The following is a 110857-nucleotide window of genomic DNA, read 5'->3' as shown; positions in this document are numbered from 1 at the left end:
CGACGCCTTCGCGAAGACGCCGCCCGACCGGTTGCTCACCGGGCTGCGCGGCAAGGACGTGCTGTTCACCTTCATCGAGAGCTACGGCCGGGTCGCGATCGACGACCCGGCGATGGCGGGACCGGTCGACGCGGCGCTGGAGGACGGCACCCGCAGGCTCGAGGACGCGGGTTTCGCCTCCCGGAGCGGCTGGCTGAAGTCCCCGGTGACCGGCGCCGGAAGCTGGCTCGCGCACTCCACCTTCCTGTCCGGCCTGTGGATCAAGAACCAGCAGCGCTACCGCAGCCTGACCACCAGCGACCGCATGACCCTCACCAAGTACTTCCGCAAGGCCGGCGGCTGGCGGACCGTCGGCATCGTGCCCGGGGTGCGGCGGGCCTGGCCGGAGGGCGAGTTCTTCGGCCTGGACCACATCTACGACTCCGAGCGCCTCGGCTACCACGGCCCGTACTTCAGCTGGACCCCCGTGCCCGACCAGTTCAGCCTGGAGGCCTTCGAGCGGCTGGAGCACGGCAGGAAGGACCGCGAGCCGATCATGGCGGAGATCATCCTCGCCTCCAGCCACAACCCCTGGTCCCCCATCGCACACATGATCGACTGGGACGATCTCGGCGACGGCTCGGTGTTCCACCGGATCAAGAAGGAGGGCACGGACCCGAAGGAGGTCTGGAAGGACCCGGAGAAGGTGCGCACCGAGTACCGGCGGGCCATCGAGTACTCGCTGAGCAGCATCACCGAGTGGGTCGAGCGGTACGGCGACGAGAACACGGTCCTGGTCTTCCTCGGCGACCACCAGCCGGTGCCCACCGTCACCGCCGGGAGCACCAGCAGGGACGTGCCGGTCACGATCGTCGCCAAGGATCCGAAGGTGCTGGACCGGGTGGACGGCTGGGGGTGGACCGACGGCCTGAAGCCCGCGCCGGACGCGCCGCGCTGGGGCATGGACCAGTTCCGCGACCGCTTCATGACGGCCTACGGACCGCGGGGCGAGGCGGTGCGCCCGTAGGAGGCTTCGCCCCCGCCGCCCCTTCCCTCCCCCACTCTCGGCTTCGCTCGAGCGGGAGGTACCCCCACCGGACCCGGGGTCCGCCCCGGACCCCGTTCCTCGGACACCGAAGGGGCCGGCTTCCGGCGGCAGGGGCGAGAAAAGCGCAGGCGGACTCTTGCCCCCGGGCCGGTGGCCTGACTTACTGATCCCGGAAGGATCGACCGAATGATCGGTCGCCTGAACGAGTACGACAGGTGGGAGGACGGTCCCGATGACGGAGGCGGCGGACCTGCTGGACCCGGCGGAACGGCTCGACCCCGAAGGGCTGCGCGCGCTCCAACTGGAACGGCTGCGGCGTTCCCTGCGGCACGCGTACGACAACGTGCCGTTCTACCGGGAGTCCTTCGACAAGGCGGGCGTCCACCCGGACGACTGCCGCTCGCTGTCCGACCTGTCCCGTTTCCCGTTCACCACCAAGGCGGACCTGCGGGAGAACTACCCGTACGGCATGTTCGCGGTCCCCCGCGACCGCATCCGCCGTCTGCACGCCTCCAGCGGCACCACCGGACGCCCCACGGTCGTCGGCTACACCGAAGGTGACCTTTCCCTGTGGGCCGACATGGTGGCCCGGTCCATCCGCGCGGCGGGCGGCCGGCCCGGGGAAACGGCACATGTGGCCTACGGCTATGGTCTGTTCACCGGTGGTCTGGGCGCCCACTACGGTGCCGAACGGCTCGGCTGCACGGTGATCCCCGCGTCCGGCGGGATGACGTCCCGTCAGGTGACGCTGATCCAGGATCTGAAGCCCGAGATCATCATGGTGACCCCGTCCTACGTGCTCACCCTGCTCGACGAGTTCGAGCGGCAGGGCGTCGATCCGCGCTCCACCTCGCTGCGGGTGGGGATCTTCGGCGCCGAGCCGTGGACGGAGCGGATGCGGCAGGAGATCGAGGAGCGGTTCGCGATCGACGCGGTCGACATATACGGGCTGTCGGAGGTGATCGGACCGGGCGTCGCGCAGGAGTGCGTGGAGACCAAGGACGGCCTGCACATCTGGGAGGACCACTTCTATCCGGAGGTCGTCGACCCCTTCACCGGTGAGGTCCTCCCGGAGGGCGAGCGGGGCGAGCTGGTCTTCACCTCGCTCACCAAGGAGGCGATGCCGGTCGTCCGGTACCGGACGCGGGACCTGACCCGTCTGCTGCCGGGGACCGCCCGGGTGTTCCGGCGGATGGAGAAGGTGACCGGCCGCAGTGACGACATGGTGATCCTGCGCGGGGTGAACCTCTTCCCCACGCAGATCGAGGAGATCGTGCTGCGCACTCCGGGCGTGGCACCGCACTTCCAGCTCCGTCTCACCACCGAGGGCCGGATGGACGCCCTCATCGTCCGCGCGGAGGCCCGTCCCGGCGCGGACGCCACGACGCGGGACGTGGCCGCCCGGGCGATCGCGGCGGCCGTGAAGGACGGGGTCGGTGTTTCGGTGGACGTGGAGATCGTCGACCCGGAGACGCTGGAGCGCTCGGTGGGCAAGATCCGGCGGATCGTGGACCTGCGCGAGAAGCGGGACTGACCGCCCGTTCCGGCTACCCGGCGGCCACGATCCGCTCGACCGCGGCCGTCACCAGCCGTTCGCGTTCGTCCGGGGCGAAGACGTCCGGCAGGGTGAGCTGTTCGACGATCAGCCAGTTCAGCGCCAGGTACAGCAGTTTGACGGCCATGGCGTCGCCGGGCAGGCCCGACTCCTCGTGGTAGCGGACGTTGGCCTCGACGTCGGCACGGACCCGTTCGGTGAGCACCTCGCGGAGTTCCGGGCGGCGGGTGGCCTCCAGCCGGAGTTCGAGCAGGGCGAGGTAGCCGGTGCGGAAGGCGGCGATACGGCCGACCAGTTCCCGCATCAGCCCCGCGTAGGTCTCCCGGTCACGCCCGGCGGCCCGCTGCCGGGCGATGAGCTCCTCGTCGGGCTGGAGCCGCTCGTAGACCCGGGCGCCGGCCTGGGTGAGCAGGTCGTCGCGCGAGGCGAAGTAGTTCGACGCGGTGCCGACGGGTACGGCGGCCTCGGTGTCCACCGCCCGGAACGTCAGCCCCCGGGCGCCCTCGCGGGCCAGCACCTCGATCGCGGCGTCCACCAGCGCGGCCCGCCGCTGCTCGTTCCTTCTGACCACTGCCCTCACTCCGCCCGCGGCATCCGCCATCACACCACTTCAGGCAGAGTACTACGCCCGGAGTTGTCCGTCGGCGTGTCATGCCTCCCCGGCCTCCAGCACCGCCATGGCCGCGTTGTGTCCCGGTACACCGCTCACCCCGCCGCCGCGCACCGCGCCCGCGCCGCACAGGAGGACGCCTGCGTGCCGGGTCTCCACACCCCAGCGGCCGGTGCCCTCCTGCGTGTGGGGCCAGGACAGCTCGCGGTGGAAGATGTTGCCGCCGGGCAGTCCGAGGTCGCGTTCCAGGTCCAGCGGGGACCGGGCCTCCAGGCACGGGCGGCCGTCGGCGTCGGTGGCCAGGCAGTCCGCGAGGGGCTCGGCGAGATGGGCGTCGAGCTGGGCGAGCGTCGATTTCAGCAGTTCCTCGCGCACGGCGTCGTTGTCCCGCTCGAACAGCCGGGCGGGGGTGTGCAGTCCGAACAGGGTGAGGGTCTGGTAGCCCCGGGCGGCCAGGTCCGGGCCGAGGATCGTGGGGTCGGTGAGCGAGTGGCAGTAGATCTCGGAGGGCGGGACGGCGGGCAGTTCGCCGGCGGCGGCCTGGGCGTGGGCGGCGGCCAGTTGCCCGTATCCCTCGGCGATGTGGAAGGTGCCGGCGAACGCCTCGCGCGGGTCGACGGAGGTGTCGCGCAGCCTCGGCAGTCGCTCGAGGAGCATGTTCACCTTGAGCTGGGCGCCCTCGGCGGGCGGCGGGGGCGTGTCGCCGGTGAGCCTCGCGAGTTCCCGCGGGGAGGCGTTCACCAGGACGTGCCGCGCGGCGGCGACGCCCTCGCCGTCGGCGGTGCGGTGGGTGACCTCGGCCGTGCGGCCGTCGGTGTCGACGCGTACCACCTCATGGCCGGTGGCGATGACCGCGCCGGCGGCACGGGCGGCGTCGGCCAGGGCGTCGGTGAGGGCGCCCATGCCGCCGACGGGGACGTCCCAGGCACCGGTGCCGCCGCCGATGACGTGGTAGAGGAAGCAGCGGTTCTGCTTCAGCGAGGGGTCGTGGGCGTCGGCGAAGGTGCCGATGAGAGCGTCGGTGAGGACGACGCCGCGCACCAGGTCGTCGGCGAAGCGCTCCTCGACGGCGACGCCGAGGGGTTCCTCGAAGAGGGTCCGCCAGGCCTCCTCGTCGCCGACGGCGCGGCGCAGTTCGTCGCGGGTGGGCAGCGGCTCGGTGAGGGTCGGGAAGACACCGCGGGCGACGCGGCCGGTCATCTCGTAGAAGCGCCGCCAGGCCCGGTACTCGCCCCCGGAGCCGGTGAGCCGGGCGAACGCCTCGCGGGTGCGCCGCTCGCCGCCGCCGACGAGCAGTCCGGTGGGCCGTCCGTCGCGTTCGACGGGGGTGTACGAGGAGATGGTGCGGGTGCTCAGCCGGAAGTCGAGCCCCAGGTCCCGGACGATCTTCCGGGGCAACAGGCTGACCAGGTACGAGTACCGGGACAGGCGTGCGTCGACGCCGGCGAACGGGCGGGTGGACACCGCCGCCCCGCCGGTGTGGTCCAGCCGCTCCAGCACCAGCACGGAGCGCCCGGCCCGGGCGAGGTAGGCGGCGGCGACGAGGCCGTTGTGGCCTCCGCCGACGATGACGGCGTCGTAGGTCCGGGTCGCCTCGGGTGCGGTCATGGTTCTTCGTAACACGCGCTGATCCGTACCGGCCAGACATGCGCCGATCCGTACCGGCCGGACACGGGCCCAGGTCTCACGCCCCGCCGGCCGCCCCCTGCTGCCGCAGTGCCGCCACCCGGCGGTACAGGCCGGCCGCCTCCGCGCCGCGGCCCAGCCGCTCCAGGCAGTGGGCCTCGTCGTCGCGGGCGGCGAGGGTGTCGGCGTGGTCCGCGCCGAGGACGCGCTCACGGGCCTCGGCGACCCGCCGGTACTCGGTCAGCGCCTCCGCCCAGTGCCCCAGCCAGCCCAGTCCCACGGCCACCTCGCGGCGGCTGACCAGGGTGTCCGGGTGGTCGGCGCCGAGGACCCGCTCGCGCAGCGCGCACACCTCGCGGGACTCGGCGAGGGCGTCCGCCCAGCGGCCGAGCCGGCCGAGGTTGACGCCGATGCCGTGCCGGGCGCGCAGGGTCTCGGGGTGGGTGGGTCCCTGGACGCGGGTGCGGTCCACGACCAGGGCGCGGTAGAGGTCGAGGGCCTCGGCGGTGCGGCCCAGCCGGCCCAGGCCGATGCCGGTCTCGTAGCGGGCGGCGAGGGTGTCGGCGTGGTCCGGGCCGAGGGCCCTGGCGCGGGCCTCGGCGACCTCGCGGTAGATCTCCAGGGCCTCCGTCCAACGGCCCAGCCGGCCGAGGGTGTAGGCGACGTCGTAGCGGGTGACGAGGGTGTCGGGGTGCTCGGGTCCGAGCACCCGGGCGCGGTCGGCGGCCACCTCGCACGCCATGCCGTACGAGTCCTCCAGGCGGCCGAGCCGGCCGAGGTTGAAGGCGAGGTTGTGGCGGCAGCGCAGGGTGTCGGGATGGCCGGGTCCCATGGTCCGCTCGCGGGCGGCGAGCACCGACAGATAGACCTGGTGGGCGTCGAAGGGGCGGCCCAGCTGGGCGAGGACGTACGCCATCTCCTGGCGGGCGGCGAGGGTGTCGGGATGGTCGGCGCCGAACGCGCGGATACGGGCCTCGGCGACCCGCTTGTAGACGCGCAGCGCGTCGGCGGCGCGGCCGGTGCGGCTGAGGGTGAACGCGACCTCGTAGCGGCTGGCGAGGGTGTCGGGGTGGTCGGGGCCCAGGAGGTGCTCGCGTTCGGCGGCGACCGCGCGGTGCACCTCCCCCGCCTCCGTCCAGCGGCCGAGGCGCCCCAGGCTCAGGCCCGCGTTGTGCCGTCCGGCGAGGGCGGTCAGCACCTCCGGTGAGGGCGCGGGCGGTTCGTCCGCCGCGGGCCGCGCGCGGGAGCCGGTGGCGGGGCGGGCGGTCCACTCGCCGGACAGGCCGGCCGCCGGGTCGGGGGGTGTGGTGCGCAGTCCGGCGCCCGCCGCCTTGTGTCCGGTGGTCATGCCGCGGGTCCAGGACGGCAGCCGGGCCGCGCGCCCCACCGGCTCGGGCTCCTCGAGGAGAAACCGGCGGACCGCGCCCGCGGGTGCGTCGGGCGGGCCCGCCGGGCCCGGTACCGCCGCCAGCGCGGCCGGCGCGGCCCGCAGCGCGCCGACCCGGCGGGCCAGTTCACGGGCGCTGTCCGGCCGCCCGCCGGGCTCCTTGGCCAGCAGGTCCAGGATGATGCGCTCCAGCCGCTCGGGCAGGTCGGCGCGGTGGCCGCGCGGCGGACGGGGCGGGGTGTCGCGATGGCCGACGAGGACCGCCCAGGCGTCGTCGAGGTCGAACGGCGGCACGCCGGTGGCGATCTCGTACAGCACGCAGCCGAAGGAGTACAGGTCGCTGCGCCGGTCCACCTCCGAGCCGCTGATCTGCTCCGGCGACATGTAGTGCGGGGTGCCCATGGCGACGCCGGTGCCGGTCAGCCGGGACGTGAAGCCGATGTCGTGGCCGAGGCGGGCTATGCCGAAGTCGCAGATCTTCACCGTGCCGTCGTCCAGCCGCACGATGTTGGCGGGCTTGAGGTCCCGGTGCACGACGCCCTGGTCGTGGGTGTAGGCGAGGGCCGCGGCGACCTGCTCGGCGATCTCCACCACCTCGTCGACCGGCAGCGGGTGCTGCTTGTTGTCCTCCAGGAGCCGGCTGAGATCGCGGCCCTGGAGCAGCTCCATCACCAGGTAGAGCACGCCCTCGGACTCCCCGAAGTCGTGGACGACGGTGATCCCCCGGTGCTGCAGTGCCGCGGCCACCCGGGCCTCCCGGCGGAACCGCTCGCGCAGCACCCGGCCGAACGACCGGTCCTGCTGCGGGCCGACGGGTTTGAGGCACTTCACGGCGACCTGCCGTCCCAGTGACTCGTCCCGTGCCCGCCACACCTCCCCCATGCCGCCGCGTCCGATCCGGTCGATCAGCCGGTACCGGCCGTGGATCAGCCTGCTGTCCCCCATCGCGCCTGCCCGCCCCCGTCGCAGTCCGCCCCGCCCTCCCCTGGCTCGTCCAGTATGGCGACAACTCGCCCGAGTTTGTACGGTGCCGCGACTCCTGGTCCGCTTCGCCCGCCGGCGGGTCAGTTCAGGGTGGCGAGGAACTCCGTGCAGGCCCGTGCGCAGGCGCGGCACGCCTGTGCCGCCTGCTCCGCCCCGGAGCAATCATCGAACACCTGCGCGCTCTCCAGGCACACCTGGCGGCACCACTCCACCTGGATGCGGATGGTCGCCTCGTCCACCTGGTTCTGCTCGGACAGCACCCGGCAGGTCGCGTCGCAGACCTCCGCGCACAGGATGCCCTTGCGTCGTACGAGTTCCTGGTTCTCGGTGCCGTCCGGGTCCACGAGGCTCGCCCGCGTCGCGCAGGAGCGCGCGCACTCGGTGCATGCCTGGGCGCACGCGAAACGGTCCTCCAGGAACCGGAACAGCTCTTCCTGGGATGTCGTCGTCACATCACGCGGGTAGCCGCCGCACCGGCGGTCAAACCCTGTGGCCGCAAGGGTTCCGCGCGGTTTCCGGGGCTCCGCGCCGGACACCCGTGCGGCGCCGTGAGGTGAGCGGGTTGGTGGACGGGACCGGGGGTACCCGCGGGTCATGATGAACACCGCGTGGATGGAGACGGCCGACCTCGCCGCGGGCCGCGGCGCCCTCGGTGCGGGGCTCGTGGTGGCGGGGGTGGTGGTCGTGGCGCTGCTGATCGGCATGTTCGTCCTCGGCAGCCGCCGGGTCAGGAAGGGCGAGGGGCGCCGGCCCGGCCCGGAGGAGCAGCCCCGGATGCCCGAGGGCGGCCCGGTCCGGGAGACACGGGAGCGGCGGGAACCGGACGAGGTGCCCAGGAGCGACGAGCGGCTGCTGCCGCACGAGCTGAAGGGCCACGGCAACGCCGGCAGCCGCACGAGCGCGTCGCAGGAGCGGCCCCGTTGGGACGAGGGCGGCAGCGGGGCGTTCGGCAGCGGCGGGCCGGGGGGCCGCTGACCGTCCCGCTCCCGTCGGCCCGCCGCCGACGGCCACGCGACGTCTTACACCAGGGAAGTGAGAACCATGGCAGATCCCGCCCGCAACGCCCTGCCGCTGCCCGATTACGACCATCTGCCCCTCGGCGGCCTGGAGAGCCGCATCCGCTCGCTGTCCGCGGGCGAGGTCGAGGAGCTGCTGGCGTACGAGCGTGCGCACGCCGACCGGGTCACGGCGACCGGGCTGCTGAAGGCCCGGCTGGAGCAGCTCGACGCGGGTGCCGAGCCGACGTCCGGCGACCCCGGCGCACTCCGTCCCGAGCAGGGTGCCGGGCGGGCCGGGTCCCCCGTCTCGCCCGCCACCTCGCCGCAGCCGTCCAGCCCGCCGCCGCACGGCACCCCGGACCAGCGGGGCAAGCCGAAGGGCGACCGTACGTAGGCAGGGCCGGCCACCGCCCCCGGGGCGGGCCGTACGTCCGTCGACCGCTGTGACGCGGTCGTGGACGTACGGCCCGCCCTTTCGCGTGTCCGAGGCGAGCGTGCCCGGGGTGAGGCGGATCACAGCATTCAGGTGCATCGTTTCGCCGGGTCATGAGTCTTTGTCTCAGGTGCAAGGGGTTGTTCGGACACGGGGCGGTGGGGATGGAGCGGTTTCGGGTGGACGGCTTCGACGAGTTCGTGGCTGCCCGCTGGTCGGCGCTGCTCCATGTCGCGCGGCTGCTCACCGGCGGTGACCGGCAGCGCGCCGAGGACCTCGTCCAGGAGGCCCTGGTGAAGCTGTGGTTCGTCTGGCCGAGGGTCGCCGAGCAGGCCCCGGAGGCGTATGTGCGCCAGGTGCTGGTGCGGATGGCGGCCCGTTCGGCCCGGCGCCGCTGGTGGGGGGAGCGCCCGGTGGGCGAGCTGCCCGACCGGGCCGGGCCGGGCGACGTGTCGTCGGCCGTCGCGGAGCGCTCGCGGCTGGAGGCCGCGCTGGCGCTGCTGCCGCCCCGGCAGCGGGCCGCCGTGGTGCTGCGCTACTGCGAGGACCTGCCCGAGGGCCAGGTGGCGCAGGCCCTCGGCTGCCCGGTGGGCACCGCTCGCTCCCACGCGTCGCGCGGTGTGGCACGGCTGCGGCAGATCCTGTCCGACACCGTCAGGCCCGTGGGGTGAGGGGAGAAGCGATGGACGACTTCGAGCGTGAGCTGACGCGCATGATGCGTGACGGCGGGCAGCCGGCTCCCTTCCGGTCCGAGCACCAGGAACGCCTGTACGAGGGCATCCGGGTCCGCCGCAGGGCCCGGCTGCTGTGGCGGGCCGGCGGCTCGGCCCTCGCGGTGGCCGGGCTGAGCGTCGGGCTGGCCCTGCTGCCCGGCGCCGGCTCCCGGTCCCTGCCGGCCGACCGCGGCCCCCTGCCGGCGACCGGTCCGACGCCGCCGGTGTCCCCGGCTCCGACGACGTCCGCCCCGGCCACGGACCCGAGCGTGTCGTGGCCGCCGACGCACACGCCCGGGACCACGGACACCAAAACCACGTCACCCGGGTACGGCGGCACGCCGACCTCTCTCCCGTCGTCCACCGCGCCGGGCACGACGGCACCGCCACCGGTCTCCACCGCACCGCCGACCGCCCCGACGTCCACGTCACCCGCGCGAGGCCCCTCCGTACCGGCCGGAGAGGAGTCGGCCGACGGCTAGCCCCTTTCGTCCCCGCCCGTGGGCGCCCCCGCCCACGGACCAGTTCCCCCGACCACCACTCGGGCGCGGCACGCCCCTGCCAGGGCCCCTCACGCCGTACGCCGGAAAGAGACCGTGAACCCGTCATGAGAACCGCGAGGCGGTCGGGAGCGACCGACCGCCGATCGTCCGCCACGTCCGCGGCGCAGGTGGCGCTGCCGCGCCGGGCGCCGCTGCCGGCGCACCATCCGGAACCCGTCCTGGACGTGGTCGTGCCCGTGCACAACGAGGAGAACGACCTGGAGCCCTGTGTCCGGCGGCTCCACGCGCACCTCGCGGAAACCTTCCCCTACGCCTTCCGGATCACCGTCGCCGACAACGCCAGCACGGACCGCACCCCGGCGATCGCCGCGCGGCTGGCCCGGGAACTGCCGGGGACGGAGTGGATACGGCTGGCCGAGAAGGGCCGCGGCCGGGCCCTGCACACCGCCTGGTCCCGGTCGTCCGCACCGGTGCTCGCCTATCTGGACGTGGACCTGTCCACCGATCTCGCGGCCCTGCTGCCGCTGGTGGCCCCGCTGATCTCCGGGCACTCGGACATCGCGATCGGCACCCGTCTGGCCCGCGGCTCCCGGGTGGTGCGCGGCCCGAAGCGGGAGATCATCTCCCGCTGCTACAACGGGCTGCTGCGCGGCACGCTCGCCGTGAGGTTCAGTGACGCGCAGTGCGGTTTCAAGGCGGTACGGCGGGACGTCGCCGAGCGGCTGCTGCCGCTGGTGGAGGACCGGGAGTGGTTCTTCGACACCGAGCTGCTAGTGATCGCCGAACGCGCCGGACTGCGCATCCACGAGGTGCCGGTGGACTGGGTGGACGACCCCGACAGCCGGGTCGACATCCTGGCCACGGCGCTGGCGGACCTGCGCGGCATGGCCCGCCTCGGCCGTGCGCTGGCCGGCGGCCGGCTGCCGCTGGCGGCGCTGCGCCGCCCCGGGGAACTCGACGAGGCCGCCGGGCTGCCGCCCGCGCTGGTTCCCCAGATGCTGCGCTTCGCCGCCGTCGGGGTCGCCAGCACCCTGTTCTACCTGCTGCTCTACAGCCTGCTGCGGCCCGCCGCGGGCGCCCAGGCGGCCAACGCGCTCGCCCTGCTGGCCAGCGCCGTCGCCAACACCGCCGCGAACCGGCGGCTCACCTTCGGGGTGCGCGGCCGGGCCGGGGTGCTGCGCCACCAGCTCAAGGGGCTGGCGGCGTTCCTGGTCGGCCTCGCCCTCACCAGCGGTTCGCTGGCCGTGCTGCACCGCGCGGCGCCCGGGGCCGGACCCCGGGTGGAGCTGCTGACGCTGGTCGCCGCCAACCTCGCCGCGACCCTGCTGCGCTTCCTCCTCCTGCGGGCCTGGGTGTTCCCCGGCCGGCGCTCCCGCCGTACGACAGGATCCCCGACCTCATGACCACCGCCCCGACGAGCCAGGCCGGCCCGGCCCCGTCCCCCGTGCCCCCGCCCGGCACCGTCCCGCCGGCCTCCCCGGACCCGCGCGAGCGGCTGCGCCGCGCCGCCGTGCGTTACGGGCCCGTCCTCGCGACGTACGGCGTGCTGAAGCTGGTGGGCTTCGCCGTCTTCATGTACCTGCTGGACTCGGCCGGCGACTTCCGCGAGAAGCATCCGCGCTTCGGCGGTGGCGCCCACACCTGGGACGTGCTGGGAAGCTGGGACGGCTGGTGGTACCAGCAGATCGCCCTGCACGGCTACGACCCGGCGCTGGAGCCGATACCCGGCGCCACCGGGCTGATCACCCTGGAGGGCAACTCGGCGGCGTTCTTCCCGCTCTATCCGGCGCTGATGCGGATGGTCTCGGAGGTCACCGGGCTCGGCCCGTACGGCGCCGGGATGACCGTGTCGGTCGTGTTCTCCTTCGTCGCGGCGCTCGGCATCCACGCCGTCACGGCCCGGCTGGGCGGGTACCGGGCCGGTCTGGTCGCCGTGGGGCTGTGGGCGGTGTGGCCCGGTTCCGGCGCGGAGTGGGCGGTGTACTCCGAGTCCGTGTACACGGCGCTGGCCGCCTGGGCCTGCTACGCCGTGATGACCCGCCGCTGGCTCACCGCCGGGGTGCTGACCTTCACCGCCGGGCTCGCCCGGCCCACCGCCGTCACCCTGGTCGCCGCCCTCGCCGTCGCCGGGCTGTTCGCGGTGTGGCGCCGCGAGGAGGGCATCCGCCGCCCGCTGGCCGCGGTGGCGATCGCCCCGCTGGGCGTGGCCGGCTATCTGGGCTGGGTGGGCTACCGGATGGGCGACTGGGGCGGCTACAACAAGCTCCAGGACGGCGCCTGGGCCCACAAGTTCGACTGGGGCCGGCACACCCTCGACGTGCTCACCTCCGTGCCGGTGGGCCACTCCGACTATCTCTTCGCGATGCCGTTCGAGGACATCATCGGGGTCGGGGTGGTACTGCTGGTGCCGGTGCTGACGGTGCTGCTGATACGGCTGCGCCCGCCCGCCGTCCTCGTCGTGTACACGGTGCTGTCGTACCTGATGGTGATGGCCACCCAGCAGTACTTCGGCAACGTCTCCCGCTATCTGCTCCCGCTGTTCCCGCTGTTCGTCCCGCTCGCCCTGGCCATGCGCCGGCTGAAGTGGCCCTCGCTGGCCGCGGTGCTGGGCACGGCGGCCCTGGCCTCCGGCTCGTACGCGGGATACGTCCTGTTCGAACTGGGCGTGCCGTAGGGGGTGGCGTGGCCGGCCGGGCAGGACGCCCCTACGGTGCGGCGCGCGGCGTCAGACCTTTCCGATGCCGAGCGTGGTCTCGCGAGGCAGCATGCCTGAGCCCAGGACCTCCAGCCAGAGCGGGCCGAGGAGTTCGGCGAGCCTCGCGGTGGCCTCGCCGCCGAGAGTCCGCCAGGGGGCGGCGGCCAGTGCGTCGGTGCGGTGTTCGACCTCGGCCCGCAGGGCGCGGCCCGCGTCGGTCGCGGTGTGGTCGGCGTTCAGCAGTCCTCGTACGAGGAGCCGTTCGCGGGCGTCCGCCCACTCGTGCTCGTTCCAGCCGCGGCTCGCGAAGACGCCGGCCGGCGCCGCGCCGACCGCGGCGAACGACACCAGCGCCTCCACCGAGTCGAGGCCCGCGGTCAGGAGAGTGGCGAGATGACCGTCGCCACGGTGCTCACGCAGGATCGTCGCGGCCTGCCACAGGACGAGGTGCGGCTCCTGGGGCCAGGGCAACTCGGCATTGGCGGCGGCGAGCGGGCGGCCCTCGACGGGTACGGCCTCCGCCGCCCGGCGGGCGAGTGCGGCGGCCTCGGCGACTTCGGGGCCGTCCGTCCGCGCACCGAGGAGAGCGCGGTAGGCCCGGTCGATGCCGCGCGTCCGGGCGTCGATCACCTTGCCCGGTGCGGCGACGTCCCAGGCGGCGGGAATGTGCTCGGCGACCATGCGCGGGCTGAAGCTGTAGAACGCGGAGGTCACCTGACGGGATCCGGGTGTCCCGAGCGGTGCCGCCCGCAGGGCGAAGTAGCTCGGCCAGCGCTCGCCGGTGTCGTAGCCGAGGGCCTCGGTCTCCTCGAAGACCTGTGGCGCGAAATAGAGGACAGCGTGCAGGGGCTCCAGGAGGTGCCACATCTGCCTCACGCGCCCGTCGTCGTTGCTCAAAACGGCTCCCCTTTTCCACGGCCCTCACATCTTGTCATTGCCCAGACTGTCTCCGGCGCAGCATCTTGTCAATGACTAGATTGCGCTAAACTGCTGTCATGCCCACCGAACGCTCCTACCACCACGGAGACTTGCGACGGGCCGTCCTCACCGCGGCCCTCGACGTCATCGCCGCCCAAGGGCCGGCAGCCCTGTCCCTGCGCGACCTGGCCCGCCGCGCGGGCGTTTCCCATGCCGCGCCCGCACATCACTTCAAGGACCGCGCGGGCCTTCTCACCGCCATCGCCACCGAGGGTCACGGCCTCCTGTCCACCGCGCTCGGCGAGGCGGAGGACCTGCGCGAGCTGGGCGTCCGGTACGTACGCTTCGCCGCCGCGCACCCGGCGCACTTCCAGGTCATGTTCCGCCCGGAGCTCCTGCGCCCGGACGACCCGGAACTCCTCGCGGCGCGGGACCGGACGCGGAGCACGCTCCGTACGGCCGTGGAGGCCCATGGCGACGATCCGGCCACCGGCTTCATGGCGGCCTGGTCGTTGGCCCATGGTTTCGCGACCCTGCTGCTCTCCCGCAACCTTGACGGTCTGCTGGACGGGCGCGATCCCGAGGAGACCTTCCGGGCGCTGGCGGGCGTGATGTCCGGACCGGCCGGATCCCCCTCGACGGGCTGACCCCGCCAGCCACCGCACCGGGATGATCTCCGGCCACGGGAATCCCGCCGGAGCCACGGTCCTCCTCGGCCGCGCACGGATCGGTGAGGCCGAGTCGTGCGGTGCGGGCCGGTCCTACCGTGGAGAGATGGACGCCAGGACGGTGACGCTGTTCCTGTGCGGGGACGTGATGCTCGGGCGGGGAGTCGACCAGATCCTCCCGCACCCGGGCGACCCCGCGCTGCGGGAGGACTTCGTCCGGGACGCGCGCGGCTATGTGGAGCTGGCGGAGGCGGTGAGCGGCCCGGTTCCCCGGCCGGTCCCGTTCTCGTGGCCGTGGGGCCGGGCGCTGGAGGTGCTCGGTGAGGCCGCCCCGGATGTACGGATCGTCAATCTGGAGACCTCGGTCACGCGGAGCGACGCGTTCGCGCCCGGGAAGGCCGTCCACTACCGGATGAGCCCGGCCAATGTGCCCGCCGTGGAGGTGGCGCGGCCCGACGTGTGCGTCCTGTCCAACAACCATGTGCTCGACTTCGGCCGCCCCGGGCTCCGGGAGACGCTGGACGTGCTGCACGGCGCGGGTCTGAGGACGGCGGGCGCGGGACGGGACGCCGACGAGGCGTACGCGCCGGCGGTGGTCCCCGTCGGGGGCGGCCGGGTGCTGGTGTTCGCCCTGGGGGCGATGTCCAGCGGCATCCCGCCGAGCTGGGCGGCGACGGCGGAGCAGTCGGGGGTGGCGTTCCTCGCGGAGCCCTCGGCCACCGCGGCGGAGGCGGTCGTCCGGCGGGTGCGGCAGGCCAAGCGTCCGGGGGACGTCGCGGTGGTGTCCGTGCACTGGGGTTCGAACTGGGGCCACCATGTGCCGCGGAGCCATGTCGGCTTCGCCCACGCGCTGGTCGACGGGGGTGTGAACGTCGTCCACGGCCACTCCTCGCACCACCCCCGCCGGATCGAGATGTACCGCGGTCGGGTGATCCTCCACGGCTGTGGTGACTTCGTCGACGACTACGAGGGCATCACCGGCTACGAGGAGTACCGCGACGACCTGCGGCTGGCCTGGCTGCTGTCGGTGTCCCCGGACGGCGGGCGCCCGTCCGGGCTGCGCATGGTGCCGCTGAGAACGCGGCGGATGCGGCTGGAGCCCGCCGCGGCGGACGAGCGGGCCTGGCTGCGGGAGACGCTCGACCGGGTCAGCGGCGTGGACATCGCCCTCGGCCCGGACGGCGCGCTCACCCTCGCCCCGCGGTGACCGTTTCGGCCGTGCCCGGCGGGGGCGCCCGGGCCCGGCCGAGGCAGGAGGTCCCGTATGACGGACGGCGTCGCGCACGCGGCCGGGCACACCGATCCGCCGCCGCGCACGGGCGTCTTCACGGACACCACGGTGCGCATCGGCCGCAGGGCGTGCGAGGCGGCCTGCGCGGGCCGCCGCGACCGGGCGCTCGCCGCCCTCGCCGGCACGGCCCTGCGGCTCGGCGTACGGGCCTTACGCCGCCTGCGGCTGCAGGAAGCGGGCCAGCAGGTCGTCCAGGCTCACCATGCCGGTGAGCTGCCCGGAGCCGTCGCGGACCACGGCCAGCGAGGCCCGGTGACGGCGCAGCAGGTCGATCGCGTCGGCGACCGTGGCGTCGTCCGTCAGCTCGGGCACCGGGCGGGCCAGGGCGCGGGCGCCGGCCGCCCGTCCCCGGGCGCGGGCCACCACGGCGTCCCGGGCGTGCACCGCGCCGAGGACTGTGCCGTGCTCGCGGACCAGGAGCCGGGTGCGGTCGCGCTCCGCGGCGACGCGCAGGATCTCGTCCACGTCGGCGCCGCCGTCCACCGAGACGATCCCGGACGCCGGTACCTGCAGCTCCCGTACCGGGGTCTGGGGTTCGGTCAGCGAGCGCGTCAGCAGCTCCGAGTCCGTCTCGCTGATCAGGCCGAGCCGCTCGGACTCCGCCACCAGACGGGTGAGCTGCTCCCGGTCGTGGACGGGGGCGAGCTCGTCGCGCGGGGTGACCCGGCACAGCCGTACGAGGGCGTTGCTCATCCTGTTCAGCACCGAGAGCAGCGGTCGTACGGCCTTCACCACGGCCCGGAAGGGCGGCGACAGCAGCATCGCGGACCGCTCGGGGTGGGCGATGGCCCACGACTTGGGGGCCATCTCGCCGACCACCATGTGCAGGAACACGACCACGGTCATGGCGACGGCGAAGGCGACGCCGTAGCTGAGCGCGCTCGGCAGGCCCAGACGGTGCAGCAGCGGGTCGAGCTCGTGGGAGATCGCGGGCTTGGACACCGATCCCAGGCCCAGGGTGCACACGGTGATGCCGAGCTGGGCCCCGGCCAGCATCAGGGACAGCTCGCGCATACCGGCCAGGGCGGCCCTGGCGCCCGGCCGGCCCTCGGCCGCGGCCTTCTCCATGCGGTGCCGCTTGGCGGCGACCAGCGCGAACTCGGCGGCCACGAAGAATCCGCTGCCGATCAGCAGCAGCACGGTGACGAAGAGCGCCATCGGGAAACTCATGCCTGCTCCTCCGTCGTCCTGTGGGCCTGCCGCCGGATCCGTACCCGGTCGGGTACGTGCCGGTCGAGGGTGCGTACGTCGATCACGGCGGCGGTGCCGTCGGGCAGTCCGACCGTGAGCCGGTCCCCGATGGCGGGGAAGCGGCCGAGCCGGTCGACGACCAGACCGGCCACGGTGTCGTAGTCCTCCTCCTCGGGCAGTGCGACGCCGGTGGCCTCGGCCACCTCGTCCAGCCGACGGCCCGCGTCCACCAGCCAGCCGTCGCCGTCCGCGACGGCGACCCGGGTGACGGTGTCGGTCTCGTCCGCGATGTCGCCGACGAGCTCCTCGGCGATGTCCTCGTAGGTGACGATGCCGGCCACGCCGCCGTGCTCGTCCAGGACGACCGCGAACTCGTCGTCCCGTTCCCTCATCTGGGTCACGGCGTCGGGCAGCGGAAGGGTGTCCGGCAGCAGCAGCGGGCGCCGGGCGAGGGCGCCGGCCGTGGTGGCGGTGAGGCGGTCCGCGGGCAGGCGCATCAGCTCGGCCACGCCGAGGACGCCGCCGACATCGTCGGGGTGGTCGCCGAGCACGGGGTAGTTGGAGTGGCCGTACTTGGCGATGAGGTCGACCGCCTCGGCGGCGGTGGCGTCCTCGCGGACGAAGACGGCGTCCACGCGGGGCACCATCACCTCGTCCAGCGTCCGGTCGGAGAACTCCAGGGCGTGGTCGAGCAGCGCGGCGGTGTCCTTGGGCAGCGCGCCCTGCTCGTGGGACTCGCCGATCAGGTGGCCCAGCTCCTCCAGGGTGGCGCCGTGGTGCAGCTCCTCCACCGGTTCGATGCCTACCCGGTGCAGCAGCCTGTTCGCCGCGCCGTCGAAGACACGCACGAGGGGGCCGACGACCTTCAGATAGGCCAGCGTGGAACCGGCCAGTGCCTTCGCCAGCCGTTCCGGCACGGCGATGGCCAGGTTCTTCGGGGCCAGCTCGCCCAGCACCATCTGGACGACCGTGGCCAGCACGAAGGCCCCCGCGACCGCGATGCCGCTCACGGCCGCGCCGGGAAGGCCCAGGCCCGACAGGGCGGGCCGGAGCAGGGCGGACACCGAGGGCTCGGCGATGAAGCCGACGACCAGTCCGGTCACGGTGATGCCGAGCTGTGCGCCCGACAGCATGAAGGACAGCCGCTCCAGCACCGTCAGGGCGCGGGCGGCCCTGCGGTCCCCGGACTCGGCCTCGCGCGCCAGGGCGAGGCGGTCGGCGGAGACGTAGGCGAACTCCTGGGCGACGAAGTATCCGGTGCCGGCGGTCAGGACGAAGACGGCCAGCAGGCCCAGGAGAGCGTTCGCGGCACTCATCGAACACCATCCCGCCGTGTGCCGTGCTCAGGGAATGCCTGGCGGGATGGTCCGGGACTGTGTCCCGGGGGGTCCGTCGGTCTGGCGGACACGTATGTGCTCCTTCTGTGAGTGTGCGAGTACATAACGGCTCTGGCCGTAACGGTGTTCCCGGACGCGCGGGACGAGACGACACGGGTGGGACGGGACACCCCGCCCACACCAACCGTAAAGGAAACGCAAAGTCCCCCTGGATCGACCCTCTATGCTTCTACTCGCTTGTAGAAGTTATATCGCGGGCCGCCCTTCGGGCGGCACCCCCTACACGGAACACACGCACCTTTAAGGAGTGGACGCCACCATGGTGTTCAAACGACTGCTCGGCTCGCTCGGCGTGGGCGGCCCCACCGTCGACACGGTGCTCGACCCCGGTCCGGTCCGGCCCGGCGGCACGCTCACCGGCCAGGTCCGCCTCAAGGGCGGACAGGCCGGTTTCGACATCGAGGCCATCACGCTGGAGCTGGTGGCGCGGGTCGAGGCCGAGCACGAGGAGGGCGAGAGCGAGGGCGCCGTCGCCTTCGACCGGTTCACGGTCGGCGGCGGCTTCCGGCTCGCCGAGGGCGAGGAGCGCGACCTGCCGTTCAGCGTGCCGCTGCCCTGGGAGACCCCGGTCACCGAGCTGTACGGACAGCCGCTGGGCATCGTGCTCGGCGTGCGCACCGAGCTGTCGGTGGCGGGGGCGAAGGACAAGGGGGACCTGGACCCGCTGACCGTCGGTCCGCTGCCCGTGCAGGAGGCGGTCCTGGAGGCGTTCGGCGCACTCGGCTTCGGTTTCAGGTCGGCCGACCTGGAGTACGGGCGCATCGGCGGCACGGGGCAGCGGCTGCCCTTCTACCAGGAGATCGAGATCGTCCCGTCCGCGCGGTACGCGGACCGGGTGAACGAGGTCGAGGTGACCTTCCTGGCCGGTCCGGGCGGCATGGAGGTCGTCCTGGAGGCCGACAGGCGCGGCGGCCTCCTCTCCGGCGGCCACGACGCGCTGACCAGGTTCACCGTCGGTCTTCACGACTCCCGCGACTGGACCGCCGAGGTCGACGGCTGGATGCGCGAGCTGGTCGAGCGGCGGGCGTCCCACGGCTCTCCCGTCCCCCACGGCTCCTACGACTCCCACGACGACCACCACCGCTCCGGTCCCGGCATGGGCACCGCCGTCGCCGCGGGCGCCGCCGGTCTGGCGGTCGGCGTGGTCGGCGGCATGGTCGCGGCGGAGGCCGTGGACGAGATCGGGGACTTCTTCGAGGGCGAGGAAGAGGAGGAGTAACTTCTACATTACTGTAGAAGTTATGGCGCCCGGCACACTTCGGTCCGGGCGCCTCCCGACCCGTACGGAGTGCTCATGGCCCTGTGGGACCGCCTCAAGGAGTCCGCGTCGACGATGCAGACCCAGCTGACGGCCAGGAAGAACGATCTGAGGAGCGGCGCCTTCCGCGACGCGAGCATGGCGATGTGCGCCCTGGTGGCGGCGGCGGACGGTACCGTCGACCCGTCCGAGCGGCAGCGCGTGGCCCAGCTCATCGCCGCCAACGAGGTGCTGCGGAACTTCCCCGCCGACGACCTGCGCCGCCGCTTCGAGGACAACATCGACAAGCTGACCGCCGACTTCGCCTTCGGCAAGGTGAGCGTCCTGCAGGAGATCGCCAAGGCGAAGAAGAAGCCCGCCGAGGCACGGGCGGTCGTCCAGATCGGCATCGTCATCGGCGGCGCCGACGGCGACTTCGACAAGAACGAGCGGGCCGTGGTCCGCGAGGCGTGCTACGCCCTCGGCCTGCCGCCGCACGAGTTCGACCTCTGAGCGGTCCCTGCCCCGCGACGGCCGGCCCGCCGCGGGGTCACAGGGGTGTGGCCGCGTACAGGATGAGGACCATCGTCACGGCGGAGTTCGCGGACGACATCGCGGAGACGGCGGTCCCCGCGGCGGCGCCCCACACCGCCAGGCCGACCAGGGTGAACAGCGACGGCAGGCGGCGCACCACCGGAGCGGGCCCGAGCAGGGCCGCCACCCGGCGCGGCACCGGGCCCGCCGCCGCGAGGCCCGCCAGCGTGGCGACCGGGGTGCCGCGCGACACCAGGGCCGCCTTGCCGATCGCCCGCGCCACCGTACGGCGGCTGCCGACCGCCCGCGCCGCGTCCTCGTCCGCCCACCGCTCCGCCGTGTACGCCACCGCCGTGCGCAGCGGCCGCAGGAAGGGGTTGGCGCGCGCGGCCAGTTGGACGGCGAGCAGGAAGCGGTGGTGGCGGGCGGCGAGGTGGGCGCGTTCGTGGGCGAACAGCGCCCGGCGCTCGGCCGGTTCCAGGCGCTCCAGCAGCGCCGTGGTCACCACGACACGGTCCCGCCGGCCGCCCGGCAGCGCGTAGGCGTAGGGCACGTCGTCCGGCAGGACCGCGGCCTCCGTCTCCCGCAGCCCGGCCAGCGCCCGGTGGGCACGGCGGCGTACCCGCCCGTGCCGCCACAGCGTCCGCCCGCACGCCGCCAGCACCGCGCACAGGGCGGGGATCGCCACCTTGCCGGCCACCTCGTCGTACGGCACCGCCGCGCGCACCTCGGGGTCCGACCAGCCGTCGGGAAGCGGGTTCCCGGGCAACTGGGCGGTGCCGACGACCATCAGCAGCCCCAGGCAGACCGTGCTGCACACCGCCATCACCGCGGCCACCCCGGTCAGCAGCCGGGTCGCCGTGCGCGGGTGCAGATGCTGCTCGGCGAGGCGCGCGATGGGCCACGCCGTCAGGGGCAGCACCAGCGGCAACAGGACGAACACCCCCATGGCGGCCTCAGTCTTCCCCTTCGTCCCCCGACTGGCCCAGCAGTTCCCGCAGGAGGCGTTCGTCGTCCGGTCCGAGGCCGGTGACGAAGCTGGCCAGCACCGCCTCCCGGTCGCTCTCGGCGTCCAGCACCCGGCGCATCCGGTGGGCGGCCAGGCCCGCCTGGTCGGAGGCGGGCGTCCAGGCGAAGGACCGGCCCGTACGCTCCCGGGTGACCACGCCCTTGGCCAGCAGCCTGGTCAGGATGGTGATGACGGTCGTATAGGCGAGGCCGCCGCCCAGGCGCTCCCGCACCCAGCCGGCCGTCGCCGGGCCGTCCGCCTCCCGCAGCGCCGCCAGGACCAGCCCCTCCAGCTCGCCCTGGCCCCGACGCCGGGAACCCTCCCGCTGTTCCGCCACGCCCCGCCTCCCTTCCGCCGCCTGTTCGCCGGGCAGACATCGTATAGACGCCCTCGGTGCCCGTACGCCACCCCCACGCCCCTCTACAGTGATGTAGATTCTGCCCGGGCCGCCCGTGCCACGGAGAAGGAGCAGTGCACCCATGTTCGGACTGAGCGAGCTGGCCGTCATCCTCATCGTCGTCATAGCCGTCCTCGCCGCCAGGAAGCTCCCGGAACTCGCCCGCTCGGCGGGCAAGTCGGCCCGCATCCTCAAGGCCGAGGCGCGCGCGATGAAGCAGCAGGACAAGGCTCAGGAGGCGCCCGCGGCCCCACGGATCATCCAGGGCGAGACGCTGCCGCCGTCCGCCCCCGGTACCGGGCGGACCGGCGACACGCCCCCGGGAGGCCGTCCGGCCGGGTGACGGGCCCGCCCGCTCGTAGGCCGGGCCGAAGGTCCCTCGGACGAGGCCGGGCGGCCCATGGCGTCTCCCCCCGGCCGGGCCCACGCTGGCATCGGGGGCACCGAAGCCGCCGTCCGGCTGTGGCGGCGGGCACGGAAGGAGACGGGCGATGACTTCCACCACCACGCTGAGCGCGGGTCTCCCGGCCGCGTACCGCGAAGAACTGATGCGGTACGCCCGCGAGGTCTCCTTCCCGGCCGGGGTGCGCCTGTTCGAGGAAGGACGGCGCGCCGACCGGTTCTGGATCGTCCGGACCGGAACCGTCGCCCTCGACCTCCAGGTCCCCGGTCACCGCGCGGCCGTGATCGAGTCGCTGGGCCACGGCGAGCTGATCGGCTGGTCCTGGCACCACCCGCCGCGCCTATGGCACCTGGGCGCCGGGACCACGACCCCGGTGCGGGCCTGGGAGTTCGACGCGGAGGCCGTACGGGCGCTGTGCGACGAGGACCCCGGGTTCGGCCGCGTGATCGCCGTGTGGGTCGGCCGGGTGGTCGCCCAGCGGCTGCACGCCACCCGGGTCCGGCTGCTCGACCTGTACGCCCCGTACGGCAGCGGAAGCAGTTGACGGCCGCGCGGGCGGCGACGACGCCGTCGCGGTCGACGGCTTCGATCCGGCCGTCGTCCCCTACGCCGCTCCCCGCCGCGTCCCGCGTGCTCGTCCGGACGGACGGGCCGCCGTGGTGACCGGTCCGGCCGGGCACGAACGGCTCGTACGGACCGGTCCGGCCTCGTGGATGCCGTCGCGGGAGACGGTGTTCGCGCGTACCGAGGCCGGGATGGTCACCGGACGCGGACTCAGGGGAGCGGCGGCCGTCAGCGGCCCTCCTGCCGCAGCCGGTCCTGGACCTGGGTGGCGATGACGGCGGCCTGGATGCGGCGCTCCACACCGAGCTTCGCCAGCAGCCGGGAGATGTGGTTCTTGACCGTCTTCTCGGCCAGGTACAGCCGCTGGCCGATCTGGCGGTTGGTCAGTCCCTCACCGATCAGGGCCAGGATCTCGCGCTCCCGGTCGGTCAGGCCGGGCAGCGCGTCCGGCTGCTCCTCCTCCTTCTGCCGGCCGCCGCGCAGCCGGGCCATCAGCCGGGTGGTGGCGCTCGGGTCGAGCAGCGACTGGCCGCGGGCCACCGTGCGGACGGCGGTCACCAGGTCGGAGCCGCGGATCTGCTTCAGCACGTATCCGGAGGCACCGGCCATGATCGAGTCGAGCAGGGCCTCCTCGTCGTCGAACGAGGTCAGCATCAGACAGGCCAGGCCGGGCATGGCCGAGCGCAGCTCGCGGCACACGCTCACCCCGTCCCCGTCCGGCAGCCGTACGTCCAGGACCGCGACCCGGGGGCGCAGGGCGGGGACGCGGACCAGGGCCTGCTCCGCGGTGGCGGCCTCGCCGACCACGGTGATGTCCGGTTCGTCGTCGAGCAGGTCGTGCACCCCTCGCCGGACCACCTCGTGGTCGTCCAGCAGGAAGACCCGGATCGGGCTGTCGGGTCCGGGCTGCTCGCCGTCCGCCATCGGTTGCTCCTCGTTCCACGCTGTGTGATCGTCCACGCCGTCCGGAATCCCCGGCCCTCACATCCTGCGCAATCCCGGGCCGGGAGGCCAGGGCCGATCGGCCCCACTCGCGCGGGTGGGAGCGAGGGGGCGTCTTTGCCGGTGGGCGGGGCGTCCAGGGCCTCGGTGCCGTGGACCGGCGGCTGTCGGAGCGGTCAGGACAGTGGCCGGGCAGCAGGGGCGAGGAGGGCCGGGCGGTGGCCGGTGGACGGGTTCACCGGCATGCCCGGCGCACGCGTGCGCGCGGGCGGCGGGCGTGGGAGCCGGCCCGGCGCGGAGGCGGGACCCGCCCACCCGGACGGCGGGGCCGGCCGTCCCGGGCGGCCGTCCCGGGCGGCGGGGCCGGCCGTCCCGGGCGCCGCGCTTCGGCCCGTACCGCGTTCTTCGGACGCCTTCGCCGGTGAGGTGCCGTCGGACGGCGCCTACGCCGCGCGGACGGCCGTGGCCAGGGCCTCTCCGACGGCCCGGGCCCCCGCGGCGTTGGGGTGCAGGGGCGCGGCCGGGCGGGCGGGGACCAGGCCCTCGATGTAGCGGTCGGCGGGGGCGGCGCAGATGTCGTGTCCGATCCCCAGGGTGTAGGTGTCGACGAAGGTCGCGCCGTGCTCTTCGGCCGTTCGCCTCAGTACGGCGCCGAGGTGGTCGACCACGCCCTGGATGTAGTTGGCGTCCTGCTTCCAGAAGGGCTGGGCGGGGTGGCAGCCGTCGGTGCGGAGGTAGTTGCCGTAACCGACGACGAAGACCTCGGCGTTCGGCGCACGCCGGGTGATCTCGTCCAGGGCGGTGCCGAAGACCGGTGCCCAGGCGTCGATGCGGGCCCTGATCCTGTCGGTACCGCCCGCGGTGTTCTCCTGCGCGCAGCTGGTGCCGTGGGGCGGGGGCAGGAAGTTGACGCAGTCCAGCGCTTCACTGAAGACGTCGGCGTCGTTGCCGCCGATGGTGATGCTGACGATGTCGGCGGCGGGGGTGAGCGCGTCGTACTGGGGGGCGGTGCCCGGGTACTGGGACGTGCTCAGGTGGTCGGTGGTGGCGGCGGAGCAGGTGACGTCGGTGAGGTGCGCGCCGAGGGCCTCGGCCGCGATGTGCGGGTAGCCGGCCAGGGAACGCAGGCACATCGGATCGTCCGGATCGGGCGGCGGCACCAGCGGTGCGGCCGCGTAGGAGTCGCCGAGCGCGACGTACCGCGGGGGTTCGGCCGCGGCCGGCGCGGCCGTGACCGGTGCCACGGCCGACAGGGCACCGGTGAGCAGCGCGGCGACCAGGACTACGCGCAGGGTCGTCTTCAAGGACGCCTCCGTCCGCGGGGCGGAATGTATGGGTATGCCTCGCGATGAGCATGCCCGAGCGGGCGTGCCGCCGCACGGCGGACCGCGGCTCGGTACTCCCTACGGATGACGGCGTGCGGCACGGCTTCCGGTGCCCGCCGCGGCCGGTACAGCCACCGGCGCCGTCCGGCGCGGCGGGCCCGGACCCTCCCGCCGGCCGGCACGGTGTGTGCGCCGGGGCCGGCTCCGCCCGGCGGGGACGTTCAGTCGCGGCGCAGCAGGACGAGCTCGCGGTTCATCTCGCCGAGGAACCGGACGATCACCGTGAGCTCGTCGGGCGTGAAACGGCCCCGCGCGGTGTCGGTGCTCCGCGCGAGCGGCCGGAAGTACTCCCTGACCAGCCCTCTGGCCTCCTCCGCGAAGTGCAGGTGGACCACGCGGCGGTCGTCGGCGGCCCTGACCCGGCGGATGTGCCCCGCCCGCTCCAGCCGGTCGACGCACGCGGTGACCGCGCCGGAGGTGAGGTTGAGCTGCCTGCGCAGCCGGCCGGGCGTCATGGGCTCGCCCGCGCCGTCCGCGCCGGCGTCCAGGATCGCGATCAGGGCCTGCACATCGGTGAGGTGCAGGCCGTGCGCGTGGGCGAACTCCTGAGCGACACGGTTGAACTCGCTGTTCATCCGACGCAACAGCACGGCGAACGACTGCAACCCCGTCGGGTCGTCCACGTGAAGGGGTGTCGAAGGGGTATCCGGGTCACTCATGACCCCAGTATAGGATCACTCAATCATTGAGATACTTATTCATCGACACACTTCTTCCCCCTGCTGAGGATGCTCATGAGAACCGCACCACGCCGGGCCCGGTGGGCCGTGCCCCTCGTCCTCCTGCTGGTCTGGCTGGGCGTGGGAGGAACGCTCGGGCCGTACGCGGGCAAGCTGGGCGAGGTGGCCACCAACGACCAGGCCTCCTTCCTGCCGCGGAGCGCCGAGTCCACCAAGGTCCTCGAGGAGCGTGAGGCGTTCGGCCAGTCCGAGACCCTGCCGGCCGTCGTGGTCTGGACGACGGACGGGGACCGGGTCACCGAGGCGCAGCGGGCAGCCGCCACCGACTCCGTCGGCGCGCTCACCGGGAGCGCCGGGATCGCCGGCCGGCCGTCACCGGCCCTGCCCTCCGACGACGGCCGGGCGCTCCAGGCCGTCGTCCCGCTCGAGCCCGAGCTGGGTGAGGAGCTGCCCGCGGTCCTCGACGAGGTGCGTGCGGCGGCGCGGAAGGTGCCGGGCACCGAGGCGCGGATCGCCGGCCCGGCCGCGAGCCAGGCCGACCTGTCGGACGCGTTCGCGGGCATCGACGGACTGCTGCTGGGCGTGGCGCTCGCCGCCGTGCTGGTGATCCTCCTGCTCGTCCACCGCAGTGTCCTGCTGCCCCTCCTGATCATCCTCGGCTCCGTCCTCGCCCTGGGACTGGCCTGTGCCGTGGTCTACACGCTGGCGGAACGGGACGTGGTCCGCGTCGACGGACAGGTGCAGGGCATCCTGTCCATCCTGGTGATCGGTGCCGCCACCGACTACGCCCTGCTGCTGGCCGCGCGCTTCCGCGAGGAACTCGCCGTGCGCGGGGACCGGGCCGCGGCCGCCCTGGCCGCGGTGCGGCGCTCGTTCGGCGCGATCACCGCGAGTGCCGCCACCGTGGCGCTCGGGCTGCTGGCCCTGCTCGCCAGTGACCTCACGAACAACCGCGCCCTCGGACCGGTCGGCGCCGTCGGCATCGTGTGCGCCGTGCTCACCACCCTCACCTTCCTGCCGGCCGTGCTGGCCCTGCTCGGCCGTACCGCCTACTGGCCGTCCCGCCCGAAGGCGTCGGACGCGTCCGCGGAGGGCCACGCGGTATGGCGCCGGGTCGCCGCGCGGGTGGACGCGCGGCCACGCCTCACCTGGATCGTGACCGGGCTCGTCCTCGCCGCCCTGGCGGCCTTCTCCCCCACGCTGTCCGCGAAGGGCGTGCCGCTCGACGAGATCTTCGTGAACGACGCTCCCTCCGTCGCCGCCCAGGAGACGGTCGGCGAGCACTTCCCCGGCGGCTCGGGCAACCCGGCCGTGATCATCGCCGACGCCGGCCACGCCGACGCGGTGACGGCCGCCGCGAAGGACACCGCGGGCGTGGCGGCGGCGGGCACGGTCTCCGCCTCGGGGCGGCCCGGTACCGGTGAGCCGCAGGTCGTGGACGGACGGGTCCGTATCGACGCCACGCTGGAGGCGGCGGCGGACAGTGACGCGGCCAAGGAGACCGTCGCGCGGCTGCGCGACAACGTGCACGCCGTCCCCGGAGCCGACGCCCTGGTCGGCGGGTACACGGCCCAGCAGTACGACACCCAGCGGACCGCCGCGCACGACCGCACGGTGATCGTCCCCGTCGTGCTCGGCGTCATCCTGCTGATCCTCGTCCTGCTGCTGCGCTCGCTGCTCGTACCGGTGCTGCTGGTGGCGACCGTCGCGCTCAACTTCCTGGCGACACTGGGAGTCTCCTCCCTCGTCTTCGAGCACCTCCTCGGGTTCAGCGGGACGGACGCGTCCGTCCCGCTCTACGGGTTCGTGTTCCTGGTGGCCCTCGGCGTCGACTACAACATCTTCCTGATGTCCCGGGTGCGCGAGGAGGCGCTCGCGCACGGCTCGCGCCAGGGTGTGCTGCGCGGACTGACCACGACCGGCGGCGTGATCACCTCGGCGGGTGTGGTGCTGGCCGCCACGTTCGCGGCCCTGACGGTCATCCCGCTGGCGTTCCTCGTGCAGATCGCCTTCATCGTGGCCTTCGGCGTCCTGCTCGACACGCTCGTGGTCCGCTCGCTGCTGGTGCCCGCGCTCGTGATCGACATCGGCCCCCGCGCATGGTGGCCCAGCGCCCTGGCACGCGGGAACACCGCGCCCGGCGGGGAGCCGAAGCCGTCGGCGTACGGACCGCGGCGGTGACCTGAGCGGCGCGCGGCCCGGCAGCGGCGCCGACACGGGCCAAAACCCGCTGCCGGGCGCGTTCGGCAGCGGACGCCCATGCGCGCCGTGACCGCCGCACTCATGATCGGACACAAGGGGGAAGTCGTACCGCATCCCTGAGAGGAGCACTCGTGGCGGACACATACGGACAGCAAAACGGCGAGCGGCTGCGCTGCCTGGTCACCGGGGCCTCCGGATACGTCGGCGGACGTCTGGTGCCCGAACTGCTGCGGGCCGGTCACCGGGTCCGGTGCCTGGCCCGCTCCCCCGGCAAGCTCCGCGACCACCCCTGGGCCCAGGAGGTCGAGACCGTCCGCGGCGACGTCACGGACGACGGCTCGGTTGCCGGGGCCATGCGCGGGGTCGACGTCGCCTACTACCTGGTGCACGCCCTGGGAACCGGCTCCGGTTTCGAGGACACCGACCGCCGCGCCGCCCGGATCTTCGCCGAGCGGGCGCACGCCGCCGGGGTACGGCGGATCGTCTACCTCGGCGGACTCACCCCGGCCGGCGTACCCGAGCGTTCCCTCTCCCCGCACCTGCGCTCCAGGGCCGAGGTCGGACGCGTCTTCCTGGACGCTCCGGTGCCCGCCACGGTGCTCCGGGCGGCGGTCGTCATCGGCTCGGGGTCGGCCTCGTTCGAGATGCTGCGCTACCTGACCGAGCGCCTGCCCGTGATGGTGACCCCGAGCTGGGTGCACACCCGCGTTCAGCCGATCGGGATCCGCGACGTGCTGCGCTACCTCGCCGGCTCGGCCACCATGCCCGCCGACGTCGACCGGGCCTTCGACATCGGCGGCCCTGACGTGCTGACCTACCGGGAGATGATGGGCCGTTACGCCGCGGTCGCCGGGCTGCGGCGACGGATCGTCGTGCCGGTGCCGGTCCTCACCCCCGGGCTCTCGAGCCACTGGGTGGGGCTGGTCACCCCGGTGCCCGCCGCCATCGCCCGGCCGCTGACCGAGTCGCTGCGCCACGAGGTCGTCTGCCAGGAGCACGACATCGCCCGGTACGTGCCCGACCCCCCGGGCCTGCCGCTGCCCTTCGACGAGGCGCTGGCCCTGGCGCTGCGCAAGGTCCGGGACGCCCAGGTGGCCACCCGCTGGTCGTCCGCGGCCGTGCCCGGCGCCCCCAGCGACCCGCTGCCCACCGACCCCGACTGGGCCGGCGGCAGCCTCTACCGGGACGAACGGGAACTGCCGGTCGACGCGTCCCGCACGTCGCTGTGGAAGGTCGTCGAGGGCATCGGCGGCGACAACGGCTGGTACTCCTTCCCGCTCGCCTGGGCGGTCCGGGGCCGGCTGGACCGGTTCGTCGGCGGGGTCGGCCTGCGCCGCGGACGGCGGGACGCCGAGCGTCTGCGGGTCGGTGACTCGCTGGACTTCTGGCGCGTCGAGGAGATCGAGCCGGGCCGTCTGCTGCGGCTGCGTGCCGAGATGCGGCTGCCCGGACTCGCCTGGCTGGAGATGTACGCCGAAACGGACGCCGACGGCCGCACCCTGTACCGCCAGCGTGCCCTGTTCCATCCCCGCGGGCTGCTGGGCCACGCCTACTGGTGGGGGGTCTCGCCGTTCCACGCCGTCGTCTTCGGCGGCATGGCCCGCAACATCGCGCGGGCCGCCGCCAAGGACATGCGCGCGTACGGCGGACGGGCAGCGCGGGCCGACCCCGCCGGACGCGCCGGCTCCGCCGAAGGCTTCCGCAAGTAGGTGGTGCCGTACGGGGGTTGTACGGGCGTCGCGTCCTGGTCCGGCCCACCGGCCCTGGTTCGCGCCCGCGGTCGCGGCTGAGGAGGAACACGCCGTTCACCGGCTCCCTGGCGACCGGCCCGCCCGGCGTTGTGCCGTGTGCCGTCGGGCGGCCGGCCGGGGCGGAGCCCGGGCGGCCCCGGTGCCCGGGCCGGCGTCCCGCGGACGGCGACAGGGCCGGACGGAGGACACCGACGCGAGTCGAGTGCCGCGGAGGGGGAACCTGCTCCTGGAAGTGTTCCCGGCGCACCCAGGTGCGGGGCGGAGACGAGGGATGGCCACCACAGCGGGTGAGACCCGGTCCGACGTGTCACGGCCGGCGAGTGTCCGGCTGCCGGGCATCCTGCTCGGTGTGGGGATGGGCGGGTTCGTCGACGGCATCCTGCTGCATCAGCTGCTGCGGTGGCACCACATGCTCAGCGGCACCGACCAGGACCGCGTCGGCGTGAGGTACTACGACCCCGGCACCGTCTCCGGTCTGGAGATGAACACCGTGTGGGACGGCGTCTTCCACACCGTGTGCTGGCTGTCGGTGCTGCTCGGGCTGGCCGTCCTGTACGCGCGGGTCACCCACGACCGGCGGCGGGTGTGGGCCTCCCGCGTGCTGTGGGGCTGGATGTTCGTCGGCTGGGGCCTGTTCAACCTCGTCGAGGGCGTCCTGGACCACCATGTCCTCGGCATCCACCACGTCCGCGCCGGGGACGGCCAGGTCTGGTGGGACATCGGCTTCCTCCTCCTGGGCGCGCTGTTCCTGGCCGGCGGCCACCTGCTCCAGCGCGGCGGCCGGCCCTTCGGCCCCGGCGCCCCCGCCGGCCGTTCCGAAGGCCGGCGGGCCTGATGGTTCACGGCATGCCCGCGCACGAGCACACCGCGGGTGGTGACGTCCTGGGGTGGCCGCTGCCCGTGCTCGTCCTGTCGGCCGCCGCCGGCGCCTACCTGTGGCTCGCCCGCCGGGCCCGGCACCGCAACCCCGTCCTGGGCTGGAGCCGGTGGCGGACGGCATGGTTCCTGACCGGCGCCGCCCTGCTCGGCGTGGCGCTGACACCGCCCGTGGCCCCCTTCGCGCACGGAGACTTCCGCGGCCACATGACCCAGCACCTGCTCATCGGCATGTACGCGCCTCTCGCGCTCGTCCTGGCCGCCCCCGCCACCCTCCTGCTGCGCACCCTGCCCGCGGCCCGGGCACGACGGCTGACCGGCGTCCTGCACAGCCCGCCCGTCCGCGTCCTCACCCACCCCGTGGTCGCGACGGCACTGGCCACGGGCAGCCTCGCCGTGCTCTACTTCACCCCCCTCTACAACGCGACCACGGGGGACCCCGCGGCCCACTGGCTGCTGCACGCGCACTTCCTGCTCTCCGGCTGCCTGTTCGCCCACGTCATCGCCGGCCCCGACCCCGCCCCGTCGCGACCGGGCGTACGCGCGCGGCTGGTCTGCCTCGGTGTCGCCGTCACGGCGCACGCGGTGATCTCACAGCTGATGTACGGCGGCTTCCGGGTGCACATTCACGCCCCCGTGGAGCAGGTCCGGGCAGGCGCCGAGATCATGTACTACGGCGGCGACATCGCCGAACTGCTCCTGGCCGCCGCCCTGATCACCACCTGGCGTCCGCAGGGCCGTACACGCCGGGTGGCCGCTCCCGGTCCCGCGCCGGCACCGCCGTCGGCGCCGCGCCGGGCGACGGCACCCGGGTGAGCGAGCGGGGAGCCCCGGGCCGCCTGGGCGTCAGCGTGTGCCGGCAAGACGTCGGCGGGCCTCATGCGGGCAGTCGCCAGGGAGCCGACGATCAGGCCGCGTTGTCAGTCTCCCGCCGAAGGGGGTGCCGAAGGCCGTCCCTCACCCGGGACCCTGGCGAGCTCCAGAGTCACCGGTCCGTCCACGTCCGGGTGCAGGAACACCTTCTCGGGGCTTGCGGTCCAGAGCTGGATGTCGCCCAGGGCCTGGAGGCCTCCGGTCTTGTCGGGCTGCAGGTACACGAAATTCGAGGGGGTGGGACTCCAGGCGCCGTCGAAGTCGACGCGGGTGGCACTTCCGTGCCCATAGGCGTCGTTCTTCGCGATGCCCGCGGCGGAGAACCGTCCACCGGGGTGCAGGCGGATCTCCGCGCCGGTCTCCTCGTCGCGGTACACCCCCGGCAGGCGGTCCGGATCGACGTGGACCGCGCCCGCCCCCGCACAGCCCGAAGCGAGCACCGTCACGGCCGTGAGGAGCACGGTGACGAACCCGCCTTTGACCCCGCCCCCCGCCCTCACGGTTCCGCCCCCCATGTCCACACACCCCGTCCCTGTGATCGGACGGCAGGTCCGCCGTCGGGCCCTTATTTGAACATGCTCAAAAACCGGGGTGCTCCTCGAGGCCCTGTCGGGGCCTCCGGTCCGCACGAGCGGGAAAGGCGGGGCTGATGCGATGACGCCGGCCCGGGGCGCCGTCGTGCCAGGGCGGACGCCGAACGCCGACGAGGGCGGGCCGATACCGTGCCGCGGAGCATCAACCCGGCAGGTACGGCACAGGCCCGGCCTCGCTCGGCGAAGCCGTCGCCCGCCCCGCCCGACGCTCCGGTGCGGCCTCACGTGACCTTCGCGGCCGTAAGGTCGATACTTCTCCCATGAGGCTCCCGTCGGCACGCGGTCGACCCACCCGAGGAGATCCGACACCGCGTCACCGAAGCCGGCGTCAGTACCGCGGGAGCCCGCTCGCGGCCGCCGTGGACCGCCAGGAACGATAACTTCCCGTACCTATTCCGACCAGCGACCATGCAGGTCGATGACTCACTTGCCGGCCTTCCCAGGAGGTACCCGTGAAGATGCTGATCAATGTCCCGGAGACCGTGGTCGCGGACGCGTTGCGGGGGATGGCGGCGGCCCATCCCGAGCTGGCGGTGGACGTGGAGAACCGGGTGATCGTACGCAAGGACGCGCCCGTGGCCGGGAAGGTGGGCCTGGTCTCCGGCGGGGGGTCGGGACACGAGCCGCTGCACGGCGGGTTCGTGGGGCCGGGGATGCTGTCGGCGGCCTGTCCCGGCGAGGTGTTCACCTCCCCGGTGCCCGACCAGATGGTGCGGGCCGCGGCGGCCGTGGACAGCGGGGCCGGGGTGCTGTTCATCGTGAAGAACTACACCGGTGACGTGCTCAACTTCGACATGGCCGCCGAACTGGCCGAGGACGAGGGCATCCAGGTCGCGAAGGTGCTGGTCGACGACGACGTGGCGGTGACCGACAGCCTGTACACGGCCGGCCGGCGGGGCACGGGCGCGACCCTGTTCGTCGAGAAGATCGCGGGCGCGGCGGCGGACGAGGGGCAGCCGCTGGAGCGGGTGGAGGCGATCGCCCGGCAGGTGAACGAGAACTCCCGCAGCTTCGGGGTGGCGCTGAGCGCCTGCACCACGCCGGCCAAGGGCAGCCCCACCTTCGAGCTTCCCTCCGGTGAGCTGGAGCTGGGCATCGGCATCCACGGCGAGCCGGGCCGGGAGCGGCGGCCGATGATGACGTCCGGTGAGATCGCCGAGGTCGCCCTCGACGCGATCCTGGAGGACCTCACGCCGCGCAGCCCCGTCCTGGTCCTGATCAACGGCATGGGCGCCACCCCGCTGCTGGAGCTGTACGGCTTCAACGCCGAGGTGCAGCGGGTGCTCGGCGAGCGCGGGGTCCCCGTGGCCCGTGTCCTGGTCGGCAACTACGTCACCTCCCTCGACATGGCGGGCGCCTCGGTCACCCTGTGCCAGATCGACGAGGAGCTGCTGCGGCTGTGGGACGCGCCGGTGCGGACTCCGGGACTGCGCTGGGGCATGTGAGGGACGCTGGGGACATGACCACACGAGGAGTTCCCGTGCTCGACGCCGACTTCTTCCGCCGTTGGATGACGGCCACCGCCGCGTCCGTGGACCGCGAGGCGGAGCGGCTCACCGCGCTCGACTCGCCGATCGGGGACGCCGATCACGGCAGCAACCTGCAGCGCGGGTTCCGGGCGGTGAGGGACGCGCTGGACAAGGAGCCGCCCGCCACGCCGGGAGCGGTGCTGACCCGGGCCGGGCGGCTGCTCATCTCGACGGTGGGCGGTGCGTCCGGTCCGCTGTACGGGACGCTGCTGCGCCGCACCGGCAAGGCGCTCGGGGACGCCGCCGAGGTGGACGGGCGACAACTGGCCGAGGCGCTGCGCGCCGGCGTCGACGCGGTGCGGCAGCTCGGCGGTGCGGCACCGGGCGACAAGACGATGATCGACGCGCTGGTACCCGCGGTGGACGCCCTCGGTGACTCCTTCGCCGCCGCGCGCGACGCCGCCGAGGAGGGTGCCGTGGCGACGACTCCGTTGCGGGCGCGCAAGGGCAGGGCCAGTTATCTGGGTGAGCGCAGCATCGGGCACCAGGATCCGGGGGCCACGTCGGCGGCGCTGCTGATCGCCGGGCTCGTGGAGGCCGGCGGTGAGTGACGGGAGGCCGGTGGGGATCGTGCTGGTGTCGCACAGCGCGGCGGTGGCCGCGGCGGTGGCGGAGCTGGCGCAGGGTCTGGCGGGCGCCGGCGGGGCGGTTCCCGTGGCGCCGGCGGGCGGCACCGAGGGCGGCGGGCTGGGCACGAGCGCCGAGCTGATCGCCGCGGCGGCCGCGTCCGTGGACCGCGGGGCGGGGGTGGCCGTGCTCGCCGATCTGGGCAGCGCGGTGCTCACCGTGAAGGCGCTGCTCGCCGAGGGTGACGAACTCCCCGAGCACACCAGGCTGGTGGACGCGCCGTTCGTGGAGGGCGCGGTGGCCGCGGTGGTCACGGCCGCCACGGGGGCGGACCTGGCGGCGGTGGAGGCGGCGGCCGTGGAGGCGTACACGTACCGGAAGGTGTGAGGAGGGCGGCGGCGCCCGGCCGGTTCAGCCGTCCGCGTCCACGAACCGCCGGGCCAGCCGTTCCCCTGCCGTCACCGCGGCCCGGTGATCCTCGATGGGGGTCACCCGGCTGTTCTTGAACACGATGTAGGTGACGCCGGAGGGCGTGCCGCCGCTGCGCGGGTCGGGGTCGATGCCGAGCGACTCGGCCATGGCGTAGGACGCCTCGCCGATGACGTCGGCGGGGCCGGTGTCGCCGACGACCGCGTACCGCACGCGGTCGCGGTACACCACCGCCATGACCGATCCGCCGCGCACGCCGTGGGACCGGTGGTTCCACACGGTGCTGGGCGCGGGCACCACCACGTAGGGGGTCTCCTCGGAGCTCAGCGGGCGTCCGTCGGACTGGGCGAAGGCCGTGGAGGAGGAGAAGTAGGGGTCGGTGCGGGCGTTGCAGCGGGGACCGGGACGGCCGTCGCAGTCGATGTCCATGTCGGCCTTCCAGAACACGGTGTCGCGGGTGCCGCACACCGGGACGGTGGCCTTGGCGCCGTGGTCCTCGCGGTAGCGGCCGCGGGAGACGGGGACGCAGGTGCGCACCTTGGCCAGCAGGTCGGCGGCGGAGACGGGGGCCGTGCGCCGCGCGGCCGGTCCGTCGGCGGGCGCCTCGTCCGGCGTGGTGGCGGTGGGGGCCGGATCCGTGTGCCGTGCGGCCGGTTCGGTGCGTGTCCCGGCCCGCGCGGTGGCGGCGGGGGCCGGGGTCGCGCGCCGCTGGGCCGGATCCGTGCGTACCCCGGCCGGCGCGGCGGGGGCCGGGGCCGTGCGTACCCCGGCCGGCGCGGCGGGGGCCGGGGCCGTGCGTCGTGCGGCCGGTTCGGTGCGGGGCTGGGGTGCGGTGGTGGGGGGTGCCGAGGGGGCCAGCAGGGCGACACCGGCCATGGCCAGGGTGAGCGACTGGACACGGGACACGATCAAGGGGGCCTCTCGTCGGGGTCACGGGCGCACACTCACGGGCACTTTGCACCATTTCGCCCCGATATAGGGGCATGAAGGCCTCGACAGGGCCGGACGGGGCACGATCGCACCAGCGACCGCGACAAGGGGCCGGGGCCCGGGTCCGGGTCGACCCGGGCCGTCCGGCCACCTGCGCCGGCGCGGGATCTGCGACGACAGCGGTCCGCGCCACGGACCCGAACTCCCTTTCCTCAAGGGGCGGTTCAGTCCGTTCGGACTTCAGCATACGTAATGCGTGCGAGCACTCCCCACCCCGCCCCCTTGATGTGATCGCGTCACCCCGGCCATATTGGTACGGACCATTGTTCGAGCGGTTTCGTGTACCGCCCCGGGAGGCAGAGTCGTGCGTGGCGTTCCCCCAGCCGTGTCCCCGCGTCGCCTTCTCGCGCTCGGCGGGATTCTCCTGCTGCTCACCTCCTGCCGCTGGGGAGGCTCGGACGACCCCGGTGCCGGTGAACGGCCGCCCGGAGCGCCGACCGGTGTCACGGCCGAGGCGGGCAGCGCCACCAGCGTGCACGTCATGTGGAACGCGGTCGCCGCCGCCGCCGAGGTGAGCCGGTACGAGGTATATCGGGGCACCACAAAGGTGAAAGAAGTGCCCGGTGCCGAGCACATGGTGGACGTCACCAGGCTCCGCCCCGCGACCACCTATGTGTTCACGGTACGGGCCCGGGACGCGGACGGGCGGCTCGGACCGCGCAGCCGGGAGGTCCGGGCGACGACACCCGGGGCGACCACGGCCGACGGCACCGCCCCCACCCGCCCGGCGGGGCTCCGCGGCCGGGCCGCCGGGAACCGGGCGGTCCAGTTGTCGTGGTCCGCCTCGAAGGACGACCGGGGTGTGGTGTCGTACACCATCTACCAGGGCGGAACGAAGATCCACAGTGTGGGCGGGAACCAGACGGCCGCCGTGGTGACGGGGCTGCGGCCGGGCACCCGCTACTCCTTCACGGTCCGGGCCCGGGACGCGGCCGACAACCTCTCCCCGGCCGGTGCCGCCGTCCGCCTCACCACCGCGGGCGGCGCGGACGGCCTGACCGGCGCTCCCACCGGTTTCCGGGCCACGAGCGAACGGTCCGACGGCGCGTACCACATCGTCCTGCACTGGGTGCCGCCGCGCGTCGGCGGGGTGGTCACCGAGTACGAGGTGCGCCTGGACGGCCGCACCGCCACCTCGCTCGTCTACGGCGGTGACGCGCCGCGCGACCGGGCGACATACCGCTTCTACGCCGGCCGGGAGGCCGGGGTCACCCACCGGGTGCGGATCCGGGCGATGCTGCCGGACGGCACCTGGGGCGGCTTCTCGGCCGAGCGCACGGTGACGACGGGCGCCGGGCGCTGACCCGGCCCCGGAGTCGGCCGCCCGGAGGAAGCCGTCACCTGCCCGGATGCCGCCGGAGTGCGCGCCGGTCCGGGTGCCCGTTGGCTTGCCTCGTGGCAGCACGGGCGCTCCCCGACCTCGGCGGCGCAAGGGATGTACCGCCGGCCGTGCCGCCGGAAAGCAGTCCACATGCGCACCTCGAAGCCACTGCTCCGCTCCGGTCCGACCGCGGCCGCCACCGCCGCGCTCGCGCTGACCCTGGCCGGGCCGGCCGCCGCGGTCGGGATCTCCGTCAGCACCACCGGGTCGACGGTCTCGGTGAGCACCAGTTCGTGCACCCAGGTCAACGGCCACTGGGGCACCGCCTCGCTGCTCAGCAGCGGCCAGACGAGCTTCTCGCAGGGCCGTCAGGTGGCGCTTTCGGGGAGCGGTTCGGGACAGTCCGCCGCCTGGTCGAATGTCGCTCCGGGCACGTACACGGTGGTCGTGGTGTGCTCGAACGGCAGCACGGCGGGCACGCAGTCCGTCGTCGTCTCCACGGCTCCCGGTCCGTCGGTGTCGCCCACGGCCTCGCCGTCCCTCGGGGTGATGGGCGGCATCGGCGGCGGTTCGACGGACTACGGCACGGTCACGCTGGTGGCGGGCGGCGCACTGGTCGGCACGGGGATCGTCGCCACGGCCTGGTACCTGCGCCGCCGCGGCACCCCGCGCCACTTCTAGACCCGGCGCCGGCCGCCGTCACGTCCGACGCGCTCCGGGCGGGCGGCCGGCGTCGACCCCGCGCGGTGTCACGCCTCCCGCGCGACCGGGTCCCCGGAGCCGCCGGCGTCCGGCAGCCGGGCGAACTCCGCCAGCGCGTGATCGAGCCACTGGGTCCAGAAGGTCTCCAGGTCGATACCGGCCCGCAGCACCAGATGGCGCAGCCGGTCCTCCGGTCCGTCCTTGCCGGGCGGGAAGTCGCGCCGCTCGATCTCCCGGTACTCCGCCAACTGGCGCTCGTGCAGCTCCCGGTGGCGCCGCAGGTCGGCCGCCAGGCCCGCGGTGCCGACCACGGCCGCCGCCCTCAGCCGCAGCAGCATCGCGTCGCGGTGCGGCTTGGGGTCCTGGGACGCAGAGGTCCAGCGGGCCAGTTCCGCGCGTCCCGCCGGCAGGACCTCGTACGCCTTCTTCTGTCCCCGGGCCGGCTGCTCGGAGGGGAGGGCCCGGATCAGGCCCTCGGCCTCCAGTTTCCCCAGCTCGCGATAGATCTGCTGGTGCGTCGCGGACCAGAAGTAGCCGATCGACCGGTCGAACCGGCGGGTCAGCTCCAGCCCCGACGACGGCTTCTCGAGCAGGGCGGTGAGGATCGCGTGCGGGAGTGACATGGGCTCATCCTAGGGACGGGCCGCGCCCTGCCCGGACGCCGCCGGGCAGGCGGGACACCGCCGGGCGGGACACCGCCGGGTGGGCGGGACGCCGACGGCAGGGCCTACAGCGCCGCCGCCAGCTCCGTGCCCTGCTTGATGGCGCGCTTGGCGTCCAGCTCGGCGGCCACGTCGGCGCCGCCGATCAGGTGGACGGACCGTCCGGCGGCGACCAGTTCCTCGTACAGGTCGCGGCGCGGCTCCTGGCCGGTGCACAGGACGACGGTGTCGACCTCCAGGACGGTGCTCTCGCCGTCGACGGTGACGTGCAGTCCGGCGTCGTCGATCCGGTCGTAGCGCACGCCCGGGACCATGGTGACGCCGCGGTGCTTGAGTTCGGTGCGGTGGATCCAGCCGGTGGTCCTGCCGAGGCCGGCGCCGACCTTGGACGTCTTGCGCTGCAGCAGGTGGACGGTGCGCGGCGGGGCGGGCCGTTCGGGTGCGGCGAGGCCGCCGGGGGCGCGGTAGTCGGGGTCGACGCCCCACTGGCGGAAGTACGTCTCGGGGTCCTCGTGCGCCTTGTCGCCGCCGTCGGTGAGGAACTCGGCGACGTCGAAGCCGATGCCGCCCGCGCCGAGGACCGCGACCCGGTCGCCGACGGGAGCGCCGTCGCGGAGGACGTCGAGGTAGCCGAGGACGCTTCTGTGGTCGACGCCGGGGATGTCGGGGACGCGCGGGGTGACGCCGGTGGCGACGACGGTCTCGTCGTACCCGGCCACGTCGTCGGCGGTGACGCGCGTGTCGAGGCGTACGTCGACGGCCAGTTCGGCGAGGCGGGTGCGGAAGTAGCGCAGGGTCTCGTCGAACTCCTGCTTGCCGGGGACCTTGCGGGCCACGTTGAGCTGGCCGCCGATCTCGCCGGCGGCGTCGAACAGGGTGACGTGGTGGCCGCGTTCGGCGGCGCTCACCGCACAGGCGAGGCCGGCCGGTCCCGCGCCGACGACGGCGACGCGCTTGCGGCGGCGGGTCGGGGAGAGGACCAGCTCGGTCTCGTGGCAGGCGCGCGGGTTGACCAGGCAGGAGGTGATCTGCCCGCTGAAGGTGTGGTCGAGGCAGGCCTGGTTGCAGCCGATGCAGGTGTTGATCGCCTCGGGGCGGCCGGCCGCGGCCTTGGCGACGAAGTCGGGGTCGGCGAGCATCGGGCGGGCCATCGACACCATGTCCGCGCAGCCCTCGGCGAGCAGTCGCTCGGCGAGTTCGGGGGTGTTGATGCGGTTGGTGGTGACGAGCGGGACGGACACCTCGCCCATGAGGCGCTTGGTGACCCAGGTGTAGGCGCCGCGCGGGACGGAGGTGGCGATGGTGGGGATGCGGGCCTCGTGCCAGCCGATGCCGGTGTTGATGATCGTGGCGCCGGCCTCCTCGACCGCCCTGGCCAGGGTGATCACCTCGTCCAGGGTGGAGCCGCCGGGCACGAGGTCGAGCATGGAGAGCCGGTAGATGACGATGAAGTCCTCGCCGACCGCCTCGCGCACCCGGCGGACGATCTCGACGGGGAAGCGCATGCGGTTCTCGTAGGAGCCGCCCCAGCGGTCGGTACGGTGGTTGGTCCGCGTGGCGATGAACTCGTTGATCAGGTAGCCCTCGGAGCCCATGATCTCGACGCCGTCGTAGCCGGCCCGCCGGGCGAGGCGCGCGGCACGTGCGTAGTCGTCGACGGTGCGCTCGACCTCGGCGTCGGTCAGCTCGCGGGGCAGGGAGGGACTGATCGGTGCCTGGACGGGGCTGGGGGCGACCAGGTCCCGGTGGTAGGCGTACCGGCCGAAGTGCAGGATCTGCATCGCGATGCGCCCGCCCTCGCGGTGCACGGCGTCGGTGACGGTCCGGTGCTGATCCGCCTCGGCCTCGGTGGTGAGCTTCGCGCCGCCCTCGTAGGGCCGTCCCTCGTCGTTGGGGGCGATGCCGCCGGTGACGATGAGGCCGACCCCGCCGCGGGCGCGGGCGGCGTAGAACTCGGCCATGCGGGAGAAGCCGCCCTCGGCCTCCTCCAGGCCCACGTGCATGGAGCCCATGAGGACCCGGTTGGGCAGGGTGGTGAAGCCCAGGTCGAGGGGGGTCAGCAGGTGGGGGTAACAGCTCATCGGGCCCTCCGTGCGCGGTGTCGTGCCTATAGTTGTAAGGCACGCGCACCGTCTTATGCAACTAGTTGCATAAGAGACGGAGGGCACACGGCGCCGGGAACGTCACCGGCTTTCGAGGCGTACGTGCAGCTCCTTCTCCTGGTCGCCGGGGACCGTGCTCAGGTCGTGCACCGTGAACAGGGAGCCCAGGGTCGTACGGAACCGGTCGATCGCCCAGTAGCCGCCGTGCGCGTCGGCGTCGACCGACGAGGCCAGCCGGACCTCGGGCCGGGCGCCCTCGTGCGCGTCGGCGACGTCGAAGGTGCCGAGCCAGACCGTCGGGCGGGTCTCGGAGAACTCCTCCGGTACGTCGTCGGAGCACCGGTCGGACGTGAAGCACGCGCACAGCGTGTCGAACACGATCCGGGCGTCGTCCTTGCTGCATCCGCTGATCTCGACCGAGACGGACTCCGGGTGCGGTCGCTCACTGCCCATCGTGATCGCTCCTCTCGTGGCCCACGCGTCCCCCGCCCCTCACTCAGCAAAGCACCACCCGGCGAAGAGCACTACCCGCGCCGCTGCCACGGCGGGACGGCTTCACGGGCGCCCGTCCCGATGGTGGGAGAAGCTGGAACCGGACGGCAGGAGCGGCGGAGAATCAACCCCGCGCGCGGCAGAACAAGGGGTGGCGGCACGGTGACGACGTGCCGCGGGAATCGGTGAAGGCGGGGCGTGCGATGAGTGCAGCGGGGTCACCCCCGGCCGACGGCGACGGGCCGGTGCGCGGGCCGGTGCGTCCCAGCGGGCTGCTCGACGTACTGCGGGTGGCCTCGGTGGTCCTGGACGCCGAGGGGCGGATCGTGCTGTGGAGCCCCCAGGCCGAGGAGCTGTTCGGGTACGGCGCACGGGAGGCGCTGGGCCAGTACGCCGCCCGGATCATGGTGCACGAGGAGCACCTGGACCTCGTGGTGAAGCTCTTCGCCGACGTCATGCGCACCGGACGGAGCTGGGCCGGGGCCTTCCCGATCCGCCGCAAGGACGGCGACACCCGATTGGTGGAGTTCCGCAACATGCGGCTGCTGGACGCCCGGGGGAACGTGTACGCCCTCGGTCTGGCGGTGGACCGGTCGACCGTGCGCCGGCTGGAACAGGACGTGGCCCTGTCGACCCGGATCGTCGCCCAGTCCCCCATCGGGCTGGCCGTGCTGGACACCGGTCTGCGCTACGTGTCGGTGAATCCGGCGCTGGAGCAGATCAACGGCATCCCGGCCGAGGAGCATCTGGGCCGCACGGTCCGCGAGGTGCTGCCACTGGTGGACACCGGGGAGCTGGAGGCCGGTGCGCGCCGGGTCCTGGACACCGGCCGGCCCGTGGTCGACCGGCCCATGACCGGCCGTACCCCGGCCGATCCGGACGAGGACCACGCCTGGTCGGTCTCGCTGTACCGCCTGGAGAACGCGCTCGGCACGGTGCTGGGCGTGGCCGTGTCGGTGGTGGACGTCACCGAGCAGCACCGGGCGAACGCCGAGGCCGAGACCGCGCGGCGGCGGCTCGCCGTGATCGCCGACGCCACCGCCCGGATCGGCACCACCCTGGACCTGGACCGTACGGCCGGTGAACTGGCCGACGTGGCCGTGCCGGAGCTGGCCGACGCGGCGGCGGTGGATCTGCTGGACGCGGTGGTGCGGGGCCGTCGCAGCACCCTCGGCCCCGCCGAGCCGGCGGTGATCCGGGCGCTGGCGGTGCGCGCGGTGGACGAGGCGGCCGAGGTGCCGGCGGCGGCCGACCCGCCGGGCCGGGTGGCCCGGTACGCGCCGGACCGGCTGATCACCGAGTGCGTGCGCACCGGGCTGCCGGTGATGGTGCCGCGGACCAAGGACGAGGACCTGGCGCGGATCGCCCGTTCCCCGGAGGCGGCCGCGCTGCTGGCGCGGGCGGGGGTCCACTCGTATCTGGCCGTACCGCTGATCGCGCGCGGGGAGGTGCTGGGCGCCCTCGACCTCATCCGCACGCGCAACCCCCTCCCGTTCGACGAGGACGATCTGCTGCTCGCGCGGGAGCTGGCCTCCCGCGCGGCCGTGCAGATCGACAACGCCCGCTGGTACCAGAACGCCCGCGACACCGCCCTCACCCTGCAGCGCAGTCTGCTGCCGAGCCACCCGCCCGTGACGGGCGGCCTCGAGGTCGCCTCCCGCTACCAGCCGGCGGGCGCCACCAGCGAGGTCGGCGGCGACTGGTTCGACGTGATCCCGCTGGAGGACGACAGGACGGCCCTCGTCGTGGGGGACGTGATGGGCAGCGGCATCCCCGCGGCGGCCACCATGGGGCGGCTGCGCACGGCCACCCACACCCTCGCCTCCCTCGGCCTCGATCCGGCCGTCCTCCTGGAGCACCTGGACCGGATCACCAGCGGCCTGGACCAGGCGATCGCCACCTGTGTCTACGTCGTCCACGATCCCCGTGAGCGGCGGTGCGCGATCGCCAACGCCGGGCACCTGCCCCCGGCCCGGGTGCGGGCCGGCCACGCGCCCGAACTGCTCGACCTGCCCACCGGCGTGCCGCTGGGGGTGGGCGGGGTGCCCTTCTCCACCACCGTCGTGGAGCTGGAACCGGGCGACCTGCTGGCGCTCTACACCGACGGTCTCGTCGAGACGCGCCGGCATCCGCTGGACGAACGCCTGGACCGGCTGCTGGCCCTGCTGGACCGCCCCGGCCACTCCCTGGAGGAGGTCTGCGACCTCCTCCTGCGCACCCTGCACGAACCCGACAACTTCGACGACGTGGCCCTCCTCATCGCCCGCGCGACGACACCGGGTCCCTGAGCGGTCCCGGGTGTCGTTCGGACCAGGCCGGCTCCGGTGGCCGGGGTCCCTTCCGCGCCCTTCAGTCAGTGGGGAGCAGCGCGGGGCGCCGGGGCCGGGCCCCGGCGCCCGACGGCGACACGGCGAGGTGCGGTGCCGGGACCCGCGCCCCGGCAGGATCCGGACGGCACCCCCTGCTAAGACCTCACACCGATCACGACATGGGCGTACCGCTCGTCGGAGACGGCCAGGCGGGTCCGCAGGCCGGCGGCGGTGAAGACGCCGACGGCTGCGGGGGCCTGCCGGCTGCTGGTCTCCACCAGGAGGCAGCCGCCCGGCGCGAGCCAGCCGGGCGCCCCGGCGGCGACCCTGCGCAGTACGTCGAGGCCGTCCGCGCCGCCGTCGAGCGCGACCAGCGGCTCGTGGTCGCGGGCCTCCGGGGGCAGCAGGCCGATCTCGTCGCTGGGCACGTACGGCACGTTGGCCGCGAGGATGCCGACGCGGCCCCGCAGCTCGCCGGGGAGCGCCGCGAACAGGTCGCCGGTGTGGACCTGTCCGCCGAGTCCGGCGACGTTGCGGCGGGCACAGCGCACGGCGGCCGGGTCGATGTCGGCGGCGTGCAGCTCGACCGCGCCGAGTCCGGCGGCCAGGGCCGCGCCGACGGCGCCGGAGCCGCAGCACAGGTCCACGACGACGGACGCGTCCGGCGCCTGGGCGAGTGCCTGTTCGACGAGGAACTCGGTGCGGCGGCGGGGCACGAAGACACCGGGTTCCACGGTGATGCGCCGGCCGTGGAACTCGGCCCAGCCGACGACGAGTTCGAGGGGCAGTCCGGCCGCCCGGCGCTCGGTCATCGGGGCGATGTCCTGGGGGGTGGGCGCGGCGGCGAGGATCAGCTCGGCCTCGTCCTCGGCGAAGACGCAACCGGCGGCGCGGAGCGCGGCCACGACGGCGTCCCGGGACGGGGGCGGCGGGACGGCGGAGGAGGAGGACGACGGAGACGGCATGTGCGGCAAGAGCGTTGAGCCTTTCGGGAACCGAAGGGTGCTCTCGCGGTCACCTACTGCCGGTGGTCCGCGTCGCTTCGAGGGGAGAGCACCCGACCTGACACAGCGGTAATGGGTCTCACCTCCTCGGTATCCCCCGGCTGGGGCAGTCCGCAGCCGGACGGCCACACTACCCGACGATCACCGCCGCCGTACGGCGTATCCGGGACCCGGGACCGCGGAGGGAGGTGTGCGCGGGCGGACGGCGGCCGAGGCCGCGGGGACCGGCCGGACCGGGAAGACGGCCGGCGCCCGCCGTGCCCGCAGGCCGGCCGGGCGTGCGTGTCCCGGGCGGCCGCCGGTGTCGTACGCGTCACCCGGACGGCCGGGGACGGGCGGCGGCCGGCCGGGACGCCGACCCGGCCCTTGCGCGCCGGGCGGGCCGGCGGTGGACCGCCGGGTGACCGTGCCGGAGCGGCCCGGCCCGGCCGGGCGGCGCCCGGGTCCGGAGGGCCGCCGGGTGCGGGCGGTGCGGCCGACGGAGGACGGCCGGCGCGGCCCCGGGCGGCCGGGAACCACCGCAGCCTCCGGGCGCCCCGCGACCCGGCCCTTGCGCGCCGGGCGGGCCGGCGGTGGACCGCCGGGTGACCGTGCCGGAGCGGCCCGGCCCGGGTGGCCGGGAACCACCGCACGGCCTTCGCAGGCGCCCGGCGGACCGGCCCGCGGGACCGGGACCGGCCTGGCACCGCACCGGTCGCGGACACCGCGTACGGTTGAACACGGAAAACACTTGAGCACCAGTCGCAACGGAATCGCCGATCACGTGAACATCACCCGAGGCTTCACCGGCCGCCCTCGCGTGCACCATCCCGGACTGCCGCCGGGTCAGTACGACGCGGGCGACGAATGGCCCGTCCTGTCCGCCGAGGTCACGCCCGACCTGGCGCCCGCCGACTGGACCTTCCGGATCGACGGGCTGGTGGCGGAGCCCCGCACCTGGGACTGGGAGCAGGCGCACGCGCTGCCGGCCTCGGCGTACGAGGGGGCCATCCACTGTGTGACGAGCTGGTCGAAGTTCGGGGTGCGGTTCGGCGGCGTCTCCCTGGACGCGTTTCTCGACGTGGTCCGGCCCCATGGGTCGGCGACCCATGTGGTCGCGTACGCGCACACCGGCTACACCACCAGCCTGCCGCTCGCGGACGTGACCGGCGGCCGGGCCTGGATCGCCTGGGAGTACGACGGCCGTCCGCTGCCTCCCGAGCACGGCGGCCCGGCGCGGCTGATCGTGCCGCACCTGTACTTCTGGAAGAGCGCCAAGTGGATCGCGGGGCTGCGGCTCCTCGACCACGACGAGCCGGGCTTCTGGGAGGGCAACGGTTACCACGCGCGCGGCAACCCCTGGGAGGAGCAGCGGTACTCCGGTGACTGAGCGGACGACATCGATGACACCCATGACGCCGGCGTCACCGGCCGCACCGGGGCGCTTCACCCCGCCGACGCGGTTCGCGGTGCCCGGGCGGATCGGCGTGAACGAGCAGACCGCGTCCGTGTGGCGGACGGCGACCCTGACGGAGATCCGCCGCGAGACCCCGCGGGCGTCGACCTTCCGGTTCGCCGTGCCCGGCTGGCCGGGGCACGTGCCCGGCCAGCACCTGCTGCTGCGGCTGACCGCCGAGGACGGCTATGCGGCCCAGCGCCACTACTCGATCGCGTCGGCGCCGGACGACTCCGGACACCTCGAGCTGACCCTGGACCGGGTCGAGGGCGGCGAGGTCTCGGGCTGGTTCCACACGGTGGCCCGCCCCGGTGACCGGGTCGAGGTGCGCGGCCCGCTCAGCGGCTTCTTCGCCTGGCCGGGCGACCGGCCCGCGCTGCTGGTGGGCGCCGGCTCCGGAGTGGTCCCGCTGATGTCGATGGTGCGGTATCACCGGACCCGGGACATGAGGCTGCCGCTGCGCCTGCTGGTGTCGGCCCGCAGCCCCGAGGAACTGATCTACGCGCGGGAGTTCGGCTCGGAGACGACCCGGGTGTTCACGCGCAGCGCCCCGGAAGGTGTGCCCGTGGGACGTATGACGGCCGCACATGTGGCGCCGCTCCTGGCCAAGCAGCCTCCCAGTGGGTGGGAGGCCTATGTGTGCGGCTCCAACTCCTTCGCCGAGCACGCCTCCAGGCTGCTCGTGGCGGCCGGTCAGCCCGTGGAGCGCATCCGTATCGAGCGCTTCGGCTGACCGGGGCGTCCCCGTCGGGGCGCCCGCCGTTTCGCACAGCCCCGGCCGGGTGCCCGGCCGGGGCTGTTCCGCGGGTGCCGCGCGCCGCGGCGTCCGAGCCGGCGGCCACCCCTTCCCACCCCCTCTGGGGGCAATCGCTTTCCATGCCCACCACCTGGGACTTTCCCCAGAGCCTCTGGCGATGGCGCCGGTGATCCACGTACGGTGTCATCGCTTCGCACTGTCTCTTCACGAAGGCGGTCCCTGATGGCCCTGTTCGACCTCCCCCTCGACGAACTGCGCGGGTACCGCAGCGCGTCCACCGCGCCCGAGGATTTCGACGCGTTCTGGTCCAAGACGCTCGACGAGGCGCGCGAGCACGATCTGGACGCCCGCTTCGAGCCGGTCGACACGGGGCTGTCGACGGTGCGCGTCTTCGACGTGACGTTCGCCGGGTTCGGCGGTCACCCCGTCAAGGGCTGGCTGGTGCTGCCCGCCGGAGCCGACGCCCCGCTGCCGCTGGTGGTGGAGTTCATCGGCTACGGCGGTGGCCGCGGGCTGCCGCACGAGCACCTGCTGTGGGCGTCCACGGGCCGGGCCCACTTCGTGATGGACACCCGGGGCCAGGGCAGCGCCTGGGGCGCCGGCGGCGGTACGGCGGACCCGGTGGGCGGCGCTCCGGCGTACCCCGGTTTCATGACGCGCGGCATCGACGCCCCCGAGAACTACTACTACCGCCGGGTGTTCACGGACGCCGTACGGGCGGTGGAGGCGGCGCGGTCGCACCCGCTGACCGACGCGAGCCGTACGGTCGCCGTGGGCGCCAGCCAGGGCGGGGGCATCACCATCGCGGTGGGCGGGCTGGTCCCGGACCTGGCCGGCGTCGCGCCGGACGTGCCGTTCCTCTGCGACTTCCCGCGCGCGACGACGCTCACCGACCGGCAGCCGTACCGGGAGATCGGCTCCTACCTCAAGACGCACCGCGGCCGCTTCGAGGACGTCCTGCGCACGCTGTCCTACTTCGACGGCGTGCACTTCGCCGCCCGCGGCAGCGCGCCCGCCCTGTTCTCGGCGGCCCTGGAGGACCAGACCTGCCCGCCCTCGACGGTGTTCGGGGCCTTCAACGCCTGGGCGCACGACGACAAGGCGATCGAGGTGTACGACTTCAACGACCACGAGGGCGGCGGCCCCTTCCAGGAGGCGGCCAAGCTGCGCTGGATGCGCTCGTACGCCTGAGGGGACCGTACGGTTCCGGCCGAACTGCCGGACCGTTCTTCCCTGCTGGTGTAGACCAATGATAGGTGTGGTGGCCCAACGAGCCCGCACGGCTACGGACCGTCACCCACAGGAGGCGCGGCATGGCCCGCACCACCCCGCACGACCACTCGCCCACCGAAGGGGAGCCCCTCTACCGGAGGATCGCCACGGAGTTGCTCGGCGAACTGCGGGACGGAACGATTCCGCCGGGCGAACGCCTCCCCGGCGAGCGGCGGCTGGCCGAGCACTTCGAGGTCAGCAGGGAGACCGTACGGCAGGCGCTGCAGGTGCTGCGCCGTGACGGACTGGTCGCCACCGACCGGCGGGGCAGCCACGCCACGCTGCCCGGCCTGCCGGTGGAGACGCCGGCGTCGTCCGGTTTCCCGCTCGGCGCGTGGTGCGCCGAGCGGGGCGCGACGACCAGGGCCACCGTGACCTGGGAGGCCCCGCCGCCCGGGCACGCCGAGGCCCTGGGAGTGGCCCCGGCCCGGCCGACGCTGGTGCACCGCTACCGGTCGGCGTCGGCCGACGGGCGGGAGCTGCGGACGGCGGTGACATCGTTCTCCGCCGTGGCGCTCGCGGAGGTCGAGGAGCTGGGCCGCTATCGCGCCCGGGCCGACGGCGCCGGCGCGGCGGAGCTGCGGCGGGCCTACGACTGGATGCGCCGGGCGGGCCTGACCCTGCATCACCGCGACACGATCGCGCCGGTCGCGGGGACGCCGTCGGTCCGGGTCACCCGGCGGGTGCACGACCAGTACGCCCGCCCGCTGGAGATCACCGAACTCGTCATGGACGCCCGGGAGGACGTCCTGGTCTACGAGTTCACGGTCCCGGCGGCGGTCTGACCGGGTCCGGGGCGTCCGGCGACGACCAGCCGGACCCGCGGGCTGCCGTCCCGGCGCCGTCCGAACCCGGGCAGTGCCCACGACTCCACCCGGAACCCGGCCCGGGTCAGCTCGCGCCGCACGGCACCGAAGCGGAAGGCGCGGTAGTACATGACGAACGGCGGGCGCCACACCGCGTTGCGCACCCGCATCGCGGCGTCGAACCCCAGCAGCATCCCGTACGTGAGCGAACCCGGCCGGGGCGGCGCGACCACGGGGAAGACGAAGCGTCCGCCCGGCCGGAGCACCGAGTGGACCTGCGCGAACAGCCCGGGCAGTTCACGCGGCAGGAAGTGGCCGAACGCGCCGAAGCTGACCACGAGGTCGAAGACCGGGCCGAACGGCAGTGCCCGCGCGTCCGCCCGCACCCAGCCGGTCACCGGCCCCGGCGGCCGGACGCGCTCCCGCGCGACGGTCAGCATGCCGGTGCTGAAGTCCACTCCGGTGACGCTCCCCCGGCACACCTGCCGCAGCACGTCGACGCCCGCGCCGGTGCCGCAGCACAGATCGAGCCCGGCCCCGAAGGGCCCTGCCCGCCGCAGCGCCTCCGTGGTGGCGTCGAGCACCGGGTCGGGCGTGCGGAAGGGGGTGTGGTCGAACTTCGGCGCGAGGAGGTCGTAGCCGCGTTCCACGGACGACAGCGCCTGGACGGCGAGCTCGCGCAGCCGGGGGCCTTCGGGACCGAACATCCGCTCAGCCTAGGGGAGCACGGCCGCGCACCACCGTCAGCACCCGCTCGCACCAGCGCAGATTCTCCTCCTCGAAGGCGACTCCGCCCAGCAGGGTGAGGTACGGTCCGACCCGGTCGGCCTCGCTCAGGTACTGCTCCTCGGAGCGGCCGTCCAGCAGGCGTTCGCGCACGCGCGCGTAGCGGGCGAGTTTGCCGCGCGCCCACGCCATCCGTTCCTCGATCAGCGCGGCCGTGGCCCCGGGGTCCGTACCGTCCATGGCCTGGATCTTGATCAGGAGTTCGTCGCGGATGGCGGTGGGCCGCCGGGGCGGCTCGGCGGCGAAGGCGCGCAGGTCGTCGCGGCCGGCCTCGGTGAGGGTGAACATCCGCTTGTCCGGGCGCCGTTCCTGCCGTACCACCCGGGCCTCGACGAGCCCGTCCCCCGCCAGCCGCTCGAGTTCCCGGTAGAGCTGCTGGGGCGTGCAGGCCCAGAAGTTGGCGAACGAGACGTCGAAGATCTTGGACAGCTCGTAGCCCGAGGCCTCTCCCTCCAGGAGGGCGGCCAGGACGGCGTACTTCAGGGACATGTGGACACGTTAGCAGCGGGTGATTATTGTCATCCGCACCTATTCAACAAGTTGACTATGGGAGTCGCGATGCGCGCATTCCGGGAGGCGGTGGAGGCCCATGACCTCGACGCCGTCGTGGCGCTGCTGGCGGAGGACGTCGTCTTCACCAGCCCGGTCGTGTTCAAGCCGTACAGCGGCAGAGCGGTCACCGGGGCGATCCTGCGCGCGGTGGCGGAGGTCTTCGAGGACTTCCGGTATGTGCGCGAGATCGTCGACGCCGACGGCCGTGACCACGCGCTCGTGTTCACCGCGCGGGTGGGTGACCGCCGGGTCGACGGCTGCGACTTCCTCCACGTCGACGACGACGGACGCATCGACGAGCTGACCGTGATGGTGCGTCCGCTGTCGGGTGCGCAGGCGCTCGCGGCGGCCATGGGGGCGCGGTTCGAGCGGATCGCCCAGGAGGCACGGGAGAACCCCGCCTGAACCCGCGCGGGAGCGAGACTCCGACACGGGCCCGCCGGTCGTCACCGGCGGGCCCGTCGTCCGTACGGACCGCGCTTCTCCTTACCCACCACCGCACCGGGTGGTACAGTTTCCCCAGCACTCGTGTTACGCCCCCTCTTGTCCGGGCGCCGGTGCCAGTTCCTCCTCGCACATCACTTCGGTTCGCCGCTTCCGCCCGTCGTGTCCGACCGGCGTACGGCTTTCCCGCACCACCTCGTCGGCAGGGTCTCCTCCCGCCGTGACCGGGGTGCTGCTCTCCGCCGCCCAAGGCGCGTGTCCGCCCTCCCCGCGCGGTTCCCCTCCTTCCCACCGCATTCCCGCCCGTCGTCCGCGAAAGGACCGACCCCCATGACCACCACCACACTCGATCACCCTCCCGTACGGCAGCGGCCCCAGCTCGTCACCGGTGTCCTGGACATCGACGCGGCCGGGAAGGGGTGGCTGCGCGCGGAGAGCTGCCTGCCCTCCCCCTCCGACCCGTCCGTCTCCCCCGCGCTGCTGCGCCGCCACGGCCTGCGCAAGGGCGACCTCCTGGAGGGCGTGCGCGGCGACCGGCGCGCCCTGACCGAGGTCACCCGCGTCGAGGGCCGCACACCCGGCGCGCCGCACGCCCGGCGGCACTTCCGCGACCTGACGCCGCTTCACCCGCACCGGCGGCTGCGCCTGGAGCACCCGGCGTCCGGCCTCGCCGGGCGGGTCGTCGATCTGCTCACACCGGTCGGCAAGGGGCAGCGCGGGCTGCTCGTGGCACCGCCCAGGACCGGCAAGACCGTCCTGCTCCAGCAGCTCGCGGCGGCCGTCGCCGGCAACCACCCCGAGTGCCGGCTGATGGTGGTGCTGCTCGACGAACGCCCCGAGGAGGTCACCGACATGCGGCGCTCGGTGCGCGGCGAGGTGTACGCCTCGACCTTCGACCGGCCCGCCAAGGAGCACATCGCGCTCGCCGAACTGGTCGTCGAACGGGCCAGGCGGCTGGTCGAGGCGGGCGAGGACGTCGTCGTGCTCCTCGACTCGCTGACCCGGCTGTGCCGGGCGTACAACAACGCGGCCGCCTCCGGTGGCCGCACCCTCAGCGGCGGTGTCGACGCCTCCGCGCTGCTCGGGCCCAAGCGGTTCTTCGGCTCCGCCCGGCAGGCCGAGGAGGGCGGCTCGCTCACGATCCTCGCCTCGGCCCTGGTGGAGACCGGCTCCCGGGCCGACGAGTTCTATTTCGAGGAGCTCAAGAGCACCGGCAACATGGAGTTCCGGCTGAGCCGCGAGGCCGCCGCGCGGCGGCTGTTCCCCGCCGTCGACATCACGGGATCGGGCACCCGCCGCGAGGAACTGCTGCTCACTCCGGCCGAGTCGACCGCCGCACGGGGACTGCGACGCGCGCTGCGGTCGCGGGACGGGCTGGCCGATCTGGAGACCCTGCTGGGCCGGATGCGCGAGACCCCCGACAACGCGGCGTTCCTGCGGCGCGTCCAGCCGACCCTGCCGGGCGGCTGAGGCGCCGTCGGCATGCGGCATCCGGGTGCTCGCGGGCGGCCCCCGGCCGGGGCAGCGCGGTGTCCGGGGGGTCCCTTCCTACGTTTGCGGTATGACTATCGGATTTACTTCGCGGGCTATCGTGTCGGCCTGCGTGCTCTGCGCGGCGGGCCTGCTGGTGACGGCGCCCGCCGCGGCGATCGCCGGCGTCGACCCCGGGCCGCGGGTGAGGGCCGGGGCGCTGCTGTACCGGCCCGGCACGCACGTCCGCCCGCTCCCGGGGGCACCCGAGGTCCCGGATCCGTCCGCCCTGTCGTGGCTGGTCGCCGACGCCCGCACCGGCGACGTACTGGCGGCGCACGACGCGCACCGCCGGCTGCCGCCGGCCAGCACGCTCAAGACGCTGTTCGCGCTCACCGTGCTGCCGATCCTCCCGGCCGGCATCCGGCACCGGGTCGACGAGGAGGAGCTGGCGGGCATCGGCCCCGGCAGCAGCCTCGTCGGGGTCGCGGAGAACCGTACGTACCGGGTGTCCGACCTGTGGAACGGGGTCTTCCTCAGTTCCGGCAACGACGCCGTGCGCGTGCTGGCCGCGCTCAGCGGGGGCTGGCGGGCCACCGCCGAGCGGATGCAGGCCAAGGCCCGCGCGCTGGGCGCCCGCGACACCCGGGTCACGTCACCCGACGGCTACGACGCACCCGGTCAGGTGTCGTCGGCGTACGACCTGGCGGTGTTCGGCCGGGCGGGGCTGCGCAACGACGAGTTCGTCCGGTACTGCGCCCGGCACGAGGCGCTGTTCCCGGCCCGCGACGGCGGCTCGTACGGCATCGTGAACACCAACCGGCTGCTCACCGGCGCGGACGGCGTCGAACCCTACGAAGGGCTGATCGGCATCAAGAACGGCTACACCAGCGACGCCGGCAACACCCTCGTGGCCGCGGCACGCCGGGACGGTCGCACCCTCGTGGTGACGGTCATGAACCCCCGGTCGGGCGGCGGCCACGCGGTGTACGAGGAGGCCCGCACGCTGCTGGACTGGGGCTTCGAGGCGACCGGGCACGTGGCCCCGGTGGGCTCCCTGGACGCCCTGCGCCCCGGCCCGCCGGCCGGCCCGGAGGCGGAGCCCGTCACGACCTCCGTGGCCCGGAGCCACGACACCCCGGGCCGCCCGGTCACCTGGACCATCGCCGGCGCCGCCCTCCTGGGCGCCGCGGGCGTGTCCCTGTACCTGCGCCTCAGATGGGGCCCGGTACCAACGAATCAAGGGTGACGAGAGCGCCCCGAGGGGGCGCGGGGCTGTATTCGACATGCGGCTTTGCCGCGTGGGCGCGACAAGCCCCCACCGGCCCGCGGTCAACAGGAATCCGCGACCACCCCGAAGGGGCGCGGGGAACTGCGCGGACAACTACACCCAGGCCGGTGAGGTCACGGACTCCAGCGCACGAACGACCCGCACTTCCCCGACCGGCCGCCCGCCCCCGAGCAACACCTCACCCCCGAACTCCTTGAGCAGGGAGGCATCCACCCCCGCCCGCACCAGCGCCGCCGCGGCGACCGGCACCCGCGCCCGCCCCGCCCCGTCCGCGATCTTCACGGCGACCGCCCGCCCGTCGGGCAACGCGGCCACCTGAACACCCTCGAATCCGTCCTTCGCGAGCAGCCCCGGCACCGCCCGCATCAACGCGGCCACGTCCCGGCCCGACCCGGAGGCCATCTCCGCGTGCTCCCGCATCGCGTCGGCGACGCGCGCCTCCGGAGTGCCGGACGCGGCGGTGGTGATCCGCGCGGCGGCGCGGGCGAGACCCCGCAGGGAGACCGCGAACAACGGCGCGCCGCAGCCGTCGACGGTGACCGTGGCGACGCGCTGCCCGGTGAGGTCCTCGACGATCTCGGCGATCGCCTGCTGGAGGGGGTGGGCGGGGTCGAGGTAGTCGTCGAGGGACCAGCCGTTCAGCCGGGCCGTGTACAGCATGGCGGCGTGCTTGCCGGAGCAGTTCTGGGCGAGCCGGGACGGCGGGCGGCCCTCGCGCACCCAGGTGTCCCGGACGACCGGGTCGAACGGCAGGTCGGGGACGTTGCGGAGGTCGTCCTCCGTCAGTCCGGCGAGTTCGAGGATGCGCCGGGTGCCGGCGAGGTGGCGTTCCTCGCCGGAGTGGCTGGCGGCGGCGAGCGACAGCAGTTCGCCGTCGAGCGGGAGCCCCGCGCGGACCATCGCCACCGCCTGGACGGGCTTGAGCGCGGAGCGCGGATAGCAGGCGGCCTCGATGTCGCCGAGCTGGAAGTCGGCCTCGCCGTCGGGGCCGAGGACGACGACGGAGCCGTAGTGGACGCCTTCGACGACCCCGCCGCGTATCAGGTGGGCGACGGGGGCGTGGAGGGGCTCGCGGATCAGGGGGGTGTCCACGGGGATGGTGCTGTACATCACACTGCCTGGGGGGAGTCGTGGGCCGGCGTGCGCACGGAGCGCACGATGTCGGTGAGGGTGGTCTCGACGCGGTCGAGGTGGTGGGTCATGGCCTCGACGGCGTCGTGCGCGGAGCCGTCGGCCAGTGCCTCGACGATCGCCCGGTGCTCGCGGTCGGACTGCTCACGGCGTCCGCCGAGTTCGTTGAGGAAGGCGGACTGGCGGGCCAGCGCGTCCCGGATCTCCTCGATGACCCGGCGGAAGACCGGGTTCTGGGCGGCCTCGGCCACGGCGAGGTGGAAGAGGGTGTCCATCGCGACCCACGCCGCGGTGTCGGTCTCGCGCTCCATCCGGTCCAGCAGACGGGTCAGCCGGTCCAGGTTCTCCGGGGTGCGGCGCTCGGCGGCGTACCCGGCGACCGGGATCTCGATGTGCCGGCGCACCTCGAGCAGGTCGCCGGCCGCGTAGTCGCCGAAGGTGGGGTCCTCGACGGCGTCGGCGACGACGAAGGTGCCCTTGCCGGTCCTGGACACGGTCAGGCCCATGGTCTGCAGGGCCCGCAGCGCCTCGCGCAGCACGGGCCGGGAGACCTCGAGGGCGCGGCACAGCTCCGCCTCGGAGGGCAGCTTGTCGCCGATCGCGTACTCGCCGCGCTCGATGGCGTCGCGGAGGTGGGAGAGGACCGCTTCCATCGCGCTGACGCGCCGCGGACCCGCACCACCTGTCTGGCTGTCTGACAGGTTCACGGGGCGATGGTGCGGGGGCGGCGCGGGCGCTGTCAAGCGGAGGGTCCGTGCGGGAGGGTGGGGCCAGCCATACCCCCCGCCGGGGGTCCCCGCCACTCCCCTCCGGGGGCCAACATCATTCCGCCCCGCGGAAATCGTTCACATACTCAAGAACATGGCCAATCCGACGGTACTCACCACTGTCCCGCCCGCGCCCGCACGCGAAAAGGGAAGCGACTTCTCCGAATTGTCACGGCGCATAGCCGAAGCGGGTCTGCTGCGACGCCGCCCCCTCTATTACACGGTGCGTTTCGGGGCCGTGGGAACGGCGCTCGCGGGCGGTGTCGCCGCTTTCCTCGTCCTGGGTGACAGCTGGAGTCAGCTGATCGTCGCCGCCGCTCTGGCCGTGGTGTTCGGGCAGCTCGGACTGGCGGCGCACGATCTGGCCCACCGCCAGGTGTTCTCCCGCCGGCGCCCCAGTGAGACCGGCGGGCTGCTGGTGGCCAATGTGCTGCTGGGCATGAGTTACGGCTGGTGGATGAACAAGCACACGCGCCACCACGCGAACCCCAATCACGAGAAGAAGGACCCGGATGTCGCTCCCGACATCATCGTGTGGTCGCGGCGTCAGGCGAAACAGGCGAAGGGGCCGGCGCGATTCATCGGAAAGCACCAGGCGGCGCTTTTCTTCCCACTGCTGACCCTGGAGGGCCTCAATCTGAGTTTCAGCAGTCTCAAGGCGCTGCGCAGCCCGTCGATGAAACGGCCGGCGCTGGAGGGAACGCTGCTCGTCGCCCATTTCGCCGTGTACTTCGGCGGTCTGTTCCTGATGCTCTCCCCCGGCAAAGCGCTCGCGTTCATCGCCGTCCACCAGGGACTGTTCGGGATCTACCTGGGTTCCGTGTTCGCCCCCAACCACAAGGGCATGCCGATGATCGAGGAGGGCACCGAGCTGGACTTCCTGCGCCGCCAGGTCCTCACCTCCCGCAACGTCGACGGCGGGGTGCTCATCGACGTGTTCATGGGCGGGCTGAACTACCAGATCGAGCATCACCTGTTCCCCAGCATGCCGACGCCGGCCCTCGGCCGGGCCCAGGTCATCACCGAGCGGTACTGCGCCGAGCTGGGCGTCCCGTACTGCCGGACGGGTCTGCTCGCCTCGCACCGTCAGGCCCTGCGTCACCTCAGGCAGGTCGGGGAGCCGCTGCGCGACAAGGCCTAACCCCACACCGCCTCGGCCAGGGCCGCGCCCGCGAAGGCCGCGCCCAGGCCGGCCGTCACGCTCGCCGCCACGTTCACGGCGGCGTAGCCGCGGGCGCCGGTCTCGGCCAGGCGGAGGGTCTCGTAGGAGAAGGTGGAGTAGGTGGTCAGGGCGCCGCACAGGCCCGTGCCGAGGAGCAGCTGGAGGCGGGAGCCGGCCGCGCCCGCGGCCACCGCGCCGGTGAGCAGGCCCAGGACCAGGCTGCCGGCCACGTTGACCGTGAAGGTCCCCCAGGGGAACACCGAGTCGTGCCGGGACTGCACCGCGCGGTCGGTGAGATAGCGCAGCGGGGCGCCGGCCATGGCGCCCAGCACCACGTACAGCCAGTTCACCGCGGCGCCCCGCCCGTCCGGTCCGTGGCACCGGTCCCGTCGTCGCGGCGCATGTGCCCGACGGCCTCGCAGCGGTCGAGGAGGACCAGTCCGTCGGTGACGAGCGTGTCGAGTTCCGGCAGGAAGGCCCGTACGCGCTCCTCGGTGTCGACCACGACGACCGCCACCGGCAGGTCCTCGCTCAGGGACAGCAGCCGGGAGGTGTGGACGACGGAGGAGGTGCCGAAGCCCTCGACGCCGCGGAAGACGCTGGCCCCCGCGAGCCCGGCCGCACGGGCCCGGTGGACGATCTCCGAGCAGAGGGGCCGGTGGTGCCACGTGTCGTTCTCGCCGACGTACACGGTCAGGCGGAGGACGGTGCCGGTCAGCCGGGTCATGGCTGCCTCCCGATCAGGACGCGGCGGGTCGCCGTGGCGGCCGTCCACACGGCGGCGAGCGCCGCGAGCGGGGTCACCGCGAGGTAGACGAGTCCGGTACCCGCCTTGCCGCCGTCGAGCAGGTTGTGGACGTCGACGGCGTACGTGGAGAAGGTGGTGAAGCCGCCGAGGACGCCGGTGCCGAAGAACGGGCGGAGCAGGGGGTGGGCGGTGCGGACCTCGGTGATGATCACCATGAACACGCCGATGACGGCGCAGCCGGTGACATTGACCCAGAGGATCGCCCAGGGGAACCCGTGCGCCGGTGCCGGCCACCACAGGGAGGCCGCGTACCGGGCCGCCGCCCCCGCTCCCCCGCCGAGCGCGACGGCGGTGACGACGGGGGCCTGGGCGCGGAAGGCGGGGCGGGCCCGAGGGCTCTCGGTCTCCGTGGCTGTCACCGTCGTACGCCTCCCACTCGCTCGGGATCAGCGTAACGTCCCGGAACACGGCGGGTCGCGCCACGGCCCCGCGCGCTACCAGCCCTTCTCGAACAGCCGCGCCACCTCGGCGATCCGCGCCTCGTCGCGCCGGTAGCGCGCGCGGACGCCGGAGCCGTCGGTGCGCAGCAGGCCGAGGGCCGTGAGCAGCCGCAGGTGGGTGAGGGCGGCCGGACGGGGCAGACCGAGCCGTGCGGCGACGGCCTCCGCGGTCAGGCCGCCGGCCGCCGCGTCCTGTTCCCTCAGCAGCGTCAGGACGCGCAGTCGTGTCCCGTCGACGGGGGTCCTCAGCATCTCGTACACCTCCGCGCCGGGCCTCGCGCTCCGGAGCCCTTCCACTCTGCCGTGAGCGGGGGCCTCGTGTCCCGGCCCGACGGCACCTTGTCCAAGACCCAACGGCCCTGCGGCCAAAGGCCGTTCGGCCCCGCCCCGGTCCGCGGGGCGGGGCCGGCGGGCTCAGCGGTGGCGGAACCAGGCCGTCGCGGGCAGCGCGCGGTCGTCGTAGCCGAACAGCGCCTGGTTCTCCCAGCCGTTGCCGGAGGACGGGTCGGCGGGGTCCCAGCCGTTGCCGGCACGGGCGGTCCAGGTGGCCTCCCAGTAGAAGACGCCGAGGCCACGGCCGTTCGGGACGGCCTCCACGATGCTCGCCACGTCGTTCATCCAGCGGGTCTGCCCGGTGGTGGACGCCGGGTAGCCGGGGACGAGTTCGGTGTCGAGGTCGATGATGTTCTCGAGGCCGTCCTCGCTGTCCAGACGGAACGGGTAGGCCGTCTCGGCGACGAAGACGGGCTTGCCGCAGCGGCCGGCCGTGTCGTCCAGGGTCGTCTGGAAGTCGTGCAGCGTGCCGTGCCAGTAGCCGTAGTACGACAGGCCGATGGCGTCGAACCTCACGCCGTGGGAGACCGCGTTGTCGAACCACCAGCGGGTGCCGTCGAGGTCACCGCCCTCGGCGAGGTGCAGCGCGGCGACCGTGGACGGGTTGACCGCCTTGACCGCGTCGTAGCCGGAGTTGAGCAGTCCGGCGAGCTGGGTCCAGTTGTCGGTGGAGCCCTCGTTCCACAGCATGCCGCCGTTGATCTCGTTGCCGACCTGGACCATGTCGGCGGTGGTGCCCTGCCTCTTGAGGGCGTCGAGGACGTCGTACGTGTGGTCGTGGACGTCCTTCTTCAGCTGCTCATAGCCGTGTCCGGCCCAGGCGGCGGGCTTGTTCTGCTTGCCCGGGTCGGCCCAGGCGTCCGAGTAGTGGAAGTCGACGAGCAGCTTCATGCCCTGCGCCTTGATCCGCTTGGCCAGGGCGAGGACGTGCGCCTTGTCGTTGTAGCCGTCGGCCGGGTTCACCCAGACCTTCAGGCGGGCGTAGTTCATGCCGGCGGACCTCAGGATCGCGACCGGGTCGCCGGCGGTGCCGGACGCGGTCCGGTAGACCCCGCCCCTGGCCTCGCTCTTGGGCAGGGAGGAGATGTCGGCGCCCTTGACCGGCAGGCCCGAGGTGCCCCGGGTGAGGGTCAGGTCGTCGACGTTGATCCAGTTGCCGGCGTTCGCGTCGCTGGTGACGCTGATCGTGCACCGGCCGTTGGTCACGCGGACCGGCACGACGATCCGTATCCATCCGGAGTCGGAAACCGGCAGGTCGGTGCGCTGCTCGGCGCCGCCGCAGTTCTTCAGGGCGAGGTACGCGGCGTTCTGGCCGCCGCCGGAGCGGACCCAGGCGGTGAGCCTGTAGTCGCCGCCCGCCAGGCCGGACAGGTGCTGGTACGTCTCCACCTCGTAGGCGGAGGACGACCAGTGGGACAGGCGGTGACCGCCGTCGCGGCCGCCGGACTCCGTGTACGAGGCGGCCGTGTCGCCGTACTCGGACCAGCCGGCCGGGGTGGCGGTGCCGGAACCGCCGGTCTCGAAGCCGCCGTTGGTGAGGGTGCTCGCGGCCGTCGCGGTCTGTGCGGGCAGGGCGGTGAGGGCCAGCCCGGCCACGAGCGGCGGCAGCAGGGCGCGGAGTGTGCGTCTGGGATGGAACATGGGCGTTCGTCGTCCCTTCGACGTGGGGAGGGGGACGCCCCGCGCCCGGAGGGCGGGGGCGGGGCCCCCTCCGCCCGCGGCTGTGCGCTCGCGCGGGCGGAGGGGAGTCGCGGCTCAGCCGTCGAGTCGTACGACCCGGACGGCTCCTGCCGGGACCGCGAGGCGGCCCGCGGCGCGTTCACCGGTCAGCAGCTCGGTGCCGGGGGTGTCCAGCGGCACCTTGGCGTCGGTGGCGGTGTGGTTGATCGCGAACAGGAAGGTGCCCGACTCACCGGCGCGGCGCACCACTTCGACGTCGCGGGGCAGGTCGGCACGCGGGGCGATCGAGGTGTCCTCGACGACCCTGCCGAGCAGGGCGGCGAGGCCCTCGGCGCCGAGCCGGGTGGAGACGTACCAGGCGGTGCCCTCGCCGAGGCGGTGCCGGGTGACGGCCGGGCGCCCCCCGGTCAGGCCGTCGGCGTACGTCCACACCGTCTCGGCGCCGCGCGGCACCACGAACTCCGTCCACACGTCGGCGCCGAGCTCGGAGCCGTCGGGGCCGGTCAGGCGGACCCGCTCGCCCTGGAGCAGGGGGGAGAACTCCTCGACGGTCAGACCGAGGACGTCGCGCAGGGCACCCGGGTAGGGGCCCTCGTGCACGGCGTCGTGTTCGTCGACGATGCCGGAGAAGTACGACACCACGAGGGTGCCGCCGTTCTCGACGTACTCCCTGAGGTTGTTCCCGGCCGCCTCCGTCATCAGGTACAGGGCCGGTACGACGACAAGGGGATACCTCGACAAGTCGGCCTCGGGGTGGGCGAAGTCGACGGTGAGGTGGTGGTCGTAGAGGGCCTCGTACCAGGCGTCGGCGCGTTCGCGGGCGTCGTGGTCCTCGCTGGGGCGCCAGTCGAGGTTCTGCGCCCACCAGGACTGCCAGTCCCACAGCACGGCGGCGTCGGCCTCGGTGCGGGTGCCCCGGATCGGGGCCAGCGAGTCGATCGCCGCGCCGAGTTCGGTCACCTCGCGGAAGACGCGGGTCTCCGTGCCGCCGTGCGGCAGCATCGCGGAGTGGAACTTCTCGGCTCCGCGCCGGGACTGGCGCCACTGGAAGAACATCGCGCCCTCGGAGCCGCGGGCCACGTGGGCGAGGGAGTTGCGGGCCATCTGGCCGGGGGCCTTGGCGGGGTTGCGGGGCTGCCAGTTGACGCCCGAGGTGGAGTGTTCGAGCAGCAGCCAGGGGGCGCCGCCGGCGACGGAGCGGGTGAGGTCGGCGGCCATGGCGAGGTTGACGTGGGTGCGGCGGCCGTCGGTGATCAGGTAGTGGTCGTTGGTGACGAGGTCCACCTCGCGGCCCCAGGCCCAGTAGTCGACGGAGTCGCACTGGCTGAGGGCGGTCATGAAGTTGGTGGTGACCGGGACGCCGGGTGAGAGGCGGTGCAGGATGTCCCGCTCGGCGGTGAAGTTCTCGCGCATGGTGGCGTCGGCGAACCGCCGGTAGTCCAGCGCCTGGGCCGGGTTGCCGACCGTCGGGGTCCGGCGCGGCGGGTTGATCTCGTCGAAGGCGGCGTAGCGCTGCCCCCAGAAGGCGGTCCCCCAGGCCTCGTTGACGGCGTCGACGGTGCCGTACTCCCGCTCCAGCCAGCGGCGGAAGTGGGCGGCGCAGGAGTCGCAGTAGCAGGCGGAGACGGGGACGCCGTACTCGTTGTGGACGTGCCACATCGCGAGCGCGGGGTGGTCGCCGTAGCGCTCGGCGAGCTTCGTGGTGATGTTCGCGGCGGCGGCCCGGTAGTCGGCGTTGCTGTGGCAGATGGCGCCGCGGGAGCCGAACTCCAGGCGTACGCCGTCCTCGGTGACGGGCAGCGCGTCGGGGTGGGCGCGGTAGAACCAGGCGGGCGGCGCCACGGTGGGCGTGCCGAGGTCGACGCGGATGCCGCCTGCGTGGAGCAGGTCGAGGTTGCGGTCGAGCCAGCCGAAGTCGTACACGCCGGGCGAGGGTTCCAGCAGGGCCCAGGAGAAGATCCCGGCGCTCACCATGGTGACGCCGGCCTCCCGCATCAGCCGGACGTCCTCGTCCCAGACGCTTTCCGGCCACTGCTCGGGGTTGTAGTCCCCACCGAAGGCGAGCCCGGTGAGGCCCCTGGGGGTGGTCTCCGGCATGGATTCTCTCCCGATGTGTCGATCTTTTGGGAACGTGCACACACATTTTCGGCGGTGCGGGGCCAACATAACCGCACAGCAACAACCATTGACAAGTGTCCGGGATGTTTCTCTACTGTGAACGCTCACAGAAGCATGGCTGGTCTTCGCATCAGGCGGAGGCCCCAGGTCAGGGGAGAGTTCCATGCCGTACACGAAGCGCCGTCGCCTCGTGAGTTCCGCCGTCGCCGTCGCGCTCGGCGCCACCGCACTCGCCGCCTGCGGCTCGTCGTCCGACGACGGCGGGGCGCGGTCGGGTCCGGTCTCACTGACGTACTGGACCTGGGCCCCCGGCATGGACAAGGTCGTCGACCTGTGGAACAAGGGGCCGGGCAAGAAGGAGCGGATCACCGTCACGGTGAAGAAGCAGGCGTCCGGCGACACGCTGGTCACCAAGATCCTCACGGCGCACAAGGCCGGCAAGGCGCCCGACCTGGTGCAGGCGGAGTACCAGGCGCTGCCCACGCTGGTCAGCAATGACGCGCTCGCCGACATAGCGGACAGCGTGGGCGACGCGAAGGGCGAGTTCGCCGAGGGCGTCTGGCAGCAGACCACACTCGGCACGGACGCCGTCTACGCGGTCCCGCAGGACATCGGGCCGATGATGTTCTACTACCGCGAGGACCTGTTCGAGGAGTACGGGCTCTCCGTCCCGGCCACCTGGGAGGAGTTCGCCGAGACCGCGCGCGAGCTGAAGAAGAAGGCCCCCGACAAGGATCTGACCACCTTCTCCGCCAACGACTCCGGCCTGTTCGCGGGCCTCGCCCAGCAGGCCGGCGCCCGGTGGTGGACCACCTCCGGCGACAAGTGGAAGGTCGGCATCGACGACGCGGCGACGAAGAGGGTCGCCGAGTTCTGGGGCGGCCTGGTGAAGGAGGGCGCCGTCGACAACCAGCCGATGTACACCCCGGCCTGGAACAAGGCGCTCAACACCGGCAAGCAGATCGCGTGGGTGAGCGCGGTGTGGGCACCGGGCACGCTGACCACGGCCGCGCCCGACACCAAGGGCAAGTGGGCGATGGCCCCGCTCCCCCAGTGGAACGACGGCGAGAGCAGCACCGGCAGCTGGGGCGGGTCCTCCACCGGTGTCACCACCGACTCGGAGAACAAGGAGGCCGCCGCGAAGTTCGCCACCTGGCTGAACACCGACGCCGACGCGCTCAACGCGCTGGCGAAGGAGAGCGGCATCTACCCGGCCTCCACCTCGGCCCAGCTCAGCGGCGCCTTCGCCGACCCGCCCGAGTACTTCGCCAACCAGCCCGACTTCTACGAGAAGGCCGCCGCGATCGCGAAGACCACCGCGCCGTCCGCCTGGGGACCGAACGTCAACGTCGCCTACACGACGTTCAAGGACGCCTTCGGCGCCGCCGCGAAGAACAAGTCGGACTTCACCGCCGCCCTGGACACCATGCAGCAGGACACGGTCGCCGACCTGAAGAAGCAGGGCTTCGGAGTCGCGGAGTGAAGTCCCCGGCCCGCCGGACGTCGTACGGGGTCAAGGGGGCCCCGTACGCGTTCCTCGTCCCCGCGACCCTCCTGTTCCTCCTGTTCTTCGCGCTGCCCATCGGGTACGCCGTCTGGCTCAGCTTCCGCAAGGTGCGGGTGTCCGGCCTCGGGCTGGGGGCCGGCGCCCGCGAGGAGGTCTGGGCCGGCCTGGACAACTACACCGGCGCCCTGTCCGACAGCGAGCTGCTGGACGGCGCGCTGCGCGTGCTCGGTTACGGCTGCATCGTGGTGCCGGTCATGCTGGGCCTCGCGCTGCTGTTCGCGCTGATGCTCGACTCCGAGAAGGTGCGGCTCGCTCCCTTCACCCGGCTCGCGATCTTCCTGCCGTACGCGGTCCCCGGTGTGGTGGCGGCCCTGCTGTGGGGCTTCCTGTACCTGCCGGACGTGAGCCCGTTCCACTTCGCGCTCGACCGGTTCGGTCTGCCGCAGCCGGACCTGCTGGACGGCGGGCCGCTGTATCTGGCGCTGTCGAACATCGCGGTCTGGGGCGGCACCGGCTTCAACATGATCGTCATCTACACCGCGCTGCGGGCCGTCCCCGCCGAGGTGTACGAGGCGGCCAAGCTGGACGGCGCCACGCCGCTGCAGATCGCGCTGCGGATCAAGATCCCGATGGTGGCGCCCTCGCTGGTGCTGACCTTCTTCTTCTCGATCATCGCGACGCTCCAGGTGTTCAGCGAACCGACCGTCCTCAAGCCGCTCACCAACTCCGTTTCCACCACCTGGAGTCCGCTGATGAAGGTGTACCAGGACGCCTTCGGCAACGGCGACATCCACGCGGCCGCCGCCCAGGCGACCCTCATCGCGCTCGCCACCCTGGTGCTGTCCTTCGGGTTCCTGCGGGCGACGAACCGACGCGACCAGCAGGAGGCCGCACGATGAGCTCCCTCGCCCTGTCCGGGGCCGAGCCCGCGGCCGGCACCGCCCGTGGCCCGGCGCGTCCCCGCCGGACCGCGCTGGTCCCGACCGTGACGCTGCTGCTCGGCGCGCTGTACTGCCTGCTGCCGGTCGCCTGGGTGGTCATCGCGTCCACCAAGTCCGGCTCGGAACTGTTCTCCACCTTCACGTTCTGGCCGGGCACCGGATTCGCCGACAACCTCTCCGACCTGAGCGCCTACCGCGAGGGCGTCTACTGGCAGTGGATGGGCAACTCCGCCCTGTACGCCGGAGCGGGCGCGCTGCTGTCGACGTGCGTGTCGGCGGTCAGCGGCTACGCGCTGGCGGTCTACCGCTTCCGGGGCCGCGAGACGCTGTTCAACGTGCTGCTCGCGGGCGTGCTGATGCCGCCGGTGATCCTCGCCGTCCCGCAGTACCTGCTGCTGGCGCAGGTGGACCTCACGGACTCCTACCTGTCGGTGCTGCTGCCGCAGATCCTCTCCCCGTACGGCGTCTACCTCGCGCGGATCTACGCCGCGGCCGCGGTGCCGGCGGACGTGGTGGAGGCCGGGCGGATGGACGGCGCGGGCGAGTGGCGGATCTTCACCCGGGTCGCGCTGCCGATGATGCTGCCCGGCCTGGTGACGGTCTTCCTGTTCCAGTTCGTGGCGGTCTGGAACAACTTCCTGCTGCCGTACATCATGCTCAGCGACGACGAGAAGTTCCCGATCACCCTCGGCCTGCACACCCTGCTCGAACAGGGCGCCAACAGCCCGGCGCTGTACACCCTGGTGATCACGGGCGCGTTCCTCGCCGTGTTCCCGCTGGTCGCCCTGTTCCTGGTCGTCCAGCGGTTCTGGAGCCTGGATCTGCTCTCCGGGGCCGTAAAGTCATGACCATGAGCAACACGGGGGGCAGGCGCAAGCCGCCGACGATCCACGACGTGGCGCGCGAGGCCGGTGTCTCGCGCGGCACCGTCTCGCGGGTGCTCAACGGCGGCCACTACGTCAGCCCCGCCGCGGCCCAGGCGGTCGACGCCGCCATCCGCAAGACGGGCTACGTCGTCAACCGGCACGCCCGCTCGCTGATCACCGGCCGGTCCGACTCGGTGGGCTTCCTGCTCACGGAGCCCCAGGAGCGGTTCTTCGAGGACCCCAACTTCAACGTCCTGCTGCGTGGTTGCACACAGGCGCTGGCCGCGCACGACGTGCCGCTGCTGCTGATGCTGGCCGGCACGGACGACGAGCGGCGGCGCATCACGCGGTACATCACCGCCGGGCACGTCGACGGGGTGCTGCTGGTGTCCAGCCACTCCGGTGACCCGGTGGCGGAGGAGCTGCGGGCGGCGGGGGTGCCGCTGGTCGCGTGCGGCAAGCCGATCGGGCTGGGCTCGAAGGTGAGTTACGTGGCCGCCGACGACCGGGACGGCGCCCGGGACATGGTGCGGCACCTGCTGGCGCTGGGCCGGCGCCGGATCGGCGTGGTGACCGGCCCGCTCGACACCCCCGGTGGTGTGGAGCGCCTGGCCGGTTACCGGGAGGTGCTCGCCGAGGCGGGCGTCGAAGCCGACGAACGGCTCGTCGTCTCCGGCGACTACAGCCGGGCCAGCGGTGAGGCCGGCGCCGAGCGGCTGCTGGCGCGGGCCCCGGACGTGGACGCGGTGTTCGTCGCCTCCGACCTGATGGCGCAGGGCGTGCTCACCGCGCTGCACCGGGCGGGGCGCCGGGTGCCCGAGGACGTCGCGGTCGGCGGCTTCGACGACTCCCCCGCGGCCGTCGCCGCGAGTCCGCGGCTCACCACGATCCGCCAGCCGTGGGACCGCATCAGCACGGAGATGGTGCGGGTGCTGCTGGCGCAGATCGGCGGCGAGGACCCGGCGGCGGTGATCCTGCCGACGGAGCTGGTGAAGCGGGACTCGACGTAGGCCCCGTACGGGGCCCGGCGGAAGCACGGTTCCGGGTCCCGCTCGGGGCGGGGCGCCGGCGGCCCGTGTACGGGGTCCGGACCGCGGCCTCGCCGGTCCGTTCCAGGACGTGCCCGCCCGGCCTGCCGAAAAGGGCTGCCGTCGCACGTTTGTTGCGCATTCATTGAATGTCGGACAAGTGTTACCGTTCGGGTATGGCAGCGGAGACGGCCGGGGCGCGGCTCGAGGAACGGTGGCGTGACATCCTCGCGGTGCACGCGCGCACCCTGGGCGAGATCGACCGCGCGCTGCATCCGTACGGTCTGGGCGCCTCCGACTTCGAGGTGCTCGATCTGCTCGCGACCGCGACGCCCCCGGACGGCGAGCAGTGCCGGGTGCAGAACCTGGTGGGCCGGGTCCACCTCAGCCAGAGCGCGCTGTCCCGCCTCATCGCCCGCCTGGAGAAGGACGGCCTGGTGGAGCGCAGCATGTGCCTGGAGGACCGGCGCGGGGTGTACGTCCGGCTCACACCGGAAGGGCGTGAGCTGCACGCCGAGGCGCTGCCGGTACAGCGCGCCGCACTCGCCCGCACCCTGGGCGCATAGGACCCGGGCCGGACCTACGGGCGGGCCAGCAGCGTACGCACCCCCTCCGAGGTGAGCGTCAGGCGGTGCTCGGAGCTGCCGTCGATGGTGAGGGACAGATCCTCGGCCGGCCACTGGGCGGCGAGCGCGCCGAGCGGGACGAGCCGGTAACGGGAGACGAACGGCAGCAGTCCGGCCATCTCCAGTTCGGACGTGAACACGGGCACCACCTGGGTGCCGCCCGGCTGCTCCAGCACCGGAAGGGCGACCGCGCCGGGGTCGGCGGCCTCCTCGTCGCCCGCGTCGTCCGGGACCGGGATCAGCACGTCGCTGTTGGCGAGGGCGTCCAGCGCCATCGTGTCCTCGGTGTTCTCCGACAGGGCGTCCAGGGCCCGCTGCGCGGGCGTGGGGGCGTTGTTCTCGTGCGCGGGTGTCTCCATGGCAGATTCCCTGGTAGCGGCGGTCGTACGGCCTTCCCGGGACAAGAGCCGGCCCGGGCACGGTGCTGCACGCGTACCCGTTCGCATGTCGCGCAACCCTGCGATTCCCGGTCCGCTCACCGCCCTTCCGGCACCCCCTCCGGTCCCGATGATCCGCATGGCTATCATATGAGCACCCTCTAGCTCGAAAGATGATCCTGTGACTGTCAACGAAGACTCGTTCACCAGCTGGAAGCACCGCGAGGAGATCGCGGAGTCGATGATCCCGATCATCGGGAAGCTGCACCGCGAGCGGGACGTCACCGTCCTGCTGCACAGCCGCTCCTTGGTGAACAAGTCGGTGGTCAGCATCCTCAAGACCCACCGCTTCGCCCGGCAGATCGCCGGCGAGGAGCTCTCGGTCACCGAGACGCTGCCCTTCCTCCAGGCGCTCACCACGCTCGACCTCGGCCCCTCGCAGATCGACATCGGCCTGCTCGCCGAGGCCCACCGCGCCGACGACCGGGGCCTGTCGGTGGCCGAGTTCACCGCGGAGGCCGTCGCCGGAGCGACCGGCGCCGACAAGATCGACCGCCGCGAGCCGCGCGACGTCGTCCTCTACGGCTTCGGCCGCATCGGCCGCCTCCTGGCCCGGCTGCTCATCGAGAAGTCGGGATCCGGCAACGGGCTGCGCCTGCGCGCGATCGTGGTCCGCCGGGGCGGCGAACAGGACATCGTCAAGCGGGCCTCGCTGCTGCGCCGCGACTCCGTGCACGGCCAGTTCCAGGGCACCATCACCGTCGACGAGGCGAACGGCACGATCACCGCCAACGGCAACACCGTCAAGGTGATCTACGCGGGCGACCCGACGGAGATCGACTACACGGCGTACGGCATCAAGAACGCCATCCTCATCGACAACACCGGCAAGTGGCGCGACCGCGAGGGGCTTTCGCTGCACCTGCGTCCCGGCATCGACAAGGTGGTGCTCACCGCGCCCGGCAAGGGCGACGTGCCCAACATCGTGCACGGCGTCAACCACGACACCCTCAAGCCGGACGAGCGGATCCTGTCCTGCGCGTCCTGCACCACCAACGCGATCGTGCCGCCGCTGAAGGCGATGGCGGACGAGTACGGCGTGCTGCGCGGGCACGTGGAGACGGTGCACTCGTTCACCAACGACCAGAACCTGCTGGACAATTACCACAAGTCGGAGCGCCGCGGCCGTTCGGCGCCGCTGAACATGGTGATCACCGAGACGGGTGCCGCCTCGGCCGTCGCCAAGGCGCTGCCCGACCTCGAGGCGACCATCACCGGCAGCTCGATCCGGGTGCCCGTGCCGGACGTCTCGATCGCGATCCTCAACCTCCAGCTCGGCCGCGCGACCGACCGCCAGGAGGTCCTGGAGCACCTGCGCAACGTGTCGCTGACCTCGCCGCTCAAGCGCCAGATCGACTTCATCAGCGCGCCCGACGCGGTCTCCAGCGACTTCATCGGCTCGCGCCACGCCTCGATCGTCGACGCCGGCGCGCTGAAGGTCGAGGGTGACAACGCGATCCTCTACCTCTGGTACGACAACGAGTTCGGCTACTCCTGCCAGGTCGTCCGGGTCGTCCAGTACGTTTCCGGGGTGGAGTACCCGACCTACCCGGCCCCGGCGGTCTGACCGGAGAGCCGGCAAGCGGAACGGACGCGACGACGGGACGGGGCGGGCGAGATGCCCGGCCCCGCCCCGGTCTGCCCGCTGCACCGGCGGTAAGGGGCAGATCGGTAACGATCACCCCGTTCGGGTTGCCTGGGCACGTGGAGTTCCTAGTCTTCCGGCATGGCCCTCTTCAGCAGTCGCACCGGTAAACGCCCCCGTATCGTGCCCGCCCTCGACGACACCGAGCTGGCGCGCGTACTGGGGCGGTTGAGCAAGCGGAACGGGGGCGGCAAGGCCTCGGACGTGACCCTCGTGTCCTCCTTGCTGGAGGAGACGGGGGACGACTGGGACCGTCGCGGTCACCGGATGTCCGTCCTGGCCGAGGCGACGGCCGACGCGGAGATCGCGGCGGCGTGGCTGGGCCGGGAGCCGCAGGGCGCGGACGCCCTGGTGTTCCACTCCTGGACCGGGCTGGTACGCGGTCTGCGGGACGGACACCTGGAGGACGCCGGGCAGTTGGTCTCCCAGTGCCACCAGGCCGCCGAGCGAAGACCGGAGGATCCGCTGCCGTGGGTGGTCCTGCTCGGGGTGTCCCGGATCGAGCGCTACGGCCAGAACGACGTCAACGCCGTCTGGCGGGAGGCCACCGGGCGCGACCGCTGGCACCGTGAGGCGTATCTGCAGATGCTCGCGTACCTGTCGCCGGAGGAAGGCGGGTCCAGCGCGGCCGTCCTCGACTTCGTCGACGTGGTGCGCACCCGTATCCCGGCCAACGCGGCCTGTGCGGCGGTCGAGTTGACCGCCGCCGTGCGGCAGTACCAGGGGCTGCTGGCGCAGGGCGGGGTGCGGGCCATGACGGCCGGCCAGCTGTGGGAGGGCGGACAGATCACGGCCGCGCTGGACCAGGCGGCCGCGCTGTGGGCGAAGCCGGGTTTCTTCCAGCACGCGGCGGCGCAGGCCGATCTGAACGTGCTGGCGTACGCACTGTGCGCGGCCGGCCGGGCCGTCGACGCGCACCATGTGTTCCAGACGCTGCAGGGCGTGGTCACGCCCTGGCCGTGGAACACCGACGGACCCGCGCTCCAGCGGTTCGAGCAGCACCAGGCCAAGGCGGAACGGGGACGGCAGGGCGGCGTCGGCGGAGGGTGACGTCCACCGGCCGCCGCTCCCGCGTCAGTTCCGTGCGAGGACGGTGGTGACGGCCTCCCGCAGCACCGCCGCCGGGTCCGGTACGGCTCCTTCGGAGCGCCAGGCGACGAAGCCGTCGGGGCGGACCAGTACCGCGCCGTCCTCGGTGATCCCGTGCGCCCGGGCCCAGTCGGCACCGTCCTCGGGGATCAGTTCCGCGTCGGGTCCTTCGCCCACCCGGTACGCGTCGAGCGGTACGGACAGGTCCTTCGCGGCCTTCGCCGCCGCGGTGTGCCAGTCGCAGGCGCCGTTCGCGGAACTCAGCAGCACGCACGACCGCTCGTACAGGTCGAGCGTGGAGATCCGGGTGCCGGAACGGTCCAGCCACACGTGCGGGGCGCGGCTGCCGGGCTCGCCGGTCAGCATCACCCCGTCGGGGATGACCGGTGTCGCCGGGTCGACGCCCAGGACCGCGCCGCGCGGGTAGCGGTAGCAGAGCGCCACGTTGAGGATGCCGCCCGGCTTCATCCCGGGACCGCCGGGGCCACCGGGACCACCGGCTCCGGGACCACCGGGACCACCGGCTCCGGGACCACCGGGACCACCGGCTCCGGGACCACCGGGACGACCGGCTCCGGGACCACCAGGTCCGCCGGGACCACCGGCTCCGGGGCCGCCGGGGCCGGGGGCTCCGAGGGCGGGGGCTCCGAGGGCGGGCGCGCCGGGGGCGGGGGTGTAGCCGGGGTGGCTGTGCTCGCTCGAACGGGAGGAGGCACGGGCGCTGGTCGCCTCCGCGACGGGCCGGCGTTCGGCGTCGTAGGACTCCAGCAGGCCGGGCGCGGCCCAGCCGCCGAGCACGGCGGCCAGCTTCCAGGCGAGGTTGTGGGCGTCCTGGATGCCGGTGTTGGAGCCGAACGCCCCGGTGGGCGACATCTCATGGGCCGAGTCGCCGGCCAGGAACACCCGGCCGTCCGCGTACCGTTCGGCGACCCGCTCGGCGGCGTGCCAGGCGGCCCGGCCGGTGATCTCCACGTCGAGGTCCGGCACGCCGACGGCCTTGCGGATGTGGGCGACGCACCGCTCGTCGGTGAACTCCTCGAGCGTCTCGCCGTGTTCGGGGTGCCAGGGGGCGTGGAACACCCAGTGCTCCCGGTTGTCGACCGGCAGCAGGGCCCCGTCGGCCTCCGGGTTGGTCAGGTAGCAGACGATGAACCGCCGGTCCCCGACGACGTCGGCGAGACCGCGGGAGGTGAACGTGAGGCTCACGTTGTGGAACAGGTCGCCCGGGCCGTTCTGCCCGATGCCCAGCGCCTCGCGGACGGGGCTGCGCGGGCCGTCGGCGGCGACGAGGTAGTCCGCCCGGATCCTGGTGTGCTCGCCGGTCTCCCGGCTCTTGACCAGCACCGTCACACCCTCGGCGTCCTGGTCGAAGGAGAGCATCTCCGTCCCGAAGCGCAGGTCCCCGCCGAGTTCGCGGGCCCCTTCGAGGAGCACCGGCTCCAGGTCGTTCTGGCTGCACAGGCACCACCCGCTGGGGCTGAAGCGGGCGAGCCCGCCACCGGGGTCGATCTCCTGGAGCAGCCACTCGCCCTCGTCGCCCGCCAAGCTCGGGGTCTGCCAGATGCCGTGGTTCTCCGCCAGGACCGACGCGGCCCGGCCGATGCTCCGCTCGAGCCCGGCCGTCCGGAACAGCTCCATGGTGCGTACGTTGTTCCCCCGCCCGCGTGGGTGGATCGACGTGCCCGCGTGGCGTTCGACGAGCGTGTGCGGCACGCCGAGGCGCCCCAGGAACAGGGACATCGACAGGCCCACCAGGGAACCGCCGACGATGAGGACCGGCGTGCGGTGATCCGCCCGGCCGGCCGTATCCGATCGATTCATTGAAACGCCTCCAGCGTCGCCCTCGACGGGCTGTGGGATGGGACGCACCTTTCATGCCCGGTACGGGCCCGTTCGCGTCCCGGCGGCACCCGGATGGCACGCGGTTCACCCACCTGCCCCGTGTCGCTCGCGCGCACCGGAAAGTCGCGTCAACGATCGACTCATGGCGACCCCGGCCCTTCGCCGGGCACGGCGGTCGTTCCCGACCTTCCGACGAAGAGGAGAGGTGCGCCGGATGACCATGTCGGCACGTATATCGCAGTCGGCGTTCGACGGCTCGAGGCTGCGGGTGATCCTGCTGCTCGACCTGTACGAGGGAGCCCAGGAACAGTTCCTCGACGCGTACGAGCACATGCGCAACAAGGTCGCCTCCGTCCCCGGGCACATCAGTGACCAACTGTGCCAGTCGATCGAGAACCCCTCGCAGTGGCTCATCACCAGCGAATGGGAGAGCGCCCTGCCGTTCCTCGCGTGGGTGAACAGCGAGGAGCACATTCAGATCGTCCGGCCGATGCACAGCTGCGTCCGGGACACCCGGTCGATGCGCTACAGCGTCCTGCGCGAGACCCATCCGGACCAGCCGCTCACCACCGAGGTCGCGCGGGCGGGCCTGCAGAAGGCGGCACGCGTGGGCGCCGGGATCACCCGTCACGCCCTCACCTTCACCGTGAAGCCGGGCTCCGAGTCCAAGGTCGTGGACATCCTGGCCAATTACGACGCGCCCGAGACGCGCATCAACGGCACCACGCGGCTGCACCGCACCTCCCTCTTCATGCACGGCAACCGCGTCGTGCGGGCGGTGGAGGTGGAGGGCGACCTGCTGGCCACCCTGTGCCACGTGGCCAGCCAGCCCGAGGTCCAGGCGGTGGAAGAAGCCATCAACCCCTATCTGGAGCAGGACCGGGATCTTTCCGATTCCGACTCCGCGCGGGTGTTCTTCACCCGGGCGGCGCTCCCGGCCATGCAGCACGTGACGGCCGGCCGTCCGGAACCCGGCGGCCTGCGACGGCACATGCTGTACTACCCGGCCGTGGCGGACCACGGCCTGGAGCTGGCCCGGTTCCTCGCCCACCAGGACGAGGCCGCGGCAAGCGACCCGGAGAGCCCGGTGTACGCGAGCACCGTCTTCCAGCGCGACGACGTCGTGGTCCGCATGATCGACGTCACCGGCGAGCTCGATCTCGACCCCGCCGCCGCCCTCGGCGTCAAGGGCCCGGGCAAGGCGGCCGAGCTGGAGCGTCTCCTGGACGGCGCCGCGATCGGCGTCGAGGGCTCCCTGGACTCGGAGCGCACCCTGCACCGGCTCCTGGCGCACGCCGACATGATGCCCGTCACCGACCGCAGCTCCGCGGATTCCTGACGGTCCACCGCGGTGACGTCCGCGGCCGCGGACGCCCGGACGTCACCGGCACACCCGGAGGTAACAACCATGTCCAAGCAGCATCCACGCATCGTGGACCTGAGCGAGACGGAACCCAACCGGCGGCGCGGAGGTGACCTCAGAACCCTGCTCACCCCGGCCACCGTGGGCTCCACCAGCGGCTTCATGGGCCTGGCGATCATCAAGCCCGGCGAGCGCATCGGCGAGCACTACCACCCGTACTCCGAGGAGTTCGTGTACGTGGTCAGCGGCGCGCTCGAAGTGGACCTGGACGGCGAGCCGTTCGCGCTCCGCGCCGAGCAGGGACTGATGATCCCCATCGACATGCGGCACCGCTTCCGCAACGTCGGCGACCAGGAGGCCCGCATGGTGTTCCACCTGGGCCCGCTCGCCCCGCACCCGAGTCTCGGTCACGTCGACACCGAGGAGACCGAAAGCGCCCCCGCCGGGCCGCAGTTGACGGTCGGTGGTCCTGGAGACGGCCGGACGGCCGAGCCGAGCGAGGCCATAAAATGACCCGCCGGGTGGCCGTCACCGGTATAGGTGTGGTCGCTCCCGGCGGCATCGGAGCGACGGCGTTCTGGGATCTTCTGGCAGCCGGCCGCACCGCGACCCGCGGCATCTCCCTGTTCGATCCGGCGGGCCTGCGCTCACGCATAGCCGCCGAGTGCGACTTCGACCCGTTCGAGCACGGCCTGGACGCGGATCTGTGCCAACACGCGGACCGGTACATCCAGTTCGCCGTGGTCGCCGCCGCCGAGGCCGTGCGCGAGTCCGGACTCGACACCGGGGCCATGGATCCGTGGCGCACCGCGGTCTCGCTGGGCAGCGCGGTCGGCGGCACCACCCGGCTGGAACACGACTACGTGCTGGTCAGCGAGGGCGGACGGCGCTGGGACGTGGACCACCGGCAGGCCGGGCCGAAGCTGCACCTGGCGTTCTCGCCGAGCACCCTCGCCTCGGTCGTCGCCGAACGGTTCGACGCCCGGGGCCCGGTGCAGACCGTCTCCACCGGCTGCACCTCCGGGCTCGACGCGGTCGGCTACGCCTTCCACACCGTCGCCGAGGGCCGGGCCGACGTCTGCATCGCCGGGGCGTCGGACTCGCCGATCTCACCGATCACGATGGCCTGCTTCGACGCCATCAAGGCGACGTCGCCCAACAACGACGACCCCGAGCACGCCTCCCGGCCCTTCGACGCCCACCGCGACGGCTTCGTGATGGGCGAGGGCGCGGCCGTACTCGTCCTGGAGGAGTACGAGCACGCGCGGGCCCGCGGCGCGGAGATCCTCTGCGAGATCAGCGGCTACGCCACCTACGGCAACGCCTACCACATGACCGGTCTGACCAGTGAGGGGCTGGAGATGGCCCGGGCGATCGGCACCACGCTCGACCAGGCCCGCATCGACCCCACGCTGATCGACTACGTCAACGCGCACGGCTCCGGCACCCGGCAGAACGACCGGCACGAGACGGCCGCCGTGAAGCGGTCCCTGGGCGCGCACGCCCACAGGACGCCCATGAGCTCCATCAAGTCGATGGTGGGGCACTCGCTGGGCGCGATCGGCGCGATCGAGGTGGTCGCCTGCGTCCTCGCGCTGAAGCACCAGGTGGTGCCGCCCACGGCGAACTACGAGACCCCCGACCCCGAGTGCGACCTGGACTACGTACCGCGCACCGCCCGCCCGCGGAAGCTGAACCACGTGCTCTCCGTCGGCAGCGGATTCGGCGGCTTCCAGTCCGCGGTGCTGCTGTCCGGGCCGGGTGGGAGGACACGATGAGCAATCGGCGCCCCGGGCGCGCGGCCGTCACCGGCATCGGTGTGATCGCGCCCAACGGACTGCGGACCGACGCCTACTGGAAGTCCGTCCGCGAGGGCCTCAGCGTGCTGGATCTGATCAGCCGCGAGGGCTGTGACCATCTGCCGCTGCGGGTGGCGGGCGAGGTCCGGGCCTTCGACCCGGCTGCCCTCGTCGAGGACCGGTTCCTGGTGCAGACCGACCGGTTCAGTCACTTCGCGATGGCCGCCGCCGCCCTCGCCCTCGACGACGCCGGACTCGGCGGCGAACCCGCCGATCCGTTCTCGGTCGGCGTGGTCACCGCCGCCGGCTCGGGCGGCGGCGAGTTCGGCCAGCGCGAGCTGCAGAAACTGTGGGGCAAGGGTCCCAAGTTCGTCGGCCCCTACCAGTCCATCGCCTGGTTCTACGCCGCGAGCACCGGCCAGATCTCCATCCGCGGCGGCCTCAAGGGGCCCTGCGGGGTGGTGGCGAGCGACGAGGCGGGCGGTCTGGACTGCCTCGCGCACGCGAGCCGGGCCGTGGGCCGCGGTACCGACGTCATGGTCGTGGGGGCCACGGAGGCGCCGCTGGCCCCGTACTCGATGGTGTGCCAGCTCGGCTACCCCGAGCTCAGCACCCTCGACGACCCCGACCGCGCCTACCGCCCGTTCACCGAGAAGGCGTGCGGTTTCGTGCCCGCCGAGGGCGGCGCGCTGCTCGTCGTCGAGGACGAGTTCCGTGCCCGTGACCGCGGGGTGCCCGTACGGGCCGTCGTGGCCGGCCACGCCGCCACGTTCACCGGGGCCTCCCGCTGGGCGGAGTCCCGGGAGGGTCTGGCCCGCGCGATCCGCGGCGCCCTCGACGAGGCGGGCTGCGCGCCGGAGGAGATCGACGTCGTGTTCGCCGACGCCATGGGCGTCCCCGCGGCGGACCGCGCCGAGGCGCTGGCGATCGCCGACGCGCTCGGCGCGCACGGCACCCGCGTCCCGGTCACGGCGCCCAAGACGGGCTTCGGCCGCGCCCACTGCGCGGCGCCCGTGCTGGACACGGTGGCCGCGGTGCTCGCCCTGGAAAACGGCCAGGTGCCCCCGACGCCCAACGTGTTCGACATCTGCCACGACCTCGACCTGGTGATGTCGCGCGCTCGCCCCGCCGAGCTGCGCACCGCCCTCGTCCTCAGCAGGGGACTGATGGGCTCCAACGCGGCGCTGGTCGTGCGCCGCGGTGACGATTCCGCCCGGTAGGAACGGGCGGGGAAGGAGCAGTCACCCATGATCACCACCGAAGTGACCTTCGACGAGCTGGCCACGCTGATGAAGCAGGCGGCCGGTATCACCGTCGGCCCCGAGGAGCTGAAGGACTCCGCGGAGTCCCCCTTCGACGTCTTCGGCCTCGACTCACTCGGCCTGCTCGGCATCGTCGGCGAACTGGAGAACCGGTACGGCGCGTCGCTCCCCCCCGACTCGGAGCGCTGCCGGACGCCGCGGGAGTTCCTGAACCTCATCAACAGCACCCTCACGGCTGGAGCCTGAAAGTGGCCGGACACACCGAGAACAGCATCACCATCGACGCTCCCTTCGACCTCGTGTGGGAGATGACCAACGACCTGGAGAACTGGCCGCGGCTGTTCAGCGAGTACGCGTCCGTGGAGATCCTCTCCCGTGAAGGCGCCACGACGAGGTTCCGGCTCACCATGCACCCGGACGAGAACGGCAAGGTGTGGAGCTGGGTGTCGGAACGCACCCCGGACCGCGAGAAGCGCACGGTCCGTGCCCGCCGGGTCGAGACGGGTCCGTTCGCCCACATGGACATCGTGTGGGAGTACGCGGAGCTGCCGGGCGGTGTGCAGATGCGCTGGATCCAGGACTTCGCGATGAAGCCCGACGCCCCGGTCGACGACGACTGGATGACGGACAACATCAACCGCAACTCCCGTACGCAGATGGCCCTGATCCGGGACCGGATCGAGCAGGTCGCCCGTGACAGCGAGAGCGCGTCCGTCGCGTCCTCGCGCTGAGCGCCGGCCCGCCGGCCGGAGGAAGGACAGTCCCATGCACCACGCCCTCATCGTCGCCCGGATGAAGCCCGGTTCGGCGCCGGACATCGCCGGCGTGTTCGCCGACTCCGACCGGGGGGAACTCCCCCGTCTGATCGGGGTCAGCCGGCGCAGCCTCTTCCAGTTCGGGGACGACCTGTACCTGCACCTCATCGAGTCCGAGCAGGACCCGGCGCCCGCGATCGCGAAGGTCGCCGGACACCCCGAGTTCCGCGGCATCAGCGAACGGCTGGAGGCGTACGTCAGCCCGTACGACCCGGCCACGTGGCGCAGTCCCAAGGACGCCATGGCGCGGTGCTTCTACCGCTGGGAGAGCGGCGCCCGCCCCTGAGCGCGAACCCCGAGGCCGCCGGTCCCGCGTCAGTCGCGGAGCCGGCGGCCTCGGGGTTGTCCGGGGCGGCCCGGGTCAGCCGGGGACGGTGCACTCGAAGGCGTGCAGATAGGCGTTGACCGGGCTGACGCCGTCAATGACGAGGCCCGCGTCGGTCAGCCGGTCGACCATGCTCTGCCGGGTGTGCTTGGCGCCGCCGACGTTGAGGAGCAGCAGCAGGTCCATGGCGGTGGTGAACCGCATCGACGGGGTGTCGTCGACGAGGTTCTCGATGACGACGACGCGGGCCCCGGGCCGTGCCGCCGCGCGGACGCCCGCGAGCACCCGGCGGGTGCTGTCGTCGTCCCACTCCAGGACGTTCTTGATGATGTACACGTCCGCCCGGACGGGGACGCCCTCGCGGCAGTCCCGGGCCACGATGTCGACGCGGCCGGCGAGCGAGCCGCCCCGGCGCAGCCGGGGGTCGGCGTTCTCGACGACGCCCGGCAGGTCGAGCAGGGTGCCGTGGAGGTGGGGGTGTTTCTCCAGGAGGCTGGCCAGGACGTGTCCCTGGCCGCCCCCGATGTCCACGACGGAGGAGGCGTCGTCCAGGTCGAGCAGCAGGGCCACGTCGCGCGCCGACTGCTCGCTGGAGGTCGTCATGGCCCGGTTGAACACATGGGCGGACTCGGGGGCGGACTCGTTGAGGTAGGTGAAGAACTCCTGGTGGTACACGTCCTCGAAGACGCCCCGTCCGGAGCGCACCGCCTCGTCGAGCCGCGGCCAGACGTTCCAGGTCCACGGTTCGGTGCACCACAGGGCGATGTAGCGCAGGCTGTGCGGGTCGTCCTCGCGCAGCAGCCGGGACATCTCGGTGTGCTCGAAGGTGCCGTCGGGGTTCTCGGCGAAGACGCCCTGGCAGGTCAGGGCGCGCAGCAGCCGCCGCAGGGTGTGCGGCTGGGTCTTCACCGCCGTCGCCAGGTCGTCGACGGTCATGGGGGTGTCGTCCAGCGCGTCCGCCACGCCCAGGCGGACGGCCGCGCGTACGGCGGCGGCGCACGCCGCCCCGAAAACGAGCTCCCGCAGCCGCATGGGCGGCGGGGGAGCCGGATCAACGGTGGTCATCCGTTGCCTCGCTTCTGCTGTCGTGCGGTGGGGGTGGGGCGAGCGGGTCAGCACATGCCCGCGGGCTCGGAGAGCGTGCAGGTGTTGCGGCTGAACGTGTTGTTCTCGGCGGTGTCCCGGTCGGCCAGGTCGGCCGGGCTGTTGCCGGTCACCAGGTTGTCGCGGATCTCGTTGCGCTCGCTGGGCGCGCCGACGAGGCTCTTGAAGAGCACGATGCCGCCGGAGAGCGGGGAGGTGCCCTTGTTGTCCTCGACCCGGTTGTAGGCGACCAGGGTCTCCTCGGCGCCGGTGAGGACGATGCCCGAGCCCTGCAGGAAGGGCAGCCGGGGCGTCTTGGGGCAGTACTTGTTGTTGGCGTGGAGGTAGTTGTGCGTCACGCTCAGGTCACCGGCGCGCGGCTTCGACTCGTCGCCGACCACGAAAACGGCGGCGCAGTTGCCGGTGGCCTCGTTGTGATGGACGGTCAGGTTCCGCAGTCGGCGCACGGTGACGCCGACGCGGTTGCCGGTCACCCGGTTGTGGCTGATCACGGTCCTCCCCGCGTCCCGGGCGCCTTCCTCGGTGTCGACGGTGTTGGCGACGAACAGTCCGGCGTCGCCGTTCTTCCGGACGAGGTTGTGGCTGAGCGCGCTGTGCGTGGAGCGTTCCTCGGCGATGCCCCACTGGCCGTTCTTCTCCGCCAGGACGTACTTGACCTCCAGCCCGTCGGTGCCGGTGGCCCACAGCCCGTTCTCGGCGTATCCCCGCAGCGTCAGGGACCGTACGGTGACGTTCTCGACGGGGCTCTTGTCGGTGCCGGTCACACAGATGCCGTTGCCCGCCTTGGCGCAGGCGCTCTCGCCGGCTTTCGCGGCGGGCGCCAGGACGGTGCGTCCGGCACCGTGGCCGCGCAGGGTGATGTCCGGCTTCCTGATGTCGACGCTCTGCCGGTAGGTGCCGGGCGCGAGGAGGACGGTGTCCCCCGGCTTCGCGGCGTCCACGGCCTTCTGGACCGACTGGCCGGGCTGTACGCGGTGCACGGTCGGATGGTGGGCCGACGGGGCGGCGCCCAGTCCCGCGGCCACGGCGGCGGCGGTACAGGCGAGAAGGGCGATGTGTCGTTTGTTCATGAGCCGAAGCTATGAGCGGGGTTGGGGCCCCGCCACCGGTGATCACCCGGGTGGGCCGATGCCCCCGCCCCACGGGTGATCACCCGGCCGGCTCATCTCCCGTGGACGACGGCGGCCTTCCGCGGCGGCGGGACGAGCCGTCCGCCGGCGTCGTGGCCGTGCGGCGGTTCGCGTCCGCGGGCCGGTACGCCGACGGGGCCGGCGGTGTGGTGGCGAGGAAGAGGAAACGGGAGCCGGCGTACGGCCCCGGCTCCCGCGGGGAGGCCGGGGACCTCCGCGGTGACGCCCGCCCCGGCCAGGAGCGCGTCGACGGTGCCGGCGGTGCCCGTCGCGTCCGGCCGGGTGGCGGCGTACCGGGCGGCGCCCTCGCCGGCGGTGTGCCGGGTGACGGGCGGGTGGTGCGCGGGAAACGGGGCGGGCCGCCCACCGTGCGGTGGGCGGCCCGCCCCGTCGTGTGTTCCGCCGGCTCAGGCGACCGGGGCCGTCCGGTCCTTGTCCGGCGTGGTGTCCGCGGTGGCGGACTCCTCGGCGAGGCGTTCCATGCCGCTGGTGGTCTTCAGCGGCTTCTCCTTCAGGAAGACGACGGCGACCAGGGCCAGCAGCGCGAACGGCGTGGCGATGAGGAACAGCTCGGCGGTGGCGACACCGTAGGCGTGCTCCACGATCTCCCGCATCGGGGCGGGCAGCGTGCTCATGTCGGGGACGCTGTGCCCGCCGTCACCCGAACCGCCCTCGGCCCCTCCGGCGACGCCCGCCTTCTCCAGCCCCTTGGTCATCTCGTCGGCGACCCGGTTGGCGAGGATCGCGCCGAGGACGCTGGTGCCGATGGTGCCGCCCATGCTGCGGAAGAAGGACAGCACGGAGGTCGCGGCGCCCAGTTCGGCCGCGGGGACGTCGTTCTGCGCGGCGAGCACCAGGTTCTGCATCAGCATGCCGACGCCGACACCGAGAACGGCCATGTACAGGCTGAGCAGCGCGAAGTGCGTGTCGGCGTCGATCAGGGAGAGCAGCGCGAGGCCGACGGTCATGATGACCGCGCCCGCCACCAGGTAGCCCTTCCACTTGCCGGTCCGGCTGATCAACTGCCCGGCGACGGTGGACGACACCAGCAGACCCAGGATCATCGGCAGGCTCATCAGACCGGCGACGGTCGGCGACTTGCCCAGGGACACCTGGAAGTACTGCGAGAGGAAGACGGTCCCGCCGAACATGGCGACACCGACCAGGAGGCTGGCCACCGTGGTCAGGGTGACCGTGCGGTTCCTGAAGATGTCGAGCGGGATCACCGGCTCGTCGGTACGGGCCTCGACGAGGACCGCCAGGGCCAGCAGCAGCACGCCGCCGATCACGAGCGCGGCGGTCTGCCACGACGCCCAGTCGAACTGGTTACCGGCCAGCGAGACCCAGATGAGCAGCGCGCAGACACCGGCGACGATCAGGAAGGCGCCGAGCCAGTCGATCTTCACCTGGCGCTTGACGGTGGGCAGCTTCAGCGTGCGCTGCAACAGGAAGATGGCCAGCAGGGCGAACGGCACGCCGATGAAGAAGCACCAGCGCCAGCCCAGCCAGTCGGTGTCCACCAGCACACCGCCGATCAGCGGTCCGGCCACGGTGCCGACGGCGAAGACGGCACCGAAGATGCCGGAGTACTTGCCCAGTTCCCGGGGCGGGATGACGGCGGCCATGACGACCTGCGCGAGCGCGGTCAGACCGCCCGCGCCGATGCCCTGCACGACCCGGCTGAAGATCAGCAGCGTCGTGTCGTGGGAGAAGCCCGCCAGCAGCGAACCGAGCACGAACATCAGCAGCGAGAACTGGAGCAGCAGCTTCTTGTTGAACAGGTCGGACAGCTTGCCCCACAGGGGCACCGTCGCGGTCATGGCCAGCAGTTCGGCGGTGACGACCCAGGTGTAGGAGGACTGGCTGGCCCCCAGGTCGGCGATGATCGTCGGCAGCGCGTTGGAGACGACGGTGCCCGCCAGGATGGCGACGAACATGCCGGCCATCAGGCCCGACATGGCCTGGAGTATCTGCCGTTGGGTCATGGAGGTGGAAGGCGCGTCGGCGGGCGCCGGGGGTGAGGTCACGGGATCTCTTTCGGACGATGGTCGAACGGTCACGCGCGGGGCGGGCACCGGCGGATGCCGGCACCCTCGTGGGCGCGGGACGGACAGCGGGGGGCTGCGGCCGCGGCGGGAAGCCGGACGGCCGGCGGTGAGGACTTACGCGGGAGGTGCCGGGAGACCGGCGGCGAGGAGGGCGAACACCTCCTGGAAGACGTCGAGGAAGGCGGCTTCCTCCGGCCGGGCGGACCAGTGCTCCACGCTGGTCCGCACCGCGGCGCCCGCCACCGCGGCCAGCAGCCGCGGGTAGAGGTCGAGCGCACCACGCCGTTCCTCGTCGGTCGCGCGGGCGGGTGGGGACACGGACGCCGTCGGCCCGCCGGCGCGGATGCGCGCGGCGATGGCCTCGGCCAGTCCGGTCTCGTCCGCCATGTGCGCGCCGAGCGTACGGACCAGCAGGTGCGGCGAGGCGTGCACCACCTGGGCGTGCAGCCGCCACAACTCGTGCTGCTGCTCCGCCTCGGTGAGTTCCGCGGCCAGGGCCTCACGCAGGGCCTGGAGCGGGGAGAGCTCGGCCGGCGCGTCGAGCACGGCCTGCCGCATCCGCGCGCCCGCGTCCGCGTCGATCACGACGAAGGCGTCGTCGCGGGTGTCGAAGTAGTTGAAGAAGGTCCGTACGGACACCCCGGCCGCCGCGCTGATCGCCTCGACGGTGACCTTCTCCGCACCGTGTTCGGCGGCCAGCCGTACGGCGGCCTCGACGAGAGCGGCACGTGTGGCCCGCTTCTTCCGCTCCCGCAGCCCGCCCTGCGCGGCACCCTTCTCCGACATACCTTGCATGCTATGCAAAGATGCACGTCATGCAAAATTCTCTCCGTCCGGCTCCTGCCCGGCCGGCGGCGGCCGGAAGGAGCCCGGTGGTGACGAAGACGTGCGGGCGGGCGAGGGGCGCACGACGGCGTGAAGTCCGTCGCCGGTGCCCCGCGTGAGGGAACACCGCCCCGATACTCGTCACGGAGGCATGCCGCGAACCAGCCCGGAAGGACGGACGATGGCGAACTCACGGTCCGGCGAGACGGTCACCGAGCGGATCGTCCGTGTCCTCGAGACGTTCGACACCGACCGGACCGTGCAGACGGCGTCGGAGATCGGACGGCGCGCGAGGCTGCCGTCGTCCACGGCGCACCGGATCGTGGCCGATCTCGTGGAATGCGGACTGCTGGAACGGGACGAGGAGCAGCGGGTGCGGCTGGGCATGCGGCTGTGGGAGCTGGCGCTGCGCGGCTCCCACGCCCTGCGCCTGCGGCAGGCGGCACTGCCGTTCATGGAGCGGGTGCAGGCCCGGGTCCGGGAGCACACCCAGCTCGCGGTGCTGGAGAACGGCGAGACCCTCTTCGTGGAGCGCCTGTCCCATCCGCACGCGGGCGCGAACATCACCCGGATCGCCGGGCGGCTGCCCCTGCACGCCTCGTCGTCGGGGCTGGTCCTGCTCGCCCACGGCCCGGAGGAACTGCGCGAGCGGGTCCTCGCCGGGCCGCTGGAGGCGGTCTCGCCGGAGACCCTGACCGACCCGGCGCTGCTGCGCCGGGTCCTGGCCGGCATCCGGCGTGACGGCGTCGTCGTGGCTCCGGGGACGGTCGAGGCCGTCTCCACGGGCGTCGCCGTGCCGGTGCGCGAGGGGCGCGGGCGGGTGATCGCCGCGCTGTCGGTCGTACTCCCCCGTGACACGCCGACCGCTCCCGTGGCCGAGGTGCTGCGCTCCGCCGCCGCGGGCATCTCGGCGGCGCTCGGCGCGCGCCGCCCGTAGCCACCGGCCGGGCCGTGCGTCGAGGAGATCCGATTCCCGTTCAACGGGAAGGGTCGTCGTCAACGGGGGCGGACCGGCGCCAGACTCCCTGCCACCCCGTCGGCCGTCGAAGGAGACGACATGCCCGTACGCACCCAGGTCGCCGTCATCGGAGCAGGCCCCGCCGGTCTGCTGCTGTCCCATCTGCTCGGCCGCCACGGCATCGAGTCGGTCGTCGTCGACTCCCGCAGCCGCGAGGAGATCGAGACCACCATCCGGGCCGGCATCCTGGAGCAGGGCACCGTCGAGATCCTCAGCGAGACGGGGGCCTCGGACCGGGTTCTCACGGTCGGGCAGAAGCACGAGGGCATAGAGCTGCGCTTCGACGGCGAGGGCCACCGGATCGACTTCGCCGCGACCGTCGGCCGGGCGGTGTGGCTCTACCCGCAGCACGAGGTGCTGAAGGACCTGGTCGCCGCGCGCCTCGCCGCCGGCCAGGACCTCCGTTTCGGGGTGACCGCCGAGCGCGTGGAGGACGCGGAGACGGACCGGCCGCGCGTCGTGGCCAAGGACGCCGGGGGCGACACCGTCGAGATCGAGGCCGATGTCGTCATCGGCGCGGACGGTTCCCGTGGTGTGGCCCGCGAGGCCGTCACGGGCACGTACGGCGGCTACTTCCGGGAGTACCCGTTCGCCTGGTTCGGCATCCTGTGCGAGGCGCCGCCCAGCGCCGAGGAGCTGATCTACAGCAACTCGCCGGACGGCTTCGCCCTCATCAGCCGGCGCAGCCCCGGTGTACAGCGCATGTACTTCCAGTGCGACCCGGCGACCGAGACCGGGGCGTACACCGAGGAGCAGCTGTGGGAGATCCTGCGGTCGCGCGTTCCCGGCACCACCCTCAGCGAGGGCCCGATCTTCCAGCGGGACGTGCTCCGTTTCCGCAGCTTCGTCGCGCACGAGATGCGCCGGGGCCGGGTGGCGCTCGTCGGCGACGCGGCCCACACGGTGCCGCCCACCGGCGCCAAGGGCATGAACCTCGCCGTCGCCGATGTCGTCGTCCTCACCGAGGCGCTGCGCGCGCTGCTGCTCGACGGGGACGAGTCCCTGTTCGACGCCTTCCCCGACACCGCCCGAAAGCGCATCTGGAAGGCGCAGCACTTCTCCTGGTGGATGACGAACATGCTGCACCCGCGGCCCGGGGCGAGCGACTTCGACCGCATGCGCCAGATCGGCGAGCTGCGCTCGGTCGTCGAGTCGGACGCCGGCCGCGCGTACCTCGCCGAGGGCTACACCGGCTGGCCGCTCGGGTGACCGCCGGGGCGGCCGGCGCGGGCGGGTGACGAGAACCCGCCGGTCACGGGCCGTGGACGACTCCCCCGGCAGGCCGTACGGCGATCAGCGCGTCGTACGCCACCGCGCGGCCGTGCGCGTCGACGGCCGGGGCGTCGAGGCCGCTGGAACCGGCCCGGACGCCTGATCCACCGGCCGCGCCCGTGCGTTCGTCAGGCGTCGGGCGAGCGCCTCGTCCATGGACTCCTCCCGCCGGCGGCGCAGGAGTTCGCGGAAGGCGTGGGCGCCGTGCGGACAGGCCGTCGGACCGCCGGGATCATGGACGGGACGACGGCTCCGGCGGACGACGGCCGGCCGGCGGTGTGGCCCCCGCGCCGGCCTACGTCTCCCCGGCCGCCGCCCGGAGGGCGTCCAGGACCGGGCGGATCAGCGGGTGTTCCTCGGCGCCGCGGCGGACGGCGGCGAAGACGCGGCGGGTCGGGGCCACCCCGTCGACCGGGCGGACGACCACGCCCGTGAGGTCCATGCCGCGCAGCGCCGAGCGGGGCACCAGGGCGACGCCGACGTCCGCCGAGGCGAGGGCGACCACCGCGCGGAAGTCGTCCGAGGAGTGCTCCAGGCGGGGCTGGAACCCGGCGCTCTCGCAGGCCAGCACGACCACGTCGTGGCAGGGATTGCCGGGGTACGGGCCGATCCACGGGTCCTTGGCCAGCTCGGCCAGCGGCACCTCGGCGCGGTCGGCCAGGCGGTGGGTGACGGGGACGACCGCGTCGAAGGGTTCGGCGTACAGCGGTACATGGGCCAGTCGCGGGTCGTCGGCGGGCGGCGCCCCGCGGTACTCGACCGCCACGGCGACGTCGACCTGCCGGTCCAGGACCATCAGCAGGCTGGCGTCGCCCTCGGCGTCCTGGACCCGGATGCGGATGCCGGGCGCCGACCCGGCGAGACGGGCCACGGCGGGCGCGACGACCTCGGCGATCCCGGTGGCGAACGCGGCGACCGTGACCGTGCCGGCCTCCCCCGACCCGTAGGCGGCCAGTTCGGCCTCGGCCCGCTCGAGCTGGGCGAGGACGGCGTTGGTGTGGCCGAGGAGGATCTCTCCGGCCGGGGTCAGCCGTACGCCCTTGGCGCCGCGCTCGACGAGACGGTGGCCGGTCTCCTGCTCAAGGGCGGCGAGCTGCTGGGAGACGGCCGAGGGGGTCAGATAGAGCGCGGCGGCTGCCGCCGTGACCGTGCGGTGGTCGGCCACCGCACGGAGGATGTGGAGCCGCCGTGCCTCGATCATGAAGGCGATTGTCTCAAATCGCTCGGTGCGTTCCGCTCAGGCGTCGAGCTCCGCCCGGGCCGCCACGAAGGCGTCCACCGCGCGGTCGACGTCCTCGGTGGAGTGCGCGGCGGAGAGCTGGACGCGGATGCGGGCCCGGCCCTGCGGCACCACGGGGTAGGAGAAGCCGATCACGTACACCCCGCGCTCCAGCAGCAGCTCCGCCATGCGGCCCGCGCGGGCCGCGTCGCCGATCATCACGGGGGCGATGGCGTGGTCGCCGGGGAGGATGTCGAAGCCCTCCTCGGTCATCCGGCGGCGGAACAGGGCGGTGTTCTCGGCCAGCCGGACGCGCAGGTCGTCGGCCGACTCCAGCAGGTCGAGGACCTTCAGGGAGGCGGCGGCGATCACCGGGGCGAGGGTGTTGGAGAACAGGTACGGACGGGAGCGCTGGCGCAGCAGGGCGACGATCTCCGCGCGGGCGGCGACATAGCCGCCGGAGGCGCCGCCGAGGGCCTTGCCGAGCGTGCCGGTGATGATGTCGACGCGGTCCATCACCCCGTGCAGCTCCGGGGTTCCGCGCCCGCCGGGGCCGACGAAGCCGACGGCGTGCGAGTCGTCGACCATGACCATGGCGCCGTGCCGGTCGGCGAGGTCGCAGATCTCGTCCAGCGGGGCCACGTAGCCGTCCATGGAGAAGACGCCGTCGGTGACGATCAGCGTGCGGCGGGCGCCGCCCTCCGCGGCCTCCTTGAGCTGCCGCTCCAGGTCGGCCATGTCGCGGTTGGCGTAGCGGAGGCGGCGGGCCTTGGACAGGCGGATGCCGTCGATGATCGACGCGTGGTTCAGGGCGTCGGAGATCACCGCGTCCTCGGGGCCGAGCAGCGTCTCGAAGACGCCGCCGTTGGCGTCGAAGCAGGAGGAGTAGAGGATCGTGTCCTCCTGGCCGAGGAACGCCGACAGCCGCGCCTCCAGCTCCTTGTGCACCTCCTGGGTGCCGCAGATGAAGCGCACGGAGGCCATGCCGTAGCCCCAGCGGTCCAGGGCCTCGTGGGCGGCGGCGATCACCTCGGGGTGGTCGGCGAGGCCGAGGTAGTTGTTGGCGCAGAAGTTGAGCACCTCGCCGGGGCGGCCGCCGGCGGTGACGTTCACGGTGGCGGACTGGGGGGTGCCGATGACGCGCTCGGGCTTGTGCAGCCCGGCGGCGCGGATCTCGTCGAGGGTGGTGCGCAGGTCGTCACGGACGGACTCGAACATCGAGGCTCCTGGAGTGCGTTGAGGGCGGGTGGGCCGAAGGGGCGCGTCCGTGCCGGGGCAGTGAGCGCGCGGAGGCCCGAAGGGGCGGGCACGGTCGCCGCCCCGGCACGGGCTTCCGCGTCCCGGCGGCGGACCGAACCATGATCAATCGGTCCAGTCGAGGATGACCTTGCCGCCCTTGCCGCCGGCCGCGTCCTCGAAGGCGGCCTCGAAGTCGCGGTAGGAGTAGCGGCCGGTGATCACGGGGGCGAGGTCCAGGCCGCCCTCCAGCAGCACCGACATGGCGTACCAGGTCTCGAACATCTCACGGCCGTAGATGCCCTTGATGGTGATCATCGAGGTGACGACGCGGGACCAGTCGACGGGGAACTCCTCGGCCGGCAGGCCGAGCATCGCGATCCGGCCGCCGTGCGTCATGTTGGCGATCATGTCGCGCATGGCCTCGGGGCGGCCGGACATCTCCAGGCCGATGTCGAAGCCCTCGCGCAGGCCGAGGGTGTGCTGCCCGTCGGCGATGGTGGACTCGGCGACGTTGAGCGCCAGGGTCGCGCCGATCTTGCGGGCGAGTTCCAGGCGCTCCTCGCTGACGTCGGTGATCACGACGTTGCGGGCGCCCGCGTGCCGGGCGACGGCGGCGGCCATCAGGCCGATCGGTCCCGCGCCGGTGATCAGGACGTCCTCGCCGACGAGCGGGAAGGACAGCGCGGTGTGCACGGCGTTGCCGAACGGGTCGAAGATCGCGGCGACGTCGAGGTCGACGGGGACCCGGTGCACCCACACGTTGGTGGCGGGGAGCACGACGTACTCGGCGAAGGCGCCGTCGCGTCCGACGCCGAGGCCGACCGTGGCCCGGCACAGGTGGCGGCGTCCGGCCAGGCAGTTGCGGCACTTGCCGCACACCAGGTGGCCCTCGCCGCTGACCCGGTCGCCGGTCTTGATGTCGGTGACGTCCCCGCCGGTCTCCACGACCTCGCCGACGAACTCGTGCCCGAGGACCAGCGGGGTGCTGATCGTCTGCCGGGCCCAGCCGTCCCAGGACCGGATGTGCAGGTCGGTGCCGCAGATACCGGTGCGCAGCACCTTGATCAGCACGTCGCCGGGTCCGACGGCGGGCTCCGGGACGTCCGCGAGCCACAGCCCGGGCTCCGCCTTCTGCTTGACCAGCGCCTTCAACGCTACGGCTCCTGAGGGTGAGTCCCGGCCCGCGGGCACGCCGAAGCGGTCCCGGCCCGGGAAGAGGAGTGGAATCGCACTGCAATCTGCCGTACGACACCCTCACCGGTCCATCGAGGTTTTCTTAAGCGCGGCCACAGCTTTCCTTCACACCGTCACCCGTCCGGCCCCGTGCCGGGCGGAGTCACAGCGGCAGCCCGTCGTCCTCCCGGCGCTCCAGCCGTACGACGAGATCCGCGGCCTGTGTCTTGATGGCGGCGAGTCCCGGCTGTCCCCAGGCACGGGGCTGGATGTCGGTGACCGACACGGTGCCGAGCACCATGCCGGTGCTGTCGATGAGCGGCGCGCCCAGGTAGGAGCGGATGCCGAACTCGTCCACCACCGGGTTGCCCGCGAACCGCGGGTAGTCGCTCACGTCCTCCAGGACCAGTGCCCTGCGGCGGGCCACCACATGGGGGCAGAAGCCGTGGTCGCGGGGCAGCACCCGGCCCAGCAGGGCGCCGGTGCCGTCGCTCCGCACGACGGGCGCGACGGGCGGGGTGTGCAGGCCCGCGAAGAACTGCCCGTCCTCACCGGGCAGGTTGACCATGGCGTACGGCGCGCCGGTGAGCTCGGCGAGGGCGTAGGCGAAGGCGTCGAGCGCGGGCTCGGGGCGGTCCCCCAGTCCCAGCCGGCGCAGTCTGCGGGCGCGCTCCGGCGCTTGGCCGTCCTCGGGGGTGAGCAGCAGACGACCTGCCGGGCGGGGCGGGTCGTAGCTCATCGGCGGGCTCCCGGGCTATGGGGGAAGGACATATATGGGCTCCGAGGGTGTGCGGGGATCACATGTGGGCGCCATACCCCGTCGTGGCGGCCGGGGTGTGGGCGATGAGGTGGCGGACCAGGGTCAGCAGGGTCTGGACGCCGGAGCTGGAGATCCGGGCGTCGCAGCGGACGACGGGGACCTCCGCGGGGAGGTCGAGGGCGGCGCGCACCTCCCCGGGGTCGTAGCGGAAGGCGCCGTCGAACTCGTTGACGGCGATGACGAAGGCGAGACCGCGCTGTTCGAAGAAGTCGACCGCCGCGAAGCACTCCGTCAGGCGCCGGGTGTCGGCGAGGATGACCGCGCCGAGCGCGCCCTCGCAGAGTTCGTCCCACATGAACCAGAACCGTTCCTGACCGGGGGTGCCGAACAGGTACAGCACGTGTTCCGCGTCGAGGGTGATGCGGCCGAAGTCCATGGCCACGGTCGTCTCGACCTTGTTCTCGATGCCGTCGAGGCTGTCGGTGGCGGCGCTGACCGTGGTGAGGAGTTCCTCCGTGCTGAGTGGCGCGATCTCACTGACCGCGCCGACGAAGGTCGTCTTGCCCACGCCGAACCCGCCCGCCACCAGGATCTTGAGTGCGGTGGGGAACGGGTCGTCGTGGTCCGCGCCGTCGACGTGGTCAGAGCTGTCGTCGTAGTCCATCGAGCACTGCCTCCAGAAGGGCCCGGTCCGTCGGGTTGTGGTGGAACGCGGGGGGCTTGTCGGTGAGCGCCCCGCAGTCGACGAGGTCCGCCAGCAGCACCTTGGTGACGGCCACCGGCAGTCTGAGGTGGGCGGCGACCTCGGCGACCGGGACGGGAGCGCGGCACAGGTCGAGGGCCTGCGCGTGCTCGGGGCCGAGGTAGCCGAAGGGGGTGGCGCCGGTGGCTCTGACCTGCGACATGAGGTCGAGGGCGACGGTGGGACGGGTACGGCCGTTGCTGACCGTGAAGGGGCGCACCAGCCGTCCGGCCGCGTCGTCGAGCCAGGGCCCGTCACCGGCTGCCGTCACGCTCAAGGCCTCATCGCCGACGGTTCGACGCCCTGCTGGCGGGGAGCGGTCATCAGGTACGGCCGTACGGACTTGACCAGCATCGCCATCTCGTAGCCGAGCACCGCCGCGTCGGCCTCGCGGCCGGCCATGACCGCGAGGCAGGTGCCGGAACCGGCGGTGGTGACGAACAGCAGGGTCGAGTCGAGCTCGACGACGACCTGCCGGACGTCGCCGCCGTCGCCGAAGCGGATGCCGGCGCTGCGGCCGAGGGAGTACAGGCCGGAGGCCAGGGCGGCCATGTGGTCGGCGGCGTCCGGGTCGAGTCCGTGCACGGACTTCACCAGTCCGTCGCAGGACAGCAGTACGGCGCTGTTGGTGTGCGGTACGCGTTGCACGAGGCCGCTCATCAGCCAGTCGAGGTCGGATACCTGGGCGGTCGGCGCATCGCTCGCCATGGTGGATCGACTCCTTGGGGTACGAAGGTCTGCGGGAGCGCTGGGGGTGGTGCCGGTCATCCGGCGGGTGTGCTCCCGCCGTGTCGGGCGGGGTGGTCGGTGGGGGGTGCGGGTGTGGCGGGCCGCGGTGCGGCGGGGGACTCCTGCCGGGACTCCGCGAGGCTGACGCCGCGTTGGAAGGCGGCCATCAGGTTGGGGTCGTGCCCGGCGACGTACTCGGTGTCCTGGCGGGGCGCGGGGCCGTCGCGGAGCTGCGGGACGATGTGCTCCTGGGCGCGGCGGCGGGGCAGCCGGGGTCTGTCCATGGTGCCGCGCACCGTGCCGCCGTGCGGGGCGGAGGGCGTGGTCCGGTGGTCCATGAGGGTGTCGTCCCGGTCGCCGTGGTGGACGCCGGGTACGGCCCCGGCGGGGCCGGGGCGCACCTCACGGGCGCCGCGCAGGGGCAGCGGCGGGGCGGGCGTGTCACCGGCGGGCGACGGGGGCCTGGTGGAGGGCCAGGGCTGTGGAACGGCGGGCGTGAGGGGTGCCCCGGGTGACTGCGCCTGCCCGCCGCCCGGCGGGGGAGCGTCCACGGGAGCCGGTACGGCGGACATGTGACGGGCCATCGGGACGGCGCCGGTGCCGCGGTCGTGCGGCCGCGGTGCCGCGCCCTGTCCGCCGCCGGCGGTCTCCGGCTCCGTGCCGAGCAGTGCCTGCGGCACCACGAGCACGGCCTGGACCCCGCCGTAGATGTTGCTCTGGAGCCGTACGTGGATGCCGTGCCGTTTGGCGAGCTGGGAGACCACGAACAGGCCGATCCGGCCGTCGGCGAGCAGGCTGGCGACCTGTACCTGGTCGGGATCGGTGAGCAGCGCGTTCATCCGGTCCTGCTCGCCGACGGGCATGCCGAGTCCGCGGTCCTCGACCTCGACGGCGAGCCCGGAGGTGACGAGATTGGCCCGCAGCAGCACCTGGGTGTGCGGGGCGGAGAACACCGTGGCGTTCTCGACGAGTTCGGCGAGCAGGTGGATGACGTCGGCGACGGCGTGTCCGCGCAGGGTGCCGTCGATGGGCGGCACGAGCTTGACCCGTGAGTACTGTTCGACCTCGGCGATCGCCGAGCGCAGCACCTCGGTCATGGAGACCGGGTTGCTCCACTGCCGCCGGGAGACGGCCCCGCCGAGCACGGCGAGGTTCTCCGCGTGGCGGCGGATGCGGGTGGCGAGGTGGTCGACGTGGAAAAGCCCCTTGAGCAGGTCGGGGTCCTCCATCTCGTTCTCCAGCTCGTCGAGGAGGGAGATCTCGCGGTGCACCAGGGACTGCAGGCGCCGGGCGAGGTTGACGAACACCTCGAGCTTCTGTTCGCTGCCGGTCTGGCTGGAGAGCCGGTACGCCTGTACGACGGCGTGGACGGCCCCGTCGTGCGCGCGGGCGAGGTCGGCGGCGAGCAGGTCGAAGTCGGCGTCGTCGTCGAGGGCATCGGTCTGTTCGCCCCGCCGGCCGCGTGGGGGCGGGTCGTCGCCGCGGCGCAGTGCCTCGACGAGGGTGCCCAGGTCGGCCTCGCGCCGGGCGGTGCTGCGGCGCAGCGTGCCGATGCGGTCGCGCACGGACCGGGCGGCGCGGTCGGCGGCCACGGCGGCGATGACGATGCCGGCGCACGTCACCGAGGTGGCGCCGCCGAGGACGGCCCACAGGGTGAGGCTCGGCCGGACCCCGGTGGAGCGGACGGTGAAGAGCACGGCCGCGCAGGCGCTGAGGGCCACCGCCACGGGCGGGAGCACGGCGAGGCGCAGCAGTTGGGGCCGTATCGGCGCCTCGGGCGGCGCGGGAGCGGTCCGCGCGGGCGGCCGTCCGTGCCGGCCGCCCTCACGGCGGTCCGCGCGGGCGGCCGGACCGGTCCGGCGGGCCCGGGTGCCGGCGGGGTTCTCATCGGCGCGGTCCGGCTCGCGGGCCATGACCGTGGTGCCGGCGATGCCCCGCGCTCCGGCCGGACCCGGGGCACCGGCCGGGCCCGGGCGTCGGGGCCCCTCGCCCCGTCCGCTCCCTCGTCCGCCTTGTGGCTGCACGTACCGGTCCCCGCTCCCTGATCCGACTGTTTGGACGCGGCCCCTCGACGCAGAAGCGTCCTACGGCATGAGGTGCCGCGGTGCCGCCCGACCGACACTCACCGTAGTCACCACCGCATCATGTGCGGTGGGCAGTTGACAAACTCATGCGGACAGCATCGCGCTCTGGTATGAGGCTTCGTACGACAGACCGATAACCCTCCCGAGGAAGGGATCGGGAGCGAGCAAGGGGCGATCAGGGCTGGTCACAAGCGGTCGCCGCAAGTCAGCGCCGAGAGAAGGCACCCGGCCGCCCGAGCCCCGTCGGCGCGCCCGCCGACCGTCCGGGGGTCAGCGGGTCAGGCGCTTTCAACCGTCATCGCCGCACCCCACCCCTCCGGCCATAACATCACTCACCGTCACCATCCAGCCAGGACGGAGAGGGTGTGCCACGCCGTACGGTGCCCGGACGGCCGACGCGGACGGCTCCTTCCCGTCCCGTCACCGACCGCCCGCCGGCACAGGGCCGTCGGACACGTGAGGAGGTGTGGTGCCGGCCGCGCACCGAGTCGCCCGGGTGATGCGGCCGATGAGGTCGGCGGCCTGTTCCGGCTGTCGGGTCAGCCATGTGCCGAGGTGCTCCCCGACGGCCTGCTCGACGCAGTCGTACACGGTGGCGCCGCCCAGCTTGCCCCGGGTGGCGCCCTGGTATTCGGGGCTTTCCAGTTTCACCGAGACGACCGCTGTCAGCCCCTTGCCGATGTGGTCGGTGGTGAGGTCGGGGTCCGCCGCCGTCAGCAGCCCTCGCCGACGCGCGTACGTGTTGACCGCGGCCGTCACCCCTGCGCGGAACCCGTCCGCGTGCGTGCCGCCCTCGGGGGTGGGCACGCAGTTGGCGAAGGTCCGGATCCGTTCCTCACCCAGGTCGCGCCAGCTCAGGGCCACCTCCACCGTCCCCGCCATCCGCGCGTCCTCCCGCTCGAAGGCGATGATGTCCGGGGTGACGTACCCTCCGGTCTGCGCATCGAGGAAGGCGACGAAGTCTTCCGGTCCGCCGGAGAACCGGAAGCGTACCGACCGGGGCCCGCCCTCGGGGCGTTCGTCGGTCAGGGAGATGCTCAGGCCTCGGTTCAACAGGGCCATTTCCCTGAAGCGTTCGGCCAGTACGGCGAACGAGTACTCCGTCGTCTCGAAGATGCCGGCGTCGGGCCAGAAGGCGATGGAGGTCCCTCCGCCGGTCGCCGGTCCGGCGGCGACCGGCGGAGCGACAGCGGCGCCGCGTACGTACTCCTGGACCCAGCGCACCTGCCCGCGCCGCACCTCGGCCGTGAGACGGCTCGACAGAGCGTTGGTGACACAGGGCCCCGTGCCGAAGGCGCTCCACCAGTTCACGGTGGGGCGGCAGCCGGGGCCGGTCCCGGCGTACGGGCGGGTCAGCAGGGCTTCGAGGCCGGTACCGCCGGTGTCCCCGGCCGCTTCGACGGGGACACCCTGCCCGTCGTCGGTGACACGGACGCCGCCGTCGGGCGTGAGGGTGACGTCGACGCAGCCGCCACCGCCGGCCAGCACCTCGTTCACCGACCAGCCGACGACCTCGAACAACAGGTGGTACAGGCCCCGTACCCCGGTCGAGCCGACGTACATCCCGGGCCGTTTCCGAATGGCCTCACGCCCCTCCAGCACTGCGATACGAGTGGCGTCGTATCCGCTGGCACCCTCACTCACGGAGTCCCCTTCCCCTGGTGCTCGGCAGGACTTCCCACCCTATGCGCAGATTCAAGAAGGGCCAGGTCAGGAGCGGTTAGCCAAGGGTTTGAGCAGGCGCGTGAGGGCCCGTCCGCAAGCAGTCGGCCAAGACGGTCACGGACAGCGGTCACAGCGCGCCCGGGACCCCGCCGAGGCCGCGGACACCCCTGTCCCAGACCGCGCCGAGGCCCTCAATTCCCGCCTTTTACGCGGGCACAGGCCTTCCCCGACGCCGCACACCGTCACCGCACGTCGCGGACCGCGAGCAGTTCGACCGCCGCCCCGGACGCTTCCAGCAGTGGTGCGGCGGCGGAACGCCGGGGGTCCGCCCGGTAGGCGGCGAGGTCCCCGCTGGTGGGAAAGGTGACGAGGTGGGCCTCGATCCGATCGTCCAGGGTGCGCAGTCGTCGCTCGAGACGCCCTCCGTACTCGGCGAGGAGCGGCAGAACGGCGCTTTCATAAGCGTCGAAGGCGTCCAGGCCTCCTTCGGGCAGCCGAGCGAGCATCACGTACGTGACGGCCATGTCTCCCCCGCGGTGGTCCGAAGGCAGTGATGTCCGAGCCAATTGGACCGCACGCCCTCAACCCCGCCCTGACGAACGCCTCTTCGCGCGGTCCCTGGATCGGTCGAGGGGACCGGAGGAACCGGGCCGAGGTGCGGCTGTCGCTCCGCGAGGCGTGTGCGGACGGCGGACCGCGGTGGCCCTTGGAGAGCGGGACGGCCCGAACTGCCGTACGGGGCACGGACTTGGGGTTCGGAGCAGCCGCTCGGGTGGCCGCTCCGAACCCTCGGGCCGGTCAGTCGACGGTCAGGACCGCCGTGTTGTTCGTGAGATCCGGGTCGAAGTCGAAGGGGTACTCGCCGAACTCGCCGTACGGAGGGTGAATGCTCACGGCACCGGTCGTGCCGGGCACCACGGCGTCGACGCGCACGGAGAACGCGAACGTGCGCCGGGTGTCCTCCAGCACCCAGTACGGCAGGCTGCAGTCGTAGCGCGGGGCGCCCGTCCGCTTCGGGTGGTAGCCGCCGTCGAGGGTGCGCGGGGAACAGCCGGACGGCACGCCGGTGACCGTGGTGCCCTCGGGCACGACCAGCCGGACCTCGGCGACCGGGTCGCCGGAGCCGAGGTTGCCGAACCAGGCCGGGCCGTTGTTCTCGAACGTGAGCTCGGCCGTGACCGTCTCGCCCGCCGCGCCGGAGACGGTGTCACCGGTCACGGAGAAGTCCGCGGTGTTCTCCGCGCCGATCTGGAGGGCCGTGTAGTCGTTCTCGGAGTCGATGTCCTGGGCGCCGCCGCCCGGCTCGACGTCGATGTCGAGCCGCTCGTTCAGCGCGTGCGGGGCGAGTCGCACCGTCAGCGGCTCGGGCAGCTCGAAGGAGTCGCCCGGCGCCAGCACCTGGTCGAACGTGCAGATCGCCTTGTTCGACGGTGCGTAGTCGCTGCCGTCCGTCGTGGTGTAGGCGCAGGCGTCGTACCGGGTCAGATCCGTCAGGCCGTACGAGGCGTACAGCTTGACGGTGAACCCGTCGGCGCTCTCGTTGCCGTTGTTGGTGATCCTGAACGGGATCGTCCGCTCGTCGCCGGGCAGACCGTCCTCGATGTCGGCGACGGGGTCGATGGCGAGGTCGGGTCCGGCGCCGACGGTGAGCGTGGTGTCGAAGCTGTCGTGCGGCGCGGTGAGCGTCCCGTCGGGGCCGCCGGTGGCCGTCGCCTCGTAGGTGATCCTGCCCTGCGCGCCGGCTTCGGCGCCGTCGGCCGCGCGCACCGTCAGGAACACCTGGTCCTCGTAGTCTTCCCCGATCACGGGGACCACGGGGATGTCGCACACCGCGCCGGCGCCGCCCGGAGTGCAGTTGTCGGACCAGGTCACCTCGGCGACCCCGGCGAGGCCGGAGACGTCGATGGTGAGCCTGCCGTCGGTCACCGTGAAGTTGTCGTTGTCGTGGTAGATGCCGACGCCGAGGGTGCGGGACTCCGGCTGACCGCCGTCGGTGCCGGTCGGCAGCGTCTGCTCGTACGGCGTGTTGATCCACAGCTGGTCGGTCTGCGGCGGGTCGTCGGCGGCGAACGCGGGCGCGGCGAGGCCGGCCGTCAGCAGGCCGGCCGCCACCGCCACGGCGGCACCGGATCTGAGGCGTACCGGACGTCCAGCGGATAACAGGCTCATTGCTGCCCCCAAGGGTGTGGTAAGGCGACTGACGTGCCAGGAACCCCGGCACACCGAAAGGATCATCACATGGCAGGGAAGCCCGGCGCGCCCCGGTTTCCGGCCCTGTCGGGGAACACTGAGGACCTTGCGGCCTGTCCCGTGGCCGGCGCCCGGGGATGCTCCGTACCACTGGGGCCCGTTTGAAATCTCGTCACCGACTCGGCCACCTGCCCGTTGACCGCGGCCTCAACCGCCGTGGCGGCGTCGTGGCGTCCCGAACGGGCTCGTCGATCCGGCTGCCGGTCGGTGACGACCGTCGTACGCGCGACGTGCGGCTGCGACGGCCGCCCTGCTCCGGTCCGCCCAGGAGCCGTCGAACGACACTGGCGTGGCTGCGGCCGGTAAGGCTGCGGGGCCGGAATCCTGAACGCATGCGAGAGCAGCAGCGGTACGACGTGTGGTCGGCCGGGGCCGCCTACGAGCGGTACATGGGCCGTTGGAGCCGCCGCGTCGCCGAGCGGTTCGGCGCCTGGCTCGGCGCCGCCGACGGTCTGCGGTGGCTGGACGTGGGCTGTGGTGCGGGCGGTCTGACGGCCACGGTGGCAGCTCGCTGCCGACCCCGCACGGTGGTGGGAGTCGACCGGTCGGAGGGGTTCGTCGCCCACGCACGGGCGTCCGTCTCCTCGCCCGCGCACTTCGTCGTGGCCGACGCGATGACGCTGCCCGTACGCGCCGAGGCGTGCGACGTGGTCGCCAGCGGCCTGGTCCTGAACTTCCTGCCCTCCCCCACCGCGGCGGTCGCCCGGATGGTGCGGGTGACCCGGCCGGGTGGCCTGGTCGCCGCGTACGTGTGGGACTACGCCGAGGGCATGGGCTTCCTGCGACGTTTCTGGGACGCCGCCGTCGAGGTGGACCCGGCCGCGGCCACGCTGGACGAGGGCCGCCGGTTCCCGGTCTGCCGCCCGGAGGCGTTGCGCGCGGTCTGGACCGGAGCGGGACTCGTGGACGTGTCCGTCGTCCCGATCGAGGTGCCCACGGTCTTCACCGACTTCGCCGACCTGTGGGACCCCTTCCGGGCGGGCCAGGGTCCCGCGCCGGGTTACCTCGCCGCCCTCGCCCCGGCCGACCGGGAGCGGGTACGGGACGCACTGAGCGCGAAAGTCCCCCGGGAGGCGGACGGCTCCGTCCCGCTCACGGCCCTGGCCTGGGCGGTACGGGGCCGCAGGAGCCACCGGGCTGCCCCGTAGTGCTTCGTCACGTCGGGTGATCCCGTCGGGTAGCGGGCAGGGGGGCGGGGAGGTGGAGCCGCTCCGGGGCCGGCCGCCGGAGTTCGTCGCGGAGGTGTCCGGCTCGTTGCCGCGGCGGGGCCGACGGGCCCGGGCCGGCATCCTGCTGCGAGACGCCGGCCGTTCCTACCCGGGTGGTTCACCGGCGCCGTTCTTCGCCGGCGCCAGGCCGGCCAGAGCGCGTAGCGTCGTCTCCGCCTCCGTGATCAGCCGGTGGACGAGTTCGGCGGCCGGGACGATGTCGCGGACGAGGCCGGCGGTCTGGCCCGTCAACGGGATCAGTTCGTGCGCCGTACCGTCACGCATCGACGTCATCATTTTGCTGCGCAACGCCTCGGCCTGAGCGGCGGCCGCTTCGGGGCCGGCGTTCCCCTCCTCGACGAACGGGGTGCGCAGTGACCGGGGGACGGTCATGTACCCACCCTCGGTCGGCGGGGGCAGGATGTGCTCGACGAACGCCACTTTGACGGCGTCCTGACTGGCGGCGGAGAGGATGGCTGCCTTCCAGTCGTCACTGACCCCGCATTCGGCCGAGGCCAGGAATCGGGTGCCGATGTTCACGCCCTGCGCCCCCAGGGCCAGTGCCGCGGCGATGCCCCGCCCGTCGGCGACGCCGCCGGAGGCGAGTACCGGCAGCGGCCGGACGGCGTCGACGACCTGCGGCACCAGCGCCATCGTGCTGACATCGCCGCAGAACCCGCCGGCTTCGGTGCCCTGCGCGCTGATCACGTCGACACCGGCCTCGGCCGCGCGCACCGCCTGCTCGACCGTCGTCACCTGCTGCAGGAAGACCGCGCCGGCATCGTGGACGCGGGTCACCAGGTCATCCGGCTCGCCGAGCGCGAAGGAGAACACCGGTGGGGACTCGGCGATCACCGCGTCGAAGACCTCGGGGTCGAACGGCCGCCGGGTCATGTTCAGCGCGAACGGCCGGTCGGTGAGCTCGCGCAGCCGACGCACGTCGTCACGGACCTGTGCCGGCGTGCGCAGCGTGGTGGGGACACTGCCCAGCGCCCCGGCGTCGCTGACCGCCGCGGCAAGCCGCATGCTCTGCTGCCAGGGCCCGCCGAGCGGCCCTTGCACGATCGGCACCTCGATGCCCAGTACTCCGCACACCCGTGTCCGCAGCATCGCGCCTCCATCCCGCAGGACCCGAGACAGGGATCTTCCGGACATCAAGCCTAGGCGCGACGGTTCCCGGCCACCTGTCGAACCGTACGGACGGAGACCGCACCGGCGTCGGAGGGGATGGCCTTCCGGATCATGCCGGGTCCTGGCCGGGGCACCTGGAACCCGGGCCGGGGGAGAGTGCGTGACAGACCACCGACGGGTGCCTCCGTGCACGGGTGCGCGTCCCGGACCGTCCTCCTATGATGCGGATATGCCGGACCTGGAACTGGCGTCGCGGCGACTCGGCAGCGGGCCGCCCCTGATGGTCGTCCTCCAACTCGACCGGGCCGGCTGGGCGCCCGTCCTGGAGCGCCTCGCCCGCGGGCACGAGGTGGTGGCCGTCGACCTCCCGGGCTTCGGTGACAGTCCCCCGCTCCCTGAAGGGACCACGCCCACCGTCGAGGCGCTGGCCGCCGCCGTCGCCGCGTGGCTCCCCGGTGCCGGCCTCACCCGCCCGCCCGTCGCGGGGAATTCCCTCGGTGGGGCCGTCGCCCTGGAACTGGCCCGCGGCGGCGCGGTCGGCAGCGTCGTCGCGCTGTCCCCCATCGGGCTGTGGAGCCGCCCCGAGGCCGCCTACGCCCTCGGTTCGCTCCGCGTCGCCCACGCGATGGCACGAGCCTGCGCCGAACGCCCCGGCCGGATCGCCGGACACCCGATCGGGCGCACCGTGGCCTTCTGGCAGCTCGCCGCCCGGCCCTGGCGGATCCCGGAGGCGGCGGCCGCCGACGCGCTGCGCGACCTGGCCCGCTCTCCCGGCTTCGAGGCGACGCGGCGCGCCGTACGCGCCTACCGGCTGCGGGCCTTCACCCCTGAGGTCCCGGTCACGGTCGGCTGGGGCACACGGGACCTGATGACCCCGCCCCACCAGGCACTCAGGGCGGCACGACTGCTTCCGGGCGCCCGGCACGTCTCCCTCGGGGGCTGTGGGCACTCACCGATGTCCGACGACCCCGAGCAGGTCACCCGGGTGGTGCTCGACACCGTCAGCGACTGACCTGATGACCTCACCGCTCACCGGCGAGGTCGAGATCGCCCTTGCTCGTCTCGGCCGCCCCCTCGGTGATCCGGGGACGGTGCCACGGACGGGCGATCGGGCCGGAGATCGCCCGCCACCACGCCTCCACCGGCACCTTCCCCGCCGGCTCGAACGGCTCACCCGGCCGCGGGAACGCCACCGGCTGGCCCACCTCCCCGGCCGCGTCCTTCATCCACTCCCCCGGCTCCGCCCATGCGTGCGGTGCCAGGTTGAAGGTGCCCCAGTGGATGGGCAGCAGCACGCCGGCCGCCTCGCCGCCCTGCAGGTCGAGATGGGCCCGGACGCCTTCCTCGGGCGTCATGTGGATGTCGGGCCAGAAGTCCGAGTACGCGCCGACCTGGATCATCGTGGCGTCGAACGGGCCGTGGTCGGTGCCGATGTCCTTGAAGCCGTCGAAGTAGCCGGTGTCACCGCTGTGGTAGATCCGGTGCTCCTCGCCCGCGGCCACCCAGGAGGCCCACAGGGTGTGCTGGGTGTTGCGCAGACCCCGGCCGCAGAAGTGGCGGGCCGGGGTGGCGGTGAGGGCGAGTCCGCCGATCTTCGTCGTCTCGTGCCAGTCCAGCTCGCGCAGCCGTCCGGCGGACACGCCCCAGCGCTCCAGGTGCGCGCCGACGCCGAGGGGCACGGCGAACAGGGTGTCCGTGCCGGCCAGCGCCTTGATCGTGGGCAGGTCCAGGTGGTCGTAGTGGTCGTGGGAGATCACGACGACGTCGACCGGGCCGAGCGCGGCCAGCGGCAGCGGGGCGGGGTGCAGCCGCTTGGGCCCGGCGAAGGGGAAGGGTGAGCAGCGCTCACCCCACACGGGGTCGAACAGGACCCGGTGCCCGTCGATCTCCGCGAGCACGCTGGAGTGGCCCATCCAGGTCAGGCGCAGCCCGCTCGCCGGCGGACGGGAGAGGTCGGCGAGGGTGGTGGGGTGCACCGGGATGGTGCCCTTCGGGGCGCGGCGGGACCGGGAGTCCTTGTCGAGGTAGATCTTCGCCAGGTCCCGCGTCGACCCCGACGGGCGGATCCGGGCGGTGCCCCCGGGGTTCTGGAACACACCGTCCTTGAAGTGCGGGGATCTGCGGATGCGTGCCATGCGTTCGCCACCCGGGTCCGCGCCGAAGGCCTCGGGCCGCAGGGCGCGCAGCCCGGAGCTGTGGGATGGGGAACCGGCCACGGTACCTCCAAGTGGAGTCGGTCAGACATTCCATTATGTGCGGCCGGACCGGCTCCGCGGTGCCGGGTACGGCCGGGGCTGATCGAAGGGCCGGGACGGCTGTCGCACCATGAACACGTCCACCGGGTCCTCCGTCTCCACGGTGAACCCGTGCCGTGCGTAGAGGCGGCGGGCCGGGCTGCCCCGCAGTACGTTCAGCCGTACGACGGCGGCGTCGCGGTCGGACCGCCGCAGCAGTTCGCGCAGCACGCCCGAGCCGATGCCGGCGCCCTGGAGGTGCGGGGCCAGATAGAAGTGCTCCAGCCAGTGGGAGTCCCCGGCAGGGCGCAGCGCCACGCAGCCGGCGAAGGTGCCGCCCGTCTCGATCACCCAGGTGTGGGCCGGGTCGAACCCGTCGCGCAGCCGCTGCCGCACCCGCTGTGCGTCGTAGCGCCCGAGCCGTTCCAGATCGGCCCGCAGCACCACGGCACGCAGTTCGGCCACCGCCTCGACGTCCGCCGCGGTCGCCTGCCGCAGATCCCGGTCCCCCATGATCACCACGCTATCGCGCGAACGCTCACGCCACCGCGGCGATCCGTACCTTGATGTCGTCCGGCGACAGCGTCCCCTTGGCGATCACGTGGTCGCCGGAGGACTCCCCGCGCAGCCGGCGGCCGATCCACGGCACCAGGTACTCGCGGGCCCAGTGGACGTCGTCCCGCCGGATGTCGAGGGTGCCGCGGGGCGGCAGGGGCGGCCAGGGCTGTTCCGGATCGGCGGGGACGTCCAGGCCGAGGGTCTGCCCGGCGCGGAGCGCGACGCGGGTGTGTCCCTCCGGCGACAGGTGCAGCCGGTCGGCGTCCCAGGCCCTGCGGTCCTGGACGCTCTTGAGGGACCACAGGTCGAGCACGGGGCAGCCGTAGCGGTCGGCGACGGCCCGTACGTGCATGTTGTACGTCGCGATCTTGCCGCGCAGATGTTTCAGCAGGGGGACGCCGCGCGTGTCGAACCCGGTGGTCACCATCACTGTTCCCGATACGGCCGTGAGCGCGGCGATCGCCCGCTCGAACCGCTCGGCCACCTCGTCCGGGTCGCTGCCCGGGCGGAGGATGTCGTTGCCGCCCGCGCAGAACGAGACCAGGTCGGGGGCGAGTTCGACCGCCCTCGGCAGTTGGTCCGCCACGATCTGGTCCAGCAGTTTTCCGCGTACGGCGAGGTTGGTGTACTCGAAGTCGCCCTCGGGCCGGAGGTCCGCGAGGAGCACGGCGAACCGGTCGGCCCAGCCGACGAACGCCCCGTCGGGGCCGGGGTCGCCGACGCCCTCGGTGAAGCTGTCCCCCACCGCCACGTACGACCCGATCACTGCTCTGCTGTCACTCTTCGAATCGTCTGCCACAGCCGCTCATGATTCACCTTCGAATGTGACCTACGCGACCGTAAGGACGGGTTGACGCACGGTGAGATAAGACACTCTCAAAATGTTGGCCAACTCCGGAATACGCCGAAGGCCGGCCCCGGGGATCGGGGTCCGGCCTTCGGCGCGCGTGTCGGGAAGGTCGCCGCGGGGGTCAGCCGATGGAGACGCCCTTCGAGCTGAGGTAGGCGACCGGGTCCACGTCCGAGCCGTAGTCCGGGGTGGTGCGGATCTCGAAGTGCAGGTGCGGACCGGTCGAGTTGCCGGTCGAGCCGGAGAGGCCGACCTGCTGGCCGCCGGTCACGGTCTGGCCGGCCGAGACGGAGAGCGCGGACAGGTGGGCGTACTGGGCGTAGTGGCCGTCGTCGAGCTTGACGACGACCTGGTTGCCGTACGCGCCGGCCCAGCCCGCGGAGACGACGGTGCCCGCGCCGACGGCCTTCAGGGAGGTGCCGGTCGGGACGGCGAAGTCGACGCCGGTGTGATAGCCGCTGGACCACATGCTGCCGGCCACCTTGTAGGCGGTGCCGAGCCCGGCGCCGGGCACCGGGGAGCTGTAACCGGAGGCGCTCGCGGCCTGGTCGGTGCTCGTGGTCTGGGCGGAGGCGTCCGAGGGGGGCTGCTCGGCGGGCTGCTCCGCCGGCTGCTCGGCCTCCTGCTCCTGGGCCTGCGGGGCCGCCGGGGCGGCCGGCTCCTCCGGCGCGCCCGTGGCGGCCGTGCCGTCGACGGAGAGCTTCAGGCCGGGGTGGATGAGCGACGGGTCGTCGCCGATGGCCTGCCGGTTGTCCGTGTAGAGCTGCTTCCAGCCACCGTCGACGTGCTCCGTCTCGGCGATCTTGGCGAGGTAGTCGCCGGCCTTCACGGTGTACGTGCGGGCCTCGTCGCCCTTTTCGGCGACGGTCTCCTGGCCGGCGGCGGAAAGGGACTGGACGGCCTTTTCGGGGGCGGCCTGCGGCGTGGCGGCGTGCGCGCCGGTGGCGCCGAGAAGCGGCAGGGCGAGTGCGGCGCCACCGGTTCCGGCGACGGCGATGGAGCGGGTGAGACGCTGGGTCTTGGTACGGCGGTGCTTACCCTTCGCGGGCATGTCGAATTCCTCTCCGGCGCCTGCGAGGTGAGCTGTCGGGTTCGGGCTGGAGATGCCCGGCCGCGTTGTCACGCGGCTTAACCCCAAGCCGTTCCGGGAACCGGAACAGGCAGTGGTACCTGTGGGTCCCCCGCTCCTGCCGTACACGGGTCGGTGTGGGTACGGGCTCCGGGCGGCGGCAGGATTGGGCGTCCGTCCGGATCGGTGGCGAACGTAAGCGACCCGGACGCGAGGGGACAAGCGCGAGGTTCACCGCGAACGCGCTTTTCCGTGATCCAAAGGGGGAATTGACGTCACCGAGCGTCAGCCGGGATTCCCTTTCCCCCGCGAATTCCCTTGTCGTTCCATGGAATTACGTGAGCATGGCGACAACGCATCGTCACGGATATGACGCTGCTCACGCGCCCCTTCCCCATCCCCCTTTCTTTCGGGGCACGTTATGGCGAACCGCCCTAATCGGACAGAACGCCCTAATCATCGGATCACAGGCGCCGCAGCCGCACCACCGCGGCGTCCAGATCTCCTCGCAGACCGGTGCGCAGCCCGTGATGCAGCAGGAGGGCACCTCGGTACGTTTCGCCGGTTTCGCGGCATTCGTACGACGCCTCCGGGTCGAGGCCGCGCAGCCGGAGGGCCGGGACGGGCTCTCCGTGGTGCTGCGCCTGGAGGCAGGCGAGGACGACGGTCTCGTCGCCGAGGACGTACTGCACCGCGCTCAGTCCGCCCTCCGGAGGGCGCAGCCGGTACAGGTCGCCGCGCTGGACGACGGGCCGGATCTCCTTGTAGAGCGCGACCCACTCCCGCGCCTCGGCGAGTTCCTCCCCGGTCCACCGCGCGAGGTCTCCGCCGACGCCGAGCACCCCGGCCATGGCGCTGACGAACCGGAAGCGCAGCGAGCTGACCCGTCCGTTGAGCATCGCGTTCGGGCTGTCGGTGACCCAGGCGGCCATCACCCGGGCCGGGTGGATCTGGCTGAAGCCGTGCTGGATGGCGAGCCGGTCGAGCGGGTCGGTGTTGTCCGAGGTCCACACCTGGTCGGTACGGGAGAGGATCCCCAGGTCGATCCGGCCGCCGCCGCCCGAGCAGGACTCGAAGGCCACGCCCGGATGGGCCGCCCGCAGCCGGTCCAGCAGCGCGTACAGGCCGCGCACATGGTCGGTCCACAGCCGCTGCGGGTACGGGTCGTCCGGCCATCCGGCGTCGGTGGAGGAGCGGTTGAAGTCCCACTTCACGTAGTCGATGGGAGCGCTGGAGAGCAGTCCGTCGAGCCGCTCCCAGAGGTACTCCCGCACGTCGTCGCGCGCGAGGTTGAGCACGAGCTGGTTGCGGTACTCCGTGCGCCGGCGGCCCGGCTGGAACTGCACCCAGTCGGGGTGCGCGCGGTACAGGTCGCTGTCGGGGTTGACCATCTCCGGCTCTACCCAGATGCCGAACTCCATCCCGAGCCCGTGCACATGGTCGGCGAGGGGTTTCAGGCCGCCGGGGAAGCGGTCGGGGTTGGGCGTCCAGTCGCCGAGCCCGGCCCGGTCGCTCGTCCGCGCCCCGAACCAGCCGTCGTCGACCACGAACAGTTCGACGCCCATCGCGGCGGCCCGCGCCGCGAGTCCCCGCTGCCGCTCCTCCGAGATGTCGAATCCGGTGGCCTCCCAGGAGTTGAACAGCACGGGCCGGTCCCGGTCCGCGTCCGGGACGACGTACGTCCGCTGGTAGGCGTGCCAGGCGCGGCTGGCGCCGCCGAAGCCGCCGTCGCTCCACAGACCGGCGAAGACCGGTGTGACGTACGTCTCCTCCGTGCCCAGCATCAGCAGGCCGGAGTCGTCGTGTCCCGCGCCGCCGGTGATCTGCACGCGTGCGTCGGGGAGTCGGGCGACCGAGACGCGCCAGGAGCCGGACCAGCCGAGGGCGCAGCCGTAGACCTCTCCGCGTTCCTCGGTCGCGTCGGTGTCGAGCGCGACCCAGGGCAGGTGCTGGTGTCCGGTGTGGCCGCGGCGGCTGCCGATGACCTTCTCGCCGTAGGTGAGCGGGGATCGGGTCAGCCGGGACTCGGCGGCCCAGCGGCCGTGGAGCTGGGACAGCCGCCAGTGCTCGCGCTCGGGCAGGGTCCAGGTGGCGGAGTCGGCGCGCAGGAGCTCGACCGCGGGTCCCCGGTTGTGCAGGGTCACCCAGCGTTCGATCACGTCGTCGCGCATCCGGTAGTGCAGGGTCACGGTCAGCCCGCCGTCGCGGAAGCGGAGGCGGAGTTCGCCGTCGCCGGTCTCGTGGCCGTCGAAGACCCACTCGGTGCCGCGCCGCCCGTCGGCGGTGCGTACGGACAGGGCGGGCCTCACGAAGCGGGGGCCGCCCTCGACCGGGTACTCCTCGCGCCCGTCCAGGCGGGACTCGAACGGCCAGTCGTCCGGCAGCGGGCGCGCGGCGAGGGCCTCCGCGTCGGCGAGCGCGATCCTCGGGCCCCAGTGCAGATGCACCAGCTCGTCGCGGTCCGTGACATGGAGCGCGTAGCCGCTGGCCGGCCCCGACAGGAGCCATGTACGACCGTCTTGGGAGACCTGCGTCACCGAACCTCCAACAGACCCGAACAGATGCGATCAGACACCAACATCATCGGGGGCACGGGGGCCGTCGGGCAATGCCTGTGGACAACTCATTGCCCCAGGCAGGCATGTCGTATCGTCGACCCGTGCCCGTCGGCGAGCCCCGCCGGCGGCGTCGAGCGGGAGGAGTCCTTCGTGACGCAGCAGGTGCCGTCGACCGAACCCGAGCTGGCCGGAGTACGCAACTTCCGCGACGTGGGCGGACTGCCGACCGTCGACGGCAGGCGGGTGCGGCACGGTGTGCTGTTCCGCAGCGGTCATCTCGCCCACGCGACCGCCGAGGACACCGCCTTCCTGTCCTCGCTCGGACTGCACACGGTCTTCGACTTCCGCAACGCGGCCGACCAGAGGCTGGAGGGGCCGGACGTCGCGCTGCCGGGCGTGCGCAACGTGAACCTGCCGCTCAGCGACCCGGCCGACGGCGCCGAGTTCTGGAAGATGGTCCGCGACGGCGATCTGGAGCAGCTTCGCTCGATCCTCGCGGACGGCAAGGGCGCGGACCGGATGATCGGCTCCTACCGGATGATCATCAAGGAGCGCACCGCCGAGCACTCCCGGGTGCTGCGCTCGCTCGCCGAGGACAGCGTTCCCGCGCTGATGCACTGCGCGGCCGGCAAGGACCGCGCAGGGCTGTCGGTGGCGGTGACGCTGCTCGCGGTGGGCGTCGAGCGCGACGCGATCGTCGACGACTACCTGAAGTCCAACGCCAAGCACCGCCGCTACAAGGTGCGGCGCAGCGGCAGCTCCGCCTCGGCCTACTCCCCCGAGGTCATGGAGCTGCTCAGCCCGCTGTTCGACGCGCGCGAGGAGTACCTGTCGGCGGCCTTCGAGACCATCGAGGAGACCTGGGGCGGTGTGGACCCGTACCTGGAGCAGGCGCTCGGGCTCACGCCCGGGACCCGGGAGCGGCTGCGCGAGCGGCTGCTCGACTGAGGCGGGCCCGGGGCGGGCGTCTACTTCTTCGGAGCGATCTCGAAGAGGAAATAGATGAAGGCCGCGAAGAGGTGTCCCACCACGATGTAGATGAACAGCCGCACCCACAGGGCCCGGGGGAACTTCTCTTCCATGTCTTTGCCGGTCATGTCGCTTCTCCGTGGATCGGGCCCAGGCACAGCGCGGCCGTGGGACTCTGCAGCAGGGTGTGGACGAACAGCAGCTCGACCCCGTCGGGGTCGGCGGCGGCGATGCGGTGCGGGGTCAGCGAGTCGAAGTGCGCGCTGTCGCCCGGGGCGAGCCGGTGCAGGGCGTCCCCGAGGCGCAGCCGCAGCCGCCCCTTGAGGACGTACAGCCATTCCTCGCCGGCGTGGACGCGCACGATGTCGCCCTGGGAGCCGTGCGGCACACGGACCCGCAGGGCCTGCATGCCGCGCCCTGCGGCACCGGCCTGCCAGTACGTCCAGCCGCCCGCCGCCGTGGACTCCATGTCGGCGGCGCGCACCACGGCGTCCCGGTCGGCGGCCGACTCACCGAGCAGCTCGGAGACGGTCGTACCGTAGATACGGGCGAGGGAGAGCAGCATCGGCAGCGAGGGCTGGCGCTGTCCGGTCTCCAGCCGGGAGAGATGGGCGGGCGACAGACCCGCGTCGCGGGCGGCGGCCTCCAGCGTGAGGGAGGCCCGCCGCCGCAGGGCGCGCAGCCGCGGCGCGACCGCGGGGAGCGCGTCGGCCGGTTCGGCCGGCGGTCCGGTCTCGGAGGAGCTCATGTCTCCATTGAGCCCCGGATTTGCCCCACGGGCAATTTTCTTGCCTCGGAGGCAAACCCGGCACGGGTGCGAAGGTCAGCGGTCGGTCACCGCCTGTCGCACCAGCGTCCTGCCGAACTCCCACACCAGGCCGCCGTCGTGCGCGTCGTCCATCACCGCGGTGAAGGCCTCCACGAACCGGTTGACGTCCTCCTCGTCGATGATCAGCGGCGGGATCAGTTTGATCACCTCCAGGTGGTCGCCGGAGACCTGGGTGAGGATGCGGTGCCGTTGCAGCAGCGGCACGACCACCATCTGCGCGAAGAGTCCCTTGCGGGCGGCCTGGAGCACGGTCCAGCGCGAGCGCAGTCTCAGCGACCGGGGCCGGCCGAACTCGATGCCGATCATCAGGCCCCGGCCGCGGACGTCGGCGAGCAGCTCGTACTTCTCGGTGAGCGCGGCCAGCCGGGTCCGCAGCAGGTCGCCGGTGCCGCGGGCGCGGGCGACGATCCGCTCGTTCTCCATGACCGACAGCACCGCGAGGCCCGCCGCCATGGCCTGGGCGTTGGCCCCGAAGCTGGCCGAGTGGACCAGCACCCGGTCCATCGACGAGTAGACCTTCCTGAAGATCCAGTCCTTGCCGAGCGTGGCACCCACCGGTACGTAACCGCCGGAGAGCGCCTTGGCCACGCACACCAGGTCCGGTTCGACGCCTTCCTCGTGCTGGTAGGCGTAGAAGTCGCCGGTCCGGCCCAGTCCGGTCTGCACCTCGTCGGCGATCAGCAGCGCCTTGTGCCGGTGCAGCAGCTCCTGCGCGGCCCGCAGATAGCCGGGCGGCGCCTCGTGCACGCCCTTGCCCTGGACCGGCTCCACGATCAGGGCTGCCACGTCCCCCCTGCGCAGCTCCCGCTCCAGCGCGTCGAGGTCGCCGAGGGGGACGGCCGTGTCGGGCAGCAGCGGGGCGAAGCCGTCCCGGAAGCCGGACTCTCCGTTGACGGAGAGGGAGCCGGTGGTCAGGCCGTGGAAGGCGTGCTCGCAGTACAGGACGCGCGGTCTGCCGGTCGCGTACCGGGCGAACTTCAGAGCGGTCTCGACCGCCTCCGTGCCGCTGTTGCCGAAGAACACCCGGTCCAGGTGGGGGCTGTACGCGAGGAGCTTCTCGGCCAGCAGGCCGGGCAGCGGCTGGCAGTCGAAGCGGGTGAGGTCGGCGAGGGAGGCGTCCAGGACGTCGTGCAGCGCCTTGCGGACCACGGGGTGGTGGCGGCCCAGGCCCATCACCCCGAACCCGGCGAGCATGTCGAGGTGGTCGTTGCCGTCGGCGTCCCAGAAGTGGGCGCCCTCGGCACGCTCGTAGACCTTGTCGAAGCCGATGGTGCGCAGCATGCGCGGGAGCTGGGGGTTGAGGTACCGGGTGTGCAGCTCGTAGCGCTCGGCTCCGCGCTCGGCCAGCAGCGCGCCGAGGTCGAACTCCCCGGTCCCCGACGACTCCGCGGTGGTCATGCCTGTGGCTCCTGTGGGTCCGGTGACTGGGGCGCCGGCTCTTCCCCGGCGGTGAGGCTCGCGCTGATCCGGCCGGCGATCTCGACCGGGGTGAGGCCGATGTCGGCGAGCACCTCGCCGCGTTTGGCGTGCGCGAGGAACTGTTCCGGGATGCCGAACCGCCTCACGGGCACGTCGCACCCGGCGTCGCCCAGCGCCAGCGCCACCGCCGAACCGACCCCGGCCGCACGGCTGTTGTCCTCGACGACGGCCACCATACGGTGCCCGGCGGCCAGTCGTGGGAGGGCCGGGTCGACGGGTTTGACCCAGCGGGGGTCGACCACGGTGCATCCGATGTCGCGCGCTTCGAGCAGTTCGGCGGCCTTCAGGCAGACGGGCGCCATCACGCCCACGGCCACCAGCAGCACCTCGGGGCCGGACGCCCGGTGGAGCACGTCCATGCCGCCGACGCGGTCCAGCGCGGGGACCGCCGGGCCCACGGACTCCTTGGGGAACCTGAGCAGGGTGGGCGCGTCGTCGACGGCGACCGCCTCGCGCAGCTGGGCGCGGAGCTGATCGGCGTCGCGGGGCGCGGCGATGCGCAGGCCGGGGACGACCTGGAGGACGGACATGTCCCACATGCCGTTGTGCGAGGGCCCGTCGACGCCGGTGACACCGGCCCGGTCCAGGACGAAGGTCACCCCGCAACGGTGCAGCGCCACGTCCATCAGGAGCTGGTCGAAGGCGCGGTTGAGGAAGGTGGCGTAGACGGCGACGACCGGGTGCAGGCCGCCGGTCGCCAGGCCCGCCGCGGACACGGCCGCGTGCTGCTCGGCGATGCCGACGTCCCACACCCGGTCCGGGAACCGTTCGGCGAAGGCGCCGAGGCCGACCGGACGCAGCATGGCGGCGGTGATCGCGACCACGTCCTCGCGTTCCTCGCCGATCCGGACGATCTCCTCGCCGAAGACGTCGGTCCAGGAGGGTCCGCCGGACGGGGCCAGCGGCGCGCAGGTGAGCGGGTCCATCACGCCGACGGTGTGGAAGTGGTCCTCCTCGTGGGCGAGGGCGGGTTCGTAGCCGCGGCCCTTCTCGGTGAGGCAGTGGACCAGGACGGGCCCGTGGAAGCGTTTGGCGCGGCGCAGCGCGGACTCCACGGCCCTGATGTCGTGGCCGTCGATGGGGCCGAGGTACTTCAGGCCGAGGTCCTCGAAGAGGCCCTGGGGGGCGAAGACGTCCTTGAAGCCCTTCTTCGCGCCGTGCAGCGCCTCGTAGACGGTGCGGCCGATCACGGGGGTGCGCTGGAGCACGTCCTTGCCCCAGGCCAGCACGCGTTCGTAGCCGTCGGTGGTGCGCAGGGTCGCGAGGTGGTTGGCGAGGCCGCCGATGGTGGGGGCGTAGGAGCGTTCGTTGTCGTTGACGACGACGATCAGCGGGCGGTCCCTGGCGGCGGCGATGTTGTTGAGCGCCTCCCAGGCCATGCCGCCGGTGAGGGCGCCGTCGCCGATCACCGCGACGACGTGGCCCTTCCCGCCCCGCACCTGGCGGGCCTTGGCGAGTCCGTCGGCCCAGCCGAGGGCCGTGGAGGCGTGGCTGTTCTCGATGACGTCGTGCTCGGACTCCTCGCGGGAGGGGTAGCCGGACAGGCCGCCCTTGCCGCGCAGCTTGGAGAAGTCCTGGCGGCCGGTCAGGAGTTTGTGGACGTAGGACTGGTGGCCGGTGTCCCACAGGATGCGGTCGACGGGCGACTCGAAGACCCGGTGCAGGGCGACGGTGAGTTCCACCACCCCGAGGTTGGGTCCCAGGTGGCCACCGGTCCTCGCGACCGCGTGCACCAGGAACTCCCGTATCTCGTGGGACAGTTCACCGAGTTCCGCCTCGGACAGCGCCTTCAGGTCGTGTGGTTGCCGGATGCTCTCCAGGATCGTCACGCTCGGTCCCCCTTCGGATTCCGTGCTGTTCAGCTCACGGTGACGGCCGGCTCCCCCGACGCGGCGCCGTCCTTCTCCATCTCCTCGGCGATCTTCATCGCCTCCTCGATCAGCGTCTCCACGATCTTCGACTCGGGGACGGTCTTGATGACCTCGCCCTTCACGAAGATCTGGCCCTTGCCGTTGCCGGAGGCGACGCCGAGGTCGGCCTCGCGGGCCTCGCCGGGGCCGTTGACGACGCAGCCCATGACGGCGACGCGCAGCGGCACCTCCATGCCCTCCAGCCCGGCGGTGACCTCCTCGGCGAGCTTGTAGACGTCGACCTGGGCGCGTCCGCAGGACGGGCAGGAGACGATCTCCAGGCCGCGCTGGCGCAGGTTCAGCGACTCCAGGATCTGGATGCCGACCTTGACCTCCTCGACCGGCGGGGCGGACAGCGAGACGCGGATGGTGTCGCCGATGCCCTGGGAGAGCAGCGCGCCGAAGGCGACGGCCGACTTGATGGTGCCCTGGAAGGCGGGCCCGGCCTCGGTGACGCC

At 73.0% G+C, this 110857-nt stretch carries 107 protein-coding genes and 1 riboswitch (1 of these 108 cut by a window edge); of the genes, 51 read left to right on the top strand and 56 right to left on the bottom strand.

Going from position 1 to position 110857, the window contains the following annotated elements; genetic code table 11:
* Together ACF1DX_RS31975 and paaK are read left to right on the top strand one after the other, a co-directional pair.
* Nucleotides 1-1006, top strand: the 3' portion of a protein-coding gene (locus tag ACF1DX_RS31975; RefSeq protein WP_391794636.1) for a sulfatase. 779 nt of this gene lie to the left of the window's left edge; 1006 of the gene's 1785 nt are visible here — the last part of the coding sequence; the start codon falls outside the window, past its left edge; its stop codon occupies nt 1004-1006.
* Nucleotides 1007-1259: 253 nt separating this feature from the next.
* A complete protein-coding gene (gene paaK / locus ACF1DX_RS31970) occupies nt 1260-2561 on the top strand; it encodes a phenylacetate--CoA ligase PaaK (protein WP_391794635.1) in 1302 nt (433 codons plus the stop codon).
* A 13-nt stretch (nt 2562-2574) separates the two neighbouring features.
* Here the strand turns inward: paaK and ACF1DX_RS31965 are convergent, their stop codons facing one another.
* The 4 genes from ACF1DX_RS31965 to ACF1DX_RS31950 form a co-directional block, all read right to left on the bottom strand.
* On the bottom strand, nt 2575-3153 hold the full coding sequence (locus ACF1DX_RS31965; RefSeq protein WP_391794634.1) for a TetR/AcrR family transcriptional regulator: 579 nt from the start codon (nt 3151-3153) through the stop codon (nt 2575-2577).
* A gap of 78 nt (nt 3154-3231) precedes the next feature.
* The gene (locus tag ACF1DX_RS31960) at nt 3232-4800 is read right to left on the bottom strand and encodes a phytoene desaturase family protein (protein WP_391794633.1); all 1569 of its coding nucleotides are present in this window, start codon (nt 4798-4800) and stop codon (nt 3232-3234) included.
* A gap of 76 nt (nt 4801-4876) precedes the next feature.
* Nucleotides 4877-7150 carry a tetratricopeptide repeat protein gene (locus ACF1DX_RS31955; protein WP_391794632.1) on the bottom strand — a complete coding sequence of 758 codons (2274 nt, stop codon included), beginning with the start codon at nt 7148-7150 and terminating at the stop codon, nt 4877-4879.
* 119 nt (nt 7151-7269) lie between these two features.
* The gene (locus ACF1DX_RS31950; protein ID WP_391794631.1) at nt 7270-7641 is read right to left on the bottom strand and encodes a ferredoxin; all 372 of its coding nucleotides are present in this window, start codon (nt 7639-7641) and stop codon (nt 7270-7272) included.
* 145 nt (nt 7642-7786) lie between these two features.
* Here ACF1DX_RS31950 and ACF1DX_RS31945 point away from each other — a divergent pair, with 145 nt between their 5' ends.
* The 6 genes from ACF1DX_RS31945 to ACF1DX_RS31920 all read left to right on the top strand — a co-directional run bounded on the left by ACF1DX_RS31945 (nt 7787) and on the right by ACF1DX_RS31920 (nt 12510).
* Entirely contained in the window at nt 7787-8164 is a 378-nt protein-coding gene (locus ACF1DX_RS31945) for a DUF6479 family protein (protein WP_391794719.1), read from the top strand.
* A 66-nt stretch (nt 8165-8230) separates the two neighbouring features.
* Nucleotides 8231-8581 (top strand): hypothetical protein, encoded by a 351-nt coding sequence (locus tag ACF1DX_RS31940; protein WP_391794630.1) that lies wholly within the window; start codon nt 8231-8233, stop codon nt 8579-8581.
* A 203-nt stretch (nt 8582-8784) separates the two neighbouring features.
* Nucleotides 8785-9291, top strand: a complete 507-nt coding sequence (locus ACF1DX_RS31935; RefSeq protein WP_073937349.1) for a SigE family RNA polymerase sigma factor — start codon at nt 8785-8787, stop codon at nt 9289-9291.
* Between the two features lie 11 nt (nt 9292-9302).
* On the top strand, nt 9303-9815 hold the full coding sequence (locus ACF1DX_RS31930) for a cellulase (RefSeq protein ID WP_391794629.1): 513 nt from the start codon (nt 9303-9305) through the stop codon (nt 9813-9815).
* 125 nt (nt 9816-9940) lie between these two features.
* Nucleotides 9941-11239 carry a glycosyltransferase gene (locus ACF1DX_RS31925; RefSeq protein ID WP_391794628.1) on the top strand — a complete coding sequence of 433 codons (1299 nt, stop codon included), beginning with the start codon at nt 9941-9943 and terminating at the stop codon, nt 11237-11239.
* Nucleotides 11236-12510 carry a hypothetical protein gene (locus ACF1DX_RS31920; RefSeq protein WP_391794627.1) on the top strand — a complete coding sequence of 425 codons (1275 nt, stop codon included), beginning with the start codon at nt 11236-11238 and terminating at the stop codon, nt 12508-12510. Before ACF1DX_RS31925 ends, ACF1DX_RS31920 begins: the two co-directional genes overlap by 4 nt.
* 51 nt (nt 12511-12561) lie before the next feature.
* Here ACF1DX_RS31920 and ACF1DX_RS31915 read toward each other — a convergent pair whose 3' ends face one another.
* On the bottom strand, nt 12562-13398 hold the full coding sequence (locus ACF1DX_RS31915) for a hypothetical protein (protein ID WP_391794718.1): 837 nt from the start codon (nt 13396-13398) through the stop codon (nt 12562-12564).
* Between the two features lie 128 nt (nt 13399-13526).
* On the opposite strand from ACF1DX_RS31915, the gene ACF1DX_RS31910 reads away from it, so the two are divergent.
* Both ACF1DX_RS31910 and ACF1DX_RS31905 read left to right on the top strand, forming a co-directional pair.
* Nucleotides 13527-14096, top strand: coding sequence for a TetR/AcrR family transcriptional regulator (locus ACF1DX_RS31910; protein WP_391794626.1), 570 nt, complete (start codon nt 13527-13529; stop codon nt 14094-14096).
* 127 nt (nt 14097-14223) lie between these two features.
* The gene (locus tag ACF1DX_RS31905; RefSeq protein ID WP_391794625.1) at nt 14224-15324 is read left to right on the top strand and encodes a CapA family protein; all 1101 of its coding nucleotides are present in this window, start codon (nt 14224-14226) and stop codon (nt 15322-15324) included.
* A gap of 234 nt (nt 15325-15558) precedes the next feature.
* Here the strand turns inward: ACF1DX_RS31905 and ACF1DX_RS31900 are convergent, their stop codons facing one another.
* Both ACF1DX_RS31900 and ACF1DX_RS31895 read right to left on the bottom strand, forming a co-directional pair.
* On the bottom strand, nt 15559-16578 hold the full coding sequence (locus ACF1DX_RS31900) for a hemolysin family protein (RefSeq protein ID WP_391794624.1): 1020 nt from the start codon (nt 16576-16578) through the stop codon (nt 15559-15561).
* A complete protein-coding gene (locus ACF1DX_RS31895) occupies nt 16575-17915 on the bottom strand; it encodes a hemolysin family protein (RefSeq protein WP_391794623.1) in 1341 nt (446 codons plus the stop codon). Before ACF1DX_RS31895 ends, ACF1DX_RS31900 begins: the two co-directional genes overlap by 4 nt.
* Nucleotides 17916-18255: 340 nt before the next feature.
* Between ACF1DX_RS31895 and ACF1DX_RS31890 the strand changes: the two genes are divergently transcribed.
* Together ACF1DX_RS31890 and ACF1DX_RS31885 are read left to right on the top strand one after the other, a co-directional pair.
* Nucleotides 18256-19215, top strand: a complete 960-nt coding sequence (locus tag ACF1DX_RS31890; RefSeq protein ID WP_391794622.1) for a sporulation protein — start codon at nt 18256-18258, stop codon at nt 19213-19215.
* A gap of 75 nt (nt 19216-19290) precedes the next feature.
* The gene (locus tag ACF1DX_RS31885) at nt 19291-19746 is read left to right on the top strand and encodes a tellurite resistance TerB family protein (RefSeq protein WP_391794621.1); all 456 of its coding nucleotides are present in this window, start codon (nt 19291-19293) and stop codon (nt 19744-19746) included.
* 37 nt (nt 19747-19783) lie between these two features.
* Here ACF1DX_RS31885 and ACF1DX_RS31880 read toward each other — a convergent pair whose 3' ends face one another.
* Together ACF1DX_RS31880 and ACF1DX_RS31875 are read right to left on the bottom strand one after the other, a co-directional pair.
* Complete coding sequence (locus tag ACF1DX_RS31880; protein WP_391794620.1) at nt 19784-20716, bottom strand: M56 family metallopeptidase; 933 nt, start codon at nt 20714-20716, stop codon at nt 19784-19786.
* 7 nt (nt 20717-20723) lie between these two features.
* The gene (locus ACF1DX_RS31875) at nt 20724-21113 is read right to left on the bottom strand and encodes a BlaI/MecI/CopY family transcriptional regulator (RefSeq protein WP_391794619.1); all 390 of its coding nucleotides are present in this window, start codon (nt 21111-21113) and stop codon (nt 20724-20726) included.
* Nucleotides 21114-21255: 142 nt separating this feature from the next.
* Here ACF1DX_RS31875 and ACF1DX_RS31870 point away from each other — a divergent pair, with 142 nt between their 5' ends.
* Nucleotides 21256-21516, top strand: a complete 261-nt coding sequence (locus ACF1DX_RS31870) for a twin-arginine translocase TatA/TatE family subunit (protein WP_391794618.1) — start codon at nt 21256-21258, stop codon at nt 21514-21516.
* A gap of 148 nt (nt 21517-21664) precedes the next feature.
* Entirely contained in the window at nt 21665-22120 is a 456-nt protein-coding gene (locus tag ACF1DX_RS31865; protein WP_391794617.1) for a Crp/Fnr family transcriptional regulator, read from the top strand.
* Between the two features lie 248 nt (nt 22121-22368).
* Here the strand turns inward: ACF1DX_RS31865 and ACF1DX_RS31860 are convergent, their stop codons facing one another.
* From ACF1DX_RS31860 to ACF1DX_RS31850, 3 genes are all read right to left on the bottom strand, one after another.
* Nucleotides 22369-23064: a response regulator gene (locus ACF1DX_RS31860; protein WP_391794717.1), complete on the bottom strand. Its 696-nt coding sequence runs from the start codon at nt 23062-23064 to the stop codon at nt 22369-22371.
* 461 nt (nt 23065-23525) lie between these two features.
* The gene (locus ACF1DX_RS31855) at nt 23526-24386 is read right to left on the bottom strand and encodes an SGNH/GDSL hydrolase family protein (RefSeq protein WP_391794616.1); all 861 of its coding nucleotides are present in this window, start codon (nt 24384-24386) and stop codon (nt 23526-23528) included.
* A gap of 242 nt (nt 24387-24628) precedes the next feature.
* The gene (locus tag ACF1DX_RS31850) at nt 24629-25126 is read right to left on the bottom strand and encodes a MarR family winged helix-turn-helix transcriptional regulator (RefSeq protein WP_391794615.1); all 498 of its coding nucleotides are present in this window, start codon (nt 25124-25126) and stop codon (nt 24629-24631) included.
* A gap of 75 nt (nt 25127-25201) precedes the next feature.
* Here ACF1DX_RS31850 and ACF1DX_RS31845 point away from each other — a divergent pair, with 75 nt between their 5' ends.
* From ACF1DX_RS31845 to ACF1DX_RS31830, 4 genes are all read left to right on the top strand, one after another.
* Nucleotides 25202-27328, top strand: coding sequence for an MMPL family transporter (locus ACF1DX_RS31845; RefSeq protein WP_391794614.1), 2127 nt, complete (start codon nt 25202-25204; stop codon nt 27326-27328).
* Nucleotides 27329-27480: 152 nt separating this feature from the next.
* The gene (locus ACF1DX_RS31840) at nt 27481-29058 is read left to right on the top strand and encodes an SDR family oxidoreductase (protein ID WP_391794613.1); all 1578 of its coding nucleotides are present in this window, start codon (nt 27481-27483) and stop codon (nt 29056-29058) included.
* A gap of 313 nt (nt 29059-29371) precedes the next feature.
* The gene (locus tag ACF1DX_RS31835; RefSeq protein ID WP_391794612.1) at nt 29372-29935 is read left to right on the top strand and encodes a DUF2243 domain-containing protein; all 564 of its coding nucleotides are present in this window, start codon (nt 29372-29374) and stop codon (nt 29933-29935) included.
* Nucleotides 29936-29946: 11 nt separating this feature from the next.
* The gene (locus ACF1DX_RS31830; protein ID WP_391794611.1) at nt 29947-30792 is read left to right on the top strand and encodes a cytochrome c oxidase assembly protein; all 846 of its coding nucleotides are present in this window, start codon (nt 29947-29949) and stop codon (nt 30790-30792) included.
* Between the two features lie 104 nt (nt 30793-30896).
* Here the strand turns inward: ACF1DX_RS31830 and ACF1DX_RS31825 are convergent, their stop codons facing one another.
* Nucleotides 30897-31364: a hypothetical protein gene (locus ACF1DX_RS31825; protein ID WP_391794610.1), complete on the bottom strand. Its 468-nt coding sequence runs from the start codon at nt 31362-31364 to the stop codon at nt 30897-30899.
* A gap of 530 nt (nt 31365-31894) precedes the next feature.
* Between ACF1DX_RS31825 and dhaK the strand changes: the two genes are divergently transcribed.
* The 3 genes from dhaK to ACF1DX_RS31810 are packed head-to-tail and all read left to right on the top strand — an operon-like array spanning nt 31895 to nt 33925.
* Nucleotides 31895-32887, top strand: a complete 993-nt coding sequence (gene dhaK, locus ACF1DX_RS31820; RefSeq protein WP_391794608.1) for a dihydroxyacetone kinase subunit DhaK — start codon at nt 31895-31897, stop codon at nt 32885-32887.
* A gap of 35 nt (nt 32888-32922) precedes the next feature.
* Nucleotides 32923-33522, top strand: coding sequence for a dihydroxyacetone kinase subunit DhaL (dhaL, locus tag ACF1DX_RS31815; RefSeq protein WP_391794716.1), 600 nt, complete (start codon nt 32923-32925; stop codon nt 33520-33522).
* A complete protein-coding gene (locus tag ACF1DX_RS31810) occupies nt 33515-33925 on the top strand; it encodes a PTS fructose transporter subunit IIA (protein ID WP_391794607.1) in 411 nt (136 codons plus the stop codon). Before dhaL ends, ACF1DX_RS31810 begins: the two co-directional genes overlap by 8 nt.
* A gap of 24 nt (nt 33926-33949) precedes the next feature.
* On the opposite strand, the gene ACF1DX_RS31805 is transcribed toward ACF1DX_RS31810, so the two are convergent.
* Nucleotides 33950-34873 (bottom strand): glycoside hydrolase family 75 protein, encoded by a 924-nt coding sequence (locus tag ACF1DX_RS31805; RefSeq protein ID WP_391794715.1) that lies wholly within the window; start codon nt 34871-34873, stop codon nt 33950-33952.
* Between the two features lie 388 nt (nt 34874-35261).
* On the opposite strand from ACF1DX_RS31805, the gene ACF1DX_RS31800 reads away from it, so the two are divergent.
* Together ACF1DX_RS31800 and ACF1DX_RS31795 are read left to right on the top strand one after the other, a co-directional pair.
* Entirely contained in the window at nt 35262-36260 is a 999-nt protein-coding gene (locus ACF1DX_RS31800) for a fibronectin type III domain-containing protein (protein WP_391794606.1), read from the top strand.
* Between the two features lie 168 nt (nt 36261-36428).
* Complete coding sequence (locus tag ACF1DX_RS31795; RefSeq protein ID WP_391794605.1) at nt 36429-36959, top strand: hypothetical protein; 531 nt, start codon at nt 36429-36431, stop codon at nt 36957-36959.
* 68 nt (nt 36960-37027) lie between these two features.
* On the opposite strand, the gene ACF1DX_RS31790 is transcribed toward ACF1DX_RS31795, so the two are convergent.
* The 3 genes from ACF1DX_RS31790 to ACF1DX_RS31780 form a co-directional block, all read right to left on the bottom strand.
* A complete protein-coding gene (locus ACF1DX_RS31790) occupies nt 37028-37603 on the bottom strand; it encodes a PadR family transcriptional regulator (protein WP_391794604.1) in 576 nt (191 codons plus the stop codon).
* A gap of 104 nt (nt 37604-37707) precedes the next feature.
* Nucleotides 37708-39723 (bottom strand): FAD-dependent oxidoreductase, encoded by a 2016-nt coding sequence (locus tag ACF1DX_RS31785; protein ID WP_391794603.1) that lies wholly within the window; start codon nt 39721-39723, stop codon nt 37708-37710.
* 102 nt (nt 39724-39825) lie between these two features.
* The gene (locus ACF1DX_RS31780; protein ID WP_030862795.1) at nt 39826-40197 is read right to left on the bottom strand and encodes a hypothetical protein; all 372 of its coding nucleotides are present in this window, start codon (nt 40195-40197) and stop codon (nt 39826-39828) included.
* A 242-nt stretch (nt 40198-40439) separates the two neighbouring features.
* Here ACF1DX_RS31780 and ACF1DX_RS31775 point away from each other — a divergent pair, with 242 nt between their 5' ends.
* A complete protein-coding gene (locus tag ACF1DX_RS31775) occupies nt 40440-42524 on the top strand; it encodes a SpoIIE family protein phosphatase (protein ID WP_391794602.1) in 2085 nt (694 codons plus the stop codon).
* A 176-nt stretch (nt 42525-42700) separates the two neighbouring features.
* On the opposite strand, the gene ACF1DX_RS31770 is transcribed toward ACF1DX_RS31775, so the two are convergent.
* The gene (locus ACF1DX_RS31770) at nt 42701-43510 is read right to left on the bottom strand and encodes a putative protein N(5)-glutamine methyltransferase (RefSeq protein WP_391794601.1); all 810 of its coding nucleotides are present in this window, start codon (nt 43508-43510) and stop codon (nt 42701-42703) included.
* An 802-nt stretch (nt 43511-44312) separates the two neighbouring features.
* Between ACF1DX_RS31770 and ACF1DX_RS31765 the strand changes: the two genes are divergently transcribed.
* The 4 genes from ACF1DX_RS31765 to ACF1DX_RS31750 all read left to right on the top strand — a co-directional run bounded on the left by ACF1DX_RS31765 (nt 44313) and on the right by ACF1DX_RS31750 (nt 47798).
* Nucleotides 44313-44918 carry a sulfite oxidase-like oxidoreductase gene (locus ACF1DX_RS31765; RefSeq protein ID WP_391794600.1) on the top strand — a complete coding sequence of 202 codons (606 nt, stop codon included), beginning with the start codon at nt 44313-44315 and terminating at the stop codon, nt 44916-44918.
* Between the two features lie 22 nt (nt 44919-44940).
* Nucleotides 44941-45717 carry a ferredoxin reductase gene (locus ACF1DX_RS31760; protein WP_391794714.1) on the top strand — a complete coding sequence of 259 codons (777 nt, stop codon included), beginning with the start codon at nt 44941-44943 and terminating at the stop codon, nt 45715-45717.
* Nucleotides 45718-45963: 246 nt separating this feature from the next.
* Nucleotides 45964-46932, top strand: coding sequence for an acetylxylan esterase (locus ACF1DX_RS31755; protein WP_391794599.1), 969 nt, complete (start codon nt 45964-45966; stop codon nt 46930-46932).
* A gap of 122 nt (nt 46933-47054) precedes the next feature.
* Complete coding sequence (locus ACF1DX_RS31750; protein WP_391794598.1) at nt 47055-47798, top strand: GntR family transcriptional regulator; 744 nt, start codon at nt 47055-47057, stop codon at nt 47796-47798.
* On the opposite strand, the gene ACF1DX_RS31745 is transcribed toward ACF1DX_RS31750, so the two are convergent.
* Both ACF1DX_RS31745 and ACF1DX_RS31740 read right to left on the bottom strand, forming a co-directional pair.
* Nucleotides 47768-48526: a methyltransferase domain-containing protein gene (locus ACF1DX_RS31745; RefSeq protein WP_391794597.1), complete on the bottom strand. Its 759-nt coding sequence runs from the start codon at nt 48524-48526 to the stop codon at nt 47768-47770. The two genes, ACF1DX_RS31750 and ACF1DX_RS31745, sit on opposite strands and share 31 nt — an antisense overlap.
* A 4-nt stretch (nt 48527-48530) precedes the next feature.
* Nucleotides 48531-49094 (bottom strand): PadR family transcriptional regulator, encoded by a 564-nt coding sequence (locus ACF1DX_RS31740; protein WP_391794596.1) that lies wholly within the window; start codon nt 49092-49094, stop codon nt 48531-48533.
* A gap of 69 nt (nt 49095-49163) precedes the next feature.
* Here ACF1DX_RS31740 and ACF1DX_RS31735 point away from each other — a divergent pair, with 69 nt between their 5' ends.
* The 3 genes from ACF1DX_RS31735 (at nt 49164) to ACF1DX_RS31725 (ending at nt 52320) form a co-directional block, all read left to right on the top strand.
* Nucleotides 49164-49562 carry a nuclear transport factor 2 family protein gene (locus ACF1DX_RS31735; RefSeq protein ID WP_391794595.1) on the top strand — a complete coding sequence of 133 codons (399 nt, stop codon included), beginning with the start codon at nt 49164-49166 and terminating at the stop codon, nt 49560-49562.
* Between the two features lie 369 nt (nt 49563-49931).
* Nucleotides 49932-51071, top strand: coding sequence for a transcription termination factor Rho (rho, locus tag ACF1DX_RS31730; protein ID WP_391794594.1), 1140 nt, complete (start codon nt 49932-49934; stop codon nt 51069-51071).
* 91 nt (nt 51072-51162) lie between these two features.
* Nucleotides 51163-52320 carry a D-alanyl-D-alanine carboxypeptidase family protein gene (locus ACF1DX_RS31725; RefSeq protein ID WP_391794593.1) on the top strand — a complete coding sequence of 386 codons (1158 nt, stop codon included), beginning with the start codon at nt 51163-51165 and terminating at the stop codon, nt 52318-52320.
* Between the two features lie 135 nt (nt 52321-52455).
* On the opposite strand, the gene ACF1DX_RS31720 is transcribed toward ACF1DX_RS31725, so the two are convergent.
* Nucleotides 52456-53472 (bottom strand): asparaginase, encoded by a 1017-nt coding sequence (locus ACF1DX_RS31720; RefSeq protein ID WP_391794592.1) that lies wholly within the window; start codon nt 53470-53472, stop codon nt 52456-52458.
* Nucleotides 53472-54200: a FadR/GntR family transcriptional regulator gene (locus ACF1DX_RS31715; RefSeq protein ID WP_391794591.1), complete on the bottom strand. Its 729-nt coding sequence runs from the start codon at nt 54198-54200 to the stop codon at nt 53472-53474. Before ACF1DX_RS31715 ends, ACF1DX_RS31720 begins: the two co-directional genes overlap by 1 nt.
* 154 nt (nt 54201-54354) lie before the next feature.
* Between ACF1DX_RS31715 and ACF1DX_RS31710 the strand changes: the two genes are divergently transcribed.
* Nucleotides 54355-55401 carry a fatty acid desaturase family protein gene (locus ACF1DX_RS31710; RefSeq protein WP_391794590.1) on the top strand — a complete coding sequence of 349 codons (1047 nt, stop codon included), beginning with the start codon at nt 54355-54357 and terminating at the stop codon, nt 55399-55401.
* Here ACF1DX_RS31710 and crcB (ACF1DX_RS31705) read toward each other — a convergent pair.
* The 6 genes from crcB (ACF1DX_RS31705) to ACF1DX_RS31680 all read right to left on the bottom strand — a co-directional run bounded on the left by crcB (ACF1DX_RS31705) (nt 55398) and on the right by ACF1DX_RS31680 (nt 60780).
* The gene (gene crcB, locus ACF1DX_RS31705) at nt 55398-55772 is read right to left on the bottom strand and encodes a fluoride efflux transporter CrcB (RefSeq protein WP_391794589.1); all 375 of its coding nucleotides are present in this window, start codon (nt 55770-55772) and stop codon (nt 55398-55400) included. The genes ACF1DX_RS31710 and crcB (ACF1DX_RS31705) overlap by 4 nt on opposite strands.
* Nucleotides 55769-56149: a DUF190 domain-containing protein gene (locus ACF1DX_RS31700; protein ID WP_391794588.1), complete on the bottom strand. Its 381-nt coding sequence runs from the start codon at nt 56147-56149 to the stop codon at nt 55769-55771. Before ACF1DX_RS31700 ends, crcB (ACF1DX_RS31705) begins: the two co-directional genes overlap by 4 nt.
* Nucleotides 56146-56589 carry a fluoride efflux transporter CrcB gene (gene crcB / locus ACF1DX_RS31695; RefSeq protein WP_391794587.1) on the bottom strand — a complete coding sequence of 148 codons (444 nt, stop codon included), beginning with the start codon at nt 56587-56589 and terminating at the stop codon, nt 56146-56148. The genes ACF1DX_RS31700 and crcB (ACF1DX_RS31695) overlap by 4 nt, the downstream gene beginning before the upstream one ends.
* Before the next feature lie 75 nt (nt 56590-56664).
* A complete protein-coding gene (locus ACF1DX_RS31690) occupies nt 56665-56922 on the bottom strand; it encodes a helix-turn-helix domain-containing protein (RefSeq protein WP_391794586.1) in 258 nt (85 codons plus the stop codon).
* 162 nt (nt 56923-57084) lie between these two features.
* Complete coding sequence (locus ACF1DX_RS31685; RefSeq protein ID WP_391794585.1) at nt 57085-58644, bottom strand: arabinogalactan endo-beta-1,4-galactanase; 1560 nt, start codon at nt 58642-58644, stop codon at nt 57085-57087.
* Between the two features lie 114 nt (nt 58645-58758).
* Complete coding sequence (locus ACF1DX_RS31680; protein ID WP_391794584.1) at nt 58759-60780, bottom strand: beta-galactosidase; 2022 nt, start codon at nt 60778-60780, stop codon at nt 58759-58761.
* Nucleotides 60781-60964: 184 nt separating this feature from the next.
* Between ACF1DX_RS31680 and ACF1DX_RS31675 the strand changes: the two genes are divergently transcribed.
* The 5 genes from ACF1DX_RS31675 to ACF1DX_RS31655 all read left to right on the top strand — a co-directional run bounded on the left by ACF1DX_RS31675 (nt 60965) and on the right by ACF1DX_RS31655 (nt 65709).
* Nucleotides 60965-62284: an ABC transporter substrate-binding protein gene (locus ACF1DX_RS31675; RefSeq protein ID WP_391794583.1), complete on the top strand. Its 1320-nt coding sequence runs from the start codon at nt 60965-60967 to the stop codon at nt 62282-62284.
* The gene (locus ACF1DX_RS31670) at nt 62281-63207 is read left to right on the top strand and encodes a carbohydrate ABC transporter permease (protein ID WP_391794582.1); all 927 of its coding nucleotides are present in this window, start codon (nt 62281-62283) and stop codon (nt 63205-63207) included. Before ACF1DX_RS31675 ends, ACF1DX_RS31670 begins: the two co-directional genes overlap by 4 nt.
* Nucleotides 63204-64097, top strand: coding sequence for a carbohydrate ABC transporter permease (locus tag ACF1DX_RS31665; protein ID WP_391794581.1), 894 nt, complete (start codon nt 63204-63206; stop codon nt 64095-64097). Before ACF1DX_RS31670 ends, ACF1DX_RS31665 begins: the two co-directional genes overlap by 4 nt.
* A complete protein-coding gene (locus ACF1DX_RS31660) occupies nt 64094-65125 on the top strand; it encodes a LacI family DNA-binding transcriptional regulator (protein WP_391794580.1) in 1032 nt (343 codons plus the stop codon). The genes ACF1DX_RS31665 and ACF1DX_RS31660 overlap by 4 nt, the downstream gene beginning before the upstream one ends.
* Before the next feature lie 194 nt (nt 65126-65319).
* A complete protein-coding gene (locus tag ACF1DX_RS31655; RefSeq protein ID WP_391794579.1) occupies nt 65320-65709 on the top strand; it encodes a MarR family transcriptional regulator in 390 nt (129 codons plus the stop codon).
* A gap of 14 nt (nt 65710-65723) precedes the next feature.
* On the opposite strand, the gene ACF1DX_RS31650 is transcribed toward ACF1DX_RS31655, so the two are convergent.
* Nucleotides 65724-66128, bottom strand: a complete 405-nt coding sequence (locus ACF1DX_RS31650; protein WP_391794578.1) for an SseB family protein — start codon at nt 66126-66128, stop codon at nt 65724-65726.
* A 199-nt stretch (nt 66129-66327) separates the two neighbouring features.
* Here ACF1DX_RS31650 and ACF1DX_RS31645 point away from each other — a divergent pair, with 199 nt between their 5' ends.
* Nucleotides 66328-67773 carry a glyceraldehyde-3-phosphate dehydrogenase gene (locus ACF1DX_RS31645; RefSeq protein ID WP_391794577.1) on the top strand — a complete coding sequence of 482 codons (1446 nt, stop codon included), beginning with the start codon at nt 66328-66330 and terminating at the stop codon, nt 67771-67773.
* A gap of 159 nt (nt 67774-67932) precedes the next feature.
* Nucleotides 67933-68901: a hypothetical protein gene (locus ACF1DX_RS31640; protein ID WP_391794576.1), complete on the top strand. Its 969-nt coding sequence runs from the start codon at nt 67933-67935 to the stop codon at nt 68899-68901.
* Nucleotides 68902-68925: 24 nt separating this feature from the next.
* Here ACF1DX_RS31640 and ACF1DX_RS31635 read toward each other — a convergent pair whose 3' ends face one another.
* The gene (locus ACF1DX_RS31635) at nt 68926-70761 is read right to left on the bottom strand and encodes an FAD-dependent oxidoreductase (protein WP_391794575.1); all 1836 of its coding nucleotides are present in this window, start codon (nt 70759-70761) and stop codon (nt 68926-68928) included.
* A gap of 235 nt (nt 70762-70996) precedes the next feature.
* Between ACF1DX_RS31635 and ACF1DX_RS31630 the strand changes: the two genes are divergently transcribed.
* The 7 genes from ACF1DX_RS31630 (at nt 70997) to ACF1DX_RS31600 (ending at nt 76307) form a co-directional block, all read left to right on the top strand.
* Nucleotides 70997-72121, top strand: a complete 1125-nt coding sequence (locus ACF1DX_RS31630) for a SchA/CurD-like domain-containing protein (RefSeq protein ID WP_391794574.1) — start codon at nt 70997-70999, stop codon at nt 72119-72121.
* Nucleotides 72122-72190: 69 nt separating this feature from the next.
* Complete coding sequence (locus ACF1DX_RS31625) at nt 72191-72658, top strand: cupin domain-containing protein (RefSeq protein WP_391794573.1); 468 nt, start codon at nt 72191-72193, stop codon at nt 72656-72658.
* On the top strand, nt 72655-73923 hold the full coding sequence (locus ACF1DX_RS31620) for a beta-ketoacyl-[acyl-carrier-protein] synthase family protein (RefSeq protein ID WP_391794572.1): 1269 nt from the start codon (nt 72655-72657) through the stop codon (nt 73921-73923). The genes ACF1DX_RS31625 and ACF1DX_RS31620 overlap by 4 nt, the downstream gene beginning before the upstream one ends.
* Entirely contained in the window at nt 73920-75164 is a 1245-nt protein-coding gene (locus ACF1DX_RS31615; RefSeq protein ID WP_391794570.1) for a ketosynthase chain-length factor, read from the top strand. Before ACF1DX_RS31620 ends, ACF1DX_RS31615 begins: the two co-directional genes overlap by 4 nt.
* A 27-nt stretch (nt 75165-75191) precedes the next feature.
* On the top strand, nt 75192-75452 hold the full coding sequence (locus ACF1DX_RS31610; RefSeq protein WP_391794569.1) for an acyl carrier protein: 261 nt from the start codon (nt 75192-75194) through the stop codon (nt 75450-75452).
* Nucleotides 75453-75454: 2 nt separating this feature from the next.
* Nucleotides 75455-75937: an SRPBCC family protein gene (locus tag ACF1DX_RS31605; RefSeq protein WP_391794568.1), complete on the top strand. Its 483-nt coding sequence runs from the start codon at nt 75455-75457 to the stop codon at nt 75935-75937.
* A 34-nt stretch (nt 75938-75971) separates the two neighbouring features.
* A complete protein-coding gene (locus tag ACF1DX_RS31600; RefSeq protein ID WP_391794567.1) occupies nt 75972-76307 on the top strand; it encodes a TcmI family type II polyketide cyclase in 336 nt (111 codons plus the stop codon).
* Nucleotides 76308-76382: 75 nt separating this feature from the next.
* Here the strand turns inward: ACF1DX_RS31600 and ACF1DX_RS31595 are convergent, their stop codons facing one another.
* The 4 genes from ACF1DX_RS31595 to ACF1DX_RS31580 all read right to left on the bottom strand — a co-directional run bounded on the left by ACF1DX_RS31595 (nt 76383) and on the right by ACF1DX_RS31580 (nt 81423).
* Nucleotides 76383-77411: a methyltransferase gene (locus tag ACF1DX_RS31595; protein ID WP_391794566.1), complete on the bottom strand. Its 1029-nt coding sequence runs from the start codon at nt 77409-77411 to the stop codon at nt 76383-76385.
* A 47-nt stretch (nt 77412-77458) separates the two neighbouring features.
* The gene (locus ACF1DX_RS31590) at nt 77459-78520 is read right to left on the bottom strand and encodes a nitrous oxide reductase family maturation protein NosD (protein ID WP_391794565.1); all 1062 of its coding nucleotides are present in this window, start codon (nt 78518-78520) and stop codon (nt 77459-77461) included.
* Between the two features lie 467 nt (nt 78521-78987).
* Nucleotides 78988-80607 (bottom strand): MDR family MFS transporter, encoded by a 1620-nt coding sequence (locus ACF1DX_RS31585; protein WP_391794564.1) that lies wholly within the window; start codon nt 80605-80607, stop codon nt 78988-78990.
* Nucleotides 80608-80742: 135 nt separating this feature from the next.
* Nucleotides 80743-81423: a TetR/AcrR family transcriptional regulator gene (locus tag ACF1DX_RS31580; protein WP_391794563.1), complete on the bottom strand. Its 681-nt coding sequence runs from the start codon at nt 81421-81423 to the stop codon at nt 80743-80745.
* Between the two features lie 211 nt (nt 81424-81634).
* Here ACF1DX_RS31580 and ACF1DX_RS31575 point away from each other — a divergent pair, with 211 nt between their 5' ends.
* Nucleotides 81635-82390 carry an IclR family transcriptional regulator gene (locus tag ACF1DX_RS31575; protein ID WP_391794562.1) on the top strand — a complete coding sequence of 252 codons (756 nt, stop codon included), beginning with the start codon at nt 81635-81637 and terminating at the stop codon, nt 82388-82390.
* A gap of 120 nt (nt 82391-82510) precedes the next feature.
* A complete protein-coding gene (locus tag ACF1DX_RS31570) occupies nt 82511-83680 on the top strand; it encodes a 4-hydroxybenzoate 3-monooxygenase (RefSeq protein WP_391794561.1) in 1170 nt (389 codons plus the stop codon).
* A gap of 358 nt (nt 83681-84038) precedes the next feature.
* Here ACF1DX_RS31570 and ACF1DX_RS31565 read toward each other — a convergent pair whose 3' ends face one another.
* The 11 genes from ACF1DX_RS31565 to ACF1DX_RS31515 all read right to left on the bottom strand — a co-directional run bounded on the left by ACF1DX_RS31565 (nt 84039) and on the right by ACF1DX_RS31515 (nt 95472).
* Nucleotides 84039-84944: a LysR family transcriptional regulator gene (locus ACF1DX_RS31565; RefSeq protein ID WP_391794560.1), complete on the bottom strand. Its 906-nt coding sequence runs from the start codon at nt 84942-84944 to the stop codon at nt 84039-84041.
* 36 nt (nt 84945-84980) lie between these two features.
* A complete protein-coding gene (locus tag ACF1DX_RS31560; protein ID WP_391794559.1) occupies nt 84981-86180 on the bottom strand; it encodes a glycine C-acetyltransferase in 1200 nt (399 codons plus the stop codon).
* Nucleotides 86181-86324: 144 nt separating this feature from the next.
* A complete protein-coding gene (tdh, locus tag ACF1DX_RS31555) occupies nt 86325-87353 on the bottom strand; it encodes an L-threonine 3-dehydrogenase (RefSeq protein WP_391794558.1) in 1029 nt (342 codons plus the stop codon).
* Nucleotides 87354-87537: 184 nt separating this feature from the next.
* The gene (locus ACF1DX_RS31550) at nt 87538-88113 is read right to left on the bottom strand and encodes a GAF domain-containing protein (protein WP_391794557.1); all 576 of its coding nucleotides are present in this window, start codon (nt 88111-88113) and stop codon (nt 87538-87540) included.
* Between the two features lie 58 nt (nt 88114-88171).
* On the bottom strand, nt 88172-88798 hold the full coding sequence (locus ACF1DX_RS31545; RefSeq protein WP_391794556.1) for an ATP/GTP-binding protein: 627 nt from the start codon (nt 88796-88798) through the stop codon (nt 88172-88174).
* Entirely contained in the window at nt 88776-89147 is a 372-nt protein-coding gene (locus ACF1DX_RS31540) for a DUF742 domain-containing protein (RefSeq protein WP_030862933.1), read from the bottom strand. The genes ACF1DX_RS31545 and ACF1DX_RS31540 overlap by 23 nt, the downstream gene beginning before the upstream one ends.
* Nucleotides 89148-89149: 2 nt before the next feature.
* Nucleotides 89150-89584: a roadblock/LC7 domain-containing protein gene (locus ACF1DX_RS31535; protein WP_391794555.1), complete on the bottom strand. Its 435-nt coding sequence runs from the start codon at nt 89582-89584 to the stop codon at nt 89150-89152.
* A gap of 56 nt (nt 89585-89640) precedes the next feature.
* Entirely contained in the window at nt 89641-91518 is a 1878-nt protein-coding gene (locus tag ACF1DX_RS31530; protein ID WP_391794554.1) for a sensor histidine kinase, read from the bottom strand.
* 591 nt (nt 91519-92109) lie between these two features.
* A complete protein-coding gene (locus ACF1DX_RS31525) occupies nt 92110-93333 on the bottom strand; it encodes a DNA gyrase subunit B (protein ID WP_391794553.1) in 1224 nt (407 codons plus the stop codon).
* A 263-nt stretch (nt 93334-93596) separates the two neighbouring features.
* Nucleotides 93597-93878, bottom strand: a complete 282-nt coding sequence (locus ACF1DX_RS31520; protein ID WP_391794552.1) for a hypothetical protein — start codon at nt 93876-93878, stop codon at nt 93597-93599.
* Between the two features lie 274 nt (nt 93879-94152).
* Nucleotides 94153-95472 (bottom strand): hypothetical protein, encoded by a 1320-nt coding sequence (locus tag ACF1DX_RS31515; RefSeq protein ID WP_391794551.1) that lies wholly within the window; start codon nt 95470-95472, stop codon nt 94153-94155.
* 464 nt (nt 95473-95936) lie between these two features.
* Between ACF1DX_RS31515 and ACF1DX_RS31510 the strand changes: the two genes are divergently transcribed.
* Nucleotides 95937-96752: a class I SAM-dependent methyltransferase gene (locus tag ACF1DX_RS31510; protein WP_391794550.1), complete on the top strand. Its 816-nt coding sequence runs from the start codon at nt 95937-95939 to the stop codon at nt 96750-96752.
* Nucleotides 96753-96917: 165 nt separating this feature from the next.
* Here ACF1DX_RS31510 and ACF1DX_RS31505 read toward each other — a convergent pair whose 3' ends face one another.
* The gene (locus ACF1DX_RS31505; protein WP_391794549.1) at nt 96918-97922 is read right to left on the bottom strand and encodes an NAD(P)H-dependent flavin oxidoreductase; all 1005 of its coding nucleotides are present in this window, start codon (nt 97920-97922) and stop codon (nt 96918-96920) included.
* Between the two features lie 250 nt (nt 97923-98172).
* On the opposite strand from ACF1DX_RS31505, the gene ACF1DX_RS31500 reads away from it, so the two are divergent.
* The gene (locus ACF1DX_RS31500) at nt 98173-98955 is read left to right on the top strand and encodes an alpha/beta fold hydrolase (RefSeq protein WP_391794548.1); all 783 of its coding nucleotides are present in this window, start codon (nt 98173-98175) and stop codon (nt 98953-98955) included.
* A gap of 10 nt (nt 98956-98965) precedes the next feature.
* Here the strand turns inward: ACF1DX_RS31500 and ACF1DX_RS31495 are convergent, their stop codons facing one another.
* The 5 genes from ACF1DX_RS31495 to ACF1DX_RS31475 form a co-directional block, all read right to left on the bottom strand.
* On the bottom strand, nt 98966-100159 hold the full coding sequence (locus ACF1DX_RS31495) for an MBL fold metallo-hydrolase (protein WP_391794547.1): 1194 nt from the start codon (nt 100157-100159) through the stop codon (nt 98966-98968).
* Between the two features lie 33 nt (nt 100160-100192).
* Nucleotides 100193-100690 carry a GNAT family N-acetyltransferase gene (locus tag ACF1DX_RS31490; RefSeq protein ID WP_391794546.1) on the bottom strand — a complete coding sequence of 166 codons (498 nt, stop codon included), beginning with the start codon at nt 100688-100690 and terminating at the stop codon, nt 100193-100195.
* 25 nt (nt 100691-100715) lie between these two features.
* Nucleotides 100716-101501: an SGNH/GDSL hydrolase family protein gene (locus tag ACF1DX_RS31485; protein ID WP_391794713.1), complete on the bottom strand. Its 786-nt coding sequence runs from the start codon at nt 101499-101501 to the stop codon at nt 100716-100718.
* A 205-nt stretch (nt 101502-101706) separates the two neighbouring features.
* On the bottom strand, nt 101707-102636 hold the full coding sequence (locus tag ACF1DX_RS31480) for a peptidoglycan DD-metalloendopeptidase family protein (RefSeq protein ID WP_391794545.1): 930 nt from the start codon (nt 102634-102636) through the stop codon (nt 101707-101709).
* Nucleotides 102637-102640: 4 nt separating this feature from the next.
* Nucleotides 102641-102802, bottom strand: a riboswitch (cyclic di-AMP (ydaO/yuaA leader).
* 316 nt (nt 102803-103118) lie between these two features.
* Nucleotides 103119-105191: an alpha-galactosidase gene (locus ACF1DX_RS31475; RefSeq protein WP_391794544.1), complete on the bottom strand. Its 2073-nt coding sequence runs from the start codon at nt 105189-105191 to the stop codon at nt 103119-103121.
* 171 nt (nt 105192-105362) lie between these two features.
* Between ACF1DX_RS31475 and ACF1DX_RS31470 the strand changes: the two genes are divergently transcribed.
* Entirely contained in the window at nt 105363-106160 is a 798-nt protein-coding gene (locus ACF1DX_RS31470) for a tyrosine-protein phosphatase (protein ID WP_391794543.1), read from the top strand.
* Between the two features lie 20 nt (nt 106161-106180).
* Here the strand turns inward: ACF1DX_RS31470 and ACF1DX_RS31465 are convergent, their stop codons facing one another.
* The 5 genes from ACF1DX_RS31465 to ACF1DX_RS31445 all read right to left on the bottom strand — a co-directional run.
* A complete protein-coding gene (locus ACF1DX_RS31465) occupies nt 106181-106309 on the bottom strand; it encodes a DUF6126 family protein (protein ID WP_391794542.1) in 129 nt (42 codons plus the stop codon).
* Nucleotides 106306-106929: a helix-turn-helix domain-containing protein gene (locus ACF1DX_RS31460; RefSeq protein ID WP_391794541.1), complete on the bottom strand. Its 624-nt coding sequence runs from the start codon at nt 106927-106929 to the stop codon at nt 106306-106308. The genes ACF1DX_RS31465 and ACF1DX_RS31460 overlap by 4 nt, the downstream gene beginning before the upstream one ends.
* Before the next feature lie 75 nt (nt 106930-107004).
* Nucleotides 107005-108408 (bottom strand): aspartate aminotransferase family protein, encoded by a 1404-nt coding sequence (locus ACF1DX_RS31455; RefSeq protein ID WP_391794540.1) that lies wholly within the window; start codon nt 108406-108408, stop codon nt 107005-107007.
* Nucleotides 108405-110318, bottom strand: a complete 1914-nt coding sequence (gene dxs, locus ACF1DX_RS31450) for a 1-deoxy-D-xylulose-5-phosphate synthase (RefSeq protein ID WP_391794539.1) — start codon at nt 110316-110318, stop codon at nt 108405-108407. Before dxs ends, ACF1DX_RS31455 begins: the two co-directional genes overlap by 4 nt.
* A gap of 29 nt (nt 110319-110347) precedes the next feature.
* Nucleotides 110348-110857 (bottom strand): flavodoxin-dependent (E)-4-hydroxy-3-methylbut-2-enyl-diphosphate synthase (locus ACF1DX_RS31445; protein ID WP_391794538.1); only part of this gene is annotated, 510 nt, incomplete at its 5' end.

It is taken from the genome of Streptomyces sp. NPDC014676 (assembly GCF_043084105.1).
GTDB lineage: Bacteria > Actinomycetota > Actinomycetes > Streptomycetales > Streptomycetaceae > Streptomyces.
This window is presented reverse-complemented; position numbering and strand designations above follow the sequence as displayed.

Excerpts from the sequence above, each read along its gene's own strand:
- ACF1DX_RS31590 (WP_391794565.1), bottom strand. The coding sequence starts at position 78,520 with ATGAACAAACGACACATCGCCCTTCTCGCCTGTACCGCCGCCGCCGTG.
- ACF1DX_RS31930 (WP_391794629.1), top strand. The coding sequence starts at position 9,303 with ATGGACGACTTCGAGCGTGAGCTGACGCGCATGATGCGTGACGGCGGG.
- ACF1DX_RS31775 (WP_391794602.1), top strand. The coding sequence starts at position 40,440 with ATGAGTGCAGCGGGGTCACCCCCGGCCGACGGCGACGGGCCGGTGCGC.
- ACF1DX_RS31480 (WP_391794545.1), bottom strand. The coding sequence starts at position 102,636 with ATGCCCGCGAAGGGTAAGCACCGCCGTACCAAGACCCAGCGTCTCACC.
- ACF1DX_RS31490 (WP_391794546.1), bottom strand. The coding sequence starts at position 100,690 with ATGGGGGACCGGGATCTGCGGCAGGCGACCGCGGCGGACGTCGAGGCG.
- ACF1DX_RS31885 (WP_391794621.1), top strand. The coding sequence starts at position 19,291 with ATGGCCCTGTGGGACCGCCTCAAGGAGTCCGCGTCGACGATGCAGACC.
- rho (WP_391794594.1), top strand. The coding sequence starts at position 49,932 with ATGACCACCACCACACTCGATCACCCTCCCGTACGGCAGCGGCCCCAG.
- ACF1DX_RS31660 (WP_391794580.1), top strand. The coding sequence starts at position 64,094 with ATGACCATGAGCAACACGGGGGGCAGGCGCAAGCCGCCGACGATCCAC.
- ACF1DX_RS31915 (WP_391794718.1), bottom strand. The coding sequence starts at position 13,398 with ATGTGGCACCTCCTGGAGCCCCTGCACGCTGTCCTCTATTTCGCGCCA.
- ACF1DX_RS31500 (WP_391794548.1), top strand. The coding sequence starts at position 98,173 with ATGCCGGACCTGGAACTGGCGTCGCGGCGACTCGGCAGCGGGCCGCCC.
- ACF1DX_RS31835 (WP_391794612.1), top strand. The coding sequence starts at position 29,372 with ATGGCCACCACAGCGGGTGAGACCCGGTCCGACGTGTCACGGCCGGCG.
- ACF1DX_RS31615 (WP_391794570.1), top strand. The coding sequence starts at position 73,920 with ATGAGCAATCGGCGCCCCGGGCGCGCGGCCGTCACCGGCATCGGTGTG.
- ACF1DX_RS31845 (WP_391794614.1), top strand. The coding sequence starts at position 25,202 with ATGAGAACCGCACCACGCCGGGCCCGGTGGGCCGTGCCCCTCGTCCTC.
- ACF1DX_RS31720 (WP_391794592.1), bottom strand. The coding sequence starts at position 53,472 with ATGTACAGCACCATCCCCGTGGACACCCCCCTGATCCGCGAGCCCCTC.
- ACF1DX_RS31610 (WP_391794569.1), top strand. The coding sequence starts at position 75,192 with ATGATCACCACCGAAGTGACCTTCGACGAGCTGGCCACGCTGATGAAG.
- ACF1DX_RS31860 (WP_391794717.1), bottom strand. The coding sequence starts at position 23,064 with ATGGCGGACGGCGAGCAGCCCGGACCCGACAGCCCGATCCGGGTCTTC.
- ACF1DX_RS31510 (WP_391794550.1), top strand. The coding sequence starts at position 95,937 with ATGCGAGAGCAGCAGCGGTACGACGTGTGGTCGGCCGGGGCCGCCTAC.
- ACF1DX_RS31910 (WP_391794626.1), top strand. The coding sequence starts at position 13,527 with ATGCCCACCGAACGCTCCTACCACCACGGAGACTTGCGACGGGCCGTC.
- ACF1DX_RS31700 (WP_391794588.1), bottom strand. The coding sequence starts at position 56,149 with ATGACCCGGCTGACCGGCACCGTCCTCCGCCTGACCGTGTACGTCGGC.
- ACF1DX_RS31890 (WP_391794622.1), top strand. The coding sequence starts at position 18,256 with ATGGTGTTCAAACGACTGCTCGGCTCGCTCGGCGTGGGCGGCCCCACC.
- ACF1DX_RS31925 (WP_391794628.1), top strand. The coding sequence starts at position 9,941 with ATGAGAACCGCGAGGCGGTCGGGAGCGACCGACCGCCGATCGTCCGCC.
- ACF1DX_RS31640 (WP_391794576.1), top strand. The coding sequence starts at position 67,933 with ATGGCCCTCTTCAGCAGTCGCACCGGTAAACGCCCCCGTATCGTGCCC.
- ACF1DX_RS31505 (WP_391794549.1), bottom strand. The coding sequence starts at position 97,922 with ATGCTGCGGACACGGGTGTGCGGAGTACTGGGCATCGAGGTGCCGATC.
- ACF1DX_RS31460 (WP_391794541.1), bottom strand. The coding sequence starts at position 106,929 with ATGAGCTCCTCCGAGACCGGACCGCCGGCCGAACCGGCCGACGCGCTC.
- ACF1DX_RS31735 (WP_391794595.1), top strand. The coding sequence starts at position 49,164 with ATGCGCGCATTCCGGGAGGCGGTGGAGGCCCATGACCTCGACGCCGTC.
- ACF1DX_RS31745 (WP_391794597.1), bottom strand. The coding sequence starts at position 48,526 with ATGTTCGGTCCCGAAGGCCCCCGGCTGCGCGAGCTCGCCGTCCAGGCG.
- ACF1DX_RS31780 (WP_030862795.1), bottom strand. The coding sequence starts at position 40,197 with ATGGGCAGTGAGCGACCGCACCCGGAGTCCGTCTCGGTCGAGATCAGC.
- ACF1DX_RS31580 (WP_391794563.1), bottom strand. The coding sequence starts at position 81,423 with ATGCAAGGTATGTCGGAGAAGGGTGCCGCGCAGGGCGGGCTGCGGGAG.
- ACF1DX_RS31905 (WP_391794625.1), top strand. The coding sequence starts at position 14,224 with ATGGACGCCAGGACGGTGACGCTGTTCCTGTGCGGGGACGTGATGCTC.
- ACF1DX_RS31625 (WP_391794573.1), top strand. The coding sequence starts at position 72,191 with ATGTCCAAGCAGCATCCACGCATCGTGGACCTGAGCGAGACGGAACCC.
- ACF1DX_RS31545 (WP_391794556.1), bottom strand. The coding sequence starts at position 88,798 with ATGGACTACGACGACAGCTCTGACCACGTCGACGGCGCGGACCACGAC.
- ACF1DX_RS31755 (WP_391794599.1), top strand. The coding sequence starts at position 45,964 with ATGGCCCTGTTCGACCTCCCCCTCGACGAACTGCGCGGGTACCGCAGC.
- ACF1DX_RS31880 (WP_391794620.1), bottom strand. The coding sequence starts at position 20,716 with ATGGGGGTGTTCGTCCTGTTGCCGCTGGTGCTGCCCCTGACGGCGTGG.
- ACF1DX_RS31960 (WP_391794633.1), bottom strand. The coding sequence starts at position 4,800 with ATGACCGCACCCGAGGCGACCCGGACCTACGACGCCGTCATCGTCGGC.
- ACF1DX_RS31530 (WP_391794554.1), bottom strand. The coding sequence starts at position 91,518 with ATGGCCCGCGAGCCGGACCGCGCCGATGAGAACCCCGCCGGCACCCGG.
- ACF1DX_RS31795 (WP_391794605.1), top strand. The coding sequence starts at position 36,429 with ATGCGCACCTCGAAGCCACTGCTCCGCTCCGGTCCGACCGCGGCCGCC.
- ACF1DX_RS31650 (WP_391794578.1), bottom strand. The coding sequence starts at position 66,128 with ATGGAGACACCCGCGCACGAGAACAACGCCCCCACGCCCGCGCAGCGG.
- ACF1DX_RS31770 (WP_391794601.1), bottom strand. The coding sequence starts at position 43,510 with ATGCCGTCTCCGTCGTCCTCCTCCTCCGCCGTCCCGCCGCCCCCGTCC.
- ACF1DX_RS31565 (WP_391794560.1), bottom strand. The coding sequence starts at position 84,944 with ATGATCGAGGCACGGCGGCTCCACATCCTCCGTGCGGTGGCCGACCAC.
- ACF1DX_RS31825 (WP_391794610.1), bottom strand. The coding sequence starts at position 31,364 with ATGGGGGGCGGAACCGTGAGGGCGGGGGGCGGGGTCAAAGGCGGGTTC.
- ACF1DX_RS31675 (WP_391794583.1), top strand. The coding sequence starts at position 60,965 with ATGCCGTACACGAAGCGCCGTCGCCTCGTGAGTTCCGCCGTCGCCGTC.
- ACF1DX_RS31655 (WP_391794579.1), top strand. The coding sequence starts at position 65,320 with ATGGCAGCGGAGACGGCCGGGGCGCGGCTCGAGGAACGGTGGCGTGAC.
- ACF1DX_RS31455 (WP_391794540.1), bottom strand. The coding sequence starts at position 108,408 with ATGACCACCGCGGAGTCGTCGGGGACCGGGGAGTTCGACCTCGGCGCG.
- ACF1DX_RS31520 (WP_391794552.1), bottom strand. The coding sequence starts at position 93,878 with ATGGCCGTCACGTACGTGATGCTCGCTCGGCTGCCCGAAGGAGGCCTG.
- ACF1DX_RS31830 (WP_391794611.1), top strand. The coding sequence starts at position 29,947 with ATGCCCGCGCACGAGCACACCGCGGGTGGTGACGTCCTGGGGTGGCCG.
- ACF1DX_RS31620 (WP_391794572.1), top strand. The coding sequence starts at position 72,655 with ATGACCCGCCGGGTGGCCGTCACCGGTATAGGTGTGGTCGCTCCCGGC.
- ACF1DX_RS31900 (WP_391794624.1), bottom strand. The coding sequence starts at position 16,578 with ATGAGTTTCCCGATGGCGCTCTTCGTCACCGTGCTGCTGCTGATCGGC.
- ACF1DX_RS31680 (WP_391794584.1), bottom strand. The coding sequence starts at position 60,780 with ATGCCGGAGACCACCCCCAGGGGCCTCACCGGGCTCGCCTTCGGTGGG.
- ACF1DX_RS31945 (WP_391794719.1), top strand. The coding sequence starts at position 7,787 with ATGAACACCGCGTGGATGGAGACGGCCGACCTCGCCGCGGGCCGCGGC.
- ACF1DX_RS31710 (WP_391794590.1), top strand. The coding sequence starts at position 54,355 with ATGGCCAATCCGACGGTACTCACCACTGTCCCGCCCGCGCCCGCACGC.
- ACF1DX_RS31935 (WP_073937349.1), top strand. The coding sequence starts at position 8,785 with ATGGAGCGGTTTCGGGTGGACGGCTTCGACGAGTTCGTGGCTGCCCGC.
- ACF1DX_RS31940 (WP_391794630.1), top strand. The coding sequence starts at position 8,231 with ATGGCAGATCCCGCCCGCAACGCCCTGCCGCTGCCCGATTACGACCAT.
- ACF1DX_RS31535 (WP_391794555.1), bottom strand. The coding sequence starts at position 89,584 with ATGGCGAGCGATGCGCCGACCGCCCAGGTATCCGACCTCGACTGGCTG.
- ACF1DX_RS31570 (WP_391794561.1), top strand. The coding sequence starts at position 82,511 with ATGCCCGTACGCACCCAGGTCGCCGTCATCGGAGCAGGCCCCGCCGGT.
- ACF1DX_RS31760 (WP_391794714.1), top strand. The coding sequence starts at position 44,941 with ATGACGCCGGCGTCACCGGCCGCACCGGGGCGCTTCACCCCGCCGACG.
- ACF1DX_RS31575 (WP_391794562.1), top strand. The coding sequence starts at position 81,635 with ATGGCGAACTCACGGTCCGGCGAGACGGTCACCGAGCGGATCGTCCGT.
- ACF1DX_RS31870 (WP_391794618.1), top strand. The coding sequence starts at position 21,256 with ATGTTCGGACTGAGCGAGCTGGCCGTCATCCTCATCGTCGTCATAGCC.
- ACF1DX_RS31920 (WP_391794627.1), top strand. The coding sequence starts at position 11,236 with ATGACCACCGCCCCGACGAGCCAGGCCGGCCCGGCCCCGTCCCCCGTG.
- ACF1DX_RS31550 (WP_391794557.1), bottom strand. The coding sequence starts at position 88,113 with ATGAGCTACGACCCGCCCCGCCCGGCAGGTCGTCTGCTGCTCACCCCC.
- ACF1DX_RS31630 (WP_391794574.1), top strand. The coding sequence starts at position 70,997 with ATGACCATGTCGGCACGTATATCGCAGTCGGCGTTCGACGGCTCGAGG.
- ACF1DX_RS31635 (WP_391794575.1), bottom strand. The coding sequence starts at position 70,761 with ATGAATCGATCGGATACGGCCGGCCGGGCGGATCACCGCACGCCGGTC.
- ACF1DX_RS31895 (WP_391794623.1), bottom strand. The coding sequence starts at position 17,915 with ATGAGTGCCGCGAACGCTCTCCTGGGCCTGCTGGCCGTCTTCGTCCTG.
- ACF1DX_RS31690 (WP_391794586.1), bottom strand. The coding sequence starts at position 56,922 with ATGCTGAGGACCCCCGTCGACGGGACACGACTGCGCGTCCTGACGCTG.
- ACF1DX_RS31725 (WP_391794593.1), top strand. The coding sequence starts at position 51,163 with ATGACTATCGGATTTACTTCGCGGGCTATCGTGTCGGCCTGCGTGCTC.
- ACF1DX_RS31740 (WP_391794596.1), bottom strand. The coding sequence starts at position 49,094 with ATGTCCCTGAAGTACGCCGTCCTGGCCGCCCTCCTGGAGGGAGAGGCC.
- ACF1DX_RS31750 (WP_391794598.1), top strand. The coding sequence starts at position 47,055 with ATGGCCCGCACCACCCCGCACGACCACTCGCCCACCGAAGGGGAGCCC.
- ACF1DX_RS31685 (WP_391794585.1), bottom strand. The coding sequence starts at position 58,644 with ATGTTCCATCCCAGACGCACACTCCGCGCCCTGCTGCCGCCGCTCGTG.
- ACF1DX_RS31665 (WP_391794581.1), top strand. The coding sequence starts at position 63,204 with ATGAGCTCCCTCGCCCTGTCCGGGGCCGAGCCCGCGGCCGGCACCGCC.
- ACF1DX_RS31865 (WP_391794617.1), top strand. The coding sequence starts at position 21,665 with ATGACTTCCACCACCACGCTGAGCGCGGGTCTCCCGGCCGCGTACCGC.
- ACF1DX_RS31600 (WP_391794567.1), top strand. The coding sequence starts at position 75,972 with ATGCACCACGCCCTCATCGTCGCCCGGATGAAGCCCGGTTCGGCGCCG.
- ACF1DX_RS31595 (WP_391794566.1), bottom strand. The coding sequence starts at position 77,411 with ATGACCACCGTTGATCCGGCTCCCCCGCCGCCCATGCGGCTGCGGGAG.
- ACF1DX_RS31790 (WP_391794604.1), bottom strand. The coding sequence starts at position 37,603 with ATGTCACTCCCGCACGCGATCCTCACCGCCCTGCTCGAGAAGCCGTCG.
- ACF1DX_RS31785 (WP_391794603.1), bottom strand. The coding sequence starts at position 39,723 with ATGAGCTGTTACCCCCACCTGCTGACCCCCCTCGACCTGGGCTTCACC.
- ACF1DX_RS31560 (WP_391794559.1), bottom strand. The coding sequence starts at position 86,180 with ATGTTCGAGTCCGTCCGTGACGACCTGCGCACCACCCTCGACGAGATC.
- ACF1DX_RS31465 (WP_391794542.1), bottom strand. The coding sequence starts at position 106,309 with ATGACCGGCAAAGACATGGAAGAGAAGTTCCCCCGGGCCCTGTGGGTG.
- ACF1DX_RS31850 (WP_391794615.1), bottom strand. The coding sequence starts at position 25,126 with ATGAGTGACCCGGATACCCCTTCGACACCCCTTCACGTGGACGACCCG.
- paaK (WP_391794635.1), top strand. The coding sequence starts at position 1,260 with ATGACGGAGGCGGCGGACCTGCTGGACCCGGCGGAACGGCTCGACCCC.
- ACF1DX_RS31955 (WP_391794632.1), bottom strand. The coding sequence starts at position 7,150 with ATGGGGGACAGCAGGCTGATCCACGGCCGGTACCGGCTGATCGACCGG.